Raw genomic sequence first — 115343 nt, 5'->3', positions numbered from 1 at the left:
CCGAACCACCGAACAGGTAAAAGAGGAAAGAACCGATAAATCACCTCTCTTGCGCGAAGAATTGGAAAAACAACTGCTAGCCATTTGCCGCGAGGTGCTTCAATCCGATAAATTGGGACCAAACGACAGTTATTTTGACGTAGGTGCTTCCTCTATGCAGTTGACCCAGTTAGCAGGGCGAATCGAAGAGGAGATGGGGATCACGTTGGCGGTAACAGATTTGTTTGCCTATCCGACAATCTCCAGTCTTTCTCGTAGTCTCTTCCCCGACGATCAAGCGACTGATCACATAAAAGAGACAGAAACGAGCCAACAGAAACAAAAGGATATCGCGATTATCGGGATTTCTTGTAAGTTCCCGCAGGCTCAGGATGTGGATCAATTTTGGCAAAACATCCGGGAAGGAAAAGATTGTATTCATGAGCTTCGTGGTCAGAGACGAAAGGACACGGAACAATATGTATCGCTGATAAGAGGCGAACTGGGCGATCCTACCCTCGTGGAGGGCGGTTATTTAGAGGAGATTGACAAGTTTGACCATTCGTTCTTCTCGATCACCCCAAAAGAAGCAAAGCTAATGGACCCCAACCAAAAGCTGTTCCTTCAAAATGCTTGGAATACGCTAGAGGATGCAGGCTATGGAGGCCACAAGCTTTCAGGGGAAAAAGTAGGGGTGTATGTCGGCTTCTCCAAGCTGGGATACGATTACGAACGACTTTTGTCAGTGGTAAGTCCAAAAGATTTGCCTTCTTATGCAGTAGGCAACCTTCCTTCGATCATTGCAAGCCGCATTTCACACTTGCTTGATTTGCGCGGCCCTGCTGTCACCGTGGATACAGCCTGCTCTTCTTCTTTGGTTGCGGTTCATATGGCGTGCAAGGCTATCCAAAACGGTGATTGTGAGATGGCTTTGGCAGGGGGAGTCAAAACGATCCTGCTAGCGCTGAAGGCTGGAATTGGAATGGAATCCTCTGACAACCGATCAAGGGCGTTTGACGATCAATCGGATGGAACGGGTTGGGGTGAAGGCGTAGCTTCTGTTCTGTTAAAACCTTTGGAAAAAGCCATAGAGGACGGGGATCACATCTATGCGGTGATCAAGGGAAGCGCTGTTAATCAAGACGGTGTTACAGTCGGAATTACCGCTCCGAACTCACAGGCCCAGGCAGAATTAATCGTAGACGCTTGGAAGGATGCGCAAGTCGACCCAGAAACGATTAGCTATATAGAAACACATGGAACGGGTACAAAGCTGGGGGACCCCGTTGAGCTGGACGGAATTCAACGAGCATTCCGACAATATACACAGAAGAAACAGTTTTGTGGAATCGGCACTGTCAAAGCGAATATTGGACATTTATATGAAGCAGCGGGAATCGCTGGCTTGATTAAGGCTGTTTTGCAATTGAAAAACAAAGAGCTGCCAGCCCTTGTTCATTTCCAGAAACCCAATCGGAATTTCTCATTTGAAAAATCGCCAGTCTATGTGCAAAACAGACTGGAAAAATGGGAAACAGATGGACATCCACGGAGATGCGGGGTTAGCTCGTTTGGGTTTAGCGGGACGAATAGCCACGTCATTTTGGAAGAGTATGTGCCGGTAAATGAAGCGGAGCTGACAGTCTCAGACGAGGTGCAAGTGTTTACCTTGTCGGCCAAATCCGAGTCAGCCCTTCAACATCTGATTCAAAATTATCGGGTGTTTCTATCTTCTTGCGGACCGCTTTCTCTGTCTGATTTGTGCTATACGGCAAATACTGGGAGAGAAACGCTTCCTTATCGGATTGCGCTCATTTTGCATAGCCGAAGCGATTTCGAACAAAAGCTCGACCGATTGGCGGTCCGGCTTGAAAATGATCGAGATGTTTTTGTCTACTCACCTGGGAAAAAGCGCGTTCCAGAAGAGACTGTTCATCTGTTGAGTCAATCCGCGCGGGATGTACAGGAAAAGTACCGCACGGCAAGTACCGAGATGAAGTATTCCTATGCAACCACATTATGCGATTTGTATGTACAGGGCGCCTCGGTTGACTGGGATGCGTTCTACAGGGATGGCAAAAAGAGAAGAAAAATGCCATTGCCGGTGTATCCTTTCGATCAGTATCGCTCTTGGATTACAGATGATATGAGCAGTATCATTCCGGAACAGCCGAATACTATTAGCGGAAATAGAGGTGCTACTGTGTCAGAGATAGGAACTGCGCCAATCGCAAAAGTTCTGAAAGAGTTGGTTCATCAAGCTTCAGGTTTTGCTGTAGAAGAAATTGATCCATCCCTTCATTTTCTTGAGCTAGGCTTAGATTCTATTATGCTCGTACAAATCAATCGTGAAATACAGGAAAAGTTTGGAGTCGTCATTCCGGCTCAAGAGTTGTTTGAAACCATTACCAGCGTTGATAAGCTAGCAGCGCATATCGCACTGGAGCTATCCAGTAGCCCGGCTGTGGCTTCTGCCAAACAAATGGAATGGATGGCAATCGAGCAACCGAAAGCAAATGTAGTTGTGGAACAGGAACAGCATAACGTTCAGCCTATTCAACAATCAGAGCCGAGAGAGCAATCCACGAAAATGCCAGTCCCGATCAGCACAGGGGCGGTTGAAACCATTATCGAAAAGCAGATTTCGCTCTTATCTGAACACCAAAACCAAATGGCTACGCTATTACAAAAGCAATTGGAGCTGTTGAATCAGGAACAAAGCTTTCTACCAAAACAAAGGGTTGAATCTGTGACTGTTGCTCCCGAGATCAAGAAACCTGAGGCAAAACCACCGGTCAAAGTCAAGGGTAATGAAGAGGAACGTCAGAAGCCATTTATACCGTATCAGCCACTGATGATCGGTGAACGAGGCAATTTTACACCAAAACAAAGAGAATATCTGAACGCATTTATTCAAAGCTATACGGAAAAGACAAAGAAATCCAAGCAGTATACACAAGAGCACCGATTTGTCCATGCCAACAATCGCAATGTGTCTGGATTCCGTTCCTATTGGAAGGAAATGGTTTACCCAATTATTACGCAAGCATCAGCTGGCTCCAAAATGTGGGATCTGGATGGAAATGAATATCTCGATCTGACGATGGGTTTCGGTGTAAACCTGCTTGGTCATAATCCCGCATTTATCATGAAAAAGCTGGAGGAGCAAATTCAATCTGATTTGCCTCCGCTGGGTCCAATGTCGGATGTAGCTGGAAGGGTAGCGGAATTAATCAGCGAGTTAACCGGAGTGCAGCGAGTCGCGTTTTACAATTCCGGGACAGAGGCAGTAATGGTGGCACTACGCTTGGCCAGGGCTGTTACAGGTCGCTCGAAAATCGCCTTATTCTCCGGCTCCTATCACGGTACATTTGACGGCATTCTGACTGTTGCTGATCCTGAGTCCCAAGATGGGAAGGCCATACCGATGGCACCAGGTATTACCCAGCATACGGTGGATGACGTCCTGGTCTTAAACTACAACCATCCAAAATCAATTGAGCTGATCAAAAAACATGCTCATGAACTGGCCGCAGTATTAGTCGAGCCTGTTCAAAGCCGTCGTCCGGATTTGCAGCCGGTGGAATTCTTGAAGGAAGTCAGAGAGATTACAAGCCAATCAGGCACTGCCCTTATTTTTGACGAGATCATTACGGGATTCCGCGTACATCTTGGTGGTGCACAGGCATGGTATGGAATAGAAGCAGACCTCGTTACCTATGGAAAAGTTCCGGGTGGCGGCATGCCGATCGGTGTTGTAGCCGGGAAAGCTGCGTTCATGGATGCAGTGGATGGGGGAATCTGGAATTTTGGAGACCAATCTTACCCGGTAAACGCTGAGAAAAAGACGTTTGTGGGCGGAACGTTTTGCACGCATCCACTGACGATGCATGCTGCGATCGCAACGCTGGAATATTTGAAGGAGCAGGGGCCGCAACTTCAGGAAGCGATCACGCAAAAGACCCTCTACTTGGTAGAAACGCTTAACGCGTATTTTAAGAACGAGCAGATTCCAATCCAGATGATTAATTGTGGTTCCTTGTTCCGCTTCGTATCGTTTACCGATATCGAATTGTTCTTCTATCATCTGATCAGCAAGGGCATTTATATATGGGAGGGCAGAAATTGCTTCCTTTCCACTGCTCATACTGATGAGGATATCGAGAGACTGATCCAAGCGGTGAAGGAAAGTATTGATGATTTGCGTCGAGGAGGCTTTTTGCCGGAGCCACCGCCAACTTCTCCGAGTGGAGGACGCAAACAAAATCAAGTTATCGAAATGACAAACTTTACGAGACAGGATGGGCAAAAGCCCGAGGCAACGCTTGTGGAAAGGGTGGGGGAAGAACTGAGGCTTCCCCTTAGCCCAGAACAGAAACAAATGTGGTTTGCAGTCAAATATCGCGTGGAAGCATCCGCGGCTTTTAACGAGACAGCCTCTCTACAGGTCGAGGGAGAGCTTGATATCCCTGTGTTTGAGCAGGCTGTCCAAGCCATGGTGGATCGTCATGAAGCATTGCGAACCATCATTGATTCCAACGGAGAGTATCAGGTGATTCTGCCCAAGAGGGATGTACGTGTTCGATTCGTGGATTTGAGCCACCTTTCGTCTGGGGAGCAGGAAGAAAAAAAGAATCAGCTGCTGGAGGAACAAACAGGAACGCCATTTGAGCTGTCTTCTGAGGACCCCCTGTATCGGGTAAGTGTCATCAAGCTGGCTCCCGCCAAATTCCTGACTTCCTACACCTTCCATCACATGATTGCGGATGGGTGGTCCATGGCTGTTTTTATCAAAGAGCTGGATGATATCTACTCGGCCCTTATACAGAAACGACCAATAGCGCTCGAGCCTTCTACACCGTTTTCTGCTTATCGAAACTGGCAAGAAGATCAGATGCAGAAACCAGCGTTTCAGGAAGCGCTCGCGTACTGGAACGAAAAATTCGCTGATCCAATCCCAAAGCTCGTTTTTCCTTTGGAGAAACGAGCTTTGGGAAAACCATCTTTTACGGGCGAGAGAATTACGTTCAAGATCGACAGCAGCATCACAAGGAAGGCAAGAAAAAGAAGCATTCAAAACAAAAACAGTCTGTTTATTACCTTGCTCGCTTCTTTTAACCTCTTCCTTCATCGTATTCTTGGCAATAAAAAAATGGTGGTTGCGATTCCTACTGCGGGTCAATCCCATATGGGCAAAATGTCCTTGATCGGAAACTGCGTTAATCTTTTGCCGATTTGCACGGAAATGGATGGCGATGATACGGCTGCGGAATATTTGTCCCGAGTAAAACAAGCAGTTGCTGAGATGGAAAAGCATCAAGCCTACTCCTTTGCATCATTAGCTGAAAATTTGTCGCATCAGAACTTGCCGGAGCTTTCTGTGTTGTTCAATATGGATCGACCGCTTCACAACCTGACTTTCGCTCAAATGAAGGCTACGCTGCTGCCCAATCGGATTATTTACAGTAAGTACGATCTTTTTGTAAACGTGACAGAAGTGGGCGGAGAGCTTGTTGTTGATGTGGATGCACGAAGTGGGGTAGTAACCACGGAGATTCTTCGCCAGTGGGGCATATACTTTGCCAATCTTTTGCATCGTATCGCAGAAGACGATCAGGAAAGAATTCGTTCACTATCACTTTTACAGCCAGACGAGATGGAAAAAATGAAACGTGAATCCAATGGCAACCTGGGCAAATATACAGCGGAATGGACAGAGCTTTTGCAGGATATGCCAGATGATCAGGTAGGACGAGCTTCCCTCTATGTCCTGGATCAGTATCAGCAATTAGCCCCTGTGGGTGCGGTCGGACAGGTGTATTTGGCAGATGGGAAATTTGAGCATGCAAACCCGTCTCATTGGCAGCGAACAACGAAATCTGCTGTTCCGCTAGGAAATGGAGAAATCCAAATTATTCATTCATCCGATCGGCTTTCCGGCCAAAGAAGCATGAGCGGCAGAGAAGTAGAGCAGGCTGGAACGGCGACCGAAGAGACTATCAGAGTCATATGGCAGGAAATCTTGGGAAGCTCCCCGATGTATCTGGATGATAATTTTTTTGAACAAGGCGGGAACTCCTTACAAGCGACTGTCATGCTCAGTAGAATCTCCAAGGAATGCCACGTGCAAATTCCTTTGCATCAAATTTTCCAATCGCAGACGATACGTGAATTAGCCAAATATGTAGATTCGTCCAAGCATCAAGCTTTTACACCCATTCGTTCATGCGAGTTGCAGCCTTACTATCAGTCTTCTTCCGCACAGAAAAGAATGTACATCCTCCAAGGTCTGGATGGAGGAACTGCCTACAACCTATCCGGCTACTTACAATTGGATGGGGAGCTGGAGCTTGATCGTCTGATCCACTCTTTGCAACAGGTTGTACAAAGACATGATTCTTTCCGGACCAACTTTGTCATTAAGGATAATGAAGTCGTGCAAGTTTTACATGACGATCTGCCATTGGATATTGAGGTTGAACAATTGGCCGAAGAGGATGTAAATGAGGCGATTCGGACCTTTATCCAGCCATTTGATCTGAGCAAAGCACCACTTATCCGAACAAAAATTTTCCAAGTGTCTGCCCAACGCTTCATTGTGGCTGTGGACATGCACCACATTATTTCGGATGGCTATTCCGTTTCTCTGTTTATTCGTGAGCTACTCCATACGTATAGAGGAGAATCACTGCCTGAGCTTAGCGTGACGTATAAAGATTTCGTGGCATGGGAGCAAGAGAGGGAACAGTCAGAACAGCTCTTGGCTCAAAAGGAGTACTGGCTTGAGCAATTTAGCCAAGGAGAACTCCCCGTGCTGAAGCTCCCCGTCGATTACCAAAGACCGCCGGTTCAATCCTTTGAAGGTGACCGCTTGATTATGGGAATCGGTGAGGAAGTCAGAAAACAGTTGCTCCAATTGGCAAGGGAAACTGACACGACCTTGTATATGGTACTGCTGGCTGCTTACAATGTCATGCTTTACCGATACACCGGACAGGAGGAGCTGATTGTCGGTTCTGCTGTGGCGGGAAGACAACACCCTGATTTGGAACGAATGATCGGCATGTTTGTAAATACGTTGGCTATCCGTAACTATCCAACAGGAAGCAAGACCTTTAAGGACTTCCTGAAAGAAGTGAAAAATCAAGCCCTCCTTGCATTTGAAAATCAGGAGTACCCATTTGAAAAACTGGTTGATGCTCTTCAACTAAACAAAGATTTGAGCCGGAATCCGCTATTTGATACTATGTTTGATTACCATTATGAATCCTTTGACGACGTGGCCTCAGATGATTTCAAAGTGACGACGTATGAATATCCGAAGGGCGTATCTCTTTTTGATCTCAGTCTTGATGTCCATGACGATGGGACAACGCTCACTTGCCAATTTGATTACAGTACGCATCTGTTTAAACGCGATACGGTTGAGCGAATGGCTAAACACTTTGCCAAGATTCTTCACTCCATTCTGCAGTCTAATGAGAGCTGCTTAGCTGATTTGGAGTACTTGTCCAGTGAAGATATCAATCAGGTGGTTGCCGACTTTAATCAAGCGAGAAGGCAAATACCTGCTCCTCTCCATCCAACGTTCTATGAATGGTTTGAAGCAGAAGCAATCCGCCATGCAGAGAAAGTCGCTGTTTCTTACGGGGAAGAGCAGATCAGCTATCAGGAGCTGAATGCGAAAGCAAACCGCTTGGCACGGACTCTGCGTGATCAGGGTGTAAAACCAAATAGCTCCGTTGCGATTTTGGCAGAACGCTCGATTAACATGGTCGTCGCTGTTCTGGCAGTCATGAAAGCGGGAGGAGCCTATGTTCCGATTGATCCGCAGTATCCAAAGGACCGCATTTCGTTCATGTTGGAAGACAGTCACGCAAAGGTCATGCTGGTCAACCAAAATGGGCAGAGCGGAGTAGACTTCAGCGGCGCCATTATCGATCTGGACGCAGAGAACAGCTACAGGGAGGATTCGTCCAATCTCGACCCCATCTCCGGACCGAACGATCTCGCCTATATCATTTATACCTCGGGTACTACTGGCAAACCCAAAGGGGTCATGATCGAGCATCGCAATCTGGTGAGTGTCGCCAATACATGGCGGTACGAATACGAATTAGAACAGATGAATGTGAATCTTTTGCAGATGGCGAGTTTCTCTTTTGACGTGTTTGCAGGGGATTTGTGCAGGGCCTTGCTGCATGGTGGACATTTGGTGATTTGTCCAAGTGAGGTAAGGATTGATCTTCCGGTTCTTTATCAGTGGTTGACCCGGTATGAAATTTCCTTGTTTGAATCAACACCTGCTCTTGTTCTTCCTTTTATGGAGTACATTTATCAAAATGGATTGTCGCTCAATCATTTGAAATTGCTGATTCTTGGTTCAGATACATGCCAAAGCGAAGCGTTTGTCCGTTTGTTCGAGCGTTTCGGGCAGATCAAAATCATCAATAGCTATGGGGTCACTGAGGCTGCTATTGATTCCAGCTACTTCGAAATCGCTGGCGATACTGAAATGACAACCGGAAATGTTCCGATCGGAAAACCGCTGCAAAACACAGAATTTTATGTGTTGGATTCCCAATTGCGGCCACAGCCGGTAGGTGTTTACGGTGAACTATATATCGGGGGAGCAGGTGTTGCGCGGGGTTATTTGAACCGAGAAGAATTAACCCGTGAGCGCTTCATCCAAAATCCTTTCCGTCCTGGTGAGAACATGTATAAGACCGGAGATATTGTCCGCTGGATGGCAGATGGAAATATGGAGTTTGTTGGTCGTTCGGACTACCAATTGAAGATACGTGGTTACCGTGTGGAGCTAGGTGAAGTCGAAAATCAGCTGTTACGTCATGATAAGGTTCGCAATGCCATTGTGCTCCCGAAGACAAAGGGAGATGAATCCGTTGTGTTGTGCGCGTATTACACGACGGATGAGGGAGTAAGTCCATCCGAAATCAAGGGGTTCTTAGCCGAGTCCCTGCCTGAGTTCATGGTACCGACCTTTATCATCCAATTGGCAGAGCTGCCTGTGACGCCAAACGGCAAAATCGATCGAAATGCTTTGCCAGAACCCGATCTGTCTAAGCTGGTATCCGAGGAATACGTAGCGCCAGCGACAGAAAATGAGAGAAAACTTGCAGAAATATGGCAAGAGGTCTTGGGGATCGAGCGAGTTGGCGTTCTGGATCGATTCTTTGAGATCGGTGGACATTCGCTGCATGCTGCCATTCTTCTTGCCAAAGTGAACAAGGAATGGCGGGTAGAGATTCCGCTGCGAGCTGTTTTCCAAAATCCTACCGTCAGGAGCTTTGCCCACGTCATTTCCGAAGCGACCCATGCAGAAATGCCGTCGATTCAGGCGGTTGGAAAACAAGAGCATTATGAGCTCTCTCCTTCACAAAAAAGGATTTTCACTGTTCAATCACTCGATGAAACCAGTGTGGCCTATAACATGGCAGGCGCTTTGGTTCTTTCCGGGCAGCTGGATTCTGTGGCATTGGAAAACGCATTCCAATCTCTTATCCAAAGGCATGAGGCGTTCCGTACATCCTTCGACTACGTAAATGGTGAGCCGAAACAATTTGTCCATGACTCTGTTCATTTTGCCATCGATCATGCTAGCGAAGAGGACAGTCCTGAACGTATAGAAGATCTCATTCGGACGTTCATTCAGTCATTCGAACTGAGCCAGGCACCATTATTACGCGTTAAGTTGGTCAAACTGGCGGAGGACAAGCATTTACTCCTGATTGACATGCACCACATCATTGCAGATGGAACATCGGTGAGCATTGTGATTGATGAGTTAAATCAACTGTATAACGGGCAAAATCCAGAACCACTCACCGTTCAGTACAAGGATTATTCGGCTTGGTTGAAACAGATTAAGACGACGGGGCAGTCGCATAAGCAGGAGAATTTTTGGATAGATGAATTCAGCGGGGAATTACCTGTTATGAATCTGCCTACGGACTATCCGCGACCGCAGTTTCAAAGTTTTGAAGGGGGTACGGTCGAAAGCGAGATTGATGCGGAAGTATCCCGCAGATTGCAGTTCTTGGCGAAGGAAGCAAACGTAACGGTCTTTTCGATTCTATTGGCGGCGTACAACGTTTTGCTGTCCAAATATACCGGGCAAGAGGACATTGTCGTTGGGACCCCGGTGGCAGGAAGAAACCACACCGATATTCAAAATGTAGTGGGAATGTTTGTAAATACACTTGCTCTGCGAAACTATCCAGCAGGCAACAAGACGTTCCGCGAGTTTGTTCGAGAGCTAAGTGAGAAGTCACTATTGGCGATTGAAAATCAGGATTATCCATTGGAAGACCTGGTAGAAAAGCTTCAGGTTCGACGTGACCCGAGCAGGAATCCGTTGTTTGACACCATGTTCTCCTATGACAATGTGGCGGATACGGCCTTTGACTGGAACAGGGTAGAGGTCAGGCTTTATCCATTCCAAACGAAAATATCCAAGTTAGACATCGTCATGAATGTCGAGATGAGAAATGAAGGCTTTTTCGTGGAGTGCGAATATAGCACGAGCCTATTTAAGCCTGAAACGATGGAGCGTTTTATTAACCATTTCACAAACGTCCTGCGGCAGATCGCTAAGAACATGGATATTCTTGTGGGCGAGATTGACCTCATGTCTTTGGAAGAAGTGCAGTTTTTGGAGAAGCTCAGTAATGATACGAAGCGAGAGTATCCTGTGGTACACCCGATCCATGTTGCCATCGAGGAATCAGCCAGACTTTATCCAAATCGAATTGCCGTTTCCTATCAAGGCTCGACAATCACTTACCAACAATTGAACGAGAAAGCCAACGCAGTCGCATCGGATCTGCTGAAGCGCGGGATAGGAAAAGGCAAGTATGTACCAGTGCTTATGGAAAGAAGTCTGGAATTGGTCGTATCGTTATTAGGTGTAATGAAGACGGGAGCTGCGTTTTCACCATTGGACGTTCAGTGGCCTGTTGATCGACTCCAGTCTGTTATTACCGAGCTGGGTAGCGAGTTCGTATTCGTAGAATCTGGACATGCTTTTACGGAAACGGATTTGGGAGCGAAATTGGTCGAGATTGATCTGGAGCACCTGACAACGGAAGTGGAAAATCATAATCTGTCCGTATCGCCGGAAGACCCCATCTATGTCATTTTTACTTCTGGCTCAACAGGCAAACCAAAAGGAGTCGTCGTACCGCATAGAGGGATCGTCAACCGCTTTAACTGGATGAATGATTATTTTGGACAAGAGGCAGCGCAATCTGTCCTTCAGACCACCAACCATGTATATGACAGTGCCATTTGGCAATTCTTCTGGCCGCTGACCAATGGTGGAAAAACAGTCTTGCCTACAACGGGGATGACTGTCTCGGCAGATTACATGGCTGGAATCATTGAAGACGAACAGATTACCTTAACGGATTTCGTCCCATCTGTTTTTAATGTGATCGTCAATCAGTTAGCCGAAAATCTCGAGCTGCAGGGCAAATTACAATCGCTCAAAAAGATCATTATCGGTGGCGAGGAAATTGTTCCGTCTGCCGTTTCCAAATTCCTAAAAATATACCAGTATGTATCTCCTGCGAATTTGTATGGTCCGACAGAAGCAAGTATCGGATGCATTGCCTATCAAATTACGGGAGAGGAAGATCGCATCCCGATTGGAAAACCGATATTTAACACGAAAATCCTTCTACTCGATGCGTACGGAAAACGAGTGCCGATAGGTGTCCCTGGAGAAATCTACATCTCAGGCATGCCGCTTGGATTAGGTTATTTGCATAACGAGGAGCTAACGAGACAGAGCTTTGTCGATAATCCATATGCGGAACCGGGCTACGAAAAAATGTATAAGACAGGAGATCTGGCTGTCTATTTACCGGATGGGAATATCCACTTCCTAGGCAGGAAGGATTTCCAGATCAAAATCAGGGGATATCGAATCGAGCCAGGGGAAATTGAAAGCAAGCTGCTTTCGTTGGAACAGGTAAAAGAAGCAATCGTTATTGCCAGAGAAGAAGAAAATGGAAGCAAGTACTTATGCGCCTATATTGTGACAGAGCATGATCTGGCGGCTGATGAGTGGAGAGACCTGCTCGCGAAAGATTTGCCGGATTACATGATCCCGTCTTTCTTCGTTCGACTAGACGCTATGCCGATTACCGCTGTTGGAAAAGTAGATCGGAAAAAACTCCCTCTTCCTGATCGCTCTCTCTTGGTGGAGGAACACATCGTCGAGCCGTCCGATGAACAGGAACAAATCATGGTCACTATCTGGCAAGATGTGCTGGGGCTTGCGCAAGTAAGTGTGACCCACAACTTCTTTGAGCTTGGGGGAGACTCCATTAAAGCACTTCAGATGATTGCGAGATTGAGGAGTCATGGGTATGAGCTCCGATTGAAAGACTTGTTCCAAAATCCGCGTATTCGCAGTGCAGCTAGATATCTCCAGACGTTGACCAGACAAATTGATCAAGGGCCTGTAATGGGAGCAGTCGCGTTGACACCAATCCAGATGAACTTTTTTGAACAAAACCATCAGAACCCTCATCATTACAATCAATCGGTCATGTTGTTCAGAGAAGCTGGCTTCGATCCAGAACTGGTTCAACAAGCATTTACGAAGCTCATTGAGCATCATGATGCTTTGCGAATGAAATTCCAAATGAATGAGTCAGACATTGTCCAGGAGCATCGGAAACTGGAGGAGTGCCTGGTTCCCATTATGGTCAAGGAGTTTTCGGCGCAAAACGTAGAGGAGATGGAGCAAGCTGCTCAGCTTATACAGGAAGGGATCGATTTGACGGATACCGCGTTGGTAAATCTCGGCCTTTTCCGAACAGAAGCTGGAGATCACTTGTTAATCGTGATTCATCATCTGGTTGTCGATGGTGTCTCATGGCGGATTCTTCTAGAAGATTTTCATACAGTATATGACGCATTGTTGCAGAAAGAAGAGCCTGCTTTGCCTATGAAAACCGATTCCTATCAAACCTGGTCAGAAGAATTGCAAAAATATGCAGTGGGAAGCGAAATTCAACAGGAAGTCGGATATTGGAAGCAGGTCGAGGAAATGCCATTCTCTCCACTGGCAACGGCGAAAACGAATGGGGCACTGCTTATGCAAGATACAACAGATGTCACCATCGAGCTTGATGAAGCCTTCACAGAAAAGCTGCTGAAGCAGAGCCACCAGGCTTATAACACGGAAGTGAATGATTTGTTGCTTACGGCGTTGGGTTCGGCGGTAAAAGAGTGGGCGGGGATAGAGCATGTGCTCGTGAATCTGGAGGGACATGGCAGAGAAGAGATCGTGAAGGGCATCGATATTTCACGCACTGTCGGATGGTTTACAGCCCAGTATCCATTCGTACTGGATATGAGCCGATCGGAATCCCTCGGCTACCAAATCAAAATGGTAAAAGATAGCCTGAGACGTGTGCCGAACAAAGGTGTTGGATACAGCATTTTACAATACCTGTCTGCGGGACAAGCCGATGTTCCGTTAACGTTCCAGGTAAAGCCCGAGATCAGTTTTAACTACTTGGGACAATTTGATACAGACTTGGAATCAGGGAGCATAACGACTTCTTCCCTGTCACCGGGCCGAGAAATCAGTCCGACCGCCATTCGTTCCTTTGCGCTTGATGTGAATGGCATGGTTGTGAATCGCAAGCTAACTCTCACTTTTACGTATCATCGTGAAGAGTTTGAAGAAGGAACCATTCAGCGCCTCGTGGATGCCTACCGAGAAAAGATCGTAGAAATCATAACGCACTGCTTATCGAAAGAGACAGTCGAGCAAAGCCCAACAGATTTCACATACGATGAGATGTCCATTGAGGAATTAGATCATCTTTCCCAACTGCTGGGTGAAAAAATTCAATGATAGCTGGTGATGAGGTTTGAATGGTGTTCAAATTAAAAATATATACCGCTTGACACCTATGCAAGAAGGCATGCTATATCACTTTATCCTTCATCCTGAATCAGAGGTTCACTTCGAACAAACGGTGATTACGATGGAGGAGTCGTTGCGGCTTGATCTCCTTGATCAGAGCTTTCGCGACTTGGTCGAAAGATTCGATATCCTGCGAACAGTCTTTCACTATAAAGATAGTAAAAAGCCGCTGCAAATCGTGTTGAAGCAAAGAGAAGCTGCTATTCAGATCGAGGACATCTCTGACCTGACTCAGAATGAACAAGAAGCATTTGTGGAGCAATTTCTTGTACGGGATCGGAGCAAAAGATTTGATCTGGAAAAAGATCTGTTGTTTCGGATGACCGTTATGAAATTGAGTGAGTCGAAATACAAGATGGTGTGGAGCTTCCACCATATTATTATGGATGGCTGGTGCTTGGGGATTGTCGCAAAAGACTTTTTCCATATCTATCGCTCGTATCTTCAAAATAAGAAGGCTGAGCTGGCTCCACCGTATTCCTTCAGTAGCTATGTCACTTGGCTTGGCAAGCAAAATAAACAAGAAGGACTCTCGTTCTGGCGAGATAGTCTGGATGGATTTGATCAGCAATCTCCTTTACCGGTTGAATATATTTCAACCGGTAAAGGGTACCAACGAGAATCGATCGTGTTCCGCATTGATCGGGAAACGACTGCCCGTTTGGAGCAAATAGCGAGATCAAATGATGTGACACTGAGCATCGTCTTTCATTCCCTTTGGGGATTGGTGCTGCAACGATACAACTATGCCAATGATGTTGTCTTCGGATCAGTCGTTTCAGGCCGTCCCTCTGAGCTCGTTGGCGTAGAAGAAATGGTTGGGCTGTTTGTCAATACGATCCCAATGCGGATTCGCAGTGAAGGCAAACAGACATTTTCGGAGTTGCTCGGGCAGGTGCAACAATTCTTCACAGCCACAAGCAGCTACCAATACATGTCTCTGGCGGATATTCAGTCCGAAACCACATTAAAACAAAACCTGATTCAGCATCTGATGGTCTTTGAGAACTATCCATTGACGGAGGAGGCATCCGACGAAGATGGAAAAGGCGGTTTATTCGGAATCACGGATGTCCAAGGATATGAGCAAACCAGCTACGACTTCAACTTGTGCATTATTCCCGGGAAGGAATTAGAAGTTCACTTTATTTATAACGCACTTGCCTACAGTGATGCCTACCTGCAAAAAGTGCGAGCGCATTTGAATCAGCTGATTCAAAGTGTCGTCCGCAATCCTGACCAGCCGATTGCAAACATGCAAATGGTCACGGACGAGGAGCAGGCTCTCATTCTGCAACAATGGAATGACACGCAGATGCTGGTTGATCAAACGCGAACTATTGACCAGTTATTCAAGGAACAGGTCAATAAGGGACCGCATCATATTGCTGTGGTCGATCAGGACGGCAGCTACACGTATCAAGAATTAGATGACAAATCCGATGCGCTGGCTCACGTGCTGCGTGGGAAAGGGGTAAAACCAGGCAGCGTTGTTGGTGTGATGGTGGAGCGCTCTACCGCCTACAGCCTCGCCATCTTGGCCGTTTTAAAAGCGGGCGGTGCCTTTCTCCCAATTAGCACCGACCATCCGCGCGAACGGATCAGCTATATGATCGAAGATAGCGGGGCCAGCATTGTTTTGGTCCATGATCCGACGGTAGCCTACGCGGAGCGTATTCTCCCTGCAACAATGTTGAGCAATCTTGATGATAGGAGCATATACACCGACGTTACATCGGATGTACAGACCCTTCATCGTTCCAGTGACCTGGCCTACGTCATTTATACCTCCGGGTCAACGGGAAAGCCAAAAGGGGTAAGGCTGCACCACGTCGGAATCGCCAACCTCCAGCAGTTTTTTATCAACGATCTCGGCATCACCAAAAATGACAGAGTGCTGCAATTTGCCAGCATCTCCTTTGATGCCTCTGTCTGGGAGTTTACGATGGGGGTATTGACAGGGGCGAGATTGGTTATTGTTTCAAAGGAAGTCGCACTCGATTCGCAGGCCTTCAGTGAGTATTTACTGCGGCATGAAGTAACGGTCGCGACGCTCCCACCTACATTCGTGACGTATTTGGAGCCGGAAAATTTCCCGAAATTGCAAACGTTAATCACCGCAGGTTCCGCAACAAACTGGGAGCTCGTGCATAAATGGAGCGCGCATTGCCGATACATCAACGCATACGGTCCAACCGAAACAACCATTTGTGCAACGACTTGGACGTATGAAGGGCAAGAGGAGCTGCCGCAGCAAGTTCCAATCGGAAAGCCCATCGCCAACACAAAAGTATACGTGCTAGATCCGCATGGTCATTTGCAGCCTGAGGGAATTCCAGGTGAGTTAGCGATCGCGGGCATTAGCGTCGCTGATGGCTACATCAATCGAGAGGAATTGACGAACGAGAAATTTTTGGCAGATCCGTTTACTTCCGGCTCAAGGCTATACAAGACGGGAGATATGGTGAAATGGCTTGCGGATGGAAGTCTGGAATATTTGGGGCGAATGGACAACCAGGTCAAGATACGCGGTTTCCGTATCGAGCTTGATGAGGTTGAAAACGTGATCCAATCCCAGACAGGAGTGAAGGAAGCGGTCGTGTTGGCCAAAAAAGAGCAGGGAGGAGAAGCCAACCTGATCGCTTATCTGGTCTGGGAGCAGCCTGAGTGGAACAGAGATTTGCGTCAGGAGCTTTTGGCTACCCTTCCTGCCTACATGGTACCAACGTATATCCACGTCCTTGAGAGAATGCCTGTAACACCGAATGGAAAAATAGATCGGAGGGCATTACCTGAGCCTGTCATGGTCAGGGAGGCAGGTAAGCAACTGAATCCACCTGTTACAGAGCAGGAGATGAAGTTGGCGGAAATCTGGAAAGAAGTGCTCGAACTCCAGGAAATCAGTGTGGATGACCATTTTTATGATCTGGGCGGGCATTCTATCAAAGCGATCCAACTGGTAGCGCGACTGCATAAGGAAGGCATAGAAGTGAAGATTCAAACGATCTTCCAATACGATACGGTCAGAGCGCTAGCAGGATATATAGATACCGTAAACCGGATTCGTACCACAAAAGCGCACGATAAAAATGAGCTGGAAACCTTGATCTACGCCCATTTCCAAGTACGAAGCAACTATGTAGAGGTGCCGTTCGGCAGCAAGCACCGAGCTGTTCTGAACGTGGAGGAAAATGCGCGGGACAAACACCAAGAAATCCTGTCCTTATTGCGTAGATCTTGTGATCCTTCGATTCAGCCGCACGCCATTCAATATCTGGATCTCGGGCAAAAAGCATGGGAAAAAGAGAAGAATCTTTTCCAAGAGGCTATGTTTGATGAGGAGGAATCGTTGTCCTGGCAGGAGCGCTTCGTCAACGACCTTGATCAGCAGCTCCTTCGTTATTCGGAGGCGATCATCAATCAGCAGACCTTTATCAGACAGCCGCTGTCACCTTCACAGCGCTATCATGTACAGGAAAAGGATATTTCTGGAACAGTGATTCGCTTTGAGCGGATGATCGATTCTAGGACGCTGGAAAAGGCCTTTCTTAATGTCTTAGAGCGGCATCATTTGCTGCGATGCACGCTGGCTTTGGAGGGAGAAGAGCCATATTGGAAAGAATATCCTTGCCCTAGTGAAATTGCGCTCCCTGTTGTTGATGTATCGGGCGATTCGGAAGAAAGAAAAGAAGCGGTGCGCCATCTTTTACAGAGCGAATATTTTTACAAGCAGGATGATTCGATCGGCTCGTTGCCATACAAAGTGATCATGCTGAAAGAGAGCGAGAAGGAGTACTCGTTCATATTCCCGGCGTTGCATCTCATTTTTGATTTTATTAGCAGCGAGGTTCTGCAAAACGACTTGAACCTGTATTACGAAGCTTTGGAGAATGGCACAGAACTCCCGGAAAATGGTCGGAATACGTATTGGGACTTTGTCCGGCAAATCACGAAGGGTCCAGTCGGAATCGAAGATCAGCAGGTTATGGACGAATTTGATCTTCACGGATTTGAAAATAGTCTTTTGTCCATCGAAAGACAGCTTCCATCTTCATCCGCTTTGGACGGATACACGATTGTTACCTGCGAAATGGATATGGATAACCCACAGGAGATAGAAAATGCGCGGATCCCGATTGCTATTTTAGCCAGATTTTGTGAAAGAAGTTATGGAGTCCAAAAAGCTCCCATCTTTCTAATGAACTTTGGCAGATCCTTTATGGGGAACCATTTCTTCGATGTGCTTGGCGAGTGCATCGATCATATTCCGCTTCATATTGATCCGTCGTGGAGTCTCGATGAGATGGAAACGTATGTGAAAGTTCGGTTGGATCTCGCAAAGGAGAGCAACATTCATTTCACCAATCTCGTGCAAAATCCAGACGTAACGGAGTACTATCCTCTTTCCCATCACTCACTCATCCAATCCTTACAGATGACACCTATGATTTGTAACTTCCTGGGTGAGCAGAACAAGAGTCAACCAAGTGAATACGATCACCTGTTTATAAAAGGGAAAAAGCGAATTCTCTTTGAGGCTTCTTATACATCCACGGGTAAAATGACTATTTTTATGGCTTTGCCATATCGAGAGGATGAACGGAAGCTGCGAGCGATCTTGGAGGAGGAAGCGAAAAAATTGATAGGAATACCTCTAGTCATACGCTAAGAGTGGCCTAGGCATCGTATTGAAAATCGGCAGATGGATTCCGCTCTATTCCGGGTTTATGTCCGTGATGTGTAGCGGGATCATCTTGCCGAAATAAATCGTCACCTAGAGGGATTACTATTCAGGGAGGTTAAGATGGGCAACCAAACATACGGATTAAATATTTTTCTCTTTTCTTTTACTCGTTTCATCACGGAATTAGGTAGTGGTGTATACAAATTTGCTCTTGCTCTTTACATTGCGGATGTGACGGGTTCTTCTGCTGCATTTGCAACTGTTCTGGGCTTTTCGTATTTGCCAGGGGTGCTGATTAATATTTTTGCAGGTGCCTATATTGATAGACACAACAAGAAAAAGATTATGATTGTCACCGAGCTGTTAAGCGGTGCGCTCGTTCTCTTGTTTTTACTGTTTTTCCTCCAGTTTCCCACGAATCTGTGGCTGTTTGTAGGATACGCCTTCGTGATCAGTACCATTCAGGCTTTTACGTATCTCGCCTTGCAAGCATCCATTCCTGAGCTGGTAGATGAGGACAGAGTAGGAAGCATGAACTCTATTTACCAAGCAATCAGCGCCATTCTCAATGTAGCGGGGCCTTTGGTAGGGGCGATTGCCTATCGTTTAATGGGGATGGAAATGATTTTGCTGATTGATGGTCTTTCTTTTATCGTAGCAGGTATCTTGCAAATGTTCCTCCGTTTCCGCAAGGCCGAGGTAGTACAGGAGACAACACAAAGCTATACAGAAACAATCAAGGAAGTCTTCCAATATATCCGAGAACAGGTTGTTATCAAGTACTTGTTCCTGATTTTCCTTTTGCTCAACTTTATTTTCCCTCCGCTCATGTATGTGGGGCTGCTGCATATTGCCTATCGAGTCGAAAAAGTTTCGATGGAGCAATTCTCCTTTATTCAGTCCTCCTGGTTTATTGGGATCATTATCGGAGCGGCTATTGTCTCTATGAAAAAGGTAAGCAAATACGTTGAGAATAAAATCTTTCTTTTGATTCAAGTGCAAGGGATTTTCTTGATGTCGTGGATCTTTCCGGTTTTTGTTCCGGAAACGAGTAACGCCTCGTGGATCATTACGGGCGTGTTTGTCGGGATTTTATTGGTCTCCGCCATCTTCAACTCCATGGGGAACATCCCGATCTTTACCTTTGTTCAATTGAACACGCCTGAGCATTTGCGTGCCAGCATGTTTGGTGTGGTCGGCACTTTTACCGGAGTGGCCGTACCGTTTGGGATCTGGTTGTACGGTATTTTACTGGAGGCCGTTTATTGGCCGTATCTGGTGTTGACCTCAGGTGCCGTCATTTTTGTGATCGCCTTGATCGCTCATCTGAACAAGCAAGTGAGTCAATACTTTAAGAAAAAAGAAGAACAGGTTGTTGCTACCGACAAGTCTGCTTGAGCAAGGTCACGATAACGAGAGAGAGAATAGGATGTCAGTTTCATTCAAAAAGACAATGACAAAACTACTGGAGGACTCTACGTGAAGAGTATGCACTATGTCGTTTTGACCGTTGTACTGATGTTCGTCACGGGATGTGGAGTCGAAACGAAACAGGAGACGGAGCAAACGAAACAAAAAATCGTACAGGTGCACACGGTAAAACAGACGGATTCCTTGCCGATCCCTCTTACTGCTATCGTTGAATACAAACAGGAGAGCCACTTAGCCTTTGGGGCTTCTGGTACGATTGAGCGAATGAACGTAACAAAAGGGGCAAAGGTGACACAGGGCCAGGTATTAAGTTCATTAAATACGAACTATTATCAAAAAGGGCTGGAAGCGGCACAAAGCCAGGCTCAAAGTGCATCTGCGTTGCGTTCAAAAACGTTGCAAGGAGCAAGCGCGGATCTTATCAGCAAGCAACGCTTGGCAGTGGACAGCCAGGAAAAGCGTTTGAAGGATGCGCAGCGGAAATGGGAGACAGCCCAGGAGCTGTTTAAGGGCGGCGCTATTTCGCAGAGTGAGCTGGACAGTGCGCAGTCCGAAAAAGAGCAAATCGAGATTTCGCTACAAGAGGCGCGAATTACGTTGGATAAGCTGCTAAAAGGTGCGGAAGTCAATGAGATTGCGAGTGCGGATGCCAATTTGAAACAAGCAGCCAGTGAAGTAGAGCTCGCAAAGAAAACGCTTCAAGAAACGCAACTCGTCGCGCCGTTTAGCGGTACGGTCATCGATGTGACCCAAAAGGCAGGCAGTCTTGCTCAGCCTGGTCAAAGTATCATTCACCTTGTCGACGGCTCGGAAGTGAAGTTAAAGGTCGATGTCCCATTGGATGTGATGGAAAACTACAAGCAAGGGGACACGGTGCCTGTGGCAGTGGAGGGAAAGGCCAAAAGTACAGGGACCATAACATTTATCTCGCCCGTTCTCAACGAGGAAACGGGGAAGTATCTGGTAGAGATAGCTGTTTCCAATAAAGACAACGTATTGATCGAGGGGATGGTCGCGACTGTAGAGATGTCACGCAAAGTAAACGGGATGCTCGTACCCGTCCAAAGCGTGGGCATTAAAGAAACACAGCGCTTCGTCATGGTTGTCGAGAATGGTGTACTCAAGAGACGCGATGTGGAAGTTGGGCAAATTATTGGAAATAACGTTGAGATTTTATCGGGTTTACAGTCAGGCAATCAAATCCTAATCTCCGGCATAACGTACTACGCCGAAGGAGAAGTCGTAACGGTGAAAGGGGAGTAACCGATGGACAAGGTCATTCTCTTTTTGCTAAAACGAAAAGTGATCCTCTATTTGTGTACATTCCTCATCGTGCTTACGGGAATCGGTGCTCTCTTTTCTTTCCATGTGGAGCTCGTACCGAAAACGAATTTGCCTTGGATTGAAGTGAATATTTCAGGAGGAGCACTGCCGCCTGAAGAGATGGTGGAAAAGGTCACGAAAAAAATAGAGCAGGAATTGAAATCTGTAGCTGGGATTAAAAACTTCTCATCAAAAACAGGGACGGGGTTTTCAGGCATCTCGATCCTTGCTGAGGATGGGGAAGGTGAAAAGGTCAAGCAAGAGACCCAAAATATTGTGAATCGGCTGCGCAACGAATTTCCCAAAGTAGTGGATACTGTAACTGTCACGCAAACGAATTTAGGTGACGAGGACTTAATCGATTACGCAATAGTGGGTGCCGATACACAGACCATGCTCACCTTGCTGAAAACGACCATTAAGGATCGAATAGAATCCGTCCCGGGTGTGAAGGAAGTGGTCGTATCCGAGGACGGTTTTGAAAATAAGGTTGCGATAACATTTCGACCTGAACGGCTTACTACCTATCGAACGACACCAGCAGATGTTGTTGGTCAGCTACAGGGTACGAATTGGAAAAAAGCCGTGGGAATATTGGAAAATCCCGGGTTCGACACGGTTGTGATGATTGACAACAGCTTCAAGAATGTAGAAGAGTTCAAAAGTATTTTGATCAAGACACCCAAGGGCAAGGTTGCACTCGAACAACTGGCATCGGTGAGTGACTTGCGTGGAAGCGTGAAGGACGCTATTTCCATGACAGAAGGAAACCTCTTTGTGCAAATGAGTGTAAAGCGCGCTGCGGGGAGTGACCTGATCACCACACAGAAGAAAGTCGAGGAAGTTGTGAGGCAAATCAATGAGGAAGCGGGCGGAAGCTATGAGCTAAGAGTCATGTTTGAATCCGTCTCTTTTATTAAAAAAGCGATCACCAATTTGAGTCGAGATGTTGTCATTGGGGGAATATTGGCAATCCTCGTGCTCTGGGTATTCCTGCGAAATTGGCGTGTTACAATGGTCATCGCAACGACGCTGCCTCTCTCTATCCTGATGACGTTCATCGCACTGAAAGCTGCCGGATATAACATTGACATGGTGGTATTGATATCACTGAGCTTGTCGATCGGATTGATTGTTGACGCCGCGATCGTTGTGCTGGAGAGTATTTATCATTTGAGAGAAAAAGGAATGCAGCTGAGACAGGCCATCGTTCAGGGCTCAAAAGAGGTGATAGCACCTGTATTTGCTTCCCAATTAACCTTGATTGTTGTGTTTTTACCGCTAGTGGTCGCGGATTTTGAACAGTGGCTGAAGCCTATTCTTCATACCATTGCGTTTACCGTTACCTCTACCATTCTTGCGTCAACGATTGCAGCTTTTCTGTTTGTTCCGATTTTTTCAGAGCGTTTTCTCCAGCATGATAAACAGTTGCAGTCCCCTAGCGAAGAAGGGAAAAATCGCATTGTTTCTCTTTTCCAGCGATTACTGTTGTTAACCCTTCGTCATCGAGTTCTCACATTGCTGGTCGCTCTTGGAGTGTTTGTAGGGGCGTTGAGTCTCTTCCCTTTGATTAAAATAGGAAACGGCTTGAATGCCAATGAGAATCAAATTTTTGCCACGTTAACAATGCCGGATGGCACGAGCTTGGAACAGGCGCGAATAGCAGCAGTTGAAGCGGAAAAAGCGTTACGAGAGCTGTCCGATGTGAATCAAGTCTTTTTTACGGCAAAGAAAGAGACAGTGGAGTTAAATATTACATTAGTGACCAAGTCGCAACGAACACAAGAGAAAGAAGAATTTATGCAAGAAGTAAACGGTCGCTTGAATGCGATTGACGGTGTGGAACAAACGAGTATGACATTTGGATTCTCAGGTAAATCTGCACCCATTGAGTTACAGGTTGCGGGCGAAGATTTGGAGGTTTCGCGGTCGATTTCCGCAAAAGTAGAAGAAATGCTGGCGAGCATCCCTGGTGTAGTCAACATTCGGAATGACTTCGAAAGAGGGAAGGAAAAAGTAACGCTCACACCGAAGCAGGAGGCAATGTCTCAATTACAGGTTGACTCCGATTCATTGGACAGCCAAATCAGCATGCTGCTTGGGGAGCAGCCCCTATCGTCAATCAGTCAAAATGGTATCGAAACCTCAATTGTTGCCAGATTTCCAGAGACATGGGTGACACATCCTGACCAGCTCCAGCAGATCATGATACGAACAGAAACAGGCACGCAGGTGCCGTTACACCAGCTGGTTGATTTTCATTTCAGCAAATCGCCGATTACGATCAAACATGAAAAAGGAGAACAAATCATCACGGTATCCGCAGAACTGTTGGGCACGGATATTGGTACGGTGGGCAGACAAATAAATGAGAAGCTGGGTACAGTGGAAATGCCTGCTGGATACAAGATCGAGATCGCTGGTGATTTGAAGGAACAGAATAACACCTTTACGCAAGGAATTCTTGTTCTGATAGCGGTCATCTCCCTTATTTATGTGATTATGGTGGCACAGTTTGGGAGGTTATCACAGCCGTTTATTATCATGCTGTCGTTGCCAATGGCCTTGGTGGGAGTCATTCTCGGATTCGTGGTCACGCAGCGAACTTTTGGTGAGATGGCGATGATTGGGCTCATCATGCTGGTAGGAATTGTTGTTTCCAATGCGATTCTGTTAATTGACAGAATTAACCTGCTCCGCTCACGGGGGATGGGATTGGAAGAAGCGATTGTACAGGGCACGCGAGATCGTGTTCGTCCGGTAATCATGACCAAACTGACAGCGATCCTCGGTATGCTGCCGATGGGACTCGCTGTTGCGGAAGGAGCGGAACTAGAGGCGCCGCTTGCTACTGGGGTAATTGCGGGGTTGATCTTTCACACGCTCGTAACGCTTGTATTGGTTCCTGTTCTTTATTCGATCTTTGAGGGGATTCGCGAAAAGAGAGTAGCGCGAAAAAAAGCAACTCGCATTGCTGATATGTAAAAACGAAAGCGGGGCACGGCGCTGGCGAATCAGCGTTGTGCCCTCTAACTATTTCATAGAGCCGAATAGCATGACGACAGGTGAGTCGACCAAGGGTGAAACACAACGATTTCTTTGCAACAAAATATTGGATGATTGCCATGTTGCTTGGTCACACTAAGGTGGGAGGTGTAACCATGGAACGAACTATTCAGGTCAATGGTGAGGATTATCATTTCGAGTCAACATATGATGGGGATTCACAGTACAACGTACAAGTACGATGTGGCAAAAAAGTGGTATCGAGTTTCAAAATCTCGGCCGGATCGGAAAGTGAAGTGTTTGAGGCAGCCCGTGCTCATTTTAGTGCAGATAAGGAATTGGGCAATCTAAATGGATAGAGATTGGTCTCGGAACGCAGCTTGCGAATGCAGGGCTGCGGTTTTTTCTTGCGTAAAAGGAAGTCTCATGATAAAGTTATTTTGTTTCCGTGGAAACAAAGATAGAACAGATAAGGAGCTGATGCTGCATTGGACCCTAAAAAGAAGCTTTGGAATCGATGGATCACCTTCCTACATAAACAGGAGGAGCGCAGCAAGCTACGTGAAGAATTGCTACTGCGCCAGATCAAAAACAGCGTACCTGATTATGATAGAGTTGGAAGGTTATCCGTAACTGAGCTCCACGTCCTTCAAGAGGTAGGGGGAAAAGATCGAGTCAATGTTACGACAATTGCACAGCATATTGGGGTAACAAAGAGTGCGATATCCAAAATAACAGTCAAACTTTTGAAGAAAGGATTACTCGAGCGCTATCAGCTTGAAGACAATCAGAAGGAAGTTTTTTTCAGGCTGACATCAGTAGGAGAGATGGTAAACGAGATTCATGAACACTACCATCAACGTCTGGAGAATGACGTGTATCGCTTCTTGAACAGGTATACTCCCGATGAATTGGCATTTTTGGATGAGGTCATAAGAGAAGCAACAGAAGATTAGGGGAAACATACAACGGGTGTTCATTATTTTTTTTACGAAAATTGTTTCCAAGGACACAATATTAAAGAGATAAGAGGAGAGCAACTATGAATCCAAAAAAAGTACTGTACCTACTTGGCATAACACTTATGCTAGGTATGTTCGCGCAAAATTTGTTCATGCCTATTTTACCAGCCATGCAAAAAGAGTTTCAGACGAGTGCAGCCATGATTAACTGGACTGTTTCAATCTTCACCGTCATGCTTGCGATTATGCAAATCATCTACGGCCCATTTATCGATCGGTTCGGCCGAAAACGTGTCATGATACCTGCCCTGATCCTATTTACGATCGCGTCAATCGGATGCTATCTGGTCGATTCTATTTATGGATTACTATTTTTTCGAGCTTTACAAGGGGCTGGCTTTGCTGCCATTCCGATCGTAGCTGCAACGATAATTGGAGATATATTTACAGGAGTCCAACGTGCATCTGCGATGGGTACTTATCAGATGCTGCTTGCACTCAGTCCGGCACTTGGTCCACTGTTAGGAGGCTGGATTGGCGGTATCGGCGGACATTCTGCGGTCTTTTTGTTTTTGGCGATTTGTGCAGTCTTTCTCGTCGGCATCAATGCTATATGGTTACCCGAAACAAAAAAGGCTCAAGCTACATCATCAGGCGGCTTTACACGAGGGTCTTTCCGAAATATTTTGCTCCACCCAGTCGGAGCATCTGTCATTTTGATCGGTTTTAGCCAAATGTACGCCTATTATTGCTTCCTGCTTTTTCTCCCTGTCCAATTGACGAACCATTATGCAGTCTCCGTTGAAATCATCGGATTGGTTTTCTTGCTCGTGTCAGTCGTCTTTATTATCAGTAGCAAGCTGTCTGCTGTCTTGCAAAATCGATGGGGAGCACGTAAAACATTACTGGTGACGACTGGTTCAAATGCTTTGGCGATGTTTCTTTTTATGACTGCGGCGGATGTTTCTCTTCTCCTGCTTGTACTAACAAGTACACTGTTTGCCTTAACCTTAGGTGTAGGGATGCCTGCACATACGATTTTACTATCCGAAGAATTTGAAGCAGAGCGTGCAACTTCCATTGGTGTGTACAATTTCATCCGATATACAGGGATGGCTGCTGGTCCGGTTGTGGGTGCGATGCTGGTCGAATGGGGAGGAGTCTGGCTTGATTTTGGGATGGCTGGTATCCTCATTGCTTTGGCGACCTTATTCGCACGGCAAAAGGTGAAAAGAACCACAGTGAACATTCAAGCGAAGCTCTAATGTTCGGACAGACTTTTCATGTTCGGCTAAATATGCTACAACAGGGATGAAACAATGGAGCGGGAGGAGCTATCAAAAGATGCAGCATCAAGAAGAACGGGACCCGAGGTTACTGATTGCAAGCTTTAGCGAAAATCCGTCCAGCATCCAGTCGCTAACCGAAGGCGAATGCCTGACATTCCTGCAAATGCTCGAACAGTATCGCCAAGAACATCCAGACGAAGAGCTTGATTTGACGGAAGCGATGGTGCTGACGCGGATGTCTGCTTTGCGGATGCATAAAACAGGAGGCCATACACTTGCAGCTGAATGGGTCGACCGTGCGCTTCAACTAGCCCCTGATTATCGTTACGCGAGAGAGGTTAAGCTCGAGCTGTATTTTTCTCAGTTGCGATCGCATGCCTTTCTCACTGAATTCAAATCTGTGCGTGAAACGGATAACGTCGTCATGCGCAGGAGAACAGTTGAAGTGCTGGCGGAGCAGGCAACCAATGAGCTGGCGGAAATCACGAGGTGGCGCTCTCTTGCGGAGGAGACGCTACTGGCAGCGCGAAAGTGGAACGATTCGGAGGCGGAAGCTACTGCTGCTGGCCTTGTGCTGTTATACACGGAACGACAAAATTTATTAGTACAATTGCAAGAACGTGTTCAAGCGTATGGAGCGTCTTTATCCGGGGTCTTTTACTCCAGTGAAATGCTTGTCCAATTACAAGAGACGATTCGCGCTTTAACGGACCAGCAAGATCAGAAAGAAAAGCTTCTGCCGCAAAGGAACGAAAGGATAGAAGATCGCGAAAAAGCACCTCAGCAAGATTTGAGTGCGTTAGAGAAATTGGAGCAGTTGATCGGCTTGGACGAGATCAAACATCGGGTTCGACAGTTGGCGCAATTTCTACAGTATCGCCAGCTGCGCGAAGAAAAGGGCTGGCATATGAAAGACCAGCTCCCCCTTCATCTCGTACTGATGGGGAACCCAGGCACGGGGAAGACGACTTTGGCTCGCTTGATCGCCAAGCTGTATCAAGAGCTCGGGTTGTTGGCAAAAGGACAGCTCATCGAGGTGGATCGTTCTCAGTTGGTCGGGGCTTACGTGGGACAGACAGAGCAGCGCGTCATGGAAGCGATCAAGCAGGCAGATGGCGGCGTCCTGTTTATCGATGAGGCATACAGCTTGAAGCGCCCAGATAGCTCTGGCAGTGATTACGGACAAGTGGCGATTGACACCCTTGTATCTGTTATGACAAGTGGCGAGTATGCAGGACGCTTCGTCGTGATGCTGGCGGGATATCCGGAAGAAATGCGTCATTTTTTGTACGCCAACCCTGGGCTAAATAGCCGTTTTCCAGAGACGGGCCACTTTTTGCTGCCGGACTATCAGGCGGACGAACTGGTGCAAATCGCAGAAGAAGTAGCCGGACGGAACGATTTTACTCTGACAGAGGCGGCAAAAATTACGCTGCGCCAGCGCATTGAAAAAGCGCAAGTAGACGAGACGTTTGGCAATGCACGGGCAGTCACTAATATCGTGCTTGATGCGATCTTTGCCAAAGGGCGCGAGACAGACGGTAAGGAACTGAAATGGGATGACTTTACGATTCTGAAACCCGAGGATGTACGTGGCTTCGATCCACCGCAAACAGAAAGAAATGCGGAAGCTCGACTGCAAGCGTTGATTGGTCTTGCTCAAGTGAAGACGGAGCTAAAAAAAATCGCTGCGTATGTGTCCGTCCAGCAAGAACGCGAAGCTAGAGGCTTGCCGAAAAGTCCGATTGAACTGCATGCCGTCTTTACTGGAAATCCAGGAACAGGGAAGACGACAGTGGCACAGCTGTATGCGCAGATTTTGCAAGAAATTGGCTATTTGAAACGAGGTCATCTTGTTACAGCGAGTAGAGCCGACTTGGTAGCGGGGTATGTCGGACAGACCGCAGCGCTTACACGACGAAAAGTTCGCGAAGCGTTGGGTGGCGTCTTGTTTATCGATGAAGCGTATTCGCTGCTGGGCGGAGGAGAGCGAGATTTTGGGCAGGAAGCGGTTGATACGCTCGTAGAGGAGATGACCAAACACGAAGAGAATCTGGTCGTGGTGCTTGCTGGCTACCCTCTCGAAATGAATACTTTAATGATGAGTAACCCTGGACTTTTTTCACGTTTTAAAAAATATGTTGCGTTCCCAGACTACACCGTGAAGGAACTCGTGCACATTCTTGAACAGGCTGCATGTGAGGTGGGGTATACGATTGAGAAGACCGTGCTGGAAAAGATCTCACAGTCTTTGGAAAAAGCAGTCAGTGATCATCGATTGAATGGCAACGGCCGTTTTAGCCATAACCTGTTGCAAGAGGCGATCCAAAATCAGGCTGTGCGACTGATGGATATTCCGAAGCAGGAATGGAATCAGGAAATGCTGATGCAGTTGGCATGGGCCGATTTTCAACCGCTATTACAGTGGACAGTAGAAGAAAATGGGGCAAAAAATTAGTTTTTGTCCCATGTCTATGCCTTCTTACTCTTTTGACAATTCACCCTTTCTCTTATAATGGATAGAAATGGTTTTCTTATGCCATGGGGGAAGGGTGTTTGGTTTGCGAAAAAAATGGCAGGCAGCTTTATGCACGACACTTGTTCTGACACTTTCACTGGAGGGCATTCCGGCGGATGCCAAGCAAGAAGGAGAGCGTCGGGGTAACATCCAGATCGAAGCGGATAAGGGTCTTGCATTGGACAAGCTTTCGTCGAAGAAGAGAGAGTCTGAGCTCGTCGTTATTCAGTTATCTGGTCCTGTTCGTGAGGAGTGGAAAGAAGAACTGGAAAATCTCGGCGTCACGCTTGGTGATTACATACCGGATTATGCATTCATCGCAAAAATGGAAAATGAACAGGTAAGAAGGGAAGTCGAGGAGCTGTCCTTTGTTGAAGAGGTTATGGCTTATACACCGAAGGCGAAGGTATCGCCCGAGCTTCGCTTTGAAGGAGGCAACAGAGAGCGGGTCGAGGTTGCCGTCATCGGTTTCAACCAACGGGTGGATATGTATCGAACGATGACGAAAATGACGGAGGATCAAGATATACGAGACATCCAATCACCAGAGGATGCTCCGCATATTTCGATCGCTAAGATGGATCAGGAAACGATTGAACAAGTGATCGAATCAGATGATGTCATTGCGGTTGTCCCCGTGCCAGAAAACAAGTTGCACAATGATGTGGCAGCTACCATCATTCATTCGGACAAGCTGGCCTCGACAGGGTACACAGGCAAGGGACAAATTGTCGGAGTCGCTGATACCGGACTTGATACAGGAAAGCTCCAAACGATGCATCCAGATTTTAAAGGCCAAATTGAGAAGCTCATTTCACTTGGCCGACCGAATGATGCGAGTGATGTCCACGGTCATGGTACGCATGTAGCCGGCTCCATTGTAGGTACGGGAGCAGCATCAGCTGGACAGTATAAAGGAACGGCACCAGGTGCCAAGCTCGTATTTCATTCCATAGAGAATGCGAAAGGAAAGCTCGTTACGGATGTCGAGACCATTTTGCAGGAAGCATACGAAGAGGGAGCCCGCATTCACTCCAATTCATGGGGGGCGAATGATAAGGGAGAGTATAGCCTGTCATCGATGCTTTTTGATCGCTTTTTATGGGAGCATCCAGATATGACGGTGCTTGTTGCGGCTGGAAACGAAGGAGAGAAGGGCTATAAAACGATTGGGAGCCCAGCCACGGCTAAAAACGTGATCGCCGTTGGAGCTACGGAAAATGTTCGTCCCAACTTGGGGAAGAACTCCGATAAAGCGGACGACGTGTGGGTATCGAGTAGTCGTGGTTTAACAGGCGACGGGCGTTTGAAGCCGGATATTGTCGCGCCCGGTACAGCGATCTTGTCCACGCGCTCTTCACTGGCACCGAGCAAAAATTTCTACAAGCGTTTTAACGAACAGTACGCGTATATGAACGGCACGAGCATGGCTACGCCAATTTTAGCGGGCGGTGTGGCACAAATCCGGGAATTTTTGCAGGAAGAAGGGGAAAAAAACCCGAGTGGTGCATTAGTAAAAGCCATGCTGTTGACGAGTGCAGACAATTTGGATGAAGATATGCGAGAGCAAGGCTTCGGACGAGCCAATCTGGCAAATGCAATTGAAACGAACTACAAGGACGAGAAGGACGGCATTCGCACGCGTGAAAAAGTTACGTATAAGGTCAAAGTCTCGGATGATTCCAAGCCGTTGGCAATTACGCTTGCGTGGACGGATTATCCCGCCGCCATTGTCGCAAAGCGTGCACTCGTCAACGATTTGAATCTGAAAGTGACGACACCGAGTGGAGAAAAGCTGAACGGCAACGACTTTTTTGAGGCACCGTACAACGACGAAGTGGACAACCTCAACAACGTCGAGCAAGTATGGATTGCCGAGCCGGAACAGGGAACCTACACCGTGACGGTCGAAGGTTATAACATCCCGAAAGGACCTCAGCCGTATGCGCTAGCGACAACGGGAAAATGGCAAAAGGCCGATGACGAGGAAGGGGAAGAGGAAAAGCCACCGGTTGAACAGAAGCCTTTCCGAACAGGAAAGCTGACGAAGAAGCAGAAATACATGGATTATTCCATTCGGGTCAATAAGCCTGGGGATTTGGAATTGTCCGTAGACTGGAATGAGGATGCAGATGTCGATATGTATGTGTATAACAGTCGTTCAAAAGAGCTTGCTTCTGCCACAACGTCCAGCAGTCCTGAGCAACTAACGGTGAATATCGAACAAACTGGTCTGTACAAAATCCGGGTTGTGCTAACGGAAGGCAAAGAAGCGAATTATCGCATGTATATGAATAAGCCAGGAAAATAAATCAAAGACACAACCCTCGTCTCCTGAACAGATGAAAGGTTGTGTCTTTTTTAATGCTGCTCTTCTTTGCTTAACCACTCCTGTGCACGCATGGCGATTTCCAGGCAAATTCTGTTTTGCGTTACCGTGTAATCCTCACCGAGGATTTCTGCGATTTTTTCCAAGCGATGATAGAGCGTTTGACGATGAATGAACAGTTTTTCCGCTGCTTCCTGCTTGGACAGGTTACTATCCAAATAGACACGCAGCGTATGAACGAGCGAGGAGCCATGTGCTTGGTCGTGGGCTAACAGCGGGCCGAGGTAATCGCTGATGAAGGTCTTTAGCACAGGCTCACTAGGTACGTGGAACAGGAGCCGGAACAATCCAAGATCAGCGAAAAACGGACTGGATGATTCCTGACAAAAAGCTAGTGCCTGTTCCGCCTCCGCGAGGTGTTGCCCAGCGTCTGACAACCGTTTTCCGGCCCGACTGACGCCCATTCGTATGGGAACATCCGCGCCTAGCATTTGCGTCATGATCCGTTTGACCTCACGAAAGGCTTTTTCCAGGGTGCGACGGGAATCTGCAAGAGGTCGTTGTTCGATCAGCAAAAAGTAAAAGCGATGGCCCATGCATCGTATGAAAGGCCGAAAGTGATGACGGGTCAAAAGTGAACGGAAGATAGCTGTCAGATCGTGCGGCGGAAGGGAGTCCTGGGCAAGGTTCTTCGGCTTCTCAAACGATAAAATAATCAAGTGATAGGCCGAGGCTTTACCGCTGCCCGTGATACCAAGCAAGGAACGCATTTGTTCCTCTGGAATGGAACGATTGGCAATCAAATCATCAAACAGACGGTTTTCCGTAGCAAGTGCCTGTTCCTCTACAAACATTTTCCGCATTAAAATTTGGGCCATCGCGCTTACCGTATTGTCTAAGGTCAAGAGCAAATACTCATCTGGACTGCGTTCATACAAAACAATGCCGACATAGGCGAGCACGTGCCCCATGGCCATCACGGGTTGATAGGCAAGCTGCCTCGCCGTCGATAGAGAAAGGAAGCGGACACCAGCTTCACTACTATCTAGTTCGGAAAAATGGGACCGCATTAAATCGCTCATCTCCACTGCAACATCATGCGGAACCACCGGGGCAAATTGTGTTGAGCCATCTGGGGCGTAATAGAAGACCTGCGTCTGAACCGCCACCTGAAAATGCTGTAATAGCTTGAGTATGCCCGCTGCCTGCAGGCTGAGCTGTTGCAAACTGCGAGAGTAGGCTTCGAGATTGCGGAGTGCTTGCATCTGTGCATGGATCAAGTGCTCGTGCAAATCTTGCGTGATGTCCACAAAGCGGACAGGCTGATGAAAGACGAGCAACGGAAACTGGTGGTGGTTCGCCAGCTCGAGCATATCTTCAGGGATGGACGGGATGTAACGTCCCAGCTCGATGCAGAGCCCGACTGCTTTTCGCCGAATGAGCTCTGATAAATACGCAAGTCGCTTTTCCTTTTCTTCGCCAAATCCGAGCCCGGTTGACAGGATCAGCTCACCGCCATTTAAAAACTGTCCCGTATCGGCAGTCTCCAAGACGTGAACCCAGCGAACAGGACGGGACAGGCCACGATGCCCTGCCACCACTTGAGCATGTTGAAACAATGGACGCTTGATGATTTCTGCAATGGTCAGGCGCAAATCGTTACTCAACAGGATCACCTCTTCATTTGCACTATGTAAGATTAACCCTACGTAATGCGTTACGTTTTGTCTAGTGCTGACAGGCATTATTTTTGGATAAAATGGAATTGTCAATCAATTGATCGTGAGGAGTTGAAGGGATGAACACAGCTATCGTTGGAAATCCGTTGAAAAACTACATCGGGGGTCAGTGGGTAGATTCACTGACGACACGTTTTGAGGATGTACCGAATCCGGCAACAGGAGAATTGTTGTCACGTGTACCACTGTCGACGAGAGAAGATGTGGACAAGGCTGTTGCTGCTGCAAAGGAAGCATTTGTGAGCTGGAGTGCTACCCCTGTCGTGGATCGTGCGCGCATTATGTTTCGTTTTCATAGTCTTCTCGTCAAGCACGAGGATGAACTCGCCCGGATGATCACCATGGAGAACGGGAAAAATCTCCCTGAGGCACAGGCAGAGCTATTGCGTGGGCTGGAAATGGTAGAGTTCGCGTGTGGGATGCCGACACTGATGATGGGAGAAACATTGCCCAATATCGCAAACAGCATCGACAGTCAGGTGATCCGCTTTCCATTGGGGGTAGTCGGCGGGATTACACCGTTTAACTTCCCTGTGATGGTCCCGATGTGGATGTACCCGATTGCGATTACCGCAGGAAATACGTTTATCCTGAAGCCTTCGGAGCGAACGCCGCTGTCTTCGATTCGAATTGCCGAACTGCTAAAGGAAGCAGGGCTGCCAGACGGTGTATTCAATGTGGTAAACGGAGCGCATGATGTCGTCAATGGGCTGTTGGAGCATCCGGACGTAAAAGCGATCTCATTTGTCGGCTCGCAGCCGGTTGCAGAATACGTGTACAAGACAGCAGCGGCGAACGGGAAGCGTGTGCAAGCACTGGCTGGAGCGAAGAATCACCATTTAGTCATGCCTGATACGGATTTAAAGCGCGCGGCAAAAACAATTACGAGCTCCGCATTCGGCTGTGCAGGAGAGCGGTGTATGGCAGCCAGCGCTGTCGTAGCTGTCGAGGAGATTGCCGATGAGCTGATCGCGCATCTGATCGAGGAAGCGAATGCTCTCGCGATGGGAAATGGTTTGGAGGAGGGCATCGATCTCGGTCCTGTCATCCGTGATTCGCACTTGTCTAAAGTACATGACTATATCGAAAAAGGTGTCGAGTCTGGTGCCGCACTGGTACGTGATGGTCGTGAGGACGCACAAAAGCTACCGGATGGCTACTTCCTCGGGCCAACGATTTTTGACAAGGCAGATGCCGAAATGATCATCGTCCGCGACGAGATTTTCGCGCCTGTCCTGAGTGTGATGCGTGTGAAAGACTTTGAAGAGGGCTTGGAAACGATCAGCCGCTCGCGTTTTGGCAATGGGGCGACCATCTATACGAACAACGGAAAATGGGGGAGAGAATTCGTTCAACAAGTGGAAGCCGGGATGGTCGGTGTCAATGTAGGGGTGCCTGCTCCGATGGGCTTCTTTGCTTTCTCGGGCTGGAAACAGTCCTTTTACGGTGATTTGCATGCAAATGGAAAAGATGGCGTTCTCTTTTTCACGAAGAAAAAAACGGTCACATCCAGATGGTTCGAAGATGGCGATACCAGCATAGGCTCGCAAAAAGTTTTTGTAAAATAACCGCTTGCGAAAAAGAAGGAGGATTGTGCGATGGAGCAAGGACAAGTGACGAAAGATTTTGATAAGGAGAGCTTGCTGGATGCAGACCGCTCGCATATGTGGCACCATATGTCCCCCTACAACCCAAATCCGATGATCGTAACGGAAGCAAGCGGGTCGTGGATCACCGATATCGACGGGAATCGGTACCTGGATGGAATGTCTGGCTTGTGGTGCGTCAACGTTGGCTATGGTCGACAGGAGCTCGCAGACGCTGCTTACGAGCAGTTGAAGCAATTGGCCTATTTTCCACTCACACAAAGCCACGTTCCTGCTATTCGTCTATCCGAGAAGATCAGCGATTGGCTTGGGGAGGAGTATCGCGTATTCTTTTCCAACAGCGGCTCGGAAGCGAACGAAGTCGCATTCAAGATTGCCCGTCAATATCATCACCAGAACGGGGAGCCTGGCCGCTACAAATTCATTTCGCGCCATCGCGCTTACCACGGGAATACGATGGGGGCTCTCGCTGCAACTGGTCAATCCATACGCAAGGAAAAATACGAGCCATTAGCGCCTGGCTTCCTACATGTGCCACCGCCTTACTGCTATCGCTGTCCGGCTGGAAAATCGTACGGCAAATGCAATCTGGAGTGCGCCCAATATTATGATCAAGTGATCAATTGGGAAGGCGAGAAGACAGTGGCTGCGGTCATCATGGAGCCGACCATTACCGGGGGAGGCGTCCTCGTTCCTTCGCCGGAATACATGCCAAAAGTTCGGGAAATCTGCGATAAGTACGGTGTGTTGATGATCGTGGATGAGGTCATCTGCGGATTTGGTCGCTCCGGTCAAAAATTTGGGCACCAAAATTTCGGAATCAAGCCAGATATCGTGACCATGGCCAAAGGTATTACCAGCGCCTACTTGCCACTTTCCGCAACGGCTGTACGGGCAGAAATCGCAGACAAATTCAATGAGCAGGGGAATAATCTGCATTTCCGCCATGTCAATACATTCGGCGGTAATCCGGCAGCATGTGCACTTGCCCTGAAGAATCTCGAAATTTTAGAAGAGGAAAAACTGGTGGAGAGAGCCGAGGAACTCGGTGCAGAATTGCGTGCCAAGCTGGCTTTTCTCGCAGATCATCCATACGTTGGAGACATTCGCAGCTTCGGCTTCCTAATGGGGATCGAGATGGTAGAGGATCGTAATACGAAGGAACCTGCAGCGCCAGCGAAATTGACACAGGTGATTGCCGAGTGCAAGAAGCGGGGATTAATCATCGGGCGCAATGGCGATACCATTCCGAGCTTTAATAACGTGCTGACGCTTTCGCCGCCGTTTACCACGACGAGCGATGATATCGATTTTATTTCGCAGGTGATGAAGGAAGCCTTTGATACATTGGCGTAGACGAGCTTGGACGAAAAGACGAATAAATGAAAGCAGCGGCAGACTAGGAGATGCGAAAATTCTAGTCTACCGCTGTATTTATTCAACGATGTTGCTGATAGCGCTTTTGCAGCTTCGCTCGATGTGCTTCCAAAATTTCCTCAAAAGGAACCTCGTATTGGTTTGCCAGCAAGATTAAATTCCCAAGTACATCGCCTAGCTCTTCCACCAGCTCCTGCCGTGCTTCCGCTGCGGGCTTTTCCCCTTCATCAGGACGATCCCTACCGAGTTCAATGGCGCGTACAGCTCTTGCCAGCTCGCCAGCCTCTTCCATCAGAAAACCTACACGAATAAACGGGCCGTACCCTGTCCAACCTCGTTCTTGATAAAAATCTCCAACCCATTTTTGGAACTCAGTTATATTCACATATATCTGTCCCTTCCTGATTTTAGTATAATTATATGACACGCAAAGAAATATAGGAAAAGCCATTCTACTACAACAAGTTTTGGGAGGATGACATGAAACGTATTTGTGTTTATGCAGGTTCCAATCCTGGTATAAATCCACTTTTTGAGCGGTACGCCCAGGAGTTGGGAAAAGAACTGGTCGCTCGTGGGCTTGAATTGGTCTATGGTGGTTCCAGCATGGGACTGATGGGTCGCGTTGCAAATGCAGTACTGGAAGGCGATGGAAAAGCGATTGGCGTCATGCCTACGGGACTGTTCCGAGGAGAAATCGTACATAAAGGGCTGACAGAATTGCATGAGGTCCTGACGATGCACGAGCGCAAAGCGAAAATGATCGATCTGTCTGATGGCTTCATTGCTTTGCCAGGCGGATTGGGTACCTTTGAAGAAATTTTTGAAGTGGTGAGCTGGGGGCAAATTGGCATTCACCAAAAGCCAATCGGACTGTTGAACGTGGATGGTTACTATACGCCGTTGATGCAAATGGTAGAGCATGCGACTGAAGCCGGATTTATTCCCGCTATGCAGGGCGAATTGATCCTGTGTGAGAGTGATCCCGCTGTTTTGCTAGATCGGATGAGAGATTACAAACCACCAGTGAAAGTGAACAAGTGGTCAGAATTGGATAAATAAGAAAGTAAAAAATAACCCGAAGCCCTCCGATTGTGGGAGGAATTCGGGTTATGCTAGTTATTGACAGGATGAATGCAGGAGTGTTAATGTAGTTGATTATATCCCTAGTAAACGCATAGGAATAATATTAATATGACTCGTCTTTATACGTCAGGAGGATTCTTCATGAACAGATCAGCAAAATGGCTACAACTGTCCACTTCGGCAGCCGTACTCTCAGCGGCGCTCGTTTTTCCAACGGCAGTCGGTGCAGCAACGAAAACAACGGTTGAAGCACACGCAGAGTGGAACAGCTTTTTGCAGCAGCAATACGGTGTGACTTTTGACAAGACGGTGACTCGCGAGCAATTTGAGAAAGCATTGCGCAAGATCGTATCGGCTACCACAAGTATATCGGAAAAAGAGTTGTCAGCCAAAACTTTCTTGCCTGCATCCAAAGATTCCTCTAAGCTGCTTGTATGGGAAGCGGTCAGTGCTGCTGCAAAAGCGGCAGAGTTAAAAGAGCTCGGGTATACATATAGCGAGGAAAAAGTAGCGACTGCCCTTAAAAAAGCAGGGATTTCGTATAAAAAAGGCGGCACGCTTACCTTGCAGGCTGCACAAGAGCTGGCTGTGGCCGTTGATACGGGGCTTGTGTCCGCCAATGCCTTGAAGTCAGCTTCGGTAGAAGGGGCAGTAACCGCAGAGCTTGCGAGTCAATTGCTAGCAAAAGTAGCAGAGTTCCATGGCTCAGCCAAAAACTATTTGGGAACAATCGCCGATGAAGAGATTTTTGGCAAGCTGGCACAAGCATGGAATGAATCGCAAATCATCAAAGCTGGTGAATTGCAAGAGCTCGTAGACAAAGGCTTGAAGCAAAACCTGATTACTGGCTACAACCTGAAGGATGCTGCATTCGATCCTCATTTTGATCCACAGCGCACGATTACGTACGGGCATAGTGATATTGCTCACGCTATTCAATTAATCGGCCTGTTAAAAAGTGAAGGCGTCGATGCCAAGGTCCAATTTGAGCCAAAAACATCTGCCTTCATTTATCTGAAAGAATGGGGAGAACCCGTTCAAACAGCCGATTATCAGGTGGTTCAGATTGAAAACGGCAACTACATTGCATATGCCAAGGAGTACGATCTCAGCCTGGAATTCGACAGCGTAGAGGCGAAGAAGAAGTTCCAGCCACTTGTTTTGAAATATGCCAAACGGGATCAAGAGGACATGACCGGATTGCTCAAGGCATCTTGGTGGCAGCCGCTTTATCATTCTCGTACGGAGCTGGCAGATTATGCTGTCATTACGAACAACGTGTTAAAAGATGGCCGTTATGTCGTGCAGTCGTTCTCCCTGAATGAAGAATCACCAAAAGTCGTGGAAGGCTTCCAGAAGCTGAATGCCAAAGTAAAAGTAGAGACATACAAGTTTTGGGTAGATCAACCGTTCTTCAATTATCTCAACGGTGAATCGAAGTAAATCAAGTGCATTGAAAAGCGTCCTTCCCTTCAAAAAATTGGGGAAAGGACGCTTTATTCTGTTACATTGATAATGGATAAAAAACTTTTTAGCGGATTTTGTCTATTTCTGGTATAATTTAGGGATAACCGTTGTTTTATGACGATGGTTGTATAGTCATGCTGATAGTTTGGGAGGGAATGAAGTGGAAAAGAAAGCGATAAGGCTACTGTTGTCCTGCTGTTTGTTCGCTTCGACAGCATTTGCAGCAAACGCATCAACGACAATGCCAACCTCAACGCAAAGCGGTACTGGAACATCCGTGCAGGCACCAGCAGATTTGTCAAAAGGGCTGCTCGTGAATACCTTCACTTCCCATCAGTGGAAACAAGATTCGCTCACGAAGCTTCTGGGGAAATCCGTAAAAGAATTTGATGATTATGTGTATTATCCACAAGGAATCAGCATGAAGTGGGACGAAAACAAGCAAGCGTTTGCCGTTCTCGTTGAACCTTCCTATAAAGGCGAAGTTGTAAAAGGGATTACGACCTCTAAAAGAAAAGACGAGATCATCCGAATCTTGGGTAAACCACATTTTTCAGATGAAAAGCTTGCGTTGATTGGTTATGCGGAACAGGGCTATCACTTGTTCTTCACGTTCACACAGGATAAAGTAAAAGCCATTTCTATTTATCGTCGGGATCAGATCGCCGATACAAAAGCGCTTGTTGATATGGCTAAAAACTTGCAAGACTACGGTGAAAAATTAGGGGCACCCGCAGAATATGCTGATTTTTCTATCTTTGGTGCTTGGGGTAAGCCGGATTTTTCGTATCACCTAAGAGGAATCGGTACATACGCCTGGGAGTATCCATCCAGAGGCATCGCCTACGATGGTATGCCAGATGATGCAACGCTAACCATCTACAGTAATTTTCCCAGCAAAGACAAGCTCGCGGATTTGAAAAACGTAAAGAACATCGTCTTTTCGAAAGAAGATTCCCTGTTCTTGATCGAAAAACTGAGAATCGAATCGGAAAAAGAAACAATCGAATTGGCAAAAAAAGCTGGAATTCCTTCACCAGACAAGAAAAAAATTGCCGTGATAGATTCAGACAATTTGTACAATAATGCGAATCTACGTTTCTACCAGCCAGATTACACACCGCTAGCTCAACTGTTTCCAGGTTATTTTATTGATGAAGTAACATGGCTGGACAACAACTGGATCTTGTATCAGACCATGATGGGTGTGGGAGTTTATCATGTCGCGACCCATGAAAAGATAGAAATTGTAGGGATGGAGAAAAAGGCAAACGAGCCGTTTGATATGCTGGATGTCCTTACAGTCAAGCCTGATCTGACGAAAAAAGCAATTGTGTTTGAAGTCAGCATGAAAGAGAAGAAACAGACTTACATGGTGCGCTATCAAATCACGGGTAACAAAATCACGTTCTCCTGGTAAAGAGGAGGAACTAGTGCTCTTTTTTGGCGCTGATGGGCGAGGTGGCTGCTTCCTTCTCGGCCAGATACGAGCGCATGCCTCGAACAAACAACTCACGAAGGACTTCCTGCTGCGTTTTGCTGCTGACAAGAGAGCGAATGAGCTCTAGTTCAGCTACCAATTCTGAATCAAGGTGAAGGTTGACAGTCTTCCCTTTGGTCCGTGGGTGCAGCTCGTAGTAATCCGTTGATTTTTTTACGATTCCTTCCATGACAGCAGCTTCGTCCAACCATTCGTGGTTGGGGATATACAAGCATGGTGCTTCTAAAATAATATGGGTCAGTTCTTCGCTAAAGCGTATGGCGAGGGTCTGGCCCTTTTTTTTATGCAAGTCACGGATTTGTCGTGATCTCTCTTGATTGGCAACTGTATTTTCCAGAGTGAGTACGGCCAGTTCCATAATGCCTCCTTACGGGATGAGCAGTTCTTCTTCCGGTACCGACAACAATACTTCTCCCGTTTTTTCCAATTGGACTTGGTAGGTGAAGTGCTGATCACTTCGCTCGATGGAGGTAATGATTCCCCAGTAACCTACGCTATTTCTTGTGAGCTGGACACGATCCAAGACCTCGTAGCTCGGGCGAAGATACCTTTTTTTATATAGATAAGTGAGTACGGATTCTCGAGGAAAAAGAAATCGTTTGTTTCCTTGTTTACTGACCAACAGGGGGAAGGACTCCCGTTCGTCTATACAATCCCCTAAATAGCCTTGATCTGCCCAGCGTTTGACGGTAGCCATACTGCCAGCACGACCGGCTTTTGACTCCAGGATGTCGAGTATTTCCCGCGAAGAGAGAAACGCTTTTCGCTTTTCGAGTTGCGTCAGGTAGTTCTTACGCTCGGCTTCCAATTGGCTGAGAAGCGCATGTGCTTCCGCGATTTTTTGTTTCATTATCCTGATCTCCAGGTCGTAATCCTTCATACGGGATGGCCCTTTCTACCTTGGTTGTATTTATCCTATTCGAACATGAAATCATTCATGTCAATCCAAGCAGATTGATTTCGCTTCCTCACTAGGCAAATACGAAATGTAACAATCATAAAAAAGCGAATTCGCACATTGATTAATAGCAAGCATGTTTAGATCTGGTGAGGAGGTTGTGGACCGATGAGTATTCCCAATGAGCTCGCGAAAAATTTCTCGGAAGTCGTGCCTGCCCTAAAACCGATGGAAGCCATCCATGAAGCGAATCGTTGCTTGTATTGCTACGACGCACCCTGTATTAAGGCTTGTCCCACGTCGATTGACATCCCTTCCTTCATCAAAAAAATTGCGACCGGGAATTTGTTCGGATCAGCCCGGACGATAATGGAATCGAATCCCGTAGGGGCGAGCTGTGCGCGCGTATGTCCAACCGAGGAACTGTGTGAAGGTGCCTGTGTACTCAATTCAGCCTCCAAGCCCATCATGATCGGCCTGCTCCAGCGTCACGCGACAGACTGGGCAATCCAGAATCAGGCCACGCTTTTTTCAAAAGGCGAAGCAAATGGAAACCGGGTAGCCATCGTCGGAGCGGGCCCTGCGGGATTATCAGCAGCGCGTGAGCTTGCGCGTCTCGGCTACGCGGTTACGGTATTTGAAGCAAAGGAAAAAGCGGGGGGATTGAACACGTACGGCATCGTGTCGTTCCGTCTGCCACAGGAAATTTCGCTATGGGAAGTAGAGCAAGTAGAGGCATTGGGGGTAGAGATACGTACGCATACACGAATCGGCGAGGATGTGTCGCCAGATGAGCTACTTGACCAGTATGACTCCATCCTGTTGGCAGTCGGTATGGGCAATGTCCCTCAGCTGAATATCCCGGGAGAAGAACTGGAAGGTGTTCTCGATGCCATCGCACTTGTGGAGGAGACCAAGACCAAGCCGCTATCAGACGAGATGCATGGCAAAAAAGTCGTGATCATCGGTGCGGGGAATACGGCAATTGACGCTGCCACCTGTTCGAAACGGCTGGGTGCAGACAATGTCCAGATTCTGTACCGGCGGACCGTTCAGGAGATGTCCTGTTATCAGTTTGAGTACGAATTCGCCAAGCAGGATGGCGTAGAATTCCGCTGGCTCGTTGCCCCAACGCGTGTACTCGAGGAAAACGGCCGAGTGAAGGGATTGGAACTGGTGCGCATGGAGCTGGGTGAGCCAGATGAGAAAGGAAGAAAGCGCCCTGTAGAAATTCCAGGTAGTCATTTTGTCATCGAAGTCGATTATGTCGTCAAAGCGATCGGACAAAACAGACATCTGTCTTTACTAGAAGCATTTGGGCTCCAACATCGCAATGGGATTGTCGAGGTCGAGGAAGGCACCTATCGAACCTCCCATGTCAAAGTTTACGCGGCGGGCGATGTCATTTTTGGTGGAGGCAAAACAGATGCGATGGTCGTCGATGCAGCCAATCATGGGAAACGAGCGGCTCATGCCATCCACCAATCGCTCCGTGATCAAAAACAGCCAGTATAAAGGAGGAGACCTATCATGGCAGATCTCAGCATTAATCTGGCAGGAATCCAATCCCCGAATCCATTCTGGTTGGCTTCTGCGCCACCGACCAATTCAGGCTACCAAGTGCAACGTGCCTTTGAAGCTGGCTGGGGTGGCGCGGTCTGGAAGACACTTGGAGAGCCGATCATCAACGTCACCTCTCGCTTTGCCGGTCTGAACTTCGGAGGTCAGCGCGTCTTTGGTTTCAACAACATTGAACTGATTACGGACAAACCGCTCGAGGTCAATTTGAAGGAAATGGATGAAACGAAGCGGCGTTTTCCGAAGCACACGTTGATTGCGTCGTTAATGGTTGAACATAAACGGGAAGCATGGCACGAGATTGTCAAAAAGGTAGAGACAATCGGCGTAGACGGTCTGGAATTGAATTTCGGCTGTCCGCACGGCATGGCAGAACGCGGGATGGGCTCTGCGGTTGGTCAGCATCCAGATTTAATCCGGCAACAGGTCGAATGGGTAAAAGAAGTCGCCCAAACCCCTGTCATCGTCAAGCTCACCCCAAACATTACGGATATTCGCTTTACTGCACGAGCCGCAAGCCAGGGAGGGGCAGATGCCATCAGCATGATCAACACGATTAACAGCTTGATGGGGGTTGATCTCGACAAATGGCTGCCGATCCCACACGTGGATGGAAAAGGGGCGCACGGCGGTTATTGTGGACCAGCAGTCAAACCAATCGCCCTGAACATGGTCGCAGAATGTGCACGCGATCCCAAGGTTGGTATCCCGATCTCTGGCATTGGAGGAATCTCAGATTGGCGCGATACCGTTGAATTTTTGCTGATGGGTGCAACAGGTGTTCAAGTATGTACAGCCGCTATGCATCATGGATTCCGGATCGTCGAAGACATGATTGATGGGCTTACTAATTACCTGGATCAGCGCGGAATTACTTCTGTGATGGACATTGTCGGAAAAGCCGTGCATACGTACTCGGATTGGGGCCATCTGAATCTAAATTACAAGGTCGTGGCACGTATTCATGAGGAGACCTGTATCAATTGCAACAAGTGTCATATCGCTTGTGAGGACACCTCGCATCAATGCATTGACATTGTTCCTGATGCAGCGACAGGCAAAGAGCGTTTGGTTGTACGAGAAGAAGATTGTGTAGGCTGTAATTTGTGCTCCATCGTTTGTCCAGTGGAAGGAACGATCGAAATGGTCGAGATCCCGAGCGACAAAGCCCCTGTCAGCTGGAATCAGCGGCAGGCTGCTTTGGCTGCGGGTGGCAGCTGTGAGCTGTAGCATAGTCATGTTTTCGGCGTGGGGTGCATAGCGTGTACAAGGGAAGGCATGTCTACTCAGCGACGGGTTGAAGGGGAGATGATCATCGGATGAAAAAATGGATTCGAAATGGCACAGTCGTGACAGCGTCAGACACGTATCAGGCGGACATTTTGATCGAAGGGGAAAAGGTAGTCGCAATCGGCTCCAATCTGGATGGGAAAGAAGCCGAAATGATCGATGCTACTGGGTACTACGTTTTCCCAGGAGGGATTGACCCACATACCCATCTCGATATGCCTTTTGGCGGAACAGTTACTTCCGATAACTTTTATACAGGCACGAAGGCAGCAGCCTTTGGCGGGACGACGAGCATCATCGATTTTTGCCTGACGAATAAAGGGGAGCCATTGCATTCATCCATTTCGACCTGGCACGAAAAAGCAAGAGGGAAAGCGGTCATTGACTACGGCTTTCACCTGATGGTTTCAGATGCGAACGATCAAGTGCTCGAGGAATTAGGAGCAGTCGTACGAAATGAAGGGATTACTTCGCTCAAAGTATTCATGGCCTACAAAAATGTACTGATGGCCGATGATGAGACGTTATTTAAAACATTGGTTCGGGCTAAGGAACTAGGTGCCCTGGTACAGGTCCATGCAGAGAATGGAGACGTTTTGGATTATTTGATCAAGCAGGCAATTGCAAAAGGGCAGACAGACCCCGTGTACCACGCCTACACCCGCCCTCCTGAAGCGGAAGGAGAAGCGACGGGACGTGCAATCGCATTGACTGCGCTGGCAGATGCCCAGCTGTATGTCGTGCATGTATCGTGTGCAGAGGCAGTGCGCCGGATCGCAGAGGCTCGGGAAAAAGGATGGAATGTGTACGGGGAGACATGCCCGCAATATTTGGTACTCGACATTACGGATCTACAGAAGCCGGGTTTTGAAGGGGCGAAGTACGTCTGGTCCCCTCCACTCCGGGAAAAGTGGAATCAGGACGTCTTGTGGAACGCGTTGAAAAACGGCATCTTGCAAACAGTTGGTTCCGATCATTGCTCCTTTAATTTCTCCGGACAAAAAGAACTGGGGCTGGGGGATTTCACAAAAATCCCGAATGGTGGACCAATCATTGAGGACCGCATGCGCCTCCTCTTCTCGGAAGGCGTTGCAAAGGATAAGATCAGTCTCAATCAGTTCGTCGATATGACCTCTACAAAAGTAGCCAAATTGTTCGGGATGTTCCCGCAAAAAGGAACGATTGCGGTAGGTTCGGACGCGGATATTGTATTGTTTGATCCAACGGTTACGCGCACGATCTCTGTTGAAACGCACCATATGAATGTCGACTACAATCCATTTGAAGGGATGGTGGTGAACGGCGATATCATCTCGGTGCTTTCGCGTGGCTCATTTGTCATTCGCGATCAGCAATTCGTCGGTCAAGCCGGGAACGGACGCTTTGTAAAACGATCGACCTTTGCAAGACCGTAATAAGGGAGAGCGTAAAAAGGCGAGGAGGGCGCTTATGGCAGATATCATTCGCATCGGCTTGATTCAGGCAAAAAACGATGTCGACGGAGACGAACCCGTTCATTTGCACAAAGAAAAAGCCATCGAGAAGCATGAGAGGATGGTGCGGGAGGCGGCAGCCAAAGGCGCACAAATCATCTGTCTGCAAGAAATCTTCTATGGCCCGTATTTTTGTGCCGAACAGCAACCGAAATGGTATGAGTCAGCGGAAGAAGTCCCAAATGGACCAACCGTGCAACAGTTCTCATCCCTTGCCCGTGAATTAGGAACCGTACTCATTTTACCTGTGTATGAACGCGTAGGGATTGGTACGTATTACAATACCGCCGCTGTGATTGATGCGGATGGCACGTATTTGGGCAAATATCGCAAGCAGCATATTCCGCATGTCGGAGTGGGCAGCAGCGGCTGCGGATTCTGGGAGAAGTATTACTTTAAGCCCGGCAATCTCGGGTATCCGGTTTTTGAAACCGCTTTTGCCAAGGTTGGGGTGTATATATGCTATGACCGACATTTTCCAGAAGGCGCACGATTGCTTGGCTTGAACGGAGCGGAGATTGTATTTAATCCGTCTGCGACGGTAGCGGGCTTATCTGAATACTTGTGGAAGCTCGAGCAGCCTGCTCATGCTGTAGCTAATGGATACTATGTGGCAGCGATCAATCGGGTAGGGACAGAAGCGCCGTGGAACATGGGAGAGTTTTACGGGCAATCGTACTTGGTTGATCCACGCGGACAATTTGTCGCTATGGGGAGCCGGGATCAGGATGAGGTCATTCTCGCTGAAATGAACCGCAACAAAATTCATGAGGTGCGAGATACGTGGCAATTTTATCGGGATCGCAGACCGGAGACCTACGAAGATATGGTAAAGCTATTACCTTAAGAAAAGAGTGAGGGAGGTGCCTGTTACGCGCCTTCCTCCTTTTCACATCATTGGAAGGATTCCATCAGAGTCAAAAGGAGCGTTCATGGATGAGGCAGATTGTATATCGAGGGGTCGAATACGGTGAGGGACTTCGTGTCGTGAAAGCGCAAAAGTATGAGAGAGCAGAACGGCGTCATTTTACAAACGGTGCGAGTGCAAAGGCAGTGTTTGGCGCTGGTGTTTACTTGGTAAGCAATCCGGAAATCGCCGCACAGTATGCGATTTGTCATGCAGAAACCAATGGGGAGAAGGCCGTGGTGCTGAGCCAGCAGCTTCATTTGCAGGGCCTCGTTTGTTTGGACGAGCGCTATGGGGAAAATGAACTCCGACTCGACGCATTGTGCGCTGCTTTTTCAGAAGAGGAACTCGAACAAAGACAAAACGGAATGGGCTATGAAGAGTGGCTGCAATGGACAGGGGACAAGGTGCGTGCGTATTTGATTGCCTGTGGATACCGGGGGATTCGGTATCGGATCAGCCCGGAGCTAACGTATTATATTTGCTATGAGCCTGACGTTCAAATCGAAGAGATTGCGATTCTATCCGTACTCGAAGTCAGTCCATTTAAATGATAGAGTAAGTGAGCAAACGAAAGACTGGCAAACCCAACAGGGCAGCCAGTCTTTTTTGGTAGCTTGCTATTAGGAAGCAATTGTTTGTTTGTTGTTTGCCGTGATTTTCTCGTAATCGTTGGCACTCAAGATCGAACCATCATTTTTCATCATCCATGTGTAAATCACGAGTGAAATTAGTAATCCGACAGTCCAAGCATTGTCCCAAATAATGGATAAGCCCGGAATGTATTTACTAATAAAAGGAATCGCAATTCCGATGAGCATCGCCCAGATGGCTCTACCATTAAAACCCGTTTTGTAGGTGTAGATTCCATTTGTTTTGTACAACTCTGTTAAATGAATACGCCGCTTGCGCACAAGCCAATAGTCGGCGATGGCTATTCCGTCAATCGGACCTAACAAGGCTCCATATGTGCCGAGCCATAAAAAGATGTAGTTGCCGAAGTTCTCTAAAATGTACCAAGGCTGCATCAAGAGCGACACGACCCCGGCGATGAGGGCGCCGGCTTCATACGAGAGACGGCGAGGGGCCAGATTCTCCACTGCCCGGGCAGGAGCGACGATATTGGCCGCTACGTTGGTCGTCAATGTGGCAAGAATAATTCCAATCGTTCCGAGAAAAATGGCGAAAGGCGAGAATTTAGCTAACACGGCAGCAGGGTCCCACAACGCTTCTCCGTAAATAACGACGGTAGCAGAAGCGACAGCAACCCCGATGAACGAGAAGAAACCCATCGTGGTCGGTAACGAAGAGGATTGTCCGATGACTTGAGCTTTTTGACTTTTGGCATACCGACAGAAATCCGGAATGTTGAGGGCCATCGTTGCCCAAAAAGCAATGGCTCCCGTCAATGCTGGGAAGAAAACCTTGAGGAATTCTGAAGTGGTAGTGAATTTTGAAGGTGCAGAGAGCATCGGTCCCCATCCGCCTGCTTTCGTTAGCGCCCAGACGAGAAGAGCCAAACTCATAATGATCAGGACGGGAGCAGCCCAAGCCTCCATTTTTTTGATGGTTTCGGGACCGCGATAAGCGACCCATACGTTTAACAGCCAAAAGCCAAAGAAGGATATCCAGAGATGTCCGGGAACATTTGCCCAGCCTGTCATCGACATGAGGAGTGTATCGATGGCAGCACCTCCGAACCAACAGTTGATGCCGAACCAGCCTGCACCAATCAAACCGCGAGCGACAGCAGGGATGTGCGCTCCTTTGGAGCCAAACCAGAGGCGCGCAAAAACTGGATACGGAATGCCAAATTTCGTCCCGGCATGAGAGTTGAGAAGAATGGGAATAAGGACAATACAATTACCGAGAATGATCGTCAAAATGGCCTGCCACCAGTTCATACCCAAGGAAATTAACCCTGCCGCCATTGCATACGTCGGCAAACAGATCGACATACCAATCCACAAGCTGGCGAAGTTGTAAGATGTCCAGGTGTGCTCTGCTGTCCTCGTCGGTCGAAGACCTTCATTATAAAGCGGACTGTTCTTGATTGCCTCTTCGCCTTCTTTCGTCAGGGTAACAATTCCATTTGATACCGTTTGCGTCTTCACTTCTTTCCCTCCTTTGCTTTTCAAGATGTCTCGTATTCGGACAAGCTCCCCAGTTTGTCTTGAATACAAGTTGTAACATTATATTGGGGGAAAGAAGGCCTAATACCTGAATTTTCGTCACAAAAAGATAGCCTGCAACGACAAGCTTCGCCATTGACAATGGGAATGATTCTACCTTTTTACCTAATGAGGGTGGTAAGATGAAGCAAGGGGTGAGCAAGCTGTGACGACAAGAAAAATCCATATGTCTTTGCAAACCAGAATGATCTTATTAAATACTATCGTTATTATTCTGATTGTTTCGTCAATTGGAATGGTGTTTTCTTCCCTTGTTGCGTCTTCGATCGAAGAGCAGGTGGGCAAAAAAGCATTAAGTGTGGCGAAGATCGTTGCCAGCGATCCTGAGCTGCGTAGTGCTTTTTCAAGCAATGATCCTTCTGCGCTCATTCAACCTATCGCTGAAAACGTCCGTGTTCAAACCGGAGCAGAGTTTGTGGTCGTGGGAAACCATGAGGGAATTCGGTATGCGCATCCGATTGCGGATCGGATTGGAAAGGAAATGGTGGGAGGAGATAACGAGCCTGGACTCTCGCATGGTCAATCTTACATATCGAAGGCGGTCGGCAGCATGGGACCATCATTGCGAGGGAAGGTGCCAATCAAAAATGAGAAAGGGGACATCATCGGAATCGTATCCGTTGGGTTCCTGCTAGAGGATATCGAGGAGGCCATTGACCTCTACCAAGACCGTATATTGATTCTGACTCTTCTCGCTTTGTTGTGCGGTGTTGCTGGTGCCATTGCACTCAGTCGTTATTTAAAGCGCTTAATTTTGGGATTGGAGCCGGAGGAGATTGCATCGTTGTACGTAGAGAGAAATGCTGTACTGGAGTCAGTCCGCGAAGGCATCGTGGCGATTGACCGCAATAAACGCATTACGATGATGAACAAGGCTGCCATTCGTATTTTGAACTTACCGGAAGACGAGTTTCATCGCAAAGAAATAGTGGAAGTGCTACCAGACAGTCGTATGCCAGAAGTTCTGGAATCAGGCGAGCATCAATTAGATCGCGAAACGATCATGAGCGGAAAAGAAATCATTGTGAATCGACTTCCGATCAAGTTCGGGGGGAAGGTCGTAGGGGTAGTCAGCAGCTTTCGACCCAAATCGGAAATTGACCAGCTAGCTTCAGAATTATCCCAAGCGAGGCGTTATGCGGATGTACTTCGCGCCCAAACACATGAATTTCACAATTTGCTGTATACCATTTCCGGCTTGTTGCAGCTTGGTTCGATTCAGGAAGCGGTCGAGCTGATTACGAGTGAAACGTCCGCACAGCAAGAGATGATTTTATTTTTGGCGAAGCAAATTCCCGATCCCTTAATAGGCGCGTTGCTGTTAGGCATGCACAATCGAGCCAAGGAGCTGAAAATTCAATTCGTCATCCATCACGACAGTCACTTGAAGGAGCTCCCGCCGACGATTAACCGACAACAAATCGTGGTTTTATTGGGGACACTGATCCAAAATGCGATGGAAGCTGTCAATGAGCCATGTGTCGAGCACAAACGAGTGGAGTGTTATTTGTCTGACACGGGCGATGAGGTCATGTTTGAAATCGAGGATTCAGGACCGGGAGTTGGGGAAGAACTGCGAGAAAAAATATTCGAACACGGTTTCTCAACGAAAAAAGGCGAAGATCGTGGAATTGGTCTGGCCAAGGCGCATGGAATCATTAATGAATGGGATGGCTATATTCTCGTCGGCAAAAGCGAGCTAGGTGGTGCACTTTTCACAGTATCCTTACGCAAAAGAATGGAGGTGGCGTCTTGAGAAAGCTGGAGGTTCTCATCGTTGAGGACGATATGCGGATTATCGATATCAACAAGCGATTTGTCAGCAAGATTGAAGGCTTTGAAGTCATTGCTACAGCAACGAATGGGATGGATGCCAAAGAGTTACTGTCTTGTACACACCCCCAGCTCGTTTTGTTGGATGTGTACCTGCCTGACATGCAGGGAACGGAGCTGGTCTGGCATATTCGGCAACATCACCGCGAAGTTGACGTGATCATGATCACCGCAGCCAAGGAAATGGAAATGGTACAGGAAGCACTGCGCGGCGGAGTGTTTGATTACATCGTCAAGCCGCTGGTTTTCGAGCGTTTTCGTGAACGGTTGGAAAGCTATCGCAAGCATGTCATGCGGACGAGAGAAGCTGTCGAGGTAGACCAGGAAGTCATTGACCAAATGCTGACCAGAAGACTGGTCGCCCCGCAAAATCGAGATGTGTTTGCACCAAAAGGAATTGACCACTTAACGTTGGAAAAGGTGATCGAAGCGATTAGACAGACAGGAGACAAGGGGGTCTCGGCAGAGGAAATTGGCCGCGAGATTGGAACCAGTCGAACAACGGCGCGACGGTATTTAGAATACTTGGTCCTGGAAAAAAAGGCGCGTGCTGACTTGATTTATGGCACAGTTGGCAGACCGGAAAGAAAATATCGCTACCTTCCGTAATGTTCATGAACAATATGAACAAAAAGTGATTAATTTTCAAAATAGACCTTATGCACGAAAACTATTCCCCTGGCTACCGCGGTGGTACATTATGTTCAAGCGTGATAGCGCTTACAAATAAGCGGGTTAAGGGGGATATTTGCTTGATGAAAAGAAAAAAAGTGCTAATCACATTGTCCACTTTTCTTACACTAGCACTGGCTGCTTGTGGTGGAAGTACCGGAAATACGGGAACAACAACTCCCGGAGCGCAGCCTGCCCCAGAGGCATCCAAATACCCGGAAAAGCCGATCGTGTATGTAGCTCCATCCGGTGCAGGTGGGGGCTGGGATAAGACAGCTCGCTCGGTAGCAAAGGTGTTAGCAGAAAGCAAGCTGGTGACAGAAACCATCACGGTAGAAAACAAGCCGGGCGGCGGGGGAACCGTGTTCTTGGCCGAGTATGTAAGCAAAGACAAAGGCAATCCTTATAAATTATTCGTGAGCTCTCCTCCTATCTTGATTAACCATAACAAAAAAGAAGGGAACAGCCCATTTGGCTACAAAGAGGTCACACCATTGGCGCAAATGACGAAAGATTTCGGTACTCTTGTTGTGAAAGCGGATTCGCCTCATAAGGACATCAAGAGTGTGCTGGACGCGATCAAGGCTGACCCTAGCAAAATTACTCTGGCAGGGGGCTCTGCTCCTGGATCGATGGACCATCTGATCGGCGTTTTACCAGCAGCTAAATATGGAATTGATCCGAAAAGCGTCAAATACGTCTCGTATGATGGCGGTGGAGAAGCAATGGCAGCCTTGTTGGGCGGAAATGCAGACATCATTGCAACGGATGCTTCCAGCGTGGGTGAATATTTGAAAGCAGGGAAAATTCGCGTGCTGGGCGTTACTTCTGATGAACGCCTCGGTGGCAATTTGAAAGAGATCCCGACGTTAAAAGAGCAAGGCATTGATGCGACATTCACGATTTGGCGCGGTGTCTTCGGTCCGGCTGATATGCCAGCAGACGCAAAAGCTTACTGGGATGCCAAGCTGAAAGAACTTTCCACGCATGAGGCATGGGCCAAAGAATTGGCGGCAAATGGTTGGGAAAGCGAATACAAGGACGCTACTGCTTTCTCAGCATTCCTGGACGAACAAGATAAGCAGGTCAAAGAACTGTTGACATCACTGGGAATGTCGAAGTAGGGAGAGGAGGGGCATCCCTTCCTTTTTCCACACCTTAGGAGGTATACATGAACCTGATGTTTGATCGGATCGGCAGCCTGTTTTTTGCGCTAGTAGGCGCACTCTTTATTGCTGAAAGTCAAAATATTTCGTCTAGTTCATATGGAAGTCAGGTCGGGCCGAATATGTTTCCATTCGGACTTGGCGTGATCCTGATCTTGTTGAGCTTGCGACTGTTGTGGGAGACCTATAAGAAAGGCGCGGTTGCTTCCACATCTGTGTCACAAAGTCCACTGCGTTATAAGCGGTTCTTATTCATTTTGGCAGCGACAGTTTTGTATGTTTTGTTGCTGGAGCAACTCGGTTATGTTATCGCGAGCTTTGCATTCCTTCTGTACGCCTTCACCATGATGGGAAGTAAAAGCGTACTTAAATCGACAATCGTTTCCTTACTGTTTTCAGTAGGCGTTTATGTCATCTATGTGCATTTGCTAAAAGGTACGCTTCCAGGACTACCTGCCTGGCTAGGCGTCTAGGGAGGGGATAGATTAGCATGAGTGCCTTGCAATTTTTGGCGGATGGTTTTCTCGTTGCCTTACAGTGGCATAATCTTGTCTTTGCCTTTATTGGCGTCCTGATCGGTACTGCGGTAGGGGTCCTTCCCGGCATCGGTCCGATGAGCGGCGTCGCGTTATTGATGCCCGTTACGGCTTCCTTGACATCTGGCTTACCTCCTGAGAGTGCGGCGGCTAGCGCACTGATTTTGTTGGCAGGCGTTTACTATGGTGCGATGTACGGTGGCTCCACGACATCCATTTTGTTAAATACACCGGGTGAATCCTCCTCTGTCGTCACGACATTGGACGGCTATCAGATGGCCAAACAGGGACGTGCTGGCGCAGCGTTGTCGATTGCAGCGATCGGGTCTTTTGTCGCGGGGCTAGTAGCGTTGATAGCGCTTGTGTTTTTAGCTGATCCATTATCAGATCTCGCTTTGAAATTCGGCCCCGCTGAATATTTCTCCCTCATGCTTCTCGGCTTGTGTGCGGTCAGCGGACTGGGGGGGAAGTCGATGACGAAAGCCCTCATTATGACAGTCATGGGACTGTTGCTTGCGACAATTGGAATGGATACCGTTTCGGGTGTGGCGCGGTTTACTTACGATATTCCCGATTTGTACCAAGGCTTGGAATTCCTCACGATAGCAGTTGGTTTGTTTGCCCTTGGAGAAGTGTTCAAGACGATAATCGAAGACGATCAATCCTCAAAGGAAATCATTAAAGTGGGGCGGGTACTGCCTTCCAAGCAAGACTTGAAAGAAAGTGCCGGACCGATTACACGCGGCTCGTTGCTCGGCTTTTTCATTGGTGTTTTGCCTGGTGCTGGCGCAACCCTCGCATCCTTCTTCTCGTATATTTTTGAGAAAAAGCTGAGCAAAAATCCTAGCCGCTTTGGAAAAGGAGCGATCGCTGGTGTAGCAGCACCCGAGTCTGCAAACAATGCGGCTTCTGGCGGTGCGATGATTCCACTATTGACGTTGGGCATTCCCGGCTCCGGTACCACTGCGATTTTGATGGGTGCCTTATTGATGTATAACGTACAGCCGGGTCCACTATTGTTTAGTGATCATCCACAGATTGCTTGGGGTTTGATTGCCAGTATGTTTATCGGAAATGTCATGTTGCTGGTTTTGAATATGCCTTTGGTAAAAGTGTTTGCCAAAATTATTGAAACTCCGTCCCATTTCTTGCTTCCGCTCATTATCGCGATTTCCGTTTTCGGAGTGTACGCTGTGCAAATCAGTACGTTTGACTTGATTTTGCTTGTGATTTGTGGGCTAGCTGGCTATTACCTGACGAAAAATGATTTTCCACTGGCACCGCTTGTCCTCGGCCTTGTTTTGGGACCGATGATCGAAAATAACATGAGAAGAGCGTTGACCACCTCGAATGGCGACTTCTCGATCTTCTTCACGAAGCCGCTTTCCGCTGCTTTTCTGGTTTGTGCGGTTCTGTGGTTGCTGATCCCCCTACTCTTAAAACGCAGAGGGAAGCAAGTCATTATCAGTGAAGAAGCGTAACCTCATCTTTTTTGTCTTGACAGCTTCCTCGCAAGCCCGTATCATTGGAAAAATTTCGGGGAACTGTTCTGCTTGATGATTGAAGCAGAACAGTAGAGGAGAGACAGACATGTTAAACATTGAACCTGTTATCTTGGAAGGCAAACTGGTCCGATTGGAGCCGCTCAGGATGGCTCATGTGGACGGAATCTGGGAAGCAGGTGCATACGAAGAGATTTGGCCGCATATGTCCATTACCATTCGAACAAGAGAAGATGCTCAGGCTTTTATCCTGCAAGCTTTAAAAAATGAACAAGCCCAAACAGAATTGCCATTCGTCATCATTCGCCGAGCAGATGAGCAGATCATCGGGAGCACGAGATTCTTAGGGATAGCGAAAAAAGATCGCGGATTGGAAATCGGGTTTACATGGCTGACCCCATCTGTCTGGAAAACGGGTGTCAATACGGAATGTAAATGGTTGCTTCTGCGCCATTGCTTCGAAGAACTGGGGTGTATTCGCGTACAGCTCAAGACAGATTCGCGCAACTTTAATTCGCAACGTGCCATTGCCCGAATCGGTGGCATTCGAGAAGGTGTCCTGCGCAATCATATGGTGATGCCAGATGGATATATTCGCGACTCGGTATACTTCAGCATACTTGATCGCGAATGGCCAGAGGTCAAGCAAAAGCTGCAATTGTTGCTGTTTGGTGAATAAAGGGTTGGATTGATTGAAGGGTGTTCAGAGCATGTGTACAATAGGGGTGAACTAAGAGGGTTTACTCTGACAAGACCCGGAAAAGAGGGTATACATGAGACTGCGTTTGTCGACACCGGGCTATTTATTGTTGCTCGGGGATCTGATCGCCTTTGTGCTTTTTGTTTATTACGGAAAAATCATTCATAACTACCCTGTCACGGTCATGGGAATGATCGAAACATTAGCACCTTTCCTCGTAGGATGGATCATCGCAATTCTGCTTTTCAAGAGCTACGCATACCGAACGTATGAATCTGCAGGCCGACAATTTTTATCGGTACTGATTACTTGGACAGTAGCCGCACCCATTGGCTTACTGATCCGCTCCTGGTGGACAGATGTACCGACTACGCTTATTTTTGCAGGTGTGACTTATTTCATCACGCTGGCGTTTTTGTTTGGATGGCGTGTACCGTTCGCCATCGGCTACGCGATCTACAAACGCAAGAGACTACTGGCAACCAGCTAATAAAGTGACCCGAATTGGTTACGCTATCCTATGAACGACGTAGGAGGTGAATCAATTGGGAAAGAACAACAACAGCAAAGACCTCGGGAAAAATCGTGGGAAAACGCTGGATGAAAATGATCGCAACACAAATTTGCGACAATCGAATCATAATGATCGAAATGAAGGAACTGCAAAAGACCGCTGAGCAATCAGCGGTTTTCTTCATTGATACAGGTCATGATGTGGTATAATAGATTTTGTTTTTTTCTAGCGAGTGGAGGGAAACGTATGACGGAACCGATGCAGAATGTACAGCCGGTGACCTTGTCGTCACAGGCGTTTTTACTTTTGTGCAGACTATATGATGGCTGCTATGACGAATTAAATCAAAATGAGCAGATTCGGGAACTTGTGGAGTCCATCGGGGATATTTTGTTGGCGGGTGTAGAGACGTTAGAGAAACAGGAAACCAAGCCCAAAAATATTACCTTTCCACTTACCGTGCAACAAGCATTTTTCTTGCGTCGTCTCGTGAATGAGCTGTTGGCTCAGTCGCCTACGGACAAAGAAGACCGAACGACACAATGGCTACAGGAATGTGTGACAGCACTCGCTGGAGGCGGTGTCCAACCTAATGTCAAGCACTCGTGAGCTTCATGTGATTACGAGCGGCCGACATTCGCTTGATGACGTAATGCGAATGGCAGAAGCTGCTTATGCAGGTGGTATGAACTTTTTACACATACGGGAAAAACAACGTACCGCAAAGGATTGCATGGACTGGGTAAAGGCATTGTCGAATGTTATCCCCCTTTCGTCCTTGATCATGAATGATCGGGTGGACGTGGCAGCAGCGTCTGGATGTGCGGGTGCTCACCTGGCATACCATAGTCTGTCTCCTGCGGAAGCGAGAATGGTACTGAAGACTGGTCAAAAAATAGGGCGTTCTGTCCATTCCGTTCTGGAAGCACAGGAAGCCATTGCTGCAAAAGTCGATTACTTGCTCTACGGGCATATTTTTGCGAGTGGTTCGAAGCCGGGTCTTGCGCCAAGAGGAACAATCGAACTCGCGCAAATGACGGCAAGATGGCATGTACCGATCATTGGACTCGGTGGTATCACACCAGATCGGACGACGCTTGTTTTGGAAGCGGGTTGTGCGGGCATTGCTGTCTTATCGGGGATCACAGATACAACGGATGCCAAGTCAGCAGCCAGCGCTTATCGAGAGGCATTGGATCGTTGGGAGGGGAAATAAAGCATGCGTGATATACAAAGACTTCGAGAAAAGATGGGTGTATATTTTGTTATTGGCACGCAGGACTGTGGGTATTCCAGTGAAAAGACCGTGCAAACCGTGGAAGCAGCATTGCGCGGTGGAGTGGGCACGCTTCAGCTACGTGATAAAGGAAGCAAGCTAACTGCTCAGGAACAATATGAGTTGGGCATTCAGCTGCAACAGCTATGCCGTGAACATGATTCCGTATTTTTTGTGAATGACGATGTAGATCTGGCGATTCGCTTGCAGGCAGACGGCGTCCATGTTGGGCAAGATGACATGACGTTGTCAGAAGTACGAGCCAAAGTTGGCTCTAAGATGTACATCGGTGTTTCGGCAGGTACAGTCGAAGAGGCACTCGCTGCCCAAAACGGTGGCGTCGATTGTATTGGAGTAGGAGCGATGTTCGCTACCCGTTCCAAGGCAGATGCTGGTGAGCCCATCGGACCAGTTGGGCTAGAGGAGATCCGCAAGGCTGTCGGTCATGACTTGCCTATCGTCGGGATTGGTGGCATCACACTGGAAAATGCCTCTGAAGTGCTTGCTGCGGGGGCCGATGGCGTCGCGATTATCAGTGCGATCAGCCAGGCCGAATCACCTGAAAAAGCAGCCCAAGCGCTTCAGCGGATTGTACGAACTCGTTAGCACGGACAAAGCGACGATTACATAAGGTAGGGTAATAGAAACAAACCAGGATGATGCAATAATGGCGATCAAAAGGAGGTGAAGCCGATGAAAAATCGGATTTACCGCATCGGATATGAATGGGTGAGCAAGCGGGAATTGCTCGAGCGATTGTTCATGACCGACTGCATTCTTATCGAACACAAGCGAATTCATCCCCCACTGGAGGATCAAGATACAGAATTGCCACCAGAAAAAGAAACTCATGCTGTTTTAGTTCGCAGTCAGCGCCGCCCCGGCGAATGGGTGACGTTTAACGGGCTATACGAAATACAGACGAGAGAGCCCATTCCCTGGATAGATTCACCGCTGGAGTACCATCAATTCGGCGTAGAATTGATTCCAGGTAATATTCGAAGGGAAAAGGCACCTCAAGGCAGGATACCAGCGCGAACCAAGCTGCAAATCGCAGCTGTGCGACAAGATACCGTATTTGTCACGGTTCCTGGGCATCCGTCCAGACGTTACGAAATGTCGTTGGCTCACGCGCGATTTGCCAAGGATAACCCGACAGAATTGGAAATGAAGTTGCAAGTATACGCTTTTCCTCCACGTAACGATATTTTTGTGGATTGGTTATTGAAAGAAGGCCGCAAAACAGGAATCATTACGCGCTCCAATCAGGAAAGGGTAGAAAAATCTGCTTTTCAGGTGTGGGAAGATCTACGCCAAGAATACGGAATTAGTGTCAGCGCGGCATTGATTGCGATTAAACAGGCACTCATTGTTCTCGATCGTGCTGGTGTCGAGACTGACTTCCCATATCCGCCCCAAGAGCGATCGGATATATCTTTGTTCAGTGAATCAGAGCGAGATGCCTTTTATTCCTACCAATCCGTTCGATGTGCGATGGCCGCTGTCTCTGCCTTGCTGACGGTAGACCCGAAAGATCCGTTGCAGGATATACTCTTGATGGATATCATGCTCGAGCAACAAATCAACCGCAGGCGCGAATAGCGTTTGCGGTTTTTAGGTTTTTCGCCAAAGGAGTAGTATAATGGAAATTGGTAGATGAACCCAACGAAAAGGACGTGTGACCAATCATGTATGTATCTATGAACAGACTGACTGTACCAGCAGACTACCAATCCCATTTGGAACGTGCATTTGGTAATGGAGGAGAACGGATGAAGGAGGTTCCTGGTTTTTTGGAGTTCCTTTTCCTGGCGCCTACGGAAGGTGACGAATACATCGTGTTTACGAAATGGACAGATGAAGAATCGTTTAAAAATTGGACGGAAAGCGAGGCTTTCAAGCGCGCGCATACAGGAACCAATCCAAATAGCCCAGTAAAATCGGATTTGCGCAATTACGCTGTCAAGTCCCATTCATAAAGCGAAAGCATTTGTCTCTACGGGGGCAGATGCTTTTTGGATTGGTTGACGAATAAACATCCTTGACCTTTTTATGCTCGATCGTGATATGATAGAAAATGTTGGGAAAGCGATTTCAGTCAAACACGGTTAGGAGGTGTGGGTCTCCGAAAGCGGCAATAAAAGCGCGCGATAATAGGATGCTAGCCGAGATTGTTTGTCTGTAAGGATAAGAAGAGAACCTGATTGGATGGTGTCATTCTCTGCACCAGGATATCATCAAGCCGCTTTACATCTTGTCTCATTTACGTCCATAATAGAGCCTATGCATACTTGGGAAAATAGCCTCAATGAAGCACGGAGAAAAGGAGCCAGAGTGTTTTGAAAAATCGAATAAGTAAGTATCTTACTCATTTGGTCCCTGCGGCGGTGGCCAAGACGTTTTCCTTTCTTTCAGATCATCATTACTCTGCTTTGCTTCTAGAAGACCGCGAAAATACAGAGGCTTTGTTTGTTCAGAAAATCACGAAATGGATTGAAGTAGTAAATGCAGTCGACACGTGTGCATTCGAGCGAGAATGGAGCGAAATGGCGTACCAATTTTCGTTGCTCGGAATGAATCTTACGTATTTACAGCAATTTTTGCGCAAGTGTCGAGACGTTATTATTGAAGAAATGAATAACAACGCATTTTCTCTTGCCACGACGGAAATGGAGCGAGTAGAGCTTTTGCAAGGACAGCTTCGTCTCTATCAATCGATGGACTACATATTGCAACAAATGGACGATGTCTTTAACAAAAATTCGCAGCAATTTCCTCTTGAAAAAACACCAACTTCTCCGACAAGTGACGCCAAAGGAGAAAATGTTACCATGCTCGCTGAACAGGAGCTAGTCCAATTGGTTCTACAGTCCAGTGATATTGCCGTTTTGATGATTGACCGCCAGCTAAGAGTCATTGAGGCGAATTACGCGGTCTGTCATTTATATGGCGTGGATCGGAATCAACTCATTGGTCAAAACATTGATCATGCCCTTCGCCCTCATGTAAGCGAGCGTTTTGTCCAGTGGGTGATTGAACGCGGGCAGTCCGGCCATTATGTTGCAGAATACAGAGGCAAATGGACGACAGTAAGTACGAGCCCCATTTATTACGGTGGAGAGATGTGGGGAGCGATCGCCGTTCTTCGGAATGTTACGGAAAGCAAAAAGTACGAAGAAGAATTGAACAAGCGTGAAGCGCTGGCAGCAGTGGGGCAATTGGCTGCCGGGATGGCACATGAGATTCGGAATCCACTGACAGCCATCAAGGGCTTCATTCAGTTATTGCGGGAGCAAGGGGAAGCAAATCGTAGTGAATCCTATTTTTCTGTTATCTTAACGGAAATTGAACGCATTGATGGGCTATTGAACGATGTCCTTGTTTTGGCCCGGTACAGGGATGATAAAATCGTATCGGAACGTTTCTTAGTGATGGACGAATTATATGGCGTCATTCGTTTACTGGAGCCAGAAGCCAATCGAAGAGGAATCAAGCTAGAGCTGGACATTGCACAAGGCGAGTGGCATGTGTTTGGTCATCGTTCACGAATCAAGCAAGCCATCTTGAACATCTTGAAAAATGCGCTTGAAGCATTGATGACCCAAGGCAACCTCGTTCATGTGAAGTTGTACTCCTCTCTCAATCAAGTAATCATTGTTGTGGAAGACAACGGACCTGGTCTATCAGATTCTTGCCTGCAAAATTTATTCGTTCCTTTTTATACGACCAAACAAGAGGGAACGGGGTTAGGTTTGTCTACGACACAGCGCATCATCGCGGATCACGGTGGCGAACTCTATGCGGAAAACTCCCCTAAATGGAAAGGAGCCCGCTTTGAGATACGTTTACCTCTTTCCATTTCCTAAAAAAACAAAATAGGATTGTGACTGTAGACGGATCGAATATCCGTCTTTTTTTATTTTCAAATGAGCGAATAGTCCTATTCGATAAAAAGTTGCAAGTCTTTCGAATCAATCTTTTTGTAAGTTGTTGTCAAGGTCTTTCGATCAGTGGAATAATTTACAAAACGGTTACAATTTGAACGGAGTTGAACAACAGTGATTCGGATGCTGAAAAAAAACGAAATGAGGTGGAGCTACTGGGAGGTTTGGTATGAGGAATCAGAGCATCTTTATACCGTTCATTACGGAAATGTAGGGGAAATTGGCGAGTATTTTGCTGTAGTAGCGGAACAGATCGAGGGAAGGCCTGATGAGGTTTTGCAGAGCTGGACAGAAGAGATGAAAGAACAAGGATATCAGGTCATGAAAGAGAACGATTTCCATCCAATGATCATTCGCTTTCCCCAATTATGTGAGTCAGAGATTGAAATGCGCTATTTGATCGAACAGCTGTTGGACGAATTGCTTGGGAAAGACAGGGAATGGTCACAGTGACGGTGGGGAAGACAGTGAGAGGACGTTGGCAGTAATTTGCCGAGTGATCGATTCGAAGAAAGCGGCGGCTGCCGTATTTGAAGCGATGTCTTGCGCAAAGCTGGGCGAAGGGGTTTCCATCAGCATAAAGCAGGAGGATGGAAACTTGATTCCACTTCATCCTCCTGCCTAAAACTGTCTGATTTATTTCACGATTTTATGCCGCAGAGCTTTTGCCACTGCCTGTGTACGATCCTCAACACCCATTTTTTGCAAGATGCGATGCACGTGTGTTTTGACAGTGCCTTCAGATATAAACAAGTTTTGCGCAATTTGATCATTTCGATAGCCATCTGCGATCTGTTGAAGTACATCTAACTCCCGATCCGTGAGTTCATCTAGCAAGACTGATTGGGAGGTGGTTGTCGAATCAGGTGTCTCACGTTGACCTTGCAGAGCTTCGGCAAGGGCTTTTGCGGCTGTTACGGTGTGGAAGAGGGCTTCTCCCTGATGGGCTCTGCGAATCAGATCAAGCATTTCCTGAGAGTCGGCGTCTTTTAGCATATAGCCAACCGCTCCCGCGCGAATCCCTTCCACCACGTAATTGTGATTGTCAAAGGTGGTGAGGATCAATACCTTCGTGCGAGGATGCTGTAGCATGATTTCTCTTGTGGCTTCAATACCCGACTTGTTGGGCATCTGAACATCCATCAAAACGACATCAGGTGCGAGGGAGCCAATCAGTTCTACTGCTTCTACACCATCGGATGCTTCCCCAATTACCTCCATATCGGCTTGCATTTGTATGACATAGCCTAAGCCTTGGCGAATCATGGTTTGGTCATCTACTAGGACCACGCGAATGGCTCCTTCTTTTTGTTTAACGGTCATGTTCGCATGCTCCTTTCTGGTTCAGTCTGGTGAATCGGAAAGCTGAAATCGAGTTGGAATCCGTGGGGCTCTCGAATGCGGTACGCGAGAGTTCCGTTCAATAGTTGAATCCGTTCAAATATGCCAGTTAGGCCAAAGCCAGGTTTGATTTTTTGGTCGCTCGTGATGCTCCCATCGTCTCGGATGGACAACAAAAGGATGTCCTTCTTTTGTTCAATGATGACGAGAATTTCTTTTGCGTCAGAATGACGTAAGGAATTGGTGATCGCTTCTTGCAAGATTCGATAAAACGTTATCGTCATTTCCTGAGAGAGCGCGATGTCCAGGTCGGAGCATATCAGCTCCATCTTTATTCCTGTATGCTTTTGAGCCTGAGACAAAAGAGCTCGCAGAGGCGTAAGTCCCAAGGAGGTTTTATCCAGAGCCAGTGTATGGACAGATGTGCGAATATCCTCCAGACTTTGCTTCGCAACACCAAGCATGTTGCGCACGGCTTCTTGTGCGTTGTCAGGTCCATCCTGCAGCATATACTTCAAGGCATGTAGCTGGACAATGAGTGAAGTCAAACTATGACCCAAAGCATCGTGAATATCACGGGCAATTCTCGTTCGTTCTTCCAGAACCGCTACTTGCAAGGAATGAAGCGCTGCTTCTTGAAGTTGTAAGTGTGCTTCCTGCAACTCTGTATGTGCTTTTTGCAGCTGCTCTAGGTGCTGTTGGTTGGTTTCGTATGCTTCTCTTTGAATCCGATAGCCACGTGCACCGATATAGCAACCCACATACGTTAGAATATAAGAGATGATGTGCGTGAATCTCAGGTTTTCTTCAAAATATAAAAAAAGCGTACTGCACGTACCAAAAAAAGTAGCATAGGCCAACGCTCGGCGTCCATGAATGTGAAAACCGATAAAAACAGCGAGTGGGAGCATCAAGCCGAAGCCCTCTCCCCCCAAGGTGAGAGACTTTACTAAGGAAACGATTCCAAGCACGACTGCTACTAATTCGAATTGGAAAGGCTTCCATTTTTTCTTGGAAGTCCAAAATACCACAAGGTAACAAATAAATAGTACAATGGTAAGGGAAAATTGCAACGGAGTTTCCCGTTTAAATGAATCAGGAAGCAAAGCTAATACGAGTAAGATGGAAAACCACATGATCAGCAAACGTTTTTGTATGGCTTTCATCATTATCTTCAACAATGAGAAGTCCTTCTTTCTCTGCCGGATAATCACTTAACTTCATTCTAGCATGCGTTGTCGTCTATCTCCAGATAGATAAATCCTTGTCAGAAATCTACCCCTGGGTAGACTTCACTACATATACATTTCAGTAGAATTATTTTTGGGAAATAGACGACTAGTTATGGGTGTGGAGTGGTTAAGTAAGGATGGCAAGGGAGGTTCTCATGAAAGAACTGATTCAGTTGGCAAAACTCCTGCAAGAAGCCAGTGTTTTGTTTACCACGATTTCTGAGCAAGAGCTGGATACAAGCGATGTAACCTGGCAACAGGTCTTGATTCTGGAGCAGCTTGGAAACGGGCCAAAAACAATGGGGGACATAAGTAAGACTGTCGGTCTTTCATACAGCACAACTTCCGGTCTAATTAACCGATTGGAGCAGGAAAACCTGGTACGCAGGTTCCGGGACCAAGCAGATCGACGAGTTGTGTGGGTGTCACTGACAGAGCGTGTGTACCAACAGCGAGACGTGAAATGGGGAAATTCACAAACCGTTTAAAAATGGTTTCACCCCTTTATATTTCGTTAAACGAAATGTTACGGTGAGATTCACCTTGTTCATTTCGTTATGCGAATTATTTCTCACAAAAAATTAGCAGATATATAAAAAAGAGGTGAGTGGATTGAATCTTTCTGAACTATCGATTAAACGCCCGGTCACCATGATCATGTTGACTCTGGCCATGCTGATTTTTGGTTTCGTCTCACTGCCTCGCTTGGCGATTGATCTCATGCCGGATCTGAACTTCCCGGTTGCTGTCGTGGTTACATCCGTAGACGGCGGATCTCCAAGTGAGGTAGAAAAACTAGTAACGAAGCCGATTGAGGACGCACTTGCAACGGTATCCGATTTAGATAGTATACAATCGGTATCGATGGAAGGCGCCTCGCAGGTTATCCTCATGTTTAACTGGGGGACAGACCTTGATCAGGCGACTCTCGACATGCGGGAGAAGGTAGATCAGGTTCGTGGTTCTTTGCCTGACTCAGCCAGAGCGCCACGCGTACTGCGTATTGACCCGAATAGTACACCGATCATTGAGTTTGCGGTGACGGGTGAGCAAGATATCAACAAATTGAAAAAGATGGCAGAGGATATGATCCAATCACGCCTGGAGCGTATTGATGGGGTCGCATCTGCTTCCATCAGCGGCGGACAAAGCCGGATCATCGATGTTACCGTCGACCCAGCCAAACTGGCGGCGTATGGTTTGTCACTTGACCAAGTCCAGCAGGCTCTACAGGGCAGCAACTTGTCAGGTTCCGGTGGAGCGGTACGTGAGGGTGATGCCAAGCTCAACATCCGTGTACAAGGTGAGTTTGCTGATGTCGATCAAATTGCGCTGACACCAATTTCTGTCGGAGGAAACTCCATCAGGCTCAGCGATATTGCCCAGGTAAAAGACACGCATCAAGATGTAACGCAAATGAGTTACGTGAATGGAACACCTAGCTTGGGTATTAGAGTGACAAAAGCTTCTGGCGGAAACACCATTGAGGTAGCAGATGATGTAAAAGCTGAGCTGGAGAAAATCAAAAGCGAACTGCCAGAAGGCGTTCAAATCATTACAACTCTAGACACATCCACCTACATTAAGGATTCCGTTTACACGACCGCTGAACATGCCCTGTTGGGTGGCGGTATTGGTATGATCTTGCTGTTCTTCTTCTTGGGCAGCTTGCGATCCATGGTAATTGCGGTCATCGTTCTTCCTGTATCGATCGTCGCTACGTTCTTGCTGATGTACATGTCAGGACAGACGATCAACCTGATTTCCCTTTCCGGTTTGACATTGGGATTGGGATCATTGATTGACTTTGCGGTTGTTATGCTCGAGAATGTTTTCCGTCATCGAGAACAGGGAAAAGGTATGATGGAAGCGGCCTTGGATGGTTCCAAAGAAGTAGGTACGGCAGTAATGGCTTCGGCTTTGGCGCAAATTTGCGTATTCTTGCCGATTGCCCTCACGGAAGGTATTGCTTCTGAGTTGTTTGGACCACTTGCATTGACGGTTGTTTACTCACATATTGCGGCGCTTGTATTCTCCATTTTGCTGGTGCCGATGCTGAGTTCGAGAATTTTGAAGAAAATTCCATCGCATACGCATCATGAGAACTATCGTGGAATCAATCCGGTTACTTGGTTCAACATTGGATTTAGCAAAGTAGAAAAAGGCTACCAAGGATTGTTAAAATGGTCATTGGGCCATCGTAAAACAGTCATGATTTCTTCGGTTGTCCTGATGGTGGGCTCTCTCGCATTAACTCCGATGATCGGGGCAGAGTTTATCCCGGCCATGGACCAAGGTCAGGTAAATATCTCCATCAAAATGCCGAATGGTACGGTTCTGGCTGAAACTGAGAAAGTAACCAGACAAGTAGAAGAAATTGTCAACACGGTTCCGGAGAAGAAAATTGTAGCGACTTCGGTTGGTAGCAACGCATCACCGATAGCGAGCACATTGTCATCCAATCAGGGAACGATCACCCTGATGCTGGTAGATCTCGACCAGCGCAAACGTTCCTCCAATGAAATTGTGATGGATCTCCAGGAAAAGCTGAAGCATATTGCCGGACCAGAAATTAAGGTAAGTGCACCAGCAGGTATGTCTACAGGTTCCCCCATTCAATTGAAGGTGAGCGGGGATGACTTGGCCGTACTGAAAGACATTAGTGGTATCATTAAAGGCGAGATTGAGAAGGTACCTGGTACGAGTAACGTAACAACCAGCTTGGAAGAATCAAGACAAGAGCTGGAAGTGAAAATCGATGCTGAGAAGGCGAGCTTGTACGGATTGACGACAGGACAAATTCTCTCCAGTGTTCGTACTTCCTTCCAAGGTCAAACGGTAACGCACTATCGCACGGGTGATGATGAGATTGACGTCAACCTCAAGCTGCCGAAATCGTATCAGGAAGATATCAACTTCTTGAACAATTTGCGAATTTCCGCTCCTGGTGGGGCACAGATCGCATTGACCTCGGTTGCGACTATCAATAAGATAGATGTGCCGGTATCGATTAACCGTGCCAACTCAAGCCGTGAAGTTCAAGTAACAAGTGATTTGGCAGGGCGTGACCTGAGCTCTGTCACACGGGAAGTGCAAGAGAAAATTTCGAAGCTGAATCTCCCGGATGGCTACACAGTCGATTTTGGCGGGCAAAGTGAAGAAATGATGGAATCATTTAGTAGCCTTGCTCTCGCGATTGTCCTGTCAGTCGTGTTGCTCTATATGGTAATGGCTGCGCAGTTTGAATCGCTATACACCCCATTTATCATCATGTTCTCCGTGCCACCAACCGTTACAGGCGTTCTGCTTGGACTATTGGTGACAGGCACGACGATCAGCGTTGGGGTTTTGATCGGATACATTTTGTTGATCGGTCTGGTCGTGAACAACGCGATTGTATTGATCGACTACGTGAACCAACTGCGTGCAAAAGGTATGGAGCTGTTTGATGCGATCCTGCACGCTGGCCCGATTCGTCTTCGTCCGATTTTGATGACGACACTCACCACGATTCTGGCGATTGGACCACTTGCGTTCTCTGGCGGCGCCGGATCTGAGACGAACGCACCAATGGCCGTGACGGTTATTTTCGGTCTTGGATTCTCTACCTTGATTACACTGGTTCTGGTTCCTGTCGTTGCTTCTTGGTTTGATGATGCAGGGAAAAAGAGACGCTTGAAGCGCCAGTTGAAACTAGAAAAGAAACTTGCTAAGAAACAAAAGAAAATCAATCCCGCTTTGGAATCGTAAGACGTTTGTGGGAAGAGGAGGGACATACATGAAACGAAGTAAAAAACCCGTCATTTTGGCATTGCTGGCCATCACTCTAGTGGCAGGGTGCTCCAGCCCGCAAGCGGAAACGCCGCCTACGGAAACGGTGGAAGCCGCCGCAACCCCTGTACAGATTGAAACCGTCGCTACAGGCTCAGTAGTATCAGATTCTGGTCTCACGGCAAAGCTGGCGCCGAGTGAGGAAGTGCAAGTTTCCCCGAAAATGGGCGGGAAAATTTCTTCCCTGCCAGTGAAACTGGGGCAATACGTGACAAAAGGTCAAGTATTGTTCAAGCTCGATGAAAAAGATCTGGTGAACGGTGTCAAGCAAGCAGAAGCAGCCTACAATGTATCAAAAGCCAGCTTAAACCAGGCAGGTAGCAGTTCAGATCAAGGCTTGGTGCAAGCAAAAAATAGCTTGAAGCAGGCAGAAACTGCCCTTCAGGATGCAAAAGTAAACCAGCAGCGGATGCAACAGCTCTTTTCACAAGGAGCGATTTCCGCACAGCAGATGGAACAGGCCAACTCCCAACTGACAACTGCACAGACTTCTTATGATAACGCACAGCAGACTTTACAATCAGCTGGGCAAAAAACGAGCGTGCAAGTTTCTGAAGCATCTGTACAGCAAGCACAAGTAAGTCTGCAAAATGCTCGTGAGCAATTGGCGAATGCGACTGTGACGTCTCCGATCAACGGATATATTTCCAGCGTAAACGGTGCAGTTGGTCAAATGGCAGGTCAGCAGCCGGTTGTGGTTGTCGTTAACACGAACCCTCTTCTGGTAAAAGCAAATCTGTCAGAAGCTGATATCACAAAAGTAAAAGTAGGAACAACCGTAAAAGTAAACGTACAATCGACAGGAAAAACGATTGATGCCAAAGTAACGGCGATGAGTCCAGTCATGGATTCGCAGCTCAAGGCATACCCAGTGGAGATTACGATTCCGAACCCATCCAATGAGCTGAAGTCCGATATGGTTGTGAATGTGACCTTTCCATCGGTTGGGGAAAGCGGAGCAAAATCGATCGTGGTAACGCGCGGTGCCGTTTTTGATCGCGATGGCAAACAGTATGTATTCAAGCTGGAAGGTGACATTGCCAAACAAGTCGAGGTCACTACAGGCAAATCCTCCAGTGATCAGATCGAAATTTTGACAGGCTTGTCTGCCGGCGATAAGATCGTGGTAAAAGGGCAAACATTGCTCCAAGATGGCGGAAAAGTTACGATTCAGTAGGAAAAAGAGTAGCAAGAAAGGGACGGAGTACATCCGTCTCTTTTTTGTGTACAATGGAACTACTCGACCATATTATGGATACAGAGCGAATCATGAGCTGTCTTTAGCTATCTCAATATGAAAAGAAAATTGTCACGGATTTAAGACAAAGTGTCATTGCTACTTTTGAAGGGGGCAAAGATTCGATACAATGAGAAGATAGTGGATAAAATACCCAGCGGAGGTACATATGACTGGCGATATTAGTGTGTTTGTGGCATTTGCAGCAGGTTTTCTCTCGTTTATTTCTCCTTGCTGCCTGCCGCTTTATCCGTCCTTTTTGTCTTACATAACTGGAGTAACGATTGATGAGGTAAAGAAAGGGAGAGCGGTTTTTCGCAAGGAAGCCTTCTTGCATACCTTTTTCTTCATTGTCGGGTTTTCGATCATTTTCGTTGCGCTGGGACTGTCTACCTCTTGGATCGGAAGCTTGTTCACCGACCAGCAGGATTTGATTCGTCAATTGGGCGGTATTTTGCTTGCTGTTATTGGCTTTGTTATGCTTGGCGTGTTTAAAATGGATTGGATGATGCGTTCTTTTAAAATCGATTTAAAATCGAGGCCATTGGGGTATACTGGGTCCATACTGGTGGGAATGACGTATGCAGCTGGCTGGACACCTTGTGTGGGACCCATTCTTTCTGGCATTATCGTCATGGGTGTATCCAATCCTTCAAGCGCCTTGGCTTACACATTGGCGTATACACTTGGTTTCGCCATTCCGTTTTTTGTCATGACATTCTTCATCAGTAAGGTGAAAGCGATTGTGAAATATTCCGACCTGTTTATGAAAATCGGAGGAGCCATTATGATTTTGTTCGGTATTCTTCTGTATACAGATAAACTGACGGATATTACACGCGTTCTCATTCAAATGTACGGAGGCTTTACGGGATTCTAACTCAGTAGGGCAGAGGTGACAAAATGAAAAAGCTGTTGCTCGCGGTGATCGTATTATTGGGGGTCGGACTTGCTGTTTGGGAAAAGCCTCAAGAAACAGCCGCAACCGTAGCAGAGGTTCAAAAACCAGAAGTTGGCTTTGCGGCTCCTCATTTTACACTGACAGGATTGGATCAGCAGACGTACAAGGTAGAAGGCAAAAGGGCGAAACCATTGGTCTTGAATTTTTGGGCTTCCTGGTGTGGACCATGCAAGCTGGAAGCGCCTGATTTACAAAAAGTCTATGAAAAATACGGCGGACAGGTTGATCTGTATGGTGTGAACGTCACGAGCAATGACAGCCCGGAAGCAGCCATGGCCTTCGTCACCAACTATAAGCTGACATTTCCGATACCGATGGACGTCGCTGGAACTGTGTCGAACCGTTACAAGGTGATGGCATTCCCAACGACTTACTTGATTGACGCGGATGGGATCATACGAAAAAAAATCATCGGCATGGTTGATGCTCCTACACTGGAGCTGGAACTGCGCCAGTTGTTAAGCACAAAGCCATAAGGAAGGCACATAAGTCGCTGGGGGGAGAATTCTCCGGCGGCTTTTTCTATTTGTGACACGTATGACAAGGCCCATTTTGCAGGTGAAGATCTTGATTTTGTATGCTTGCCTAAAGAGCGGTGGTGTTCTCCTTCATAGACTGGAGTGATCTAGGGCAAAGGGAGGAAAACGGATGGCCAAGGGCAAAAAGGTAAAGAAGAAGAATACACGACAGCATCCCAATCAAGTACAGCTGAAAATCGTAACGTCCCATACATGTCAAGTATGCAAACAGCAATGTGCAAGAGGGTTGGCATATCTGGAACAGATGTCCCAGCCCGGCGCGATCGGCTTTGGTGTACCATGCATCCTCACTAAGCAAAAGCAATAGCTTGTCTTTTTCTATGAGCGAAATCTTCTGTTCACGAGAGAGATTCCCTTCGAAGTGAGAAGGGATCTACAGCCTGTCTCCAAATTGGAGCTGCCTATGGGTGGCTCTTTTTTCAGTTTTTATGAGGAGTTAGGAGTGGGGGAATGTGACAAAAGTAAAAGCACTTTTGAGTATAGTAGTACTTTTAATACTTGGTGGATGCGCGCCTGCTACCAGCTCAAATGTTGAAGTGCAGCCTGTTTCAAATGGGAGTGTTACAATTGAAGAAGACCTCCTTAAAAAAATGAAGATTGTAAAAGACGATAGCGAAATTGGCTCAGGAGAACTAACTAAAGAGAACATTTCATTAGGGGTTATTCATATTGAGGATTCAGCAGAAGCCGTACGAAAACTACTTGGGGAGACAACAAGTAAAGGAATGTTAAACTCTACGCCTTTTCCATTGTGGCACTACGAAAAGCAAAATATAGACGTTGCATTCTATAATAAAGGAGGAACAATCCCTCACCAGACAATCCAAAAGGCGGGGTTGTAAGCATAGTTGTTAACGAGCCATCTGACATCAAAACAGATCGTGGTTTTGGTATTGGAAGCATACTAAAAGATGTTATGCAAAGTTTTCAAAGTGCTTATGCCTATGAAAAACGGAAGGATACAGATACACAATATGTCGTAAATTCAGGTTCAAGTTCATCTGGGAATGCCTTTTATCCATCGTTAAGAGTGCTATTAAAAGGAGACAAGGTAACTAGTATTGAAATAAGCAATGAAAAAGAGCAACCATAAAAAGGAGTGGGGGATTCCCCCTTCAAAACTACCAGTCAGCATCGTGAAGAACAGCGTTAAGTCGACGACCTGGATAGGTATCACTTTTACTGGCTCTCATGTAATGCGGTTTTGAAGAAGGCTAGAGAAGCCAGAGAGGGAGAGTAATATAAAGGATGCAAAATTCTATGATTTTGTCTGAGCAATACAAAGCGTTGTCTAAGCCGAATTTCTCTATAATGCTTGAGCTGTTATTTTCACCATCATGTTTTAATGAAATATATTTACATCTTGGACATACAAAGGAATCAGAAGATAAATTAAAATATTCGATTAGGTATGCTACGTTTTCATTTATGGAGCCATATGAAGTGTTAGAAGTCCCAATTGAGCAAAGTATAGCAGAAAAAATAGAAGAGATACTTTGTGAGTCAAAGATTAGTATTATTCCTAAAAGATATAGTATGGGACTAGATGGACATTCTTTCATACTAAAAGTAAATAGAGGATTCAATAAAATTGAAATTCGGTGGTGGTGTGAACCTGATGAGGAGTGGGCACCACTTGGAGAACTAGTTGAACTTATATTTAGTCAACTACCTAAGAAATTAAGGGAATATTAGTTATGTAAAGACCTACTTATAGCTTGTATGCTGGCAGGTTTAACAACCGTGTATTATACTGAAGGGACTGATGAAAGCAAGGGAAAGGAGCGAAAATGCGTCCATTACAAATATCACCGGAGACGGCAGTCAAACTGGCGGAAGCACTTCAGGTACCCTTGGAACGCCTCATGCACATGCCGCAGCATATTTTGTTGCAAAAAATGATGGAGCTGGCTAATCAAGAAAAGGAAGCAAACGAAGCAGCGAATAAAAACCAAGAATAGGCGAGCGATACAAAAGGAGGAGAAAAGATGGGGGCAAATGTAGCACATAAATTCCGTACGGGGCTCAAGCCACAAGCGTTTGTGGAAAGCATGACGAAAAATCAGGATACATACCAAAACTGGTCGGATGCATTTTCATGGGAGGATGAACAAGACCGTGCGTTTTTTGCTTCTCTCCAGCATCGCGATGACCTCAGATGCTTGATTTTGGCTGCGGAATGGTGTGGCGACGTCGTTCGCAACTTGCCAGTCGTCTTGCACGCCTTGAAAGAAACAGACATGCCAGTGGAAATTATGGTGATGGAAGAACACCTCGATCTCATGGATGAGTTTCTTACGATGGGCGGTCGGGCGATCCCTGTTGTTATTTTCGCAGACACGGGTGGACATGTTCTGGCAAAATGGGGACCACGACCGAAGCATGTCCAAGCTGTCATGACGGCATTCAAACAACAAAACCCGGACCGAAACGCCACGGATTATGAAGACAAGATTAAAGTAGCGCGTGCTGAAATGCTCGAGCAGTATGGAGAAGGAACTGGCTACCAGCAAGTGATTGTCAAAGAACTGAGAGAGCTACTTTCCTCGATTTAATCTATCACATCGATAACAGGGCGGAGTCACGGCTCCGTCCATTTTCATGCAGAAGGGCTGAATAACATGTATTACTACGGGAATGAAACGATTATGTCCTTGGAGCAGGTGCTTCGCTTAAAAGCATCGGAAGTTCGAATTTTGGAGTGGGTACGTACCTACGAGTTTTTAGAAAACAGTTATGGAATAGATGAAACCGTTCCCTACTTCTTGGAGATAAAATGTGAAGAAGGGCAAGTGAAGATTCGCAAAAACCGTATACTTGACTTCCCTGAATACTCCTGTGAGGGAGAAGCAATCTTTCAAGAAGTAGATGAGGCACTGCGCGTCTTTCACGAGTGGGCACAGGAGATCTTGGCGAAAAAAGAGAGTTAATCAAAATAATATGTTGACGTCAAACAAAGTTCATGATAAATTAATAAATGTCGCTTCTGGTTGAAGAGAATAGCAGAAGATAGACAGCACATATTGTGGGGAGATAGTGAAGTGGCTAAACACGGCAGACTGTAAATCTGCTCCCTCCGGGTTCGGCGGTTCGAATCCGTCTCTCCCCACCATTGATTTTCTATCGATGATGTGCTAATTTATTCATAGTTCACTTGCCGGTGTGGCGGAATGGCAGACGCGCGCGACTCAAAATCGTGAGGGAAACCGTGGGGGTTCAAGTCCCTTCACCGGCACCATATCAAAAACGAATGCACACTAACCATGATGTCTACAGACACATGGATGGTGTGCTTTTTTACTATATGGGAAACAATTCAAACAGCGGCGAGTCTAAGGCTTGATTTTCAGGTCTTAGGTCGCCGCTGTTTCATTTTTGGGTAATGAAAGCTCGCTTAAAAGTTCAATTCTGCAATCGTCTCGCCGAACAAAACCATGCCATTTTTTTGAAATCCGAGTGAAGCGTAAAGGTTTTCGGCTGCGACATTGGCTGGGGCATAGCCAATGACAATTTTTTGACAATCTTCCTTTGCTTTCAGGATCTCAATGACTTGTGAAATCGCAGTACGTCCATAGCCTAGTCGTTGGTACTTCGCATCAATTAAAAGTCTGTAAATCCAGTAATTACCATCGTCGGGGTCAAGCCCATACATGACAAAGCCAACCATCGTGTCATTATGGTATATGGCCAAAGGAACAAATGTAGTTTGAAACTTTGATTCAGCGATGGAGTAAAGGTTTGGCGCAACAAACTCGCTCTGTTCGGGAGTAGGTTCCAGTTCAATACACTCTTCCCAGTTTTCCAAAGTTACCTCACGAAGTGTCACAGACATCTAATCACATTCATCCTTCCGGGGAATTGTTTTTTTGTAAATATATTACATTTTATCCTACGTGAAAAGACAGTCAAAATCAATAGAGTGCACAAATTTTTTTCTATATCTATACAGCACTAGAGGAAGGGAAAGAGAGATAGAATTAGCTCAATTTTCAGAAATAACAATTTATGGAAAATTCATTTGACACTACAGAAGAGTCATCTATATAGTTGGAACTGGAAGTATTTGTAATCGATTTGATTTTTTACCATGTCTGAGTTGTGATTACAACTACACAATTCAGAAAGGGGGATATTCTTTGCGCCAGGATAAGAAGCAATGGAAGGTCGGTTATCCTTTAAGTCATCCACAAAAGCGTATCTGGTATACGGAAAAATTACATCCACATCTTCCTATCCATACGTTAGGGGGGATGGTACGCGTTCAAGGAAAGGTGAAGCTGGATGTACTGGAAGCGGCCATTCACCTGTTCATTCAAAAGAACGATACCTTGCGACTCAACTATCAGGAGGAAGAGACAGTCCTTCAGTTTGTTGGAGAGTACGAACCACAGCCATTACAGGTGTTTGATTTCAGTCAGGAACCGAATGCCTCTGATCGGTGCAGACAACTCCTGCAAGCTTTGCTTACAAAGCCGTTTTCAATCGGACAAGAGCCTCTGTTCTACTTTTGTCTGATCCAACTGAGTGACGAGGAAGCAGGGTATTTTGTAAAGCTGCACCATTTGATTGCTGATGGCTGGTCCATCTCAATCATGACAGAACAAATTGCTCACTATTATGACACGTTGTTGGCGGGCGGTACCGTTCATGTAGGAAGTGAACACGCTTATCAAGCTTTTGTCGACAGGGAGCATGCCTATGCTCAATCTGAGAGATTCGAAAAGGACAAGCGCTACTGGCGGGACAAGTTTCAGAGCTTGCCCGTAATCACGACATTGCAAAAGGCAACAGATACAACCGAAGGCAAGCGCAAAGTCTATGCATTCAACCAGGAAGATTCGGCAAGAATACGCCAGTTTGCGGAACAGATGAAATGCTCGCTAAATTCCGTGTTTGTAGCTCTCGTCAGTCTTTATCTTCAGCGTTGTACGAGGCAAGAAGAAATCGTGATCGGTACGCCGCTGTTAAACCGTTCAGGCAAAGTGGAACGCAAAATATTCGGGATGTTTACTAGCACCATGCCTTTTCGTCTGGCAGTTCCGATGGAAATGGATGCTCTCGATTATGTTAAATATGTCAACAGGGAATTGACTTCCTGTTTTTTTCATCAGAAATATCCGTACGATTTGCTGGCTCAAGAGTTGGAATTGAAGAAACATGGCTATGACAGCCTGTTTCAGATTTGTGTGAATTATTACAGCACGCAGCTGCCCTTCACCCTTGGCGGATACCCCGTGACGAATGAGGAGTTTTACAACGGTCACCAGTTGTATTCGCTCCAAGTCATTATCAGGGAGTGGGCTACAGATGAACAATTAACACTGGAATTGGATTATAAGATCGCCGAGTACACGGAAGAAGATATTGACCGAATAACGGATCATCTCGTGCGGCTACTCAATCAGATGATCTCGAATCCAGAGGTACCGCTATCCAATCTGAACTTCCTTGCTGACGAAGAGTTGGCACTACAGCTCAATACATGGAACGAGACTGCAACTTCCTATCCCAGCGAGAAGACGGTTGTCCAACTGTTTGAAGAACAAGTAATGCGCTCGCCAAAAGGAATTGCATTGGAGTCAGAGGGGCGCACACTGACATTTCAGGAACTGCAGGATCATGTGAATCGACTCGCTCAATCGTTGCGAAACCGAGGAGTTGGCCCTGGCGTAATTGTGGCGTTGCTAGCAGATCATTCGCCAGAGATGATCATCGGACTGTTGGCTGTGCTAAAAGCTGGCGGGGCATACCTTCCGATTGATCCTCAACTCCCTTCACAGCGTATTGAATATCTGCTTTCTGATTCTAGAGCGGACCTGTTGCTTCGTCACACTTCGCGATCAGAGAATTTTTCGTGGTCCAAAGCAATTCTGGAGCTCGGTGATTCGTCCCTGTATCAAAATGATGGGGCAATCCTGGAATCGGTCAATCAGCCAGATGATTTGGCCTATGTCATTTATACATCAGGCTCTACTGGAAATCCGAAGGGAGTCATGGTTACTCATCGAGGGCTAGTCAACTATATTTCGTGGGCGAAAGACCGCTATCTCTCTTGTCCTGAAGAAGCCTTTGCTCTGTATTCCTCACTGGCATTTGATTTGACGGTTACGTCCATTTTCTGCCCGCTGGTAAAGGGAAATCGGATGGTTATTTATCCTCACTCCGATTCAGAGTTTGTGTTATCGCGCATCTTTAGTGACGGACGCTCCCATGTTGTAAAGCTGACACCTGCCCATCTATTTTTGCTGCAAGAGATCGCTCTGCCTTCTACTTCGGTAAAGAGAGTGATAGTGGGCGGCGAGGACTTGAAGGTGAGTCTGGCTGAGGCCATTCATGCGAAATGGAACGGACAAATCGAAATTCTCAATGAGTATGGCCCTACTGAGACAGTAGTCGGATGCATGATCTATCAATACGATCCAGTGACTGATGTCGAAGGATCTGTACCGATTGGACATCCGATTAGTAACGTGCAGCTCTATATTTTGGATTCATATGGGAAGCCAATCCCAATCGGATCGACAGGAGAGCTATTTATCTCGGGAGATAGTGTGGCACGGGGGTATCTTAACCGCGAGGAATTGACGCAAGAACGTTTCCTACCCGATCCGTTTCAGCCAGGGAAAGTGATGTACAAGACGGGCGATCTGGTTCGCTATCGTCCCAATGGAGTCATGGAGTATTTGGGGCGAGCTGACTATCAGGTGAAGATTCATGGATACCGCATTGAGTTGGGTGAAATTGAACAGCAGCTACTTGGTCATTCTTCTGTTCGTGAGGCAGTGGTGATTGATCGCATGGATACGTGGGGGCGTAAGTATCTTTGCGCTTATTTGATCACGGAAACATCTTTCCGGGAAAAAGAGCTCCGCGAAGAACTGGCAAGTCGATTGCCCGCTTATATGATCCCTTCGCAAATCGTACAGCTTGAACAATTTCCGCTGACCTCAAATGGCAAAGTTGATCGAAAACAGCTTCCCGAACCTGTCATGGAGCGAAAAGGTGCTGAGGATGAAACCAGTCCTCGTGACGAGTTTGACAAGCTATTGGTTGAAGTGTATGAGGACGTGCTCGGTCATTCGCCATTTGGTTTACAGGACCCGTTTTCCCAACTAGGGGGGGACTCGATCAAAGCGATTCAGGTTTCTTATCGATTGCATCAGCGGGGAATCAAGATTCCGGTTAGAGACATCTTGATTTATGACACGATTGCAGAACTAAAAGCGAGAAGTGACTGGAGTTGGGGAGTGGAACAGATCCCACAAGAGCCGTGTACGGGCGAGTTGCCTTCATCTCCCATTGTTTCTTGGTTTTTGTCACAACAGTTCCGCAATGCTGATCATTGGAACCAGTCGTTGCTCCTCGAAAGCAAGGAAAAAGTAACGCTGGAGGAGTTTGAGGCGAGTCTGTTAGCACTGGTTAATCATCACGATTGTTTGCGACTCAATTACTCGGCAAAAGAGGGGAAGCTCTTTTACAATGAGCGCCACCTAACCAGTCGGGTGTCAGTATCTTACGTCGACCTTTCTTCCGTACCGCAAGAAGAACAGGAGAGAAGAATGCTTGAGGCGATGAGAGATTGTGCTGTTAGCTTCAAGTTGGAAGAATCATTACTGTTTACCGGTTGTCTCTTTGAATTGGGACCAGATCAACCTCAGCGATTGTTTCTGACGGCCCATCATCTTGTTGTGGATGGTGTCTCCTGGAGGATTCTCCTGGAAGATTTGATGAGCGCCTTGGCCAGTCTGAAACGTAATGAGCCGATTCTCTTACCAGATAAAACGCATTCGATGCAAGCGTGGATCAAGGAAGTCTCCGCCTATTATCAGTCGACTCAGGCAAGCAAAGAAAAAGCATATTGGGACATGTTTTCCATCCCGGAAGACAAACTACCGACTGACTTCGATTTTGGCGAAGACTTGGTAGAATACAGCGCTACATCTACTCGCACACTTTCAGCCGAGATGACGTCGCGACTGTTGACAACGGCCAACCGAATGTTTAATACGGGTCCCCAAGACCTATTGGTTGCAGCATTTACTCGGACATTGAGTGATGTGTTTGATAGGGAGCGTCTCTTGCTGGTAATAGAGTCACATGGGCGTGAGTCTTCTATTCACACGATGAACGTAACCAGAACAGTAGGATGGTTTACCAGCATGTATCCTGTTTTGTTCGAAACGAATCCATCCAATCGGACCGATCACCTAAAAGGGGTAAAGGAGAAGTTACGCCAGATTCCGATGGGCGGGCTTGGGTTTGGCTGGCTAAAGCCTGATCTGCTCGCGGCAGTGGAAAAATCCCATGTTCGATTCAATTATCTGGGATCCGTGGATAATCAACTGAGTGATGAGCTGGTTCTCATGGGAGGAAACTTGGCGGTTGATGCCGGAGTGGGTAATCATTTGACAGCACTGCTTGACGTGGCTGCTCTCATTCGCCAAGGAGAACTTCAGGTTTCTGTTACGTACAGCTTGCGCAAGTATAGCGAGGAGACTATAGAGAAGTTACTTACGTTGTTTATCAATGAATTGGAGCAGCTCATTGATCATTGCTGCCATCAGGAGGTCCCTGAATTTACGCCATCGGATTTTGAAGAGGTGGAATTGACGCAAAAAGAGCTGGATTTGCTGTTTGGTTAAGAATCGAATCTCATGCTTGACCGAGTTTTCCGAGAAAGCAAAGATGACGAGTGTTTAATGAATGACTGGAGGGATTACATTGAGTGTCAAGGTACTAATGGGAAAAAAGGGATTTGAGGAGTTTGCAACAATTGTCGGCTTTACAGAAGCGGAAAAGGAAGAACGCGGTGCATTGCTGGAGCAGTCTTATATGCCATTTAAGGTGACTCGCTATTATGCCGAGTTGATTGCAAGTCAATCAGAGCCTTATCGTACCCAGATGATCAATATCGTGCTTCCTCCACCGGGAGTGAAACCCTATAAAGGCCGTTTTGATCCGTATGGAAACAAGTCGTACCGTCAGGATGAAACAGCATTCCTGCAACACAAGTACAAGAAGACATTGTTGCTTCACATCGACGACTTTTGTATTGCCAACTGCCAGTTCTGCTATAAAGTGAACGAAATCCGCCATGAAGATATTGGATACACCAATATTATGGACAAGGCAGAAAGGGCAGTGCAGTATTTGGAAGCCCATCCGTACATCGATAATGTCCTCTTTACCGGTGGAGACCCTGCTTCCTTCCGTAAAACTTCTGACTTAATCAAGCTGATCAGCACGCTATTGAGTGTGAAGAGTATTCGACTCGTTCGCTTTGCAACCAAGGCTTTGGCCTATGACCCTGCTCGTTTTCTTGATGGAGAGCTGCTAGCGTTTTTTGACCAAGTAAGACAGACACCCGGCAAGCAGGTAAGTGTAATTTCCCAGTTCAACCATCCTGGGGAAATCAGTGACGTTTCGATCCAAGCAACGCAAGCACTGCTATCCGTCGGTGTCCAGATTCGCGGACAGCCTGCTATCATTCGTGGCGTGAACGATTCTGTCGAGACATTGATCGACTTGCAGCGCAAGTTTTTGGATAATCGAATCATTTCGTATTATTTGACAGTGTTTATGCCAGTTAGGGGAGTCGAGCAGTATGCCATTCCACTGGACGAGGCGTTCCGGAATGTGGCCGAGTCCAAACGCAATCTGGGTGGCTTGGAGAAAAAAGGGGTGCTTCTTACTTCGCACGACTTTGGAAAATTAGAGATTTGTGGCTTCTATCCGACAGCCGAGCGCCCTGAAAAAATTGTTTTGAAATGGCATCAAGCGGTCGGACCAGACTATCTTCCAGAGCGGTTGAAGGAATTAATCCCAACCCGTTCAGAAGACCTGATGATTTTGGACTACAAACAGGGAGAGATGTACTGCCTCGACCATGTTTTCGAACATAATGGCTTGCCGTACGTGAATGCAGATGGGGAGATCGTGGAAAACCTGCCGAGTGAAGCTGTTCGGTAAGGGAGTCAGGAGAGAAAAATTGTGATGAACAAGATCGACAAAAACAATATAGCTGACATTTTGCCGTTAAGTCCAACGCAGGAGGGCATGCTGTTTTACTACCGACTCCAAAAGGATTCCAATCTGTATTTCGAACAGCATCGGCTAACCCTTCGTGGCAAGTTTCAGCTGGAGTTGTTTACGCAGGCTGTTTCGATGGCGTTTGAGGCCAATGAAATGCTTCGAACGGTTTTTCGCTGGGAGGGGCTTCAAGCCCCTGTCCAGCTCATTCTCAAGCAAAAGACATTGGAGATTCCTTATTTCGATTGGAGCGAGTTACCATCTGGTGCGCGTGAAAGAAAACTGTCTGCCTTGCTGTCACAGGACAAGCAAACACCTTTCACGCTTGAGTTGGGCAATACCATTCGCATTCAAGTAGTAAGGATGGAGTTGTATCGTTATGAAGTCATATGGTCATTTCATCACATTCTCATGGACGGATGGAGCTCAGGCATTCTCCTAAGAGAGATATTTACGGCATATGGACAATTGTGCTCGGGGCTGTCCCCTGCAATCAAACAAAAGGCGAAATATAAGGAGTATCTGCGTTTTCTCAAAGAAGCATCGAAAGAACATTCCTTATCGTATTGGAAAGATTCCTTACAAGGAATTAGCTCGCCTACACCGTTTCCCTATATGCGGGATCGTAATGAAGAGCGGAAGTATTCTTCTTATCATCTTCGGCTTAGTCGAACGCTGACGGAGACACTGGAGGAAACATCCAAGCGTTACCGCGTGACAATCAGCACATTGTTGCAGGCCGCATGGGGTATTTTGCTGCAAAAATACAGCGATACGCGGGATGCACTTTTTGAAGTGGCCTACGCCGGACGTCCTGCCCATCTCACCGGAGTAGAGGAAATCGTCGGCCTCTTCATCAAAACGTATCCGCTCCGGGTCAAACGGACAGAAACGACAACAGTCAAAGATCTGCTGGGTGTCATGATGGAAGAGCAGCACCAGATGGCCCCGCACTTGTACGTGCCAGCAGTTGAACTGAAAAACTGCTCAGAGATGGACGTACAAACCCCTTTGGCGCATAGTTTGTTCGTTTTCCAAAACTATCCGATCGACAAGACGTTGGCCGGATTGGAACTTGATTTCGAGCTAGAAAATATTACTTCACATGAAACAACCGACTATCCATTGGTGCTAGAAGTAACACCCGGTGATGAATGGACAGTCCATGTCAACTACCAGGCATGGAAGTTTCAAGCAAAGGAAATCGAACGCCTGGCGCTTCACTATCAGAGCCTTCTCGAGCAGATTGCGGCTGATCCAGATCAAGAAATTCGTGACCTTACCTTGCTCAGTGATCATGAGCGGCACGAGATGATTGAGGAACAGATGAAAGTTGTGCCAGTTCCGAGTAACTACTGCGTGCACGAGTTGATTGATCAAGCGGCAGAAAAAACACCGGATGCAGTTGCGCTTGTACAAGGAAAGCGGACAGTGACCTACAAGGAGCTACAAGAGCAAGCCAATCGCCTGTCTTGCGCTCTGCAAAAGGAGGTGACAGATGCAGGTAGACCGATAGTTATCATGTGTGATCGTTCCCCTGAAATGATTACTGCACTGCTAGCTATCCTCAAAGCTGGGTGTTACTATGTCCCACTTGATCCAGACTTGCCAAAAGCGCGAATGGAACAGATCGTAAGCCAGATTCAGCCTAGTTTGATCGTAACAGAGGGCAGCTATCTGGAACTCGTTGCTGACTTGCAAACAAGGGTGTTTCGTCTGGATGAACCAGCTTGCTGGGCACAGGAATTAACGCAAATACCACAGCGAAAAGCGACGCCTTCGAGTACCGCATATGCCATCTTTACTTCTGGTTCAACAGGTACGCCAAAAGGTGTGCGTGTAAAGCATGATCAATTAATCAACGCTCTTTGGTGGCACATTGAATTTGTCGGATTCGGAGAGCAGACGAGAACGTTGCAGATCGCCACATTGACTTTTGACGCATCGGTTGTCGAGATTTTCTGCACACTCATCAGCGGTGGGACCCTTTGCTTGTTGCAGCGACATGAAAACAAATCCCCGCAAAAGCTTGCGGCTGCCATCGAGAGCCAACAAGCAAATGCGATACTCGTCGTCCCTACGATGTATCACGCTTTGCTTGACCACGCGGCTGATGGATCGCTGGATTCGATTCAAAAAGTGTTGTGTACAGGAGAGATGTTATCTTCTTCGTTAGTGGAACGACATACAGCCCTGTTACCGCAAGCGCAAATGTACAACTTGTATGGTCCGACGGAAAATAGTATCTCGGCATCCGGGTATTGTGTACCGCGACAAGGGCCTTTTGAAAACCCGCTTCCGATTGGACATCCGAGTTACAACGTTCGTGTTTTTCTTCTGGACCAAGATTTTCACCTGTTGCCCAAAGGGGTAATAGGGGAAATGTACGTTGGCGGGATGGGAGTAACGGAAGGTTACATCGCTGACGAGGAAAAGACCAGAGCGTCCTATATCCTGACCCCGTATGGCAGGCTATATCGTACAGGAGACTTGGCTTGCTGGACGGATGAAGGACATCTGCAATATTTTGGTCGCAAGGATTTCCAAATCAAGATTCGTGGCAACCGCGTTGAATTGGAGGAAATTGAAGCTGTCCTGCGCCGTCAGCCTGGTGTCCGGGAAGCAGCGGTAGTGGCTATTCAGGAGTCAAAGCGCGATCCTTATCTGGTTGCATGCTTGGCCGCGATGCATCCGATTGGGGAACACGTTCTGAGAGATGCAGTGCTAACTTATCTGCCTGACTACATGCTACCTGCCTTTTTCGTCCATCTTGATGCTTTGCCTCGGACTCAGAGTGGAAAAGTAGACAAGACTGCCTTGCAGCGTCTGGATTACACGCAGTATCGCTCGGGAAAGGAAGAGGCCCCGGCAGATGAACTTGAGCAGCAATTGGCACAAATATGGCGAGAACTTTTGACAGTTGAAAAAATAAGCGTGCACGATCATTTTTTCTCGCTAGGAGGCCACTCGCTGAAGGCTGCTCAACTCGTGACCAGATTGCAAAAAGAGAGAAAAACGGACATCACAATCAAGGATGTATTCCAGAACCCGACAATTCGACAATTGGCTGATCGCATCAGAGGTAGACAGGAGATATCTTACACGCCGATTGATCGGGTCAGTCAAGCCGAGAGATACAGGGCTTCTTCTTCACAGAAACGAATTTTCGTGATGCATGGAATTGAAGGGGAAAGCACCAGCTACAACATGTCGGGTGTCATCGCGGTAAACGGTCATTTGGATGTAAGTCGAGTGAACCGTGTATTAAAGGAAATCATTCAAAGGCATGAAGCATTCCGTACTTCGTTTGCGGTACAGGATGGAGAAGTGTATCAGTACATCAGCGACCATGTGCCATTTGAGATCCAAACGATGCATAGCGATGGCAGGACATTGGACGAAGTGATGGAGGACTTCCGGCAATCCTTTGATTTGACGAAAGCCCCTCTCCTTCAGGTTTGCCTAGTCGAGGTCACAGCCACTCAGCATTATCTGCTGTTCAACTCTCATCATATTATTTTGGATGGCATTTCACTGAATGTGTTAATGGAGGACTTTTCCAGATTGTATGTGGGTGAAGAGCTGCCTGCACTGCCTATTCAATACAAGGACTACGCCGACTGGCAGTGGCAGAAGCGGGGGAGCGAGCAGTGGAATCAGCAGGAAAAATATTGGGTGGACACTTTTAGCGACCGTGTCCCGCTTATGGCTTTTCCACTCGATTACCCGCGTCCCACTGTTAAGACATTCCAGGGAGATCACCATACGTTCTTCATTACTGATTCTACGTACAGTGATTTGCATGCATTTGCCAAGCAGAACGAAGTGACTGTCCATGCTGTTTTGATGTCGGCTTATTACGTGTTGTTGATGAAATACACGTCTCAGGAAGATTTCGTTGTCGGTTCACTGGTAGCTGGACGAAACCACCCCGATTTGGAGCGAATTGTCGGTGTCTTTATCAACTTCCTTCCGATTCGCAATCGTCCTCGTGCCGAACTCGTGTATACCGATTTTGTACAAGAGGTTCAGCGCAGTCTGTTCCTGGCCTACGAACATCAGGAGTATCCGTTTGAAGAAATCGTTGCTCGTAGCGCTGCAGGCATCCAGCAAACGCAAAATCCATTGTTTGATACGATGCTGATCTTCCATAACCAACGGGAGCAAGAAGTCAGGTTTACATTGGGTGACGTGCAGTTTGAAGAGGTTCCGCATGAATCCAAAACATCGAAGCTTGACTTTAAGCTGGATATTACACCACTCGCTGATCAATTCAGATGCGTGCTGGAATACGATACCCAGTTGTTTAAAGCGGAGGCAATGGAAGGTTTTGCTGACAACTATTTGCGTGTTCTCGCAGCGCTTCTGAAACATCCGAAGCAACAATTGGATGATGTTGACATCGTACATTACCAAACAGAAAAAGAGGGCGTGATGAACCGCCTTCATCATGTCGGAGTTGCCGTTCCAGAACTGGGTCCGGCTCAAATCATGTATGGCACTCTCGGGTTTGATGCGAGCGATTCCCTGCAAGATCCAGAACAAAACGTGTATCTCTCGATGTGCATGAAACCGGGAAGTGTACCAATCGAGCTGATTGCGCCAGTCGATGAAACGTCACCCTGCGTTCGTTTGTTGGAAGAGAAGGGGACGGGACCGTACCATCTATGTTATTCTATTTCCAATATTAATCATTTTTTGAAAAGGTTAGTTGATTCTGGGTTCAAATACGATTTGGTCAGCGCTCCTAAGCCAGCGGTGCTTTTCAATCATAGACTCGTTGCCTTTCTCTTTCTGGAATCGGTAGGCTTGATTGAACTTGTAGAGAGTGAGGATACGAAGCATGACGAATGGCATAGCAACGATCAGCGGTCTGCTGTCCGTTTGCTTACACCAGATGCTGATCAGGCACTGTCGTTCTTTACGTTCCTGGGCTACCGTGTTCACGAGAAATATCTGGATCGGCAATCGCAAGCGAGTATCATCACACTGGGCAAAGCGAGTGAGAGCAGTATCCAATTAGTCGAGCCTCTTATGGAACACTCGCAAGAACAACGGGCGCTCATGAAAAATGGTTGTGGTGTTTACCAAATAGAGGACAGGGTAGCGAATCTGACCGAACGGATCGATACACTGATTGCGTGTGGCATCCCTGTTTCTTTTGCAGATCGGGCAGGACGTAATCTGCTCCTGACAGATGCCCCCTACCTACTTTTAACCGACGGGAAATCAGCCGCCGAAAGACCTAAGCCGATTTTAGGCGAGTTTCATTCGGAAGCTACGCCCATCTATTCCTTTGTTCAGGAACGGTTGCTGAAGCAGGAACAAGAAGAGGGGATCTTGGCTGTCAGATGTTTTGACATCGAGGTTCGAAGCAGAATCGAACCGTCATATATGCAGCAAGCATGGCAAGCTCTCACGCGACGTTTTCCACAGCTGTTGACACAAGGCTTATCCGAACCGATTCCACTTGCGTTTTGGGATTTACAGGAGAAAAGCGAGGCAGAGGCAACGGTATGGTTGCGGGATCGATTGATTGCCGAGCAGAAGAGACCGTTTGAGCATCATGCAGGAAGTTTGGCTCGATTTGAACTGGTAAAGCTGGCTGCTGATCACTATCGGTTAATTGGAAGTCTTCACAGCTCCATTAGTGATTGGCGAGGCATCGGACTTCTTCTGGAGGAATGGGAGGCTCTGTATCAGACGATTGAAGAAGGGCATGAACCTTCTACGGAAGAACAGCCTCATTACGAAGAAGCATTCGCTGTTTGGCAGAAAAAAATGCTTTATTACGGACATCTCGAGGCCGAGCGCTACGAGTGGTTGACAGCAGCAAATCTACATTCTGCTCAACCTTTTGGTACAGGAGGGGTAGCGAAGCGACAAGTCGAGCAGTATATCGACCCGACGAGTCACGCTGATTTACTGCATGTAGCTGCTCAGTCCAATCAGGAGCTGGGAGACATCTTGCTTGCCTCCTACCTGCTGTTGCTTCGACAGGTCACCCAATTGTCTAGTTTGACGCTTGGGGTAGTGACGACGAATCGGACACAAGATGTGCTGGAACTTACGCTTGGCAACTTTGACAACATCGTACCGCTCACGATCGATATGCAGGCGATCAGTTCGTTTTCACAATTATTGGATCAAACGAAGCAAGTACATGCCCGGATGCAAGCGCTCGCGTTGTATCCGTCAGAGCACTGGCAAGCGACGACGAACATGGAATGGCCGACACTTTTTGTCAACCAGACGATTCCGTTCAAAGCTCAGTCAACTGTTTGGAAACGTGAAGTCAAACGATCAGTCGAGCCAGAGATGGCCGGAAGCCCATTAGTTCTCCAAGTAGCAGAAACTTCGGAAGGTATCCATGTCGTTTTTACCTTTGATCCAGCTATGCTTCAGACGGCATATGTTGAATCGCTTTCGGATCGCTATGTGAAAATCCTAAAAATGTTAGCAGAAAAATCCAAAATAAAGTAAAAGGGGTAGGAGAATATGGAAATCAGATCCTCAATTAATTTTCACGACGAGCGCTTTTTGATGTTTGTACTGGACCAGATGGCAAATGAGCTTGAGAGAAACGGTGGAGAAGCGATCCGCATGACTCTTGGGAAGTCAGAAATGCCGCTGCATCCCGAAATTATCAATTCCATGCAACAGGCGTTGAACAGCTTTGAAAAATATTCGCTCGTATATCCAGGTGGTCTGCCTGAGCTGAAAGATAAGCTCGCTACCCACTATCAAACAAAATACGATGTGACAATCAAGCCGGAAAATTTCGTGATCAGTGTCGGTACCAGCACACTTTTCCGTAACTTGTTCTACCTCTTGCTTAAAGAGGGTGATGAAGTGTTGCTGCCACTTCCGTACTACTCGCTTTACCATTTCTGCGCGCTCTTAGTCGGTGCGAAAGTTCGTTACTACAAAATTGATATGGATACATTGAGACTTGATGTGGATTCGTTCAAAGAGAATTTCACAGACAAGACAAAAGTGGTCGTGATCAATACGCCTGGTAACCCGTTGGGAAATATTCTTACAAAAGAAGAATTGTATACGATCGACAGCATCGTAGATGGCCGTGCGGCTATTATCAATGACGAGATTTATGCGAACACTTACTTCGATGACGAGTGCGAATCCGTGATGCAGCTGAAAAATACCAAGTCTACCTTCATCACAACGGATGCGTTTTCCAAAGCGTATCGGATGTATAGCAGACGTGTCGGATATGCGATCGTGCCAGATGAGCTGGTGCAACCACTGACGGTCATTCAGCACCACACACTGCTCACAGCTGACCCGGTCGTACAATTCGGGGCAATGGCTGCGCTCGATTACCAGCATGAAGTTGATCATTTAGTCCAACTGTACAAAGGTCGTCGGGACTACACGATTGACGCTTTCCAAAATGTACCCGATGTCCGTGCTCTGCCAGCGAGAGGTAGCTTCTACTTCACGCTTGATTGCGAAGCCTTTATGAAGAGAAAAGGCATTAGCACCTCTCTTGAGTTGGCTACACAAATTTTCGAGGCGACACATGTAGCGACCGTACCGGGTTCTGACTTTGGTATCCCGAACACACTGCGCCTCTCATACTCTGCCGCGAAGTATAACGAGGGAATTAACCGTTTGCGAGAATTTTTCACCACCACCTAAAAAGGGGAAGAGTCGCAATGAATGGACGTATGCAGCTCGATCTGGATCTGAATGAGTTTAACCTGCTCACTGATGATGAAGCGAACTTGTTAACTCGAGTCAATCAGACAGACAAACCTTATCGCAACAAAGTGACAATCGCTGAACTGTTCGCCCGGCAAGCAGAAAAAACCCCTGAAAGAGTCGCTGTGGTAGAGGCGGATCGAGAAAGAACATACGCAGAACTACACGCGGAAGCAAACCAGCTAGCCCGTATCTTAAAAGATGCGGGTGTGGTTCCTTCGCAACTCGTAGGAATTCTCGCAGACAGGAGCTCCCGTATGGTAGCGGGAGTTCTTGCCATCCTCCAAGCGGGTGGGGGATACGTCCCGGTTGATCCGCATTATCCCCGAGCTAGAATTCGGTATCTTTTGCAGGATAGCCGCTGCAAGGTGCTTGTAACAGAATCCATGTATCTGGATGAGGTTATACCGGATCTACCTGACAGCATCGAAACGATCATTTGTTTGGACGAGACTTCCTTCCAGCACGAAGGATACAAGGTCTATACAGCGTCCGACATTCGCCGCCAAAAGGATGAGGCGATAGCTCCGGCAGGTTCAGAGGATGATGTTGCGTATGTCATCTACACATCTGGTTCGACCGGTGCACCGAAGGGCGTCATGATTACGCACAAACAGGTCTTGAATACGTTGTTTTGGCTGGAGGAGACTTTTCCGTTAAGCGAGACAGACGTTGTTGCCCAAAAAACCTCGATTTCTTTTACGGATTCGGTGTGGGAATTGTTTTGGCCGCTGATGGTTGGATCAAAGCTGTCTATTTTGAAAGAGGAAGACGGAAAAGATCCGGGAGCGTTGTATGACTGGCTGCGGGAGCAACGCATTACAGTCACGCAGTTCGTTCCAGCGATGATGAATGTGTTTCTGGCGCATGTGCATTCTCGTAAGGAGCCAGATCCATTGCCCAATTTGAAGTGGGTATTTAATGGAGGAGAAGCACTGACCGCTAATCTGGTTCGCGAATGGAATCGACTGTTCCGTGTTGCGCGAATCGCGAATATTTACGGGATGACAGAATCAGCGATATACGCTTCCGTCTTTCTTTGCACAGAACAGCCTGCTGAAGAAACACTCAGAATCCCTATTGGTGTTCCTATTGCCAATACGCATATGTTCATCCTTGGTCAGACGGGGGAAATTTGTCCCCTTGATGTCAAGGGCGAGATTTGTATCGGAGGAATTGGCATCACCGATGGATATTTGGGCAAGCCTGATTTGACTGAGAAAGCTTTTACGTATCATCCCATTACCGGCGAGCGCCTTTACCGTACTGGAGATGTCGGCTTACTCAGTGAAACGGGAGTTTTTGAATATTTGGGGCGGATGGACGATCAGGTTCAAGTGCGCGGCTATCGTGTGGAACTAAAAGAAGTTGAACGCGCCGTCCTTCAGCATCCCGCTGTGAATCAGGTAGCTGTATTGGCTATGACTGATCAAATGGGGTTGACCGAACTGGCTTGCTACTATGTCTTGCAAATGGACGGGGTTCAACCGGATGAGCTTCGCGAGCACCTGTTGGAGTGGCTCCCCGAATATATGATCCCGAGTTACTTTATGGAATTGTCGGAGATGCCGCTTACCCCGCATGGAAAGATTGATCGTAAAGCTTTGCCTGCTGTAAAGCCAAGTGCCAATTGTGAATACGTACCTCCAGCAAATCCTATCGAACAAAAGCTGGCTGAGTTGTGGGCGGATGTCTTACAGCTTCCATCTCCTGGTGTACTTGATCACTTTGTCGGACAGGGAGGACATTCGCTCAAGGCCATTCAGCTTTTATCCAGGATTGAAAGTGACTTTCAAGTGAAGCTTTCCATGCGTGACCTGTTTGATGCTCCAACGATTCGTGGTTTGGCGAATCGGATCACAGGCAACCTCCAAGAGATGGAGCAAAAACCGATTGTCATGCTTTCTAATCAAGAATATTACCCTGTCACACGTGCCCAAGAGCGGATTTACCTGTTGTGGCAGTTGGAAGAAGATGCTACCAGCTATCATACACCAGGAGTTATGCGGATCACCGGTTCCCTTGATTCAGGGCGTCTCCAAAACGTTGCAGATCAACTCGTCGCACGACATGAAGCTCTGCGCACCTCGTTTCATCTGATGGAAGGTCAGGTGAAGCAAAAAGTACACAGTGATCTTTCTGTACAGATCGAAACCTGGCAAGCAGACGAGGAAGCTGTGGAAAAGACAATCGAAAGCTTTTTCAAGCCATTCGATTTAAAGCAAGCTCCCTTACTTCGTATCGGTTTAATTAAGCTCTCATCAGAAGATCATCTGTTGATTTTCGACATGCATCATATCATTTCAGATGGCATTTCCAAGTCCATCTTGCTTGAGGAATTTTGTTCTCTCTACCAAGGACAGGTCTTGCCGGAATTGTCGGTACAGGCCAAGGAATTCGCTTGGTGGCAATCAGAACAAGCTGCCGAGATCGGTTGGGCCGAGCATGAAGCCTACTGGTTGGAGGCATTTTCCAAGCAGCCGCAACCGCTGGCAATCCCGACCGATTATCCTCGCCCACAAACCATGACATTTGCTGGAGACGAGTTGTTGACTGAGCTGTCTAGAGAATGGGTGGAAAAGCTCGACGCGTTTACCCGTCAGAGTTCTACGACGCTCTACATGCTTCTGTTGGCCGTCTATTCTGTTTTGTTATCGAAATACAGCAATCAGGAAGACATCGTCGTAGGCTGCGACATGGATGGTAGACAACGTGCGGAGTTTGCCCCTGTTGTCGGAATGTTTGTTAACACCTTGGCCTTGCGAAACTGGCCGAAGAAAGAATTGACCATCGAAGAGTATATCGGGCAGGTACGCCAAAACGTGCTTAGCGGTTTTGAGCATGGAGACTATCCATTCGATCAACTCGTAAGCCAGATTCAATTGACTCGGGATCCAGCAAGGAACCCGTTGTTTGACGCCATGCTGACCCTGCATCATGCAGCGGAGCAGCAAAAAGTCAGCCTCGATCAAATCGAGTTTGTACCGTACGAGTTCAGACGCAAAGCTGCCATGCTCGATCTGGCTTTGGAAGTGGTTAAGGCTGAGGATCACCTACGCATGCATTGGCAATATAACACGAACTTGTATCAAAGAAGAACAATCGAGAGGATGGCTCAAGACTTTGTCATTCTTCTTGAGCAAATGGTAGCCCACCCGACCCGAACCATCGGACAACTTCAGATCGGTCATGGAGTAGTACAAGTAGCACAGGGACAAGTGGACGACGATGACTTTGCTTTTTAAGAAATACATGACGGACAGAAAAGAGGGATTGGCTTGACAACGATAACGGCACAAAACATCTTGCTGGCCAGTGGGCAGTTTGATCGCGAAAAAGACTATTGGATGGAGAACCTCTCTCGAGAGTTTCATTCACTCGACCTTCCAACAGACTCTCGGGCCTCGTTTCAGCGTCAGTCTGAGCTTCGTGAGCTGACCATCGTGTTTCCGGACGAACTGAGCAAGGCGCTGATTCATTTGAGCAATGGCTCGGATCAACGTTTGTTCATGGCTTTGCTGAGTGGATTTGGCATCCTGTTGTCCAAATACACGGGACATCAGGACATATGCGTTGGAACGGCTATCTTTCGTCAAACAGAGCCGGGTGAGTTCTTGAATAAAGTGCTGCCTCTGCGTCATCAGGTACTCCCGGAATGGAGCATCAAGGAGCTGCTGCAAGAAGTTCGGCTGACCTTAAAGACCGCTGTGGAACATCAGAACTACCCAATCTTGCGGTTGATCGAGGAACTGCAAGTACCGCAGCAGGGGAACAGCACACCGTTCTTTGAGGCGACTTGCTTGTTAGACGTTCTTCATGATCAGGACAGCCTGAAACAGGTCTCGAGTGAGTTGCAGCTCCTCTTTTCTAAAAAGGGGAACTCGCTCGAATTACTTGTGCGTTACGTCGGACAAAGATACCAACTCCCCATGATGGAACGGATGATAGAGCATTTGGTCCGAATCTATCAGGTTATCGTAACCCAACCAGATCAGAAGATCGCGGAGATGGCGTGCTTATCTGAGGCAGAGGTACGGGAGCTAGTTCTTTCATTTAACGACAACCGGATTGATTTTCCACGCGATCAGAGCTTTGATCGCCTCTTTGAGGAGCAGGTAAAAAAGACGCCTCATCGCAAAGCGGTGACAGACGGTAAATCAACGTTAACCTATCAGGAATTAAACGAGCGATCCAACCGACTTGCGCGGCATTTTATCCAGCAAGGATTACGACCTGGCACGAAAATCGGTATCTATATGAAGCGTAACGTGGATACGCTTGTTGCGATTCTTGCAGTGTTCAAGGCAGGAGGAGCCTACGTACCGATTGATCCAGACTATCCGCAGCATCGGATCCTGTACATCGTGCAGAAGAGCGAGATTGCAGGGTTAATCACTCAGCCTGACTTGCTAGATGGGTTGAAGCCGATTCGAGCATCCTCACCTGAACTGAAGTATTTCTATGTTTTTGGTCAATCTGATCAATTAATAGAGTCACTTTCGGGAGAGGACATTGATCGGGAGAGTGCAGGAACAGACTTGGCATATATCATCTTCACATCGGGTACGACTGGACAACCGAAAGGCGTAATGGTGCACCATCGCGGAATGATTAACCACATTTTCGCTAAAATCAACGATCTGTCCCTCTGCGAGGATGATCTTGTCACACAAACGGCTTCTCTTTGCTTCGATATATCTGTTTGGCAATATCTGGCTGTTCTGCTTGTGGGTGGCTCTGTGCTGGTGATCGATACAGAGACGGTAATGGATACGCAGGCTCTTCATAACGTACTCCGTTCCAACCACGTCACCGTCGCAGAAGTGGTACCGTCTCTGCTCTCCGTGCTGCTTGATCTCGTTCAAGAATGGCCCGATTCCGAACGCAGCTTCCCTGATCTGCGGTGGATGGCCGTGACAGGAGAGGAGTTGCCTGCCCCTCTGGTACGACGCTGGTTTGCCTGCTATTCGGAAATTCCTTTGGTGAATATGTACGGACCAACGGAAGCATCTGATGATATTACGCACCACATTATTCGGGAAATGCCCAGTGATCAGCAGATTGTGGTTCCCATCGGCATACCGATCCAGAACACTCATATTTACATACTCGATCAAAATCAGTGTATCTGCCCGCGAGGCGTAAAAGGAGAAATAGGTGTGGCCGGTCCGGGGGTTGGTTACGGCTACTACAAAGATGACGAACGGACGCAAAAAGTCTTTGTACCAAATCCGTATGCCAGCTGGATAGATGACCCAGACTACCAAGTCCTCTACCGAACGGGTGATGTAGGCCGGATCACGGAGGACGGATATATTGAGTACTTCGGGAGAATGGACAATCAAGTCAAGATTCGGGGTTACCGAATCGAATTGAGTGAGATTGAACAGGTGATGCGCAGACATTCAGCGGTTAAGGATGCAGTGGTCTTGGCGCTTTCTGAGGAAACGGGTGCAAAGTACTTATGTGCCTATGTCGTTCCCCAGGAGGAATTTTCCGTACGAGATGTGCGTGAGTATCTGTTTACTGTGCTTCCGGAATACATGGTGCCGATGCACTATGTAAAACAAAACGTATTGCCACTTACCCCTAACGGAAAAGTGGATAGAGGGGCTTTACCGAAGCCTGGCATACAGGATCGCATAGACACCTCTATTTTGGTGTCAGCGACAACCGAGACGGAAAAAGCTCTCACGCACATCTGGGCGCATGTGTTACAGCTCGATCCAAGCACAATCAGCGCTCGGGACAATTTCTTCGCTCTAGGGGGGCACTCGTTAAAAATCAATGCGGTAGCTGCGCTGGTTGCACAGCAGTTTGGCGTACAGCTTCCACTGCGAACCATGTTTAATCACCCAACGATTCAGGAGCTTGGCAACGTGATTGATGGATCAGACAAGACGATTATGAAAAGACGATTCTCAGTCGAAGCCAGATCGTACTATCCTGTTACGGCTGCCCAGCGAAAGTTCTTTATTCTTCAGCAGTTGAACCCGGCTGACACAAGCCTTCACATTACGGCTGCCCGTTTCATCGAGGGCGAGTTGAGCCGTGAAAAGGTAGAGCATGCTTTTCAAGGATTGGTGAACCGCCATGAATCTCTTCGTACCTCGTTTGATTATAGAGATGGGCAAGTCGTTCAAATTGTACATGATTCGTTAGTCTTCCGTTTGGAAGTGAGCGAAGCAAGTACAGAGCAGTTGGAGGCCAGCCTAGCAGCGTTTGTACGGCCATTCGACTTGCGTCAAGCACCTTTGCTGCGCGCGGGGCTAATCAGGATTGCACCAGAAAAGCATCTGTTGTTGTTCGATATGCATCATATCGTTTCAGACGGTGTATCCATGGATATTCTCGTAGAGGACTTTGTTCGTCTCTATGCAGGCGTGACACTTCCTGCGTTGGAAGTTCAGCAAAAAGAGTTTGCTGTTTGGCAGGAATCTGCACTTGAGTCAGGGGAGCTTCAAGCTGACTATTGGGCAGACTTGTTTACCAGCCCGGCTCCACTTCTATCGATTCCGACTGATTACGAAAGACCAGAATCTCTTACGTATCCTGGTGCGACGATTGAGTTCGAAATATCGGCAGAGGAGAGGCAGCGGTTGCAGGAGCTGGCAACGCAGGAACATGCGACACTTTACATGGTGCTGTTGTCGGTTTACAACATGTTGCTTGCAAAATACAGCGGCCAAGAGGATGTCGTTGTCGGAACTCCTGTAGCTGGGCGTAAATTTGCAGAGTTTGATGAAGTCATTGGAATGTTTATCAATACCATTCCGCTACGCAATTATCCAAAAGGCGAGAAAACCTATCTCGAGTTTCTTGCGGAGGTCCGCGAGCATACGCTAGCCTCTTTTGAACAAGCAGATTACCCGATTGATCTGTTTGTCCAGACTCTTGGTCTTGAGCCAAATACAGGTCGTCAACCCCTTTTTGATACGATTTTCGTCCTGCAAAACATGGACAATCCGGAAGGGGAACTAGAGCTTGCGGACATGATTGTCAAAAACTATCCACTGCAAAACAATACGGCTAAACTTGATCTTCATCTGTCGGCTTATCCTGTTTTCGACAGACTTATATGTAAGCTGGATTACCGCAGTGATCTGTTCCGAAAAGAGACGATGGAACAGTTTGTGAGTGACTTCAAAAGCTTGTTGCAGCAGGTGATGGAAGATCCGCAGCGCCTCCTGCAAGACTTTGAATTGACCCGTGAGGTAGCCCTTATTCAAGCACAGGGCGTCGATTGGGATTTTGAATTTTAGAGCAAGCGGTGAGTAAGAGGGGGAGGGCATATGGAGACTACTATTTCGCAAAACATTCTGCTAACCAGTCGGAAATTTAGCCGGGAGGAGCAGTACTGGCAAGAGAAGTTACAGGGGGAGTGGACGCTCTCCCTCCTTCCAACCGAAGGAACGGAGAAGGAAGGCGATGGGGAGGAGGAGACAAAAGAAATATCGTTTGTCTTTCCAGATGATTTGAACGCTGCCGTTGCGGCCCATTGCGATCATCATCCGATGAAGCTCTACCTATTCCTTCTGTCGACGTTTCAAATCATGCTGAATCGGTATAAGCAGACAGACGACATGATCATTCTCACGCCCGTCTTTCAGAATCCGCTTCCCCCTAACGCTTGGAATCGGGTGCTGCCGCTGCGTGTACGGATGCATCAAGAAGCTACTTTTGCAGAAGTGGCGAAAGAGGGTAAGCAGTTAGTCAAAGAGGCAATGGAGCATCAGAACTATCCGTTTTCGCAAATGATGCAATGGCTTGATCTACCCGACACGGATCGGATGGCACTGCTGGATACAGCCTTCGTACTAGAAAACATGCAAGATATTGCTGCTTTAGAAGGCCTGTCCCTACAAATAGTATTTGCATGCAAGCAAACAGAAGCTGGAATTACCGGACGTGTACGGTATGCGGGCGAGCAGTTCAAAGAGGCTGTCATCGAACGAATGATCAGCCATTATCAACAAATTCTTCGTGAAGTGGCCGCCGATCCCAAACGCTTCGTTCACACAATCGAAATGGTGACAGAAGCAGAGCGGACAGATCTGTTGTACACCCGCAATCAAACGGATGTTGCTCATTCTGCTCCAAAGCCGATCCATCATCTGATCGAGGAACAGGCAGAGCGGACGCCTCATCTAACAGCAGCTGTGTTTGGTAACAAAACCCTTACCTACGCTCAACTTAATGGCAAAGCCAATTACCTTGCCCGCATGTTGAAGGAAAGTGGCATTGGAAGAGGAAGCTATGTTCCGGTCTTGATGAATCGTAGCTTGAATTTGATCATTTCCCTGCTAGCTGTGATGAAAACAGGTGCGGCATTTGTCCCACTAGACGTGCAAAGTCCAAGCGAACGGAAAAAGCAGCTACTAGATGAATTGAATTGTCCCGTGACGCTGATCGGGCCAGAAATACGCCAGGAACCGACATTCGTGCAGTGGACACGTGCGGTAATCGTTGATGCGGATGATATCCGGGAAGAAGGGGACTTGAATGTCCAGGTAGATATGAACGATCCAATCTATGTGATCTATACATCCGGTTCTACTGGTAAACCAAAAGGAGCGGTCGTTCCTCATATCGGTATTTTCAATCGGTTTCGCTGGATGGATGAACACTACGGTTGTACAGAGCAGGACGCCATTTTCCAGACGACTCCCCATCACTACGACAGTTCGGTCTGGCAACTCTTCTGGCCGCTCTTGCATGGTGGCCGTACGGTATTGCCGATTCCTGAATTCGAGATGACGCTCGATCAAGTGTTGCACGCCATTTCAACCTATCAGATTACAATTACGGACTTTGTGCCGTCGGTGTTCAATCTGCTGGTGGATCAAATGGAAACACGAATGGACATACACGATTCACTTTCTTCGATTCGCCACCTGATCTTGGGGGGAGAGGAAATCACCGCTCACACCGTGCATCTGTTTCTTCAGCGGTTTTCCCACGTTCGTATCACGAATCTGTACGGTCCGACGGAGACGTCTATTGGTGTCATCTACTTTGAGATCGATCATACCCATGAGGGACCGATACCAATTGGAAAACCGATAGCCAATACGAAAATTTTGCTGCTGGATTCAAATCGCAAACTTGTTCCGGCCGGACATCAAGGGGAGATTTATATAACAGGCTTGTGCTTGGGGCACGGTTACTTACACGATCCCGAGAAAACAGCAGCCAGCTTTGTTGACAACCCTTATCCGGAAATTGGTTATCAAAAGCTTTATCGGACAGGAGACCTCGGGCGTTATCTGCCGAATGGCAATATCAAGTTCTGCGGACGCATTGATCATCAAGTAAAAGTACGCGGGCATCGAATTGAGCTGGGCGAGATTGATGAGGTGCTATTGTCCCACCCACTAGTAAAAGAGTGTGCCGTGCTATTTCAAGAAGAGAAGGCTCGATTGTGCGCGTACTACGTGGCAAATGCCGAGGAATTGACCGCAAGTGACCTGCGCGGTTATCTCAGTGAACGGCTTCCCGATCACATGATCCCATCCTTTTTTGTCAGCATTGAAAAAATGCCTTTGACAGCAGGGGGCAAGATCAATCGCAAGCTATTGCCTGAAGTGGATGAACAACAGGCGTCCGATGCTGAATATGTAGCCCCACGAAACGAGAAGGAAGAACAACTGGTAACGATCTGGAAAGAAATCTTGGGAATCGAAAAAGTGGGGGTACACGACAGCTTCTTCCAGTTGGGAGGAAATTCCCTGCTGTTGCTTAAAATGCATGCACAAATGGTAAAACAAGTGGATAGCGAGATTAGCGTCGCGCATTTGTTTTCCTACTATACGATTGCCATGTTTGTGGATTTTCTCGAACAAAGAAAACAGGATCAGTTTGCATCGATGGAAGATCAAAGCGATGATGATGAATCCCTTCTGGAATTGCTGAGGGAGGTCAAGGAGGGAGTTCTCTCCGTAGACATGGGTGCCGAGCTGATCGACAAAAGGAAGGGGAATTAAGATGAGTTTGCTAAAAAAATACATCTTGGAGCAAGTGGCAGCTCATCGACTACATGAAAAGGAAGCACTTCCTTTGCTAAAAGAACTGTCCTCTGCCAATGTAAATACGCGCCAAGATATCGCGATCATCGGTATGGCTTGTCGTTTTCCTGGAGCCAATAGCCTCGAAGAATACTGGAACAATTTGAAACAGGGGCACGATTCAATCAGTGATATCCCGGCTGCAAGGCGTCCAGATGTCGAGAGGGTCGCGAGAGAATTTTTTAACGACACAGATTTTAAGTATGAGCGGATGGGTTACCTCGATCACGTGGATTTATTTGATCATGCGTTTTTCGAGATCTCACCTGCTGAAGCTCGAACCATGGATCCTTATCAACGGATGTTTCTCGAGTTGGCTTGGGAAACATTTGAACATGCCGGGTATAGCGAGAAGATGATCAGCGGTTCTCCTACCGGCGTATTTCTGGGATATTGTGACAATGAATCACAATACCAGCGTGTGCTGAAAAACGTTGATTCGTCCTCGCTGGCTGGCAACGTTGCAGCAATTATCGCTTCCCGGATTTCCTATTTGCTGAATTTATCAGGTCCGAGCCAACTGATTAATACATCTTGCTCTTCCTCCTTGGTCGCTCTGCACCAAGCATGTCAGGCCATTGGAAATAACGATTGTCGAATGGCTCTCGTAGGTGGAGTTAACCTTTCCCTGTTTCCGATTCAACAAGATACGGACTTTGGCATTGTTTCTGTAGATCGCAAAACCAAAGCTTTTGATGACTTTGCTGATGGAACCGTGTGGGGAGAAGGTCTTGGGGCTGTTCTTTTGAAGTCATACGATCAAGCAGTTAGAGACAATGACTATATCCATGCCGTGATCAAAAGCACAGCGGTCAATTGTGATGGCCGTTCTACCAGCATTACAGCGCCCAATGCGATTTCTCAGTCTGCTTTGTTGCGAACAACATGGGAGCGGGCGCGAATCAATCCGGAGAGCATCTCCTATATTGAGGCACATGGGACCGGGACTAGATTAGGCGACCCTGTCGAGATTGAGGGGATCATGCATGCCTTTCAGAAAGTTTCAAAACGCAAGCAATTTTGCGCAATAGGCTCGGTTAAAAGTAATATCGGGCACACGATAGCGGCATCAGGTGTGGCTGGGATCATTAAAACGGTTCTGATGATGAAGCATCGCCAGATTCCGCCGACGCTGCATGTGAAACGGCCGAATACCTTAATTCCTTTTATTGATTCGCCTGTTTATATAAATGATGTGTTAAAGGCTTGGGATGTAGAGGCGGACCAACCTGTGAGGAGAGCCGGGATAAGTGCATTCGGCCTGAGTGGGACAAACGCCCACGTCATCTTGGAAGAGCCTCCTGGGCGCGAGGCGACAGCCGGTTCAGAATCTGGCAATTACCTCATTACGTTATCTGCCAAAACAAGTGAGTCGCTCTGGGATTTGCTCGAGAAATACCAAAGATTTTTATCAGGACCTTCTGAGCACTCCCTTTTGGATATGTGCGCTACTGCCAATATGGGGCGCGGACACTATCGGTATCGCCTTGCCTTCGTTATCAACAACAAAGAGGATTTTTTGCAGAAGATCCATCGCCTGTGCACGGGAGAACGGATGGAGGACGGTGCTCCTCTCGTTGATGGGAACCAGGTGTTCTACGGCGTACTGAATTCCCGTGGGGAAAGTTCATCGCCGATCAGCATGCAAATAGACAGCTCTGACCCTGTAGAAATGGCAAAACAGTACGTACGAGGAGTGCCGATCAATTGGCTTGAATACTACCGTCCAATCAAATGGAAAAAGGTACCTTTACCAACCTATAGCTTTGCCAAAACCCGTCACTGGGTGCAAACGGATCAACCCGCAAACAACACGGTTGAACGATCCGATGCTGTAGCATCTGTAGCGGCTCATGAGGACGAAACTGCTGATGTGCATAAAATTGCTTCCACCTTCTTTACTTTTGGGGAAATGTTACTGACTCAGGTGAATGTCCAAAAGCAAACGGGTTTGGAAGAGGACGAAACTTTTTATTCCGGCTTGTTATCGCTAGAATGCTTCAAGCAACTAGGCGTTTTCCACAAGCTGACTCAAGCGTATTCGCTGGAAAAATTGCGTGAAGCTGTAAGGTTTGATGGAAGAAATGAACACTTCTTCCAACTCATGCTTGAACTTGTCGTTAAAGCCTCCCTGGTTGAACACGTTGAAGGAACATACCGTCTAACTGCACATGCAGAGGGTCTTGATGCGGAAGCGTTTTATCAGGATTGTCTGGATCGCTATCCAATTGAGCATGATACGTTCTCTCAATTGAAAGCGTGTTTTGCCCATTACTCAACGAGCATGACGGGGCAGGACGTACTCGTGACGAACGACGGTACTTCGGACTTATATAAGTCGTATGCGGATCGCATTACTCTTGGAAACCCTGCTGGACTTATGGCAGTGGAAACAATAGCTCAATACATCCATTCGTTTAGCCGTCCCGTTCGAATTCTGGAGCTCGGAGGCGGTTCCAGCAGTCTTACTCGCTTATTGCTGCCGAAGATTGAGAAACAAGATGTCACCTATCTGTTTACGGACGGTGAGCAAGCGTCTCTCGCAGAGGCAGAAAAAGAGTTCCAAGAAGTATACCCGTTTGTGCAGTTCCGCCTGTTCAACATGGAGCAGCCCCCAGCCGAACAAGGCTTTGATCTGCATACTTACGATGTGATTATCGCGAATAACGCTATACACAGGACGAAGGATGTTCGGGCATCCTTATCGATTGTGCATCAGTTGCTTGCAGAGCAAGGCGTGCTGTTTGCAATCGAGCTCGTGAAAAATCGCTTAACGGCAAATGTGATCGGGGGGCTTGCCGCAGACTGGTGGCAGCACGAAGACACCGAGCTGCGACCGCAAACCAGACTGATGGATCCCTTACGTTGGGAAAAGGCGCTTCGAGATACGAACTACCAATCGGTTGCCATTTATCCGTCGTCAACAGCGATGGGTGATCTATCTGATTCGGCGTTATTGATCGGACATTCAGCATATACGCCACAAGAGTATCGGGAGTGGCTCTACCAGATCCATTGGCAAACGAAAGAGCTGACAACCAATCAGCAGACCCAGCGTCCCGGGATATGGCTCGTACTTCAAGATGAAGGCGGTGTAGGAGAAACCTTGGCTGACGCGATGTCATCGGACGGACATGAAGTGTTCAGACTTCGCAGCGGTGAGGCTTTTGCCGTCGTTTCTTCCCACGAGTTTATCCTAGACCCTAGCCAGCCGGCAGATCTGCGGCGTGTGTTTGAGAGCCTCGGGGATAAAAAGGAAAAACTTACAGGAATTATCCATTTATGGAGCTTGACCCCAGGCTCTCAACAGCCAAATGATCTTAGACAGCTTGAAGCTCTTGAGTCTGCGCAACATCCGGGAGTTTATAGTCTGTATCATTTGACACAAGCGTTGCTTGAGCTGGATTTGAAGCAGGTGCTTGATTTACGGATCGTTTCGAACTATGCACAAGCAGTAGATGACAACGGACCTGTTTTTCCAGAAAAAGCTCCCTTGTTCGGTCTAGCCAAGGTGATTTCGCAGGAAAATCCAAAAATGCAGTGCTTTAGCCTGGATCTCGCAACAGAGGGGCGTTCAACATCGCAGTTGGCAGGCCAGCTTCTAGCGGAAATTCGCTGCAATCGGGATGACACATTGGTTGCCTATAGAGAAAATCGCATCGTACCTGAAATGAATCGCTGCGATATCGATAAAGTTCCGAAACGGCCCGTAGAGATACGTGAAAATGGCGTTTATTTGATTGCCGGTGGTACCGGAAAACTGGGCCTGGCATTTAGTAAGCATCTGGCCGCTCAAAAAAATGTGACGCTCGTGCTGATTAATCGTTCGCCACTTCCACCTAACCACGAGTGGCAAGCGCGTTTACAGCATCCAGACTGCAGTGCTGCTGAGGCACGAAAGCTGAAAGCCCTACTGGAGCTAGAGGAAATGGGAGCGCAGGTAGTCTGCTACGCAGCCGACGTGTCGGACCGTCAGCAGATGGAAGATATTTCCGAGAAAGTCCGTGCTCGTTATGGACCGATCAACGGCATTATCCAATCCGCGGCGCATATCACCTTCGAGACGATTCAGAAGAAGAAGTTTTCCGATTTTCAAAATGGTTTGAAAGCGAAGATGGCGGGCACGGTCATACTCGATCAGATAGCTGAACCGGAGCATTTGGATTTCTTTGTGATCTTCTCATCACTTGCTTCGATTTGGGGTGGGGCGACTGGAAGTGACTATGTCTCGTCCAACTGCTTCTTGGATGCCTATAGTGCAGCTCGCAGTCGAACAGGAAGACCAACGATAGCTTTGAACTGGTATGCGTTTGAAGGGATAACAGGTCCTGGTTTTATCGGATACATGCCGATGGATGGCGCAATCCAAGCCTTCGCTGCTTCGTTGTCTTGCGAAACTGAGCACCTGATCATTGGACAGTTTGATTTGCAAGTGCTGAAGGAATGGGCACCGTCTCTGAAAGTAAAGCTCGGAGATTCGATATTTGCAAGCGAAAAGTCTCGTAAAGAACGCGAAGTACCTACAGAAGCGACCATGCAAAACCGTGTTGTTTTGTCTGGCAGGGAGGAAGGCGATCACTACACTTCGCTGGAGCTTGCCTTAGGTCAGATTTGGTCTGATGTGCTGGGTTACACCGAATTGAGCATCGACGACGACTTCTTCAGACTGGGTGGCGATTCTCTTTTGGCAATCGGTATCGTTTCCCGTGTCTCCAAGCAGATGCAAAAAGAGATAACGATCACCAACCTGTTTCAGACACCAACGATCCGTCAATTGGCTGTGTTGATGGCTCCGAATGAAGAAACAGCCGTGTCAGCGATTCCTGTAGCGGAGTATCGGGAAGCTTACCCCGCCACCTCGTCTCAGCAGAGAATTTATGTGCTGGAACAAATGCAGGAAGGGGCAGTCGCCTACAACATCCCTACAGTCATGATGCTTGAAGGAGAGCTGGACAGAGAGGCTTTCGAACGTGCATTTGTCTCGCTGGTGCAGCGTCATGAGTCGTTGCGCACCTCGTTTTCCATCGTGGATGGAGCTTTAATGCAAACCGTTCACCCGAGCGTAGATTTTACGTTGGCGTATAGTGAAGTCGACGAGAACGAGGCCAAGAGAACGGTCGAACAATTCATCCAACCGTTTGACTTGTCAAAAGCGCCGCTTGTTCGCGGGATGCTCATTCGCATGGGTGTCAATAAACACTTGTTGCTGTTCGACATGCATCACATTATTTCCGATGGTGTATCCATTAACATTTTGATCCGCGAGTTCTTCCAGTTGTATCAGGGACTCGAGTTGCCCGAGCTGCGAATTCAATATAAAGACTACAGCGTGTGGCAAACCGAACAGCTTGGCAATGGGGTATTGGCCGCTCAGGAGAAATTCTGGCAGGGAGAATTGGATGGAGAACTTCCTGTGCTTAATCTGCCTACGGACTACCCTCGACCGTCTGTCCAGAGCTTTGAGGGAGATGTCCTAACCTTTGAGATTCCTCAAGAGATGACAGAGAAGGTACTAGGACTGGCAAAAAACAATGGGGCAACCTTGTACATGACGTTGCTGGGAGCGCTCAGCATTATGTTGTCGAAATACGCTGGCGAAGAAGACATTATCATCGGATCGCCAGTGGCTGGCCGTCATCATGCAGACCTGGAAAACATCGTGGGTGTCTTTCTGAACACACTGGCGATGAGAAATTTCCCGCGAAGTGGTCGAACCGTTGCAGATTTCCTTCAGGAAGTAAAAGAACGGGCACTGGCGGCGCTCTCTCATGCCGACTATCCGTTCGAAATGCTGGTGGATCGTCTGACGCTGCCCAAAGATACAGCGCGCAACCCATTGTTTGATGTGATGTTCATTTTGCAAAATACCGGCGACGCGAAGGGAAGCATGAGTGCAAATGGGCTGACGCTTTCACCTTATCCTTTTGAACAGCGCTCTGCCCAGTTTGATCTGACCTTTGACATCATTGAACGAGAACAGCGCCTGATTGTCGATATCGAATACAGCAACAAGCTATTCAGCAAAGAGACAATTGCGTCAATGTCCACACACTTCCAGAAGATTCTGGAGCAAATGGTGGAGAATCCTGAACAGTTGATCGGCAAGATGTCCATGCTGGCGGCAGAAGAACGCATGCTGCTGATTGAGCATTGGAATGACACGAGTTTGGAATACTCTCGTGAAAAAACGGTCGTCCAGCTCTTTGAAGAAGTCGCGGAAAAACAGCCGAACGCGTTAGCTGTATCATGCGGAGATGAGAAAGTTACTTATGCGGAATTAAATAAGCGAGCAAATCAAGTTGCCCGTTTGATAAAGCAACACGGTGTCACTGCTGATACTTGCGTGGGCCTTCTGACGAATCGCTCCGTGGAAATGATGATCGGGCTCATGGCGATCTTGAAAGCGGGGGCTGCGTTTGTTCCGATTGATCCGCACTATCCAGAAGAACGCATCTCCTATGTTTTGGAAAACAGCATGACTCCCCTCGTGTTAACCCACGATTCTCTGGCAGAGAAGCAGTGGGGAAGTGTTGTCCGGGTGGACGTAAACGATTCCCGGATAGAGACGGAAGACGACTCCAATCTTCCGCCACAGGCTACACCCCGTGATCTCGCCTATGTCATTTACACATCGGGTTCTACAGGCAAGCCTAAAGGCGTCATGGTTGAGCACGGCAATTTGATGAGCTTCTGCTCAGGGATCGGAGAACACATCGATTTTGCCAGCGCAGACAAAATGCTGGCTGTGACAACGATTTCGTTTGATATTTTTCTGCTTGAAACGATTGTGCCGCTGACGAAAGGGATGACTGTAGTCATTGCAACTGAGCAGCAGCAAGCAGACCCGCAGGTGCTCAAGGAGTTGATTTTGCAGGAAGAAATCACATTCCTTCAACTGACTCCATCCCGGCTGCAGCTCATGCTGGAAGAGAAGAGCAACTTGCATGCACTTGACAGCCTGAAAGCGATCCTGATTGGAGGAGAGGCCCTTTCAAAGTCGTTGTTCCAAAGGCTTCGCACACAAACGAAGGCAAGACTTTACAATCTGTACGGTCCGACTGAAACAACGATTTGGTCTACGGTGCAGGACTTGACTGAAGCAGAGGAAGTAACGATTGGAGCACCGTTGCCCAATACACAAGTCTACATCCTCGATGAGCATCTCCAAGTGCAGCCGATGAAGATCAATGGCGATCTTTATATTGCAGGAGATGGGGTAACGAGAGGGTACTTTGGCCAGCCAACACTGACGGCTGAGCGCTATATTCCTAATCCGTTTCAACCTGGTCAACGCATGTACAAAACAGGTGATCTCGCGAGATGGCTGCCAGACGGGCGTATTGAATACGTGGGACGATCTGACTTTCAGTGCAAAGTGCGCGGTTATCGCATCGAATTGGGTGAGATTGAAACTGCCCTTTCTCAGCATCCGGATATCACGGAAGCAGTGGTCAGTGTGCGAGATACCGCCAGCAATCCTTACCTGGCTGCCTATTATATAGCGAAGCGAACGTTGGACAGTGATGAATTGCGTGCGATGCTAACCAAAAGTTTACCCGATTACATGATTCCACATTTCTATACGCATATGAATATGTGGCCGCTGACACCAAACGGAAAGTTGGATCGCAAATCATTGCCAGAGCCTGATTCTCTCCAAGACAAGCATATCGAATATCAAGCCCCGGCTACCAGACTGGAAGAACAGGTGGCGGGCATCTGGCAGGACGTACTTAAACGTGAAACGGTCGGTATGCAGGATCACTTCTTCCAAATAGGCGGTAATTCGCTTTTACTGGTACAAGTTCATGCCAAGCTTGAACAGCTTTACTCTGGACGGGTTCGAATTGCCGATTTGTTCGCTCATCCTACGCTGTCTAGCCTGACCAACTTTTTGAAGAATACCGCTTTAGACCTGGCAGATGAACAAGGGGAATCTGATGCGGCTACCTATTGGTTGAAGGAGCTGGATCGTGTCTCGCTGATCGAGTTGTCGCCTGAGTACTGGGCTAGTGGAGAAGCGAATGTGGACACAGACTGGGTCCAATTCTCACTTACTGATGATCTGTTTGAAAATGTTCAGCAGGTAAGTCAAGTGGAAGCAGTTGAGGTACGAGACGTTCTCCTTTCGATGTACCTGTACCTCATGGCGGAATTGACAGGACAGCAGGATCTTTATATGGAAGTGGCTGTCGCCAGGGAGCTGCAGATGAATGTCTATCCATTCCGGGTGAACATGTCAGAGGTCAATACCTTCTTCGATCTATTCAAGCAGGTGCAGCAGAAACGACAGTTCATCGAGAAATGGACGGGAGACGCCTCGTTGTGGCTTGAAAAATTGCGGACAGAACGCAACGACGGAACAATTATTCCATTATTTGGCGGTGTCAAAGCGTTTACAGATGCATCGTTTACACACCATGAACATGAGCTTGCCTTCTGGATCAAGGAAGGAAACAACGTGATTGATATCGTGTGTGCGTTTGACCCTAAATGCCTCCGTGCAGAAAAAGTCACGGAGATGACTCAGGATTACCAGCAATTGCTCAAGATGCTAGTGAATGAATACATGACATAGAGAAGGGTGATCAAACATGGACAAAATCGCACTCTTATTCCCGGGACAAGGTTCACAATATGTTGGAATGGGCCAAGCATTATGTGAGGCCCATCCCATTGCGGCCCGCACATTTGAAGAAGCAAGTGATGCGCTTGGATTTAACCTGCAAACACTTTGTTTTGCAGGAGATGTACAAGAATTGACCAAAACAGAGCACGCACAGCCAGCAATCCTGACAACAAGTGTCGCAGCCTTCCGCGTTTATTCACAGGAAATGGACATCGAACCGAAGTGGGTGGCGGGTCACAGTCTGGGCGAGTTTACGGCCCTGACTTGTGCCGGTGCCATCCAGTTTGCAGATGCCGTCCGCCTTGTCTATCGACGAGGTCAGTTCATGCAGGCAGCTACGCCGCAGGGTGTCGGAGCCATGTCAGCAATCTTCGGGTTGGATGCTCAACTTGTCGAGGAGATTTGTCGGGAACATTCTCGTGACGGTGCGATCGTTGTGGTCGCCAACCATAACTCCGCTGATCAGATCGTCATCTCCGGACATGCGCATGCGGTGCGGCAAGTAGAGGAAGCGTGCAAGCAGCAAGGCTCTACTTCCGTTGTCACCCTCAAGGTGAGTGCGCCTTTCCATTCGCCTCTCATGGTGCAAGCAGCCGAACAATTAAATGAAGAACTGAAGCGGTACACGTACTGCGATCCCAAATGGCCTGTCATTTCCAATGTGACAGCACAACCATATGTCCATGCTAATCAGCTTGTCGATTTGCTCACAGCCCAGACAACCAGCCCTGTTCGCTGGCAAGCTACGATGGATTACTTGGTAAAACAGGGAGCGAATACTGTAATTGAGCTCGGACCAAAAAGTGTGCTGACAAATTTGGCCAAAAAATATCCGCTTCGCGCCTTTGCCTTTGACAAGCAGGGGGAGATCGATCGTTATCAGCAAGAGCTTCAAGATGCTAAAACGCGGAATCAAGCAGCAATTGCCCAATTCGTCGATTCTTGCATTGCGATTGCCGTTTGCACGAAAAACCGCGGTCTCGATGAAGAAGCCTACCAGCAAGGGGTGATTACGCCCTACCAAGCTCTTCAACAACTGAGGCAACAGCTGGAACAAGGGGAAAAAGAGGGGGGCTATGGGGATGTACGCGAAGCTTTTTCTCTGCTTCGTTTGATCTTGCAAACAAAAAAAGCTCCTGACGCGGAACAAACCATGCGCTTTGAACAGCTGACCAGCAAACCAGACCTGCTACAGCGATTTCCCGAGATCAGCAACGAATGGCAAGCAAGCTAAGCCGAACCAGGTAAGCAGAGGACCCAAGGAGGAAGAATGCAGTGAGCAAGCCATTAGGATTGAACCGAGTCAAACTGAATAAACAGCAGACGGATGCTCATTCAACTGATAGCAAAGCCAATCAACACGATATTGCGGTGATTGGTGCTGCTTGCCGATTCGGAAGCGCAGAAAACCCGGCAGACTTTTGGCGTCTGTTGCAAGCTGGTCAAGATTGCGTGCGAGAGCTTCCCAAGGAGCGCCAAAACGATTTGATTCCATTGTTACTCGCCAAAGGGTTGACGATGGAGCAAATTCAATTTCGAGAGGCTGCCTACCTGAATGAAATTGATAAATTCGATCCGCAGCTCTTCGGTCTTTCTCCTAAGGAAGCCAGCCAGATGGACCCGAACCAGCGCTTATTTTTGCTGACATGCTGGGAGGCGATTGAGGACGCAGGATATGGTGGAACAATGCTCGCGGGCAGCCGTACAGGTGTATATCTGGGATTTAGCAGTGACTTTGGTGAAGAGTATAGACGAATGATTCGAGAGCTGGAACCAGAAGCGTTGTCCACCTCAATCATTGGCAATATGAAATCGGTGATTGCTTCTCGCGTCTCCTACCTGTTGGATCTCAAAGGTCCGAGCATGCTTGTAGATACATCCTGCTCCTCGTCGCTGATGGCTGTTCATCTGGCATGCCAAGCGATTCGTCGAGGAGAATGTGAAATGGCGCTGGCCGGCGGTGTCAAGCTCATCTTGCTGTCTTTACAAGATGGAAGCAATGATTTGGGAATTTTATCGCAATCTGGTCGTACTCGTCCTTTTGACAATGATTCAGACGGTTCGGGTGTCGGTGAAGGCGTTGGCGCCGTTTTGCTGAAACCGTTGGCAAAGGCTCTTGCAGACGGGGATTCGATTTATGCGGTGATCAAGGGAAGCGCCGCCAATCAAGACGGCCATTCGTTCGGGCTTACGGCGCCAAATTCACTGGCTCAAGCTGAAGTGATCCAGCAGGCATGGAAAGACGCGCAAATTGATCCCGAAACCCTTTCCTATATCGAGGTGCACAGCATAGGTACCAAGCTGGGTGATCCTATGGAGATGGACGGGCTGGAGAGAGCGTTTCGCCCATACACAAATCGGCGCCAATTTTGCGGGATCGGCTCTGTAAAGACGAACATCGGTCACACCGACCACGTAGCGGGGATTGCTGGTCTTTTCAAAGTGATCCTGTCTCTGAAACAAAAACAGATACCTCCGCATTTGCACTTTCAGCGCGCGAATCGGATGATTCCTTTTGAACAATCTCCCATTTACATCCATGACACATTGACAGAGTGGGAACCAGAGAAAAGCGTGCGACGGGCTGGAATCAGTTCGTTTGGGATGAGTGGAACGAATGTGCACCTCGTAGTAGAGGAAGCACCGGGATTCATGCCACCTCCCAAGCAAGAAGAAGGGACTCAGGCTATTGCATTATCCGCTAAAAGCAAGGAGAGCTTGCTCAACCTGTTGCTCCGCTTTCAGAAGTGGACCAGCAAGCCAGTGGAGGAACTGCCGACATTGGAAAGTCTCAGCTTTACGGCAAATACGGGGCGTAGTCACTACGGCTACCGATTGCTACTGATTTGCAGGGACATGGACGATTTTGCCGCAAAAATCTCCAAGTTGTGCGCAAGCGACTGGACAACACTTTCTGAACCAGATATTTTCTTTGGCTGGCACAAGCTTATCTCCCAGGAAAAAGCGGATAGAGAGCCTGGAATACTGACCGAAGCCGAACAACAAGCGATGAATAAGGCGGCTAATGCTCTTTTGCAAAAGCTTTTGTTGGCACAAAGCAAAGAGTTATCTGATCTGAAAGAGCTTGGCGAATTGTATGTGAGCGGGGCAGATGTACGCTGGAGTGCCATGTATACGTTTAAAAAGCCGCGCCGCGTGCACCTCCCTGTTTATCCGTTTGAGCGTAAGCGTTGTTGGCTGGACATCTCTTCTCTTCCTTCTCTTGACAAGGATGCCGGGAGAGAAAAAGACAAGGTCGCACCGCAAAAATCTGGAGAAGCGAAGCTACCAAACGTGGTAGTACGTGGGAGAAAACATGATACCTACACCATTTTAGAGCAAGAGCTGGCTCACATTTGGGGATATGTTCTGGGGCTTGAAGAAGTAGATGTACACGACAATTTTTACGAGCTGGGCGGGGACTCGATCATTGCGATTAAAATGATCAGCGAAATCTCCAAGCGGATGAACCGAGAAGTAGAAGTACAAGACCTGCTTACCCATTTGACGATTTCCGATTTTGCTGCCTTTCTTGATGCGGCTGGGCATGTAGAAGAACAGGTTGCGAAAGCAGAGGCAGCTGCTACTACAGTCCAAGCTATTCAACAACGAAACGCAAAATCAAGGCAGGGTACGCAAATCAAACGCAGCTCGTATGCCGATGTCAGTCATTTATCCTGGCGTCAATGGAATTGTTATGATCGCGGTCTCGCTTTATTAATGGAGGAGCAGGATGCCCATCTGATCCCTTATTTTAAGCTTTTTCTCGGGTTGAAGCGCGGCTATCAGCTTGATGCTGAGGGGTACCCCTATTCGTATCGGGAACATGCTGAGGTTATGGGATATTTGTCGGATGAGGAGATGCTTTATAAATTTGGCTATCGGGTCAAGCTCGTGCCTGTCACACATCTGGATGAATTGCATGAGTCGATCATTCGCCAACTGGATCATGGCAAGCCCGTAATGGTTGCGTTTGACGAGTACTACACCTTTTACACACCTCAATACCAGAAGGAACATACCGATCATCTCACCGTCATCACTGGCTATGACCATGAAAAGCAGGTCTATACGATCATCAATCACAATCATTTGACTCGCGGGCAAGCACAGCGAATCCAATACGATAAGTTTTCCACAACGTACCAAACGCTTGAGGAGATTTATGCAAATGTAGATCCGCATTCCCGACTGATCATGGTGCTCGATCGGGTTACAGATGACGAGGCAAGCTTGCGTGCGAGCGCGGATGAGGAGTTGCTGCGATTACTAAAAGCGGTCGAGACTAAACAGCAAGTTGGCCGTGAGCTTACGCTGTTGCTGTCACTTACGGAGCAGCCAGACACCTATTTTCATGAAGCCAATCTAAACGAGCTCTACGTTCAATTAGGCGGGAAAGAACTGTGGATGGAAACATTATTGGACTGGTACATTCCACAGGCGGATCAGTCTGTACGCGAACTGGCGGAGGAGATTTTGCAGACATCCAATAACGCGGTGAATCGTTATGCCCTTAGCTTATACAAAGAAAAAATGTTGAAGCGATCCGATGTGGAAGCTGCTGTCGACAAGTTGAAGTCACTCACTAGTCAATTTCTGCAACAAGTATTTGCCTTGCGAGAACGTGATTCGGATATCCGATAGTCGCATGTGTTTACCATTACGATAGACAGGAAGGAGAGTGCTCATGTCACTCACCGAGATTCAACCGAGCAAGCATCCGAACCTGGATTGCATCGGCGCTTCTATCTACACGGTTCTGAAATACTTGAACTTTTCCGCTTTGGAAACAGCTTGGAAGCAGTGCGGTGCCATCTATCTTAAAACGCAAGATTCTCCTTATGGAGATGTAAACGGTCAATACATGAGAACAGTCGCAGAGCTGACGTGGATTCACAATCTCCGCGTAGAAGGACAGGCTGAACCAGAAAACGACCTGTTTTTGGCAAATATTCAAAAACGTTTGGAACGGGACATTCCGACAATCGTCCTCTGCAATATGGCAGAACTCCCGTATAACCCTTATTATCAGGACCTGCCTGAAATGCATAGCATCATTGTCACAGGAAGAGAAGGTAACCAGCTGCTGATCGTCGATGATTACTACCGCTATAAAGGTCTGTTGCCCATCGAGCAATTCTTACTAGCGAGCAACTCTTCCTATCGGGATGCAGGTACAGGTGAATGGTATCCACTCCACAATCGTTCATTTGAATTGGTACTTTCAGATTCCCTGCATCCGACGCACGATCAGTTGCTGGAAGCGGTCAGGAGCAATCTCAGCGTACTTGAGGGTCGTTGCGACATCAATCAAATCAAGCGGGAATTGGATGTACCCGACGATGTCAGCATCGAGGTAGGGCTGAAATCGCTTGATCCTTTTCTCAAAGACGTAGAGGCTTTTCTCGCTAGTGGAGTGGAGATTACTGATGATCATCTCGATATCCTTAACCACAGCTTGATCAGCATGGCGCAAACACGAGCGATGTATGCCAACGTGCTGCAGGTGATCAGTGAGAAGTACGAAAGCTTTGCAGATCTTGCCGAGCAGTATCGTAGTATCGGACATCAATGGAAAATTACGACCAATATGATTTTAAAGGCTTTTGATAGTAATCGCAGTGACATGGTTCATCGCGTTCTGCAAAAAATCAGCAGCATAAAAACGCAGGAATTTGAGGCGGTCACAAGCACAAGAGAAGTACTGGAACGAGTTGGCGTTGTTGTGTAAGTATCTAGCACATGGAGGTACTCCTATGGAAAAGGAAACCGAAGTATACGAGACGCTCCTACAGTTGTTTTCTGAGTACGTGAACGAAAGCGGAGAACTTACGGAGTACATTGATTCATTGACCTTTATCAAGTCGGTCGTAAAGGTTGAAAAAGAGTTTGGTATTGAATTTGATGATGACATGCTCCACTTGGAAAACTTTCAAGATATGAAAACATTGGCAGGTTACATTCAGCAAAAAATGGATGCAAAGACTGCCTGATCAAGGGCCGAGATATATTCAATCGATCGGACGAAGACGGGAAAAAACGGGAGAGAGGGCTCACCATGCTAACGAAAATGATGGCCATTAGTCACATGATTGGCAATACGCCTTTAATCAAACTTGAGCATGAGCACATCAATCTGTTTTGCAAGCTGGAGTACAACAACCTCATGGGAAGTGTAAAAGTGAGGCCCGCCTTTTATATATTACAGGAGGCAATCAAAAGAGGAGAGATTACGCAAGAAACTACGGTAATCGAGTCATCTTCGGGAAATTTTGCTATCGCTTTAGCGACTTTATGCAAGCAAATCGGAATTAAATTTATTCCAGTCATTGACCCCAATATTAATCCTGTCTATGAGAATTTGCTCAGGGTATTTTCTCATGAGGTCGTAAAAGTAACGGACCGTGACGAGACAGGGGGATTTCTTCTAACGCGCATCCAAACGGTCAATCGCCTACTCAATGAGACGAAGAACTCCTTTTGGACCAACCAGTATGGAAATCCGGATAGCGCTCGCGCCCATTACTTCGGACTGGGAGCCGAGATCGCAGACAGCTTCGAGACGTTGGATTATGTGTTTATCGGCGTCAGCTCTGGCGGCACGATAACTGGAATCTCGCAGCGATTGAAAGAACGATATCCGAACATAAAAATCATTGCGGTCGATACGGCAGGATCCGTGATTTTCGGACAAGAGCCACAAAAACGATACATCCCGGGAATTGGATCAAGCATGCGACCTGACATACTCAAGGGCGCGATCATTGATGAGGTCGTTCATGTTTCGGAGGAGGACACAGTCGAGGCTTGCTATCAGCTTTATACTGAGCATGGCATTTTTGCCGGAGGATCTTCTGGGACATCTTACTGGGCGATTAAAAACTATTTCAAAGATCAAAAGTATGCAGTCAAGCCTAATGTCGTCTTTTTATGTCCAGACGGTGGTATGCCATATGTCAATACCGTATACAACCAGGAATGGGTCCAGTGGTTGCATCAGCAAAAGCATTCTTTCGTTGGCAATTAAGCAGTGTCCAATAAATCTACTACGATAAGCAGGGTGGGATGTACAATGTTATATCTAAACACGAGTGATATTGAAAAGGTCGGCAAGAATTGGAAGGAAACCATTGATGTTATTGAACATGCTGTGCATTCCTTATACAAGGAAGATTATGCACAGCCGATTAAACCTTACTTGCGATATCACGACATGGCAAACCGTATTATTGCCATGCCAGCATTTGTAGGTGGAGATACTTACATGGCGGGAATCAAGTGGATTGCCAGTTTCCCGAAAAACCTCCAAGAGGGCATCCAACGCGCGCATTCGATTACGATCCTGAACGAAGCCAGAACAGGTAAGCCTGTGGCAACAATTAATACTGCCCTGGTCAGCGGGATTCGAACGGCTTCTGTTTCCGGTCTTCTCCTCAAGCATTACGAACAAGTACGTCCCCTGCAAAATGTAACGGTCGGAATTATCGGATTTGGTCCGATTGGCAGACTTCATCTACAAATGGTAACGGCCATGTTAGGTGAGAAAATCGACAAGGTGGTTCTCTATGACATTGCGGGTATCCAGCAGGAGCATATTCCGGCTGAGATAAAAGAGAAAACATTTATCGCGCAAACGTGGGAAGAGGCATACTGCGAGGCAGATGTGTTCATTACGTGCACGGTATCACCGCATGGTTTTATTGACAAGCAACCCAAACGTCATTCTTTGTTGTTAAATGTGTCGTTACGCGATTTTACACCAAAAATTCTCGACTATACCCGCTCCATTATCGTAGATGACTGGACTGAAGTTTGCCGTGAGAACACAGACATCGAGATGATGCATCTGGAAAGAGGATTGCAAAAAGAAGATACCAAATCCATTACAGATATCGTCTGCCTGGACCAGATGAAGGAATTTCCACAAGATGAGCCCATCATGTTTAATCCGATGGGGATGGCGATTTTTGATATCGCCATTGCTGCCTACTACTACAAACAAGCACTCTCGCAGGGGATCGGAACTCACTTGCAAGACTAACTGGAGGTTACCATTTTGTACGATGTGCTAGCAAATCTAAAACTGGTAGAGTCATCTCGTATTTGTTTGCACGAGTCACATGAAAACAAGCGACTACACAAGACCAGACAGATCATTGAGAAGGAAGGGATTTTGCGACATCCTCCGCTGGCGATTCACATGCAAAACGGCCAGTATTTGATCATTGATGGTGCACATCGGACCTTTGCTCTTCAAGCGCTTGGGTGCAAACATATCCCCGTACAGGTAGTGGAGCATGAGGATTTTCATTTGGATATGTGGGATCATATTGTGCCAGTCGCTTCATGGTTGCAATCGGTGGAGCAAGATTCTGTGTTTCGATGGGAAACAGAGCGTTTACGAGAAACACCTGTGGCAGAGATGAAGATAGGGAACAACGAACGTTTCTATCTGTATCCAAATGAGAATCGGCAGGATGATGAGTTGCGAATGAAGCTATGGCGTCGACTGGTTGATAGTTATAACTATAGCCATCCGGTGCATCGGCTGCCCACAGGAATGCTCGAATGGCCGGACACAGGAGCTACCTTGATACGGTTCCCGCAAATCAGTCTGGCTGAATTGGAGCGTATCGTATCGGAAGGGCATGTTTTGCCTGCGGGTGTTACCCGTTTTGAAATAGACGGGCGTCTATTAAACTTGTGTATTCCGATTAGCCTATTGAAACAAGAGCAAATCGAGCAAGAACAGTGGGAGCGATTGGTTAAAAAATGGAGAGAAACCTTGCGCCTCTACTCGAAACCCGTGTATATGTGCGATGCGTAATAAGAAACCGTGGCGAGTTTAATTTGCCACGGTTTCTATCCAATCCCAATTGACATCATGTGCTCGTTTTCTTGCGGTTACGGTCTTTCCCACAGACGCAGAGCCTAAAAAGGAGTGGATCATTCTGCAAAAGATCATAGAGGAGTCGAGAAGAAAACTAGCG

70 protein-coding genes and 2 tRNA genes (1 of these 72 only partly in view) are annotated in these 115343 nt (G+C 47.4%); 64 read left to right on the top strand and 8 right to left on the bottom strand.

Annotated elements, in window-relative coordinates; genetic code table 11:
- From ACUUHJ_RS17390 to ACUUHJ_RS17345, 10 genes are all read left to right on the top strand, one after another.
- A protein-coding gene (locus tag ACUUHJ_RS17390) for a non-ribosomal peptide synthetase/type I polyketide synthase (protein ID WP_472299493.1) crosses the window boundary here: on the top strand, positions 1-13873 show its 3' portion. It extends 1700 nt beyond the left edge of the window; the window shows 13873 of its 15573 coding nt (coding positions 1701-15573); its start codon lies off the left edge, out of view; it ends in the stop codon at positions 13871-13873.
- Positions 13874-13889: 16 nt separating this feature from the next.
- On the top strand, positions 13890-18614 hold the full coding sequence (locus ACUUHJ_RS17385; RefSeq protein ID WP_472299492.1) for an amino acid adenylation domain-containing protein: 4725 nt from the start codon (positions 13890-13892) through the stop codon (positions 18612-18614).
- A 135-nt stretch (positions 18615-18749) separates the two neighbouring features.
- Complete coding sequence (locus ACUUHJ_RS17380; protein ID WP_472299491.1) at positions 18750-20027, top strand: MFS transporter; 1278 nt, start codon at positions 18750-18752, stop codon at positions 20025-20027.
- 90 nt (positions 20028-20117) lie between these two features.
- A complete protein-coding gene (locus ACUUHJ_RS17375) occupies positions 20118-21323 on the top strand; it encodes an efflux RND transporter periplasmic adaptor subunit (protein ID WP_289678110.1) in 1206 nt (401 codons plus the stop codon).
- A 3-nt stretch (positions 21324-21326) separates the two neighbouring features.
- Complete coding sequence (locus ACUUHJ_RS17370; protein ID WP_472299490.1) at positions 21327-24368, top strand: efflux RND transporter permease subunit; 3042 nt, start codon at positions 21327-21329, stop codon at positions 24366-24368.
- Positions 24369-24544: 176 nt separating this feature from the next.
- Positions 24545-24748, top strand: a complete 204-nt coding sequence (locus ACUUHJ_RS17365; RefSeq protein WP_026043127.1) for a hypothetical protein — start codon at positions 24545-24547, stop codon at positions 24746-24748.
- 129 nt (positions 24749-24877) lie between these two features.
- Positions 24878-25345 carry a MarR family transcriptional regulator gene (locus ACUUHJ_RS17360; RefSeq protein WP_289673265.1) on the top strand — a complete coding sequence of 156 codons (468 nt, stop codon included), beginning with the start codon at positions 24878-24880 and terminating at the stop codon, positions 25343-25345.
- A gap of 86 nt (positions 25346-25431) precedes the next feature.
- Positions 25432-26616, top strand: coding sequence for an MFS transporter (locus tag ACUUHJ_RS17355; protein WP_472299489.1), 1185 nt, complete (start codon positions 25432-25434; stop codon positions 26614-26616).
- A 79-nt stretch (positions 26617-26695) separates the two neighbouring features.
- The gene (locus ACUUHJ_RS17350; protein WP_472299488.1) at positions 26696-29098 is read left to right on the top strand and encodes an AAA family ATPase; all 2403 of its coding nucleotides are present in this window, start codon (positions 26696-26698) and stop codon (positions 29096-29098) included.
- Positions 29099-29192: 94 nt separating this feature from the next.
- On the top strand, positions 29193-31469 hold the full coding sequence (locus ACUUHJ_RS17345) for a S8 family serine peptidase (protein WP_472299487.1): 2277 nt from the start codon (positions 29193-29195) through the stop codon (positions 31467-31469).
- A gap of 50 nt (positions 31470-31519) precedes the next feature.
- Here ACUUHJ_RS17345 and ACUUHJ_RS17340 read toward each other — a convergent pair whose 3' ends face one another.
- Positions 31520-33154, bottom strand: a complete 1635-nt coding sequence (locus tag ACUUHJ_RS17340) for a PucR family transcriptional regulator (protein WP_472299486.1) — start codon at positions 33152-33154, stop codon at positions 31520-31522.
- Between the two features lie 131 nt (positions 33155-33285).
- Here ACUUHJ_RS17340 and ACUUHJ_RS17335 point away from each other — a divergent pair, with 131 nt between their 5' ends.
- A complete protein-coding gene (locus ACUUHJ_RS17335; protein ID WP_472299485.1) occupies positions 33286-34794 on the top strand; it encodes a CoA-acylating methylmalonate-semialdehyde dehydrogenase in 1509 nt (502 codons plus the stop codon).
- 30 nt (positions 34795-34824) lie between these two features.
- A complete protein-coding gene (locus tag ACUUHJ_RS17330) occupies positions 34825-36189 on the top strand; it encodes an aminotransferase (protein WP_472299484.1) in 1365 nt (454 codons plus the stop codon).
- Positions 36190-36271: 82 nt separating this feature from the next.
- On the opposite strand, the gene ACUUHJ_RS17325 is transcribed toward ACUUHJ_RS17330, so the two are convergent.
- Positions 36272-36595 carry a MazG nucleotide pyrophosphohydrolase domain-containing protein gene (locus ACUUHJ_RS17325; RefSeq protein WP_472299483.1) on the bottom strand — a complete coding sequence of 108 codons (324 nt, stop codon included), beginning with the start codon at positions 36593-36595 and terminating at the stop codon, positions 36272-36274.
- 95 nt (positions 36596-36690) lie between these two features.
- On the opposite strand from ACUUHJ_RS17325, the gene ACUUHJ_RS17320 reads away from it, so the two are divergent.
- The 3 genes from ACUUHJ_RS17320 (at position 36691) to ACUUHJ_RS17310 (ending at position 40183) form a co-directional block, all read left to right on the top strand.
- Positions 36691-37272 carry an LOG family protein gene (locus ACUUHJ_RS17320; RefSeq protein ID WP_472299482.1) on the top strand — a complete coding sequence of 194 codons (582 nt, stop codon included), beginning with the start codon at positions 36691-36693 and terminating at the stop codon, positions 37270-37272.
- Positions 37273-37437: 165 nt separating this feature from the next.
- Positions 37438-38739 carry a hypothetical protein gene (locus ACUUHJ_RS17315; protein ID WP_472299481.1) on the top strand — a complete coding sequence of 434 codons (1302 nt, stop codon included), beginning with the start codon at positions 37438-37440 and terminating at the stop codon, positions 38737-38739.
- 184 nt (positions 38740-38923) lie between these two features.
- Complete coding sequence (locus tag ACUUHJ_RS17310) at positions 38924-40183, top strand: hypothetical protein (RefSeq protein ID WP_289673245.1); 1260 nt, start codon at positions 38924-38926, stop codon at positions 40181-40183.
- A gap of 10 nt (positions 40184-40193) precedes the next feature.
- Here the strand turns inward: ACUUHJ_RS17310 and ACUUHJ_RS17305 are convergent, their stop codons facing one another.
- Positions 40194-40622 carry a hypothetical protein gene (locus tag ACUUHJ_RS17305; RefSeq protein WP_289673241.1) on the bottom strand — a complete coding sequence of 143 codons (429 nt, stop codon included), beginning with the start codon at positions 40620-40622 and terminating at the stop codon, positions 40194-40196.
- Positions 40623-40631: 9 nt separating this feature from the next.
- Entirely contained in the window at positions 40632-41114 is a 483-nt protein-coding gene (locus ACUUHJ_RS17300; protein WP_472299480.1) for a hypothetical protein, read from the bottom strand.
- A 216-nt stretch (positions 41115-41330) separates the two neighbouring features.
- Between ACUUHJ_RS17300 and ACUUHJ_RS17295 the strand changes: the two genes are divergently transcribed.
- The 5 genes from ACUUHJ_RS17295 (at position 41331) to ACUUHJ_RS17275 (ending at position 46984) form a co-directional block, all read left to right on the top strand.
- Positions 41331-42677: an NAD(P)-dependent oxidoreductase gene (locus ACUUHJ_RS17295; RefSeq protein WP_472299479.1), complete on the top strand. Its 1347-nt coding sequence runs from the start codon at positions 41331-41333 to the stop codon at positions 42675-42677.
- A 15-nt stretch (positions 42678-42692) separates the two neighbouring features.
- The gene (gene preA / locus ACUUHJ_RS17290; RefSeq protein ID WP_472299478.1) at positions 42693-43970 is read left to right on the top strand and encodes an NAD-dependent dihydropyrimidine dehydrogenase subunit PreA; all 1278 of its coding nucleotides are present in this window, start codon (positions 42693-42695) and stop codon (positions 43968-43970) included.
- 89 nt (positions 43971-44059) lie between these two features.
- The gene (hydA, locus tag ACUUHJ_RS17285) at positions 44060-45445 is read left to right on the top strand and encodes a dihydropyrimidinase (RefSeq protein ID WP_289673234.1); all 1386 of its coding nucleotides are present in this window, start codon (positions 44060-44062) and stop codon (positions 45443-45445) included.
- Positions 45446-45479: 34 nt separating this feature from the next.
- Positions 45480-46370 carry a nitrilase-related carbon-nitrogen hydrolase gene (locus ACUUHJ_RS17280; protein ID WP_472299477.1) on the top strand — a complete coding sequence of 297 codons (891 nt, stop codon included), beginning with the start codon at positions 45480-45482 and terminating at the stop codon, positions 46368-46370.
- Between the two features lie 89 nt (positions 46371-46459).
- Positions 46460-46984: a hypothetical protein gene (locus ACUUHJ_RS17275; RefSeq protein WP_472299476.1), complete on the top strand. Its 525-nt coding sequence runs from the start codon at positions 46460-46462 to the stop codon at positions 46982-46984.
- A 69-nt stretch (positions 46985-47053) separates the two neighbouring features.
- On the opposite strand, the gene ACUUHJ_RS17270 is transcribed toward ACUUHJ_RS17275, so the two are convergent.
- Positions 47054-48544 (bottom strand): NCS1 family nucleobase:cation symporter-1, encoded by a 1491-nt coding sequence (locus tag ACUUHJ_RS17270; protein WP_472299475.1) that lies wholly within the window; start codon positions 48542-48544, stop codon positions 47054-47056.
- Positions 48545-48767: 223 nt separating this feature from the next.
- Here ACUUHJ_RS17270 and ACUUHJ_RS17265 point away from each other — a divergent pair, with 223 nt between their 5' ends.
- The 16 genes from ACUUHJ_RS17265 (at position 48768) to ACUUHJ_RS17190 (ending at position 61390) form a co-directional block, all read left to right on the top strand.
- Positions 48768-50378, top strand: a complete 1611-nt coding sequence (locus ACUUHJ_RS17265; RefSeq protein ID WP_472299474.1) for an ATP-binding protein — start codon at positions 48768-48770, stop codon at positions 50376-50378.
- Positions 50379-50410: 32 nt separating this feature from the next.
- Positions 50411-51064 carry a response regulator gene (locus ACUUHJ_RS17260; protein ID WP_472301212.1) on the top strand — a complete coding sequence of 218 codons (654 nt, stop codon included), beginning with the start codon at positions 50411-50413 and terminating at the stop codon, positions 51062-51064.
- A gap of 146 nt (positions 51065-51210) precedes the next feature.
- Entirely contained in the window at positions 51211-52251 is a 1041-nt protein-coding gene (locus ACUUHJ_RS17255) for a tripartite tricarboxylate transporter substrate binding protein (protein WP_472301211.1), read from the top strand.
- A 47-nt stretch (positions 52252-52298) separates the two neighbouring features.
- Complete coding sequence (locus ACUUHJ_RS17250; protein WP_472299473.1) at positions 52299-52766, top strand: tripartite tricarboxylate transporter TctB family protein; 468 nt, start codon at positions 52299-52301, stop codon at positions 52764-52766.
- Between the two features lie 17 nt (positions 52767-52783).
- Positions 52784-54310, top strand: a complete 1527-nt coding sequence (locus tag ACUUHJ_RS17245) for a tripartite tricarboxylate transporter permease (protein ID WP_472299472.1) — start codon at positions 52784-52786, stop codon at positions 54308-54310.
- 109 nt (positions 54311-54419) lie between these two features.
- Positions 54420-55010: a GNAT family N-acetyltransferase gene (locus ACUUHJ_RS17240; RefSeq protein WP_472299471.1), complete on the top strand. Its 591-nt coding sequence runs from the start codon at positions 54420-54422 to the stop codon at positions 55008-55010.
- 94 nt (positions 55011-55104) lie between these two features.
- Positions 55105-55521 (top strand): DUF3054 domain-containing protein, encoded by a 417-nt coding sequence (locus ACUUHJ_RS17235; RefSeq protein ID WP_289673218.1) that lies wholly within the window; start codon positions 55105-55107, stop codon positions 55519-55521.
- Between the two features lie 55 nt (positions 55522-55576).
- Positions 55577-55708, top strand: coding sequence for a hypothetical protein (locus ACUUHJ_RS17230; protein WP_255413062.1), 132 nt, complete (start codon positions 55577-55579; stop codon positions 55706-55708).
- 83 nt (positions 55709-55791) lie between these two features.
- Positions 55792-56154 (top strand): hypothetical protein, encoded by a 363-nt coding sequence (locus ACUUHJ_RS17225; protein WP_289673214.1) that lies wholly within the window; start codon positions 55792-55794, stop codon positions 56152-56154.
- Positions 56138-56761, top strand: coding sequence for a thiamine phosphate synthase (locus ACUUHJ_RS17220; protein ID WP_289673212.1), 624 nt, complete (start codon positions 56138-56140; stop codon positions 56759-56761). Before ACUUHJ_RS17225 ends, ACUUHJ_RS17220 begins: the two co-directional genes overlap by 17 nt.
- 3 nt (positions 56762-56764) lie before the next feature.
- The gene (thiE, locus tag ACUUHJ_RS17215; RefSeq protein ID WP_472299470.1) at positions 56765-57427 is read left to right on the top strand and encodes a thiamine phosphate synthase; all 663 of its coding nucleotides are present in this window, start codon (positions 56765-56767) and stop codon (positions 57425-57427) included.
- Between the two features lie 87 nt (positions 57428-57514).
- On the top strand, positions 57515-58423 hold the full coding sequence (locus ACUUHJ_RS17210) for a hypothetical protein (RefSeq protein WP_472299469.1): 909 nt from the start codon (positions 57515-57517) through the stop codon (positions 58421-58423).
- An 86-nt stretch (positions 58424-58509) separates the two neighbouring features.
- Positions 58510-58800 carry an antibiotic biosynthesis monooxygenase family protein gene (locus ACUUHJ_RS17205; protein ID WP_007727197.1) on the top strand — a complete coding sequence of 97 codons (291 nt, stop codon included), beginning with the start codon at positions 58510-58512 and terminating at the stop codon, positions 58798-58800.
- A 360-nt stretch (positions 58801-59160) separates the two neighbouring features.
- Positions 59161-60687 (top strand): two-component system sensor histidine kinase NtrB, encoded by a 1527-nt coding sequence (locus tag ACUUHJ_RS17200; protein WP_472299468.1) that lies wholly within the window; start codon positions 59161-59163, stop codon positions 60685-60687.
- 192 nt (positions 60688-60879) lie between these two features.
- Positions 60880-61218: a hypothetical protein gene (locus ACUUHJ_RS17195; RefSeq protein ID WP_472299467.1), complete on the top strand. Its 339-nt coding sequence runs from the start codon at positions 60880-60882 to the stop codon at positions 61216-61218.
- A gap of 25 nt (positions 61219-61243) precedes the next feature.
- Complete coding sequence (locus ACUUHJ_RS17190) at positions 61244-61390, top strand: hypothetical protein (protein ID WP_472299466.1); 147 nt, start codon at positions 61244-61246, stop codon at positions 61388-61390.
- Positions 61391-61401: 11 nt separating this feature from the next.
- Here ACUUHJ_RS17190 and ACUUHJ_RS17185 read toward each other — a convergent pair whose 3' ends face one another.
- Positions 61402-62088 carry a response regulator gene (locus ACUUHJ_RS17185; RefSeq protein WP_064199203.1) on the bottom strand — a complete coding sequence of 229 codons (687 nt, stop codon included), beginning with the start codon at positions 62086-62088 and terminating at the stop codon, positions 61402-61404.
- Positions 62085-63320, bottom strand: coding sequence for a sensor histidine kinase (locus ACUUHJ_RS17180; protein WP_472299465.1), 1236 nt, complete (start codon positions 63318-63320; stop codon positions 62085-62087). Before ACUUHJ_RS17180 ends, ACUUHJ_RS17185 begins: the two co-directional genes overlap by 4 nt.
- A gap of 173 nt (positions 63321-63493) precedes the next feature.
- On the opposite strand from ACUUHJ_RS17180, the gene ACUUHJ_RS17175 reads away from it, so the two are divergent.
- From ACUUHJ_RS17175 to ACUUHJ_RS17115, 13 genes are all read left to right on the top strand, one after another.
- Positions 63494-63826, top strand: a complete 333-nt coding sequence (locus ACUUHJ_RS17175; protein ID WP_035985616.1) for a MarR family winged helix-turn-helix transcriptional regulator — start codon at positions 63494-63496, stop codon at positions 63824-63826.
- Positions 63827-63950: 124 nt separating this feature from the next.
- Entirely contained in the window at positions 63951-67088 is a 3138-nt protein-coding gene (locus ACUUHJ_RS17170) for an efflux RND transporter permease subunit (RefSeq protein WP_472299464.1), read from the top strand.
- Positions 67089-67116: 28 nt separating this feature from the next.
- Entirely contained in the window at positions 67117-68346 is a 1230-nt protein-coding gene (locus tag ACUUHJ_RS17165; protein WP_472299463.1) for an efflux RND transporter periplasmic adaptor subunit, read from the top strand.
- Positions 68347-68575: 229 nt separating this feature from the next.
- Positions 68576-69286 carry a cytochrome c biogenesis CcdA family protein gene (locus ACUUHJ_RS17160; RefSeq protein ID WP_289673192.1) on the top strand — a complete coding sequence of 237 codons (711 nt, stop codon included), beginning with the start codon at positions 68576-68578 and terminating at the stop codon, positions 69284-69286.
- A gap of 23 nt (positions 69287-69309) precedes the next feature.
- Entirely contained in the window at positions 69310-69843 is a 534-nt protein-coding gene (locus ACUUHJ_RS17155; RefSeq protein ID WP_472299462.1) for a TlpA family protein disulfide reductase, read from the top strand.
- Between the two features lie 172 nt (positions 69844-70015).
- On the top strand, positions 70016-70213 hold the full coding sequence (locus tag ACUUHJ_RS17150; protein ID WP_016743534.1) for a hypothetical protein: 198 nt from the start codon (positions 70016-70018) through the stop codon (positions 70211-70213).
- A 145-nt stretch (positions 70214-70358) separates the two neighbouring features.
- On the top strand, positions 70359-70748 hold the full coding sequence (locus ACUUHJ_RS17145) for a hypothetical protein (RefSeq protein ID WP_472299461.1): 390 nt from the start codon (positions 70359-70361) through the stop codon (positions 70746-70748).
- A 418-nt stretch (positions 70749-71166) separates the two neighbouring features.
- The gene (locus ACUUHJ_RS17140) at positions 71167-71601 is read left to right on the top strand and encodes a hypothetical protein (protein ID WP_472299460.1); all 435 of its coding nucleotides are present in this window, start codon (positions 71167-71169) and stop codon (positions 71599-71601) included.
- Positions 71602-71696: 95 nt separating this feature from the next.
- The gene (locus ACUUHJ_RS17135; protein WP_015891498.1) at positions 71697-71867 is read left to right on the top strand and encodes a YycC family protein; all 171 of its coding nucleotides are present in this window, start codon (positions 71697-71699) and stop codon (positions 71865-71867) included.
- Positions 71868-71894: 27 nt separating this feature from the next.
- Positions 71895-72461 carry a thioredoxin family protein gene (locus tag ACUUHJ_RS17130; protein WP_016743536.1) on the top strand — a complete coding sequence of 189 codons (567 nt, stop codon included), beginning with the start codon at positions 71895-71897 and terminating at the stop codon, positions 72459-72461.
- 66 nt (positions 72462-72527) lie between these two features.
- Positions 72528-72836 (top strand): hypothetical protein, encoded by a 309-nt coding sequence (locus ACUUHJ_RS17125; protein ID WP_289673186.1) that lies wholly within the window; start codon positions 72528-72530, stop codon positions 72834-72836.
- 97 nt (positions 72837-72933) lie between these two features.
- Positions 72934-73018: transfer RNA gene (locus ACUUHJ_RS17120), tRNA-Tyr, on the top strand.
- Positions 73019-73062: 44 nt separating this feature from the next.
- Positions 73063-73144 (top strand) — tRNA-Leu (locus tag ACUUHJ_RS17115).
- Positions 73145-73300: 156 nt separating this feature from the next.
- Here ACUUHJ_RS17115 and edeQ read toward each other — a convergent pair.
- Positions 73301-73738 (bottom strand): edeine self-resistance N-acetyltransferase EdeQ, encoded by a 438-nt coding sequence (edeQ, locus tag ACUUHJ_RS17110; protein ID WP_289673184.1) that lies wholly within the window; start codon positions 73736-73738, stop codon positions 73301-73303.
- A 304-nt stretch (positions 73739-74042) separates the two neighbouring features.
- Here edeQ and edeP point away from each other — a divergent pair, with 304 nt between their 5' ends.
- The 15 genes from edeP to ACUUHJ_RS17035 all read left to right on the top strand — a co-directional run bounded on the left by edeP (position 74043) and on the right by ACUUHJ_RS17035 (position 115180).
- The gene (gene edeP / locus ACUUHJ_RS17105) at positions 74043-78548 is read left to right on the top strand and encodes an edeine non-ribosomal peptide synthetase EdeP (RefSeq protein WP_472299459.1); all 4506 of its coding nucleotides are present in this window, start codon (positions 74043-74045) and stop codon (positions 78546-78548) included.
- 79 nt (positions 78549-78627) lie between these two features.
- Complete coding sequence (locus ACUUHJ_RS17100) at positions 78628-79875, top strand: lysine 2,3-aminomutase (RefSeq protein WP_041749467.1); 1248 nt, start codon at positions 78628-78630, stop codon at positions 79873-79875.
- A 24-nt stretch (positions 79876-79899) separates the two neighbouring features.
- Positions 79900-86418: an edeine non-ribosomal peptide synthetase EdeN gene (gene edeN, locus ACUUHJ_RS17095; RefSeq protein WP_472301210.1), complete on the top strand. Its 6519-nt coding sequence runs from the start codon at positions 79900-79902 to the stop codon at positions 86416-86418.
- A 15-nt stretch (positions 86419-86433) separates the two neighbouring features.
- Positions 86434-87597, top strand: coding sequence for a pyridoxal phosphate-dependent aminotransferase (locus ACUUHJ_RS17090; protein ID WP_016743542.1), 1164 nt, complete (start codon positions 86434-86436; stop codon positions 87595-87597).
- A 17-nt stretch (positions 87598-87614) separates the two neighbouring features.
- Complete coding sequence (gene edeL, locus ACUUHJ_RS17085) at positions 87615-90905, top strand: edeine non-ribosomal peptide synthetase EdeL (protein ID WP_472299458.1); 3291 nt, start codon at positions 87615-87617, stop codon at positions 90903-90905.
- 33 nt (positions 90906-90938) lie between these two features.
- Entirely contained in the window at positions 90939-94922 is a 3984-nt protein-coding gene (gene edeK / locus ACUUHJ_RS17080; RefSeq protein ID WP_472299457.1) for an edeine non-ribosomal peptide synthetase EdeK, read from the top strand.
- A gap of 30 nt (positions 94923-94952) precedes the next feature.
- Positions 94953-97643 carry an edeine non-ribosomal peptide synthetase EdeJ gene (edeJ, locus tag ACUUHJ_RS17075; RefSeq protein ID WP_472299456.1) on the top strand — a complete coding sequence of 897 codons (2691 nt, stop codon included), beginning with the start codon at positions 94953-94955 and terminating at the stop codon, positions 97641-97643.
- Between the two features lies 1 nt (position 97644).
- On the top strand, positions 97645-106302 hold the full coding sequence (gene edeI / locus ACUUHJ_RS17070) for an edeine biosynthesis hybrid PKS-NRPS EdeI (RefSeq protein WP_472299455.1): 8658 nt from the start codon (positions 97645-97647) through the stop codon (positions 106300-106302).
- A gap of 16 nt (positions 106303-106318) precedes the next feature.
- Positions 106319-107587 (top strand): ACP S-malonyltransferase, encoded by a 1269-nt coding sequence (gene fabD, locus ACUUHJ_RS17065; RefSeq protein ID WP_472299454.1) that lies wholly within the window; start codon positions 106319-106321, stop codon positions 107585-107587.
- 41 nt (positions 107588-107628) lie between these two features.
- The gene (gene edeG, locus ACUUHJ_RS17060) at positions 107629-110997 is read left to right on the top strand and encodes an edeine polyketide synthase EdeG (protein ID WP_472299453.1); all 3369 of its coding nucleotides are present in this window, start codon (positions 107629-107631) and stop codon (positions 110995-110997) included.
- Positions 110998-111040: 43 nt separating this feature from the next.
- Positions 111041-112084: a BtrH N-terminal domain-containing protein gene (locus tag ACUUHJ_RS17055; protein ID WP_472299452.1), complete on the top strand. Its 1044-nt coding sequence runs from the start codon at positions 111041-111043 to the stop codon at positions 112082-112084.
- 25 nt (positions 112085-112109) lie between these two features.
- Positions 112110-112346, top strand: a complete 237-nt coding sequence (locus tag ACUUHJ_RS17050; RefSeq protein ID WP_472299451.1) for a phosphopantetheine-binding protein — start codon at positions 112110-112112, stop codon at positions 112344-112346.
- Positions 112347-112411: 65 nt separating this feature from the next.
- Positions 112412-113380, top strand: a complete 969-nt coding sequence (gene sbnA, locus ACUUHJ_RS17045) for a 2,3-diaminopropionate biosynthesis protein SbnA (RefSeq protein WP_472299450.1) — start codon at positions 112412-112414, stop codon at positions 113378-113380.
- A gap of 45 nt (positions 113381-113425) precedes the next feature.
- The gene (gene sbnB, locus ACUUHJ_RS17040) at positions 113426-114394 is read left to right on the top strand and encodes a 2,3-diaminopropionate biosynthesis protein SbnB (protein ID WP_472299449.1); all 969 of its coding nucleotides are present in this window, start codon (positions 113426-113428) and stop codon (positions 114392-114394) included.
- A gap of 24 nt (positions 114395-114418) precedes the next feature.
- The gene (locus ACUUHJ_RS17035; RefSeq protein WP_472301209.1) at positions 114419-115180 is read left to right on the top strand and encodes a ParB N-terminal domain-containing protein; all 762 of its coding nucleotides are present in this window, start codon (positions 114419-114421) and stop codon (positions 115178-115180) included.
- The last annotated feature ends 163 nt before the right edge of the window (positions 115181-115343 follow it).

The organism is Brevibacillus schisleri, from assembly GCF_055685845.1.
The sequence above is the reverse complement of the archived record's forward strand: the minus strand, read 5'-3'. Positions and strand labels throughout refer to the sequence as shown.

What these genes read in the sequence shown, in the direction of transcription:
- ACUUHJ_RS17380 (WP_472299491.1), top strand. Translation starts at nt 18,750, where the DNA reads ATGGGCAACCAAACATACGGATTAAATATTTTTCTCTTTTCTTTTACT.
- ACUUHJ_RS17375 (WP_289678110.1), top strand. Translation starts at nt 20,118, where the DNA reads ATGCACTATGTCGTTTTGACCGTTGTACTGATGTTCGTCACGGGATGT.
- ACUUHJ_RS17370 (WP_472299490.1), top strand. Translation starts at nt 21,327, where the DNA reads ATGGACAAGGTCATTCTCTTTTTGCTAAAACGAAAAGTGATCCTCTAT.
- ACUUHJ_RS17365 (WP_026043127.1), top strand. Translation starts at nt 24,545, where the DNA reads ATGGAACGAACTATTCAGGTCAATGGTGAGGATTATCATTTCGAGTCA.
- ACUUHJ_RS17355 (WP_472299489.1), top strand. Translation starts at nt 25,432, where the DNA reads ATGAATCCAAAAAAAGTACTGTACCTACTTGGCATAACACTTATGCTA.
- ACUUHJ_RS17350 (WP_472299488.1), top strand. Translation starts at nt 26,696, where the DNA reads ATGCAGCATCAAGAAGAACGGGACCCGAGGTTACTGATTGCAAGCTTT.
- ACUUHJ_RS17335 (WP_472299485.1), top strand. Translation starts at nt 33,286, where the DNA reads ATGAACACAGCTATCGTTGGAAATCCGTTGAAAAACTACATCGGGGGT.
- ACUUHJ_RS17330 (WP_472299484.1), top strand. Translation starts at nt 34,825, where the DNA reads ATGGAGCAAGGACAAGTGACGAAAGATTTTGATAAGGAGAGCTTGCTG.
- ACUUHJ_RS17320 (WP_472299482.1), top strand. Translation starts at nt 36,691, where the DNA reads ATGAAACGTATTTGTGTTTATGCAGGTTCCAATCCTGGTATAAATCCA.
- ACUUHJ_RS17315 (WP_472299481.1), top strand. Translation starts at nt 37,438, where the DNA reads ATGAACAGATCAGCAAAATGGCTACAACTGTCCACTTCGGCAGCCGTA.
- ACUUHJ_RS17305 (WP_289673241.1), bottom strand. Translation starts at nt 40,622, where the DNA reads ATGGAACTGGCCGTACTCACTCTGGAAAATACAGTTGCCAATCAAGAG.
- ACUUHJ_RS17300 (WP_472299480.1), bottom strand. Translation starts at nt 41,114, where the DNA reads ATGAAACAAAAAATCGCGGAAGCACATGCGCTTCTCAGCCAATTGGAA.
- ACUUHJ_RS17295 (WP_472299479.1), top strand. Translation starts at nt 41,331, where the DNA reads ATGAGTATTCCCAATGAGCTCGCGAAAAATTTCTCGGAAGTCGTGCCT.
- preA (WP_472299478.1), top strand. Translation starts at nt 42,693, where the DNA reads ATGGCAGATCTCAGCATTAATCTGGCAGGAATCCAATCCCCGAATCCA.
- hydA (WP_289673234.1), top strand. Translation starts at nt 44,060, where the DNA reads ATGAAAAAATGGATTCGAAATGGCACAGTCGTGACAGCGTCAGACACG.
- ACUUHJ_RS17280 (WP_472299477.1), top strand. Translation starts at nt 45,480, where the DNA reads ATGGCAGATATCATTCGCATCGGCTTGATTCAGGCAAAAAACGATGTC.
- ACUUHJ_RS17275 (WP_472299476.1), top strand. Translation starts at nt 46,460, where the DNA reads ATGAGGCAGATTGTATATCGAGGGGTCGAATACGGTGAGGGACTTCGT.
- ACUUHJ_RS17260 (WP_472301212.1), top strand. Translation starts at nt 50,411, where the DNA reads ATGCGGATTATCGATATCAACAAGCGATTTGTCAGCAAGATTGAAGGC.
- ACUUHJ_RS17255 (WP_472301211.1), top strand. Translation starts at nt 51,211, where the DNA reads ATGAAAAGAAAAAAAGTGCTAATCACATTGTCCACTTTTCTTACACTA.
- ACUUHJ_RS17250 (WP_472299473.1), top strand. Translation starts at nt 52,299, where the DNA reads ATGAACCTGATGTTTGATCGGATCGGCAGCCTGTTTTTTGCGCTAGTA.
- ACUUHJ_RS17245 (WP_472299472.1), top strand. Translation starts at nt 52,784, where the DNA reads ATGAGTGCCTTGCAATTTTTGGCGGATGGTTTTCTCGTTGCCTTACAG.
- ACUUHJ_RS17240 (WP_472299471.1), top strand. Translation starts at nt 54,420, where the DNA reads ATGTTAAACATTGAACCTGTTATCTTGGAAGGCAAACTGGTCCGATTG.
- ACUUHJ_RS17235 (WP_289673218.1), top strand. Translation starts at nt 55,105, where the DNA reads ATGAGACTGCGTTTGTCGACACCGGGCTATTTATTGTTGCTCGGGGAT.
- ACUUHJ_RS17225 (WP_289673214.1), top strand. Translation starts at nt 55,792, where the DNA reads ATGACGGAACCGATGCAGAATGTACAGCCGGTGACCTTGTCGTCACAG.
- ACUUHJ_RS17220 (WP_289673212.1), top strand. Translation starts at nt 56,138, where the DNA reads ATGTCAAGCACTCGTGAGCTTCATGTGATTACGAGCGGCCGACATTCG.
- thiE (WP_472299470.1), top strand. Translation starts at nt 56,765, where the DNA reads ATGCGTGATATACAAAGACTTCGAGAAAAGATGGGTGTATATTTTGTT.
- ACUUHJ_RS17210 (WP_472299469.1), top strand. Translation starts at nt 57,515, where the DNA reads ATGAAAAATCGGATTTACCGCATCGGATATGAATGGGTGAGCAAGCGG.
- ACUUHJ_RS17205 (WP_007727197.1), top strand. Translation starts at nt 58,510, where the DNA reads ATGTATGTATCTATGAACAGACTGACTGTACCAGCAGACTACCAATCC.
- ACUUHJ_RS17185 (WP_064199203.1), bottom strand. Translation starts at nt 62,088, where the DNA reads ATGACCGTTAAACAAAAAGAAGGAGCCATTCGCGTGGTCCTAGTAGAT.
- ACUUHJ_RS17175 (WP_035985616.1), top strand. Translation starts at nt 63,494, where the DNA reads ATGAAAGAACTGATTCAGTTGGCAAAACTCCTGCAAGAAGCCAGTGTT.
- ACUUHJ_RS17165 (WP_472299463.1), top strand. Translation starts at nt 67,117, where the DNA reads ATGAAACGAAGTAAAAAACCCGTCATTTTGGCATTGCTGGCCATCACT.
- ACUUHJ_RS17160 (WP_289673192.1), top strand. Translation starts at nt 68,576, where the DNA reads ATGACTGGCGATATTAGTGTGTTTGTGGCATTTGCAGCAGGTTTTCTC.
- ACUUHJ_RS17155 (WP_472299462.1), top strand. Translation starts at nt 69,310, where the DNA reads ATGAAAAAGCTGTTGCTCGCGGTGATCGTATTATTGGGGGTCGGACTT.
- ACUUHJ_RS17150 (WP_016743534.1), top strand. Translation starts at nt 70,016, where the DNA reads ATGGCCAAGGGCAAAAAGGTAAAGAAGAAGAATACACGACAGCATCCC.
- ACUUHJ_RS17140 (WP_472299460.1), top strand. Translation starts at nt 71,167, where the DNA reads ATGATTTTGTCTGAGCAATACAAAGCGTTGTCTAAGCCGAATTTCTCT.
- ACUUHJ_RS17135 (WP_015891498.1), top strand. Translation starts at nt 71,697, where the DNA reads ATGCGTCCATTACAAATATCACCGGAGACGGCAGTCAAACTGGCGGAA.
- ACUUHJ_RS17130 (WP_016743536.1), top strand. Translation starts at nt 71,895, where the DNA reads ATGGGGGCAAATGTAGCACATAAATTCCGTACGGGGCTCAAGCCACAA.
- ACUUHJ_RS17125 (WP_289673186.1), top strand. Translation starts at nt 72,528, where the DNA reads ATGTATTACTACGGGAATGAAACGATTATGTCCTTGGAGCAGGTGCTT.
- edeQ (WP_289673184.1), bottom strand. Translation starts at nt 73,738, where the DNA reads ATGTCTGTGACACTTCGTGAGGTAACTTTGGAAAACTGGGAAGAGTGT.
- edeN (WP_472301210.1), top strand. Translation starts at nt 79,900, where the DNA reads ATGAACAAGATCGACAAAAACAATATAGCTGACATTTTGCCGTTAAGT.
- ACUUHJ_RS17090 (WP_016743542.1), top strand. Translation starts at nt 86,434, where the DNA reads ATGGAAATCAGATCCTCAATTAATTTTCACGACGAGCGCTTTTTGATG.
- edeL (WP_472299458.1), top strand. Translation starts at nt 87,615, where the DNA reads ATGAATGGACGTATGCAGCTCGATCTGGATCTGAATGAGTTTAACCTG.
- edeJ (WP_472299456.1), top strand. Translation starts at nt 94,953, where the DNA reads ATGGAGACTACTATTTCGCAAAACATTCTGCTAACCAGTCGGAAATTT.
- edeI (WP_472299455.1), top strand. Translation starts at nt 97,645, where the DNA reads ATGAGTTTGCTAAAAAAATACATCTTGGAGCAAGTGGCAGCTCATCGA.
- fabD (WP_472299454.1), top strand. Translation starts at nt 106,319, where the DNA reads ATGGACAAAATCGCACTCTTATTCCCGGGACAAGGTTCACAATATGTT.
- ACUUHJ_RS17055 (WP_472299452.1), top strand. Translation starts at nt 111,041, where the DNA reads ATGTCACTCACCGAGATTCAACCGAGCAAGCATCCGAACCTGGATTGC.
- ACUUHJ_RS17050 (WP_472299451.1), top strand. Translation starts at nt 112,110, where the DNA reads ATGGAAAAGGAAACCGAAGTATACGAGACGCTCCTACAGTTGTTTTCT.
- sbnA (WP_472299450.1), top strand. Translation starts at nt 112,412, where the DNA reads ATGCTAACGAAAATGATGGCCATTAGTCACATGATTGGCAATACGCCT.
- sbnB (WP_472299449.1), top strand. Translation starts at nt 113,426, where the DNA reads ATGTTATATCTAAACACGAGTGATATTGAAAAGGTCGGCAAGAATTGG.